The following is an 81,323-nucleotide window of genomic DNA, read 5'->3' as shown; positions in this document are numbered from 1 at the left end:
CGGGATGTGGAAGCGCGGTAACGTGTGAAGCTAACCCGTACTAATTGACCGTGCGGCTTGACCATATAACACCCAAGTATTCTGGGTGCTCACCATGCACGCACCGATGCCAAACGATCATCACCGTATCAATGGGGCGACGCTGCGCCATCCGCCGCGTCGCTACCGACAGTTTTCCTGGCGGCCATGGAGCACTGGAACCACCTGATCCCATGCCGAACTCAGCAGTGAAACGGTGTATCGCCGATGATAGTGTGGGGCCTCCCCATGTGAAAGTAGGTCACCGCCAGGATCTTATTTCTTGAAAGCCGACTGTCGTCGGCTTTTTTTTTGGTGCGCATCAGGCATGCCTCGCAGTGGCCTGGTGTCGGCGGTCGCGACGCAAGCAGCGTTGAGCGGACGACGTGGGCTGTAAGTCTGCTCCCCTTCGTGTCACTATACGAACCGGAAAGACGTCGAGGTTGTCTGCACAGTGGGGTGACTCACCTGTGCGCGAGCAGACTCTGTAGCACGCGTTTTTATATCGTCGACGAACCGAGGCGTCTAGGACAACCATCGGAGCCAGGTAGGCGGGCAGGAGTAGCAGCATGACAACAATCCGAGAGGGTAGCCTGGATGCACCGATCCGGCATGCCATCGACTGGCAGAATCCGCGCTTCTATGACGAAGACGCGCTGAACGCTGAGCTTGAGCGTGTCTTTGACATCTGTCACGGGTGTCGGCGTTGCGTCAGCCTTTGTCAGGCATTTCCAACATTGTTCGATCTCGTGGATGAGTCGGCGACGCTTGAGGTCGACGGCGTTGACAAGGCCGACTATGTCAAGGTCGTGAATCATTGTTATCTTTGCGACCTCTGCTACATGACCAAGTGTCCCTATGTCCCTCCGCACGAGTGGAATGTGGATTTTCCTCACTTGATGCTCAGGGCGAAGGCCGTTCAGTACAAGCATCATAAGGTCAGGGCACGAGACAAGCTTTTGTCAAGCACAGATCTGGTTGGCACCCTGGCTGGCATCCCCGTGGTGGCGGGCATGGTGAACAAGACGCTGAGCAGTCGCATGGGTCGCGCCGTCACAGAGTCAGTGCTGCAGGTCGATAGGACCGCGCGTCTGCCCCACTACCATAGCAGTACGCTTCGCAAGCGATATCCACACTTGATAGGTCGGCAGGCACAAGGCGAGCCGGCTGGTCCGACGACGGGGAAGGTGGCCATATTCGCCACTTGTTACGGGAACTATAACGAGCCGGGCATCAACGAGGATCTTGTCGCGGTGCTCGAGCATAACGGTATACCTGTGACATTGTTGCGCAAGGAGCGCTGTTGCGGCATGCCGAAGCTCGAACTGGGTGACTTGCAAGCGGTGGATGAGGCGCGGCGAACGAACATCCCGATGCTGAAGGCGCTCGTAGACGACGGCTGGGATATCGTCGGTATGGTCCCGTCCTGTGTCCTGATGTTCAAGCAGGAATTACCGCTGATGTATCCGGATGATGATGACGTCCAGGCGGTCAAGGGACGCGTGTACGATCCATTCGAGTATCTGATGCTACGGCACAAGCACGGTAAGCTGAGCACGGCATTCTCGCAATCGCTCGGAAAGGTGGTTTACCAGGCGTCATGTCATCAACGCGTGCAGAATATTGGACAAAAGACCCGCGAAGTCCTCGCGCTTGTGCCAGAGACGACGGTAGAAATCATCGAACGGTGCTCAGGCCACGATGGCACTTATGCCGTAAAGAAGGAATTTCATGCCGCAGCGATGAAGATCGTTCGTCCGGTCGCTCATCGGGTGAAGCAAGCGCAGGCAGATTATTTCGGCAGTGATTGTCCGATGGCTGGTGCCCATATCGCTCACGCACTGCAGCAGGACGGGCAGCAGCGGCATCCCATTACCCTGTTGCGTTTGGCCTACGGTCTGTGACAACCGAGGAGAGACAGCATGCAAGCACTGACCCGCGACGATTTACTCAGTCTCGAGGATTATGCGCGTCGACGCGCAGACTTCCGCGCAGAAGCCATGGTCCACAAGCGCCCGCGTCGTGTTGCCATCGGTCCACACACAGCCCTGTACTTTGAGGATCGGCTGACCATTCAGTATCAGATTCAAGAGATGCTGCGCGTAGAACGGATCTTCGAGACGGCTGGCATACAGGATGAGCTAGATGCGTACAACCCTCTGATACCGGATGGGGATAACTGGAAGGCGACCTTCATGGTGGAGATCGAGGACGTGGATGAGCGGCGGGACGCCCTTGCGCGACTCATCGGCATCGAGGACCACGTTTGGGTGCAGACTGGTGATGGCGCCAAGGTTTATGCCATTGCCGATGAGGACCTGGAGCGTGAGAACGCGGATAAAACGTCATCGGTGCATTTCCTGCGCTTCCAGTTGCCGGACGCGTGCCGTCAAGCCCTCAAGCAGCAAGCGCCGGTGCACATCGGTATCGACCATCCGGAATACAGCTATACGCTTGAGCTGGACGATGCGCAACGCGCAGCCCTGGTCGCAGACCTCGACTGACACATTTCCCTCGGCTTGTCCAGACACGGGCGGGCATGTCTGGATGCCAGGGGGGGCGGTACGATACACTCAACGCCGCTTCGTGTCCGTTTTAGCGGTGTGTTGGGCGCGTGCTTGACGAGTCCCGCTGATTGGCATTGCCAATCGGCCCCCTGCTGCTCGGCATGGACGGCGTGCGCTTCCATGGCAGTGATCCGCTGCCGGATGCGACCGGATTGCTTCGACATCGTGTCAGGCGGTGGAGCGCTCGTGGCGCCCTTCGATGCGGCTTGTGACGTAACACTTATCGTAGCCGGAAAGCCAAAGGCACCACTGGTTGCTATGGCTTATGAGCGCCCCGGCGTGCCGGCCAAGGCCTGGGTGATGGTCGGCGATCGGCCGGATACGGATAGTGCGGGCGCGGTGCACGCCGGTGTGCGCGCGATCCTGGTGCGGACCGGGCGTTTGCACCACAGGCGCCATGTCCAGACGGCAGACCGCACCCGCACTGGGATGTCCCGGATTTGGCACACTTGTGGGATGTTTGGCGTCGATTGATGCCTACGCATTGAGCGATTGCGGCGCCGACACCAAGTCTGTCTCACGATCCCGGCGCAGGACGCCCGCAGGCGCACCGAGCACGCGGGTGAGGCATTCGGGATCATGCCGTGCAGGCGCCTGTTGTGTGAACCGCAAGCGATCGGCACTCCGGGCCAGGTCATCGGCCACCACGTGTGCGATGGATGCGGGGCGCCCTGCTTTTCTCTATCATCGCCTGCACTTATTCAGGGTTTTGCGGCGCGGTCGCAAGCGACGGTTGCTCCGTCCACCGGGCGCGCAGGGTCTTCAAGAGCGTAGCGTGTACCCAAGATACTTCGGTCTCAAAGAGCCCAGCTTCTCCATTACGCCCGACCCGCAATACCTATTCCTGAGCGGGCAGCACCGCGAGGCACTGGCCCACCTGCTGTACGGGGCTGGCGACGGCGGCGGCTTCGTGCTGCTGACGGGCGAGGTGGGCACTGGCAAGACCACCGTATGTCGCGCCTTCCTGGAGCAGTTGCCCGAGGGCGTCGAAGTCGCTTTGGTGCTGAATCCGGCCATGACGGCCACCGAACTGCTGCACGCCATCTGCGACGAATTCCGGATCGAGCTGCCGGCGGGGGAGCCCTCCGTCAAAACCATGCTCGATCAGCTGAATCGCTTTTTGCTGGATGCTTACGCGCGCGGTCGCCGCCCGGTGCTCATCATCGACGAGGCGCAGAATCTACGCCCCAAGGTGCTGGAGCAGATCCGGCTGCTGACGAATCTGGAGACCGCAAAGCAAAAGCTACTGCAAATTTTTTTGATCGGGCAGCCGGAGCTGCGCGTTCTGCTGGCGAGTGCTGACCTGCGGCAACTGAATCAGCGGATCACCGCTCGCTATCACCTGACGCCGCTCGGTGCCAAGGAAACCGCTGCCTATGTCGATCACCGGATTGCAGTCGCTGGGGTGGAGCGTCCGCTGTTCACGGCGCGGGCATTGAGGCGCGTGCACCGCCATACACTTGGAATTCCAAGGCTGATCAACCTGCTTTGCGATCGTGCGCTGTTGGGTGCCGCGGTCTCGCGGCGCTTGCAGGTCACCCCACCAATCGTCGATGCCGCCGCCCGCGAGGTCATCGACCGCACCGACCCCGCCTTACCGCGCCGGCGCCACGCGCTGAGCGCCGCTGCGGCCGTTCTCGCCGCCCTCGGCTTGGGCGTTTGGATCGGGGCATCAGACCATCTCCCCCAGCGCCTGCCCGCCGATTGGCTTGCGACCATCGGGCTCGCGCAACACATCGACCCCAGCGGCGACATCCCCGCGGCGTCGGTGCCATCCGGGGGCGAGGGGGGCGGCGTATCGGTTGCCGCGGCGGCACCGGGCGAAGCCCCACCGATCCCTCTTGCGCAAGCCGAGGTCAGCGATGTCGCAGCCTCCGCTGGCGATGACGGTGAGCACAGTCTCTCGACCCATGGCGACGGTGATGCGCCGGCGCAGCGCGCTGTGGGTGACGCGCAGGCGGCCGTGGCGGGTGCGCCGCAGGCGCAGGGTGTAACAACCGTGGCCACGGAGGACGTGCCGCCGGCGTCGTCGGCTGGCGATACGGCAGCGGCGATGTCGCCGGCGACACGTGCAGCGGACTCGGCTGCGGCAGTTGCCCATGCGCAGGCGTTGGGCGCTGACGCCGACGATACCATCGAGGACGCTGCCGCGGTGTCGCCCGCGGCCGCGCTGGACGTCGCGGCGACTGCCGCAGCGACAACCACCGATGGGGCGTCCGCGTCGGCGATGCGCGCGCCGCGCATCGCCACCGCCCGTGTCACTCCCGCCCCTGAGACCCCCGAGGTGCCCACGCTCGATGCGGGTCGGCTGAGCGATGCGCTTGTGCTGGAGGACGTCGTGGTGGACGAGCTCCTACGCCTTTGGCAGGTGGAAACGGCCCCCGGGGTGCGTTTCCTCGACTGTGCCGCAGTCCCAGCGTTTGCGCTCGCTTGCGAGCGTAGCCGGGGCCGCTGGTCGGATCTGCGTCGATTCGACCGTCCCGTTGCACTGAAACTCCAGTTGCCGGGGCGCGAGCCGGGTTTTGTCATCGTACAGGGGCTCGACGAGGAGCATGCCCTGCTTCTCCACAACGACGTCATCATGCGCGCGCCCATCGCATTGCTGGATGAGCGCTGGTCCGGCGACTACCTCTTGCTATGGCGCCCACCCCCCGTCGGTGGTCCAATCATCAGCGTCAGCGATTCTGAGGATGCGATTGCCTGGCTGCGGGAGCGCCTGGCGCTGTTACCCGACAGCGAACTCACGGTAGACCCCGCCCGCTATGATGCAAATCTCACAGCGGCCGTGCGTCGTTTCCAGCGTGCTCAAGGCCTGAGCGCTGACGGCATTGCCGGCCCGCGTACGCTCATCATGTTGAGCAACGCCCTGGCCGACCTGGATGTGCCGCGCTTGTCCCGCTCCCACTGACCATAAGCCGCGAGAGTCTGGCGCTCAGGTCCATGTCCTACATCCTTGAAGCCCTCAAGAAGTCCCAGAGCGACCGGGAGCTCGGCCAGGTGCCGCGCTTGGAGGGCTTTGGCATCGACGTGCCCATCGAGCCGCCGCGTCGCCATCCCTGGGCCTATGTCGCGTTGCTGGCGGGTCTTGCGGTCCTCGCTCTTGCGATCTTCCTGGTGATACGTGGGTTCGGTGCGACAGCGCCGTGGGATACCGTCGCCGCAGCGACGGGCCTGCCACCGTCCAGTCCTGCACATGACGGTGCGGCGGCAGGCCCATTAACACATTTCGCAGGCGCCGATATTCCAGGGCAGGTGCAGTCCCCGCCAGCGTTGGTTGCGCCCGCGGGTATCCAAGGCCCGGCGGGCGCATCTCAGCCGTCGCCCGAGCCGGCTGCGCGGCAGGCCACGCCTATTGCGTCACAGCCCGCGCAGGTCACGGCCGGCACACCGCCGCCAACCATGCGAGCCGACGCAGCGGTCGTGCCGGGCCACAGGAGCCTGGGCGGCGCATCCACCGGTGCGCAAGGCCAGCTGGCGCAACCCGCTGCCGCAGATGCGACTGCCGCTGCCGCCAGTGCGGCCCCGAGCGCGTCGAGCCGCAGCGAGGTCGAGCCCCAAGTCCTCGTGGTGCCGGCGCCGGGCAAGCCTGGTGAGCCCCTGCCACGCGGCGCCGACGAACTGCGCCGGGCTGTGCTCGGCGATGCTGCGGGCGCATCGGCAGCGGTGGCCGGGGCGGATGCGCGGCGGACACCACCGACACCGAGACCATCCGCGTCCAAACCTGCTTCATCGAGCGACCGGGTCCCCATTCCTGAGGACGTGCTCGCCGAGATCGAGGCCTTCAAAGAACTGATGCGCCAGCGCAATCCGCAGGCCTTCGAGCGCGCCGCCGCCGAACCACCGCCGCTGCCAGAGCCGCCGGGTTTGGAGGCGGCGCTGCGACCACAGCCACAAGTGCCGCCGAAGCCGGCGCGGCCATCACTGGACCTGCGCAGTCGCTTACCCCCACTGTCGATGACAGTGCATGTCTACGACGACGACCCCCTGCGGCGCTTCGTCTACATCAATGGCCGCAAGCTCACCGAGGGCCAGCGCAGCCGCGAGGGCATTCGCTTGGAGGAAGTGCTCAGCGATGGTGCCGTGCTGAGCTACGAGGGCGAAAATTTCTTCCAGCAGCGCTAAGGCCATGCACACGCCGACTGTGGTCAGGGATGACCGTGACCGGGTCAAATGCGTCGTGGATGCCCGCTCACCGACGGCGGTACGGCAGTTTCGCCAACGGGCGCGCCGGTGTTGTCGCAGAACCAGCCCTGATGCCGCAGGTTGGCGCAGACCGGACCGCGGCGCTGGGCCACGGCGGCGGCGACCAGAGAGGCCCGAAGATGACGGAAGCGCACAGGACGTGAACGCTATGGTGCGCGTGTGTCATCTCAGCGCACGAGCAGCACCAGCACCACCACCAGGCCCACCACGGCCGCCAGGGGCAGGATGGCCGCCTGCCAGTCACCCTTTTCGGCCTTCGGCCCGTGTTCCTGCCACTGCTTGAAGGCAGGCCACAAATAGAACAACAGCATGACCATGACGCCGGCGGCGGCGATCTTCAGGAACAGTTCCATGGCGGCGATTCTCCTGGGATCGGTCGAAGGGTGACAAAAGAAAACCCGGCACGTGGCCGGGTGTGTCTGCTACCGGGCGAGCGCCGATCCATCGGCACTCGCCCCGGTAGGCGAACAACCGTGTGCGGACATCGGGCGGTCCGCACGACGGGCGGCGAACAGTTAGTCGTCCCCCATGATCCCGAGAATCTGCAACAGGCTGACAAAGATGTTGAAGATGCTGAGGTAGATGCCGTAGGTGGCCATGATATAGTTTGTTTCCTGGCCATTCTTGATCCGACTCGTGTCGAACAGGATGAGACCGCTCATCAGCAGAATGATGGCACCGGAGACAGCGAGCGACAGGGCCGGCATGTTGAGGAACAAGTTCGCGATGACCGCGACGACCACCACCATCATGCCGGCGAACAGGAAGCCGCCCATGAAGCTGAAGTCCGTCTTGCTCGTCAGGGCGTAGCCGGAGAGACCGAGGAAAATCAACGCCGTGCCGCCAAAGGCCGTGGCGATGATGCTCGGACCGTTGGGTAGGGCGAGATACATACTCAGGATAGACCCGAGCCCGAAGCCCAGCAGCCCGGTGATGCCGAAGATGACCCCGATACCCGTGGCGGATTCAGCGGTGCGCGGCAGCACAAAGATGCCCAGCACCATCGCGACGATCACCGATGCCATGTAGACCCACGACGGCATGGCGAGGGCCATGGACACCATCGCGGTGAGCGCACTGAAAGCGAGTGTTGCCGCCAGCAGCAGGTAGGTATTCTTCAGAACCTTGTTGGTGGCGAGAACGTCTTGCCTGGTTTGGGCAACAGCGTATTGGTTAGCCATGGTTGATGACTCACTCCTCACGTTTCGATTGGAAAACGGCCGGCGCCGAGCAACGCCGAACAGCATGCGCGGCCCGATTGCCGCCGCAGCATACCCAAGTGGCCGCCCGATGCAAGTCCGCTCGCGCAGCCTGTGGGCGCATCGACGCCGGGTCAGGGCTCGCACAGGGGTCGTGATCGGCGCCGGATTGGTTTACCCTAGAGTGCTGATGTGGGCGGACCCGGCATTCTCAACATCCGGTCGCCATGTCGTCGGTCGCCCGCAGGCGCTGCATGCACGCCGCTCGAGGCCTCCCACCTTGAGCGCGCGAGAGCCGCAGTCATCGGCGCGACACTCACCTGGAGAGGTGGCAGAGCGGTTGATTGCACCGGTCTTGAAAACCGGCGTGGGTTAGCGCCCACCGTGGGTTCGAATCCCACCCTCTCCGCCAAACACGCTCGCCAGCCGTCTCGCATTGTGCCGGACCGGGCGATTTGGACCGGCGCCGGCTGCAGGTCTGTGCGCCGGCCGCAGAAACCGCGGCGCCGGTCCACGGTCCCAACCCTGGTGCTGGCCCCGACTGAGCGCTCCGGTACGGTATTCCCCGGCGCGACGGCTGCCGCCACTCCCGAAACCAGACCCATGGAGGCAACCCCATGTTCGACACCGACATGCAGATCACAGGTTACGACGATGAGCTCGCGCGGGCGATCCGCGACGAAGAGCGCCGACAGGAGGAGCACGTCGAGCTGATCGCGTCCGAGAACTACGCCAGCCCGCGGGTCATGGAAGCACAGGGCAGCGTGCTCACCAACAAATATGCAGAGGGCTACCCCGCCAAGCGCTACTATGGCGGCTGCGAATTCGTCGATGTCGCCGAGGCGCTGGCCATCGAGCGTGCGAAGACCCTGTTTGGCGCCGCCTATGCCAACGTACAGCCGCACTCGGGCTCGCAAGCCAACGCCGCGGTGTTCATGGCGCTGTGCCAGCCCGGCGACACGGTGCTCGGCATGAGCCTCGCCGATGGCGGGCATCTCACGCACGGCGCCAAGCCCAATTTCTCTGGCAAGCTCTACCACGCGGTGCAGTACGGCATCAACGCCGACACCGGCGAAATCGATTACGCGCAGGTCGCCGCACTCGCACAGGAGCATCGCCCGCGCATGATCATCGCCGGCTTCTCCGCCTACTCCCGCGTCGTGAACTGGCAACGCTTCCGCGACATCGCCGATGGCGTTGGCGCCTATCTGCTGGTGGACATGGCGCATATCGCAGGCCTCGTGGCCGCCGGTGTCTACCCGAGCCCGGTGCCGATCGCCGACGTCGTCACCACCACCACCCACAAGACCCTGCGCGGACCCCGCGGCGGGCTGATCCTCGCCAAGGAGAACCCGGCGCTGGCGAAGAAGTTCAACTCCCTGGTGTTCCCGGGCACACAGGGCGGCCCGCTGATGCATGTCATCGCCGCCAAGGCCGTCGCCTTCAAAGAGGCCATGGAGCCCGGCTTCAAGGACTACCAGCGCCAAGTCATCCTGAATGCCCAGGCCATGGCCGAGGTCTTTCTCTCCCGCGGTTACGACGTGGTCTCCGGTGGTACCGACGACCACCTGTTCCTGGTGAGCTTCATCGAGCAGGGGCTGACCGGTAAGGATGTGGATGCCTGGCTCGGCGCCGCCAACATCACGGTCAACAAGAACGCCGTGCCCAACGATCCGCAGTCGCCCTTCGTCACCAGTGGCATCCGTGTGGGTACACCGGCCATGACCACCCGCGGCTTTGGCCTCGACGAGGCCAAGCAGCTCGCCGGCTGGATGTGCGATGTCATCGACGCCCGCGGCGATGCCGCCACCATCGAAGCGGTGAAAGGCCAGGTGCTCGCCCTCTGCGCGCGCTTCCCGGTGTATCGGCGGGCCGCCGCCCGATGATGCTGCGGCCTGCAGCCCGGCTGCCGGCGTTCTAGCGCCCGGCTGCGTCCATGCGCTGTCCGTTCTGCGGCGCCCAGGACACCAAGGTGGTGGACTCGCGGCTATTCGGTGACGGCGATCAGGTGCGCCGCCGCCGGCGCTGCGCCGTCTGCGACGAGCGCTTTACAACCTACGAGCGCGCAGAGCTGAACCTGCCCCGGGTCGTGAAGCGCGATGGCACTCGCGTCCCCTTCGACGGGCGCAAGCTACGCTCAGGCATCATGCGCGCCGCCGAAAAACGCCCCGTCAGCATCGAGCAGATCGACACCGCCGTCTCCCACATCAACCGCAAGCTGCTGGGCAGTGGCGAAGGGGAGGTCAGTAGTCGGCGCATCGGCGAGCTGGTGATGGACGAGCTGCGCGAGCTGGACCAGGTGGCCTACGTCCGCTTCGCATCCGTCTACCGGGAGTTCGAGGACGTCGCCGCCTTCCGCGAAGAGATCGAGCGCCTGGAGCGCCAGCCCACCGCGGCCGAGCGGAAGGCCCAGCTCGATCTGCTGGCGGGGCTGGACCCGGCGCCCAACACAGCACTCGACAAGAACAAGCCGTGAGCCTTGCGGATCAGGATGTGCGCATGATGGCCCGCGCCGTCGTGCTGGCCCGCCGCGGGCTCTACACGACGGACCCGAACCCACGCGTCGGCTGTGTGCTGGTTCAGGCCGGGCAGATCGTCGGCGAAGGCTATCACCGCCGCGCCGGCGAGCCCCATGCCGAGCGCAACGCCATCGACGCCGCCGGTGAGCGCACCCGCGGCGCCACGGCCTACGTCACCCTCGAGCCCTGCTGCCATCACGGGCGCACACCGCCGTGCACCGATGCCCTGCTGCAGGCCGGTGTTGCCCGCGTGGTGGTGGGCATGGAGGACCCCAACCCCATGATGCGCGGCAAGGGGCTGGCGCGGTTGCGTGCCGCGGGTGTGGAGGTGTGCGCCGGTGTGCTGGAGGGCGAGGCCCGCGGGCTCAATCCCGGCTTCGAGCAGCGCATGCGCGGCGGCCTGCCCTATGTGCGCTGCAAGCTCGCCGCCAGCCTGGACGGGCGCACCGCCATGGCCAGTGGTGAGAGCCAGTGGATTACCTCAGGTGATGCCCGGCGCGATGTGCACCGGCTGCGCGCGCGCTCGTCGGCCATCATCACCGGCATTGGCACCGTCCTCGCCGATGACCCATCGATGAACGTGCGCCTGGCGCAGGATGCATTCCCGGCCTTGTGGCCCGACGAGCTGCCGCGCCAGCCCCTGCGGGTGGTGGTCGACAGCGCGCTGCGTATGCCGCTGCAGGCCCGCATGCTGAGTCTGCCCGGCGCCACCCTGATCGCGACTTGCGAGGAAAGCCCCCGGGCCATCGCTCGGGCCAACGCCGTCGGTGCCGAGGTGCGTGTGTTCCCGCCAGACCCCCAGGGCCGGGTGGATCTGCACCTGTTGCTGTGCTACCTCGCCGAGCGCGAGATCAATGAGGTGCTCATCGAAGCCGGCCCCACCCTGGCCGGCGCCGCCATGGACCTGGCGGTGGTGGACGAGTTGGTGCTGTATCTCGCCCCCCACCTGATGGGCGACGCCGCCCGCGGGCTCTTCCACCTGCCCGGCATCACGCGCATGGAGCAACGGCTCGGCCTGGTCATCGACGACGTCCGGCGGGTTGGTGCGGACCTGCGCTTGCGGCTGCGGCGGCGCGCCACAGGCTGACGGCCCTGCCAACGCTGCGCGGCGGTCTTGCTCGCGTCTGTCGAGGCCGCCCCCATCTTGCACCATCGGCCACATCGGCGGCGGTGGCCGAAATGTCTACTGATGCCGCCGCAGGAGGAGTCTTGATGTCCGCGCAACTTTCAGAACAAGATCGCATCGCCATCGAAGCCGCTGCCTTTCGCGGCCTCGTGGCGCACTTGCAGCAACGCACCGACGTGCAGAATATCGACCTGATGAACCTCGCCGGCTTCTGCCGCAATTGCCTGTCCAAATGGTACTTGGCCGCCGCCTGCGAGCGCGGCATCTCCATGACCCACGACGAGGCGCGTACGGCCGTCTACGGCATGCCCTACGGCGAGTGGAAGTCCAAGTACCAGCAGGAGGCCACGCCGGAGCAAAAGCGCCGCTACCAGGAGACGGCGCCACAGCATGCCGTCATCGACATTCCGCAAGCGTAACCGCTGCGATCCCTCCGGGGTCGGTTGACGCCGCTCCCGGCCGCCGCCGGCCGGGTGCCGTTGCCTGCCGCGCGGGACCGTGCCCCTCACCCCGTCAGCCCGGCCACCCTGATACCCGGTCCGGATCGCCTCTGAGCTGTCCAGCCCGGGCTCTGCCTGGATGTGTTGTTGCGTGCGTGGGCGCAGAAGCCCGCGCGCTTGACGCGGCGATGGAGTATCAGTATATTAGCTTTAACTTAAATACTACTGACGGTACTTCTGATGCGAACCAACTTCGTCGCCCTGACCTTGCCTGCGGCTTTGGCCCTTGGTCTGTTCGCCGCCTCCGCCTCCGTGGCAGAGACCGCAACGTACCAAGACGCTGGTGCTGAGACCCAGGCACAAGCCCGATCCGAGACGCTGGCCGAGCGCCAGCAGCGCATCGCGCTGGAGCTCGAGGCCGAGAATCTCTTGGTCCTGCTGCACAACAAGTCGCTGGATGCGGAGCTCGAGCCCTGTATCAACGGAGCCGTGTCGCCGAGTGGACGCTTCGCCAGCGCGGAGATTGAGCGAGCGGTGGAGCGCCTCGCGTCGGGTGATCTCACCGACCACCTCGACAACAGCGCCTATTTCCGCGCCTTCAACGACGGCCGCATTGCGCTCACCGACTAAGCCGGGCGTTGTGTTGGCGCCGGCGCAAGCGCCCGCTTGCGCCGGCGCTAAGTGCTGGAAAAGCCCTGCACCCAAGACCGCCTGATCGACGCTGCCATGCTGCCACAGGCCGGGCTGTGGGGGGCTGTCAGCCGTCAACGGCAGCGCACTGAACACCTGTGGCGGGTCATGCGCCCGCCGGCCGCCGCGTCTGCCCGGGTATCGCGTGGCCCGTCCCCCCACCTTACGCGAATCACAATCCCAAAGGCGACGGGTATCGTTGCAACCACGTGCGGCCTTTTTGGTCCATAATTGCCACAGTTGTTGTATTCCTGCGGTCGGACGCGGGACAGCGCCTCCGGCGCATCCCCGTATGTCATCGCCGTAAGCTACGCCCCGTTCGGTCGGTCTGTTCATGATGCGTGCGCGTTCTCTGCCTCTCTCACTGCTCTGCGCGGTGTTGTTCACCACCGCCACCACCTGCAGCGACGCCCAGCCACCAGACATCGGCTTGGGACTGGCGCTGGAGGCGGGCGCGGCGTTTGGCGCTGATGCGGGGCTCGATAGCGGCGGTGACGTCGGTGTCGACGCCTGGTCCGTGCGCCTGAGCGGGCGGCGAGCGGTCACTGATAACCTACGGCTCGGGCTCGCCGCCGGGCTCGGCGAGCAGCGTTACCGATTCTCCGGCGACGGTGGCTTCAGTGGGTTACGGCCCTGGGGCGACGTGCGAGACGCACGCGTCAGCGCCTCCGTACTCTGGCAGCCGACGGACCGCTGGGACCTGTTCGCCATCCCAACCCTGCGCTGGGACGCCGAGGCCGGTGCCTCCCTCGGCGATGGGCAGATCGCCGGCCTGATCACCGCCGCAAGCTATAAGCTCAGCGACCGCCTCAGCATCGGTCCCGGCGTCGGCGTCTTCTCGGAGCTCGAGGACGACACCGACTTCTTCCCCATCCTCGCCGTGGACTGGCGCCTGACCGACCGCCTGAGCCTGCGCACGGGCCGCGGTTTCGGCGCCTCCCGCGGGCCGGGTCTCACCTTCGACTGGGTCGCCAATGATCAATGGTCCGTGAGTCTTGGCGGGCGCTACGAAAAGGACCGCTTCCGCCTCGACGACCAGGGCGTTGCCGCCGGCGGTGTCGGGCAGGCCACATCCACGCCCATCTACCTGGCCGTCAGCCGCAAGCTCGGTCGGATCGGACGACTGCGCGGCGTCATCGGTATGGAGCTGAACGGCTCCCTGCGCTTGGAAGACGCCCACGGTGACCTGCTGCAGCGCACGGATGTGGAGGATGCGCCCTTCGCCGGCGCCACCTTCGATTTGCGTTTCTGATGCCGCCGTCCCCGCAGCGGTTACAGTCCACGCCTCGCCACTGTGCTTGCGGGCATTCGTCAGCAGACGCATGACGCCGACTCGATCGCCGACAGCGCGACCCATGCAGCCCGAAGCCCAGGCGGTCTTCGCCACCCTCGCCCACGACACCCGCTTGCGCGCATTGGTGCTGCTGCAACAGCACGGCGAGCTCTGCGTCTGCGAGCTGACCCATGCCTTGGGCGCCAGCCAGCCACACATCTCCCGCCATCTGGCACTCCTGCGCGAAACCGGGCTGGTGGTGGATCGGCGCGCCGGCACCTGGGTGTTCTACCGGCTTCACCCGGCGCTGCCCGGCTGGGTGACGCGGATGCTGCAGGAGACCTGCGCAGGCGTCGCCCATCAATCGCCCTTCATCGATGACGCCCGCGCCCTGGCCGCCATGGCGGACAGACCGGATAGCGTTCGCTGCTCCTGATGATGCCCACAGCGAGCGCGGGTGAGCCCGCGGTCACGAAACCATAACTTCAAACATGCGATCTGCCGTATATACTGTCCGGCGTATGAGGTGAGCGTGCCCCGGCGCACTTCGATGCCCGCGCCGTACGCCGCCGCCCGGCCCACTTCCGCAACACACACTGGACAGGAGATCAGCCATGACATCGGTCGATGTCGCAACACGGCGGGGTATGTGGTCCTACAGGCGAGCCCGCGAAACCGCATGCCCCGGCGAGCGCGGCCCATTGCTGCCAGCGTTGCTGATGGTCCTGGGCGCAGCCTTGGGACTCGGTGGCTGCGACGGCGGTGACGACCAGGCCGTGTCCACACTGCCAAGCGGCGATGGTACAAAGCTCGCCATCCAGGGGGCCGGCTCGTCTTTCGCCGCGCCCATCGTCGAGTACTGGCTGGCGCAATACGGCTCGGAGTATCCCCAATTGGCCTTGGGCTACGCTTCTGTCGGCAGTGGCGCCGGCATTGAGCGATTTCTTGCGGGCAGCGTGGATCTCGGCGCCACGGATGCACCGCTGGATGCGGATGACATTGCGCAAGCGGACGAGGCGTTCGTGCAACTGCCGATCACCGGCGGCATGATTGCCATCGCCTACAATCTGCCCGGCGTCGACGGCCCCATCAACCTGCCCCGGGACGTCTACCCCGATATCTTTCTCGGCGAGGTCTACCGCTGGGATGACCCACGCATCGCCGCAGCCAACCCGGGGATCGAGCTGCCGGCCAAGGTGATCCAGGTGGTTGGCCGGCACGACGCCAGCGGCACCACCTTCGCCTTCACCAACCACTTGGCCGCCGTAAGCGCTGCTTGGGCCGACGACCCCGGCGTGGGCAAGAAGATCGACTGGCCCGGCGGTGCCATGGAGGCCAACGGCAACGCGGGCGTGGCGCAGCGCATCAAGATCACCGAAAACGCCATCGGCTACGTGGAGGCCGGCTTCGCCGAGCGCTTGGGGCTGTCGCTGGCCTGGCTGGAGAACCGCACCGGCGGCCTGACGCAGCCGAACGTGGAGACGGGGCGCCGTGGGCTCGCGGACGGTGCCGACACGCCCCCGGACGACCTGACCCGCACCATCCCGGACCCCCGGGGTGCGCGCTCCTACCCCATCGTCACCTACACCTGGGCCCTGGTGCGCGGCGACTATGGCTCGCCGGAGAAGACCGCCGCTGTGCACCAACTGCTGCGGTGGATCCTCACCGACGGCCAGGCGGATGCCGCATCTTTGTACTATGTACCGCTGCCCGAGAACCTGGCGCAGGCGGCGCTCGCCGAGCTGGACGCGCTCCGGCCTTAGTGCCGGATGCAGCAGGGGCAGGCCATGATTGGAGGGTGAAGCGACATGAGCGCACAGTGCGAGGTGACGGCCAAGCAGGCCGCGGGGGCGGAGCTGGGGCTCTTCGAGCGCTGGCTCACGCTGTGGGTGGCGCTTTGCATCGTCGGCGGCATCACCCTGGGGCACTTCCTGCCCGGGTTCTTCCAGGGCGTCGGGGCGCTGGAAATCGCCCGGGTCAACCTGCCGGTGGCGCTGCTGATCTGGCTGATGATCGTGCCCATGCTGCTCAAGATCGACTTTGCGGCGCTCGGGCAGGTGCGCGCCCGTTGGCGCGGCGTCGGTGTGACCCTGTTCGTCAACTGGGCCGTAAAGCCGTTTTCCATGGCGCTCCTCGCCTGGGTCTTCATCCGCGTCGTCTTCGCGCCCTATCTGCCCGCGGACCAGCTCGACTCTTACGTCGCCGGGCTGATCCTGCTGGCGGCGGCGCCCTGCACGGCCATGGTCTTCGTCTGGAGCAACCTCTCCGACGGTGAGCCGCACTTCACGCTGATCCAGGTGGCGCTCAACGACACCATCATGGTGTTCGCTTTCGCGCCCATCGTCGGGCTGCTGTTGGGGCTCTCGGCCATCACCGTGCCCTGGGATACGCTGCTGCTGTCGGTGCTGCTCTACATCGTGATCCCGGTGGTGCTGGCGCAGTGGTGGCGCCGCCGGCTGCTGGCGGGCGGCGGCGAGGCAGCCTTGGCACGGGTACTGGCGCGGCTGCAGCCGGCCTCGCTGGTGGCGCTGCTGGCGACACTGGTGCTGCTGTTTGGCTTCCAGGGCGAGCAGATCCTGCGCCAGCCGCTGATCATCGCCATGCTGGCGGTGCCGATTCTGATCCAGGTCTATTTCAATTCCGGGCTCGCCTATTGGCTGAACCGCCGGGTCGGCGAGGCGCATTGTGTCGCCGGACCCTCTGCCCTCATCGGCGCCAGCAACTTCTTCGAGCTGGCCGTCGCCACCGCCATCAGCCTGTTCGGGTTCCACTCCGGGGCGGCGCTCGCCACCGTGGTGGGCGTGCTGGTGGAGGTGCCGGTGATGCTGTCGGTGGTGGCCATCGTGAACCGGAGCCGGGGCTGGTACGAAGGCGGGCCATCGCATGCGGTTCGAGGCGGCGGATAGATCGGCCGCAGCGGCATCGCCACCCATCGCCGCCGATGCGCTGCACGCAGCGGCCTCTCGGTGGCGCTGACTCGTGCGCGAGACCAACACGGCAGGCACCCGGCTCATCGCATGGGCGCGGCCTGTGCGGCTTAATGCCTCGAGCCTGCCAGCGCATATCGATGATCGGGCCGCGCGCGACGGCCGGCACAGCCAACAGGAGTACTTCGAATGACCATCCGTATCGGCATTAATGGCTTCGGCCGCATGGGCAGGCTTGCGCTGCGGGCCGCCTGGGACCGCGACGACGGGCCTGCGCTGGCCTTCGTGCACATCAACGAGATCGCCTGCGATGCGGCGGGTGCGGCGCATCTGCTGGCATTCGACTCGGTGCATGGCCGGTTCGACCGCGCCTGCGCCGCAGACGGCGACGCCATCGTGGTCGACGGTGAGCGCATCGGCTACAGCAGCCACAAGGCCATCGCCGATGTGGACTGGTCCGGCTGCGACATCGTCATCGAGGCCACCGGCAAGCATCACAAGCAGCCGGAGCTGTTGCAGGGCTATTTCGAGCAGGGCGTGAAGAAGGTGCTGGTGGCGGCGCCCACCAAGGGCGCGCTGGACATCGTCTACGGCGTCAATCACCACCGCTACGACCCGGCCGAGCATCACCTGGTGACCGCGGCGTCCTGCACCACCAATTGTCTCGCACCGGTGGTGAAGGTGATGCACGAGCAGGTGGGCATCGTGCACGGCTGCATGACCACCATCCATGACATCACCAACACCCAGCGCATCGTGGACCTGGGCCACAAGGACCTGCGCCGCGCCCGCGCCTGCGGCCAGTCCCTGATCCCCACCACCACCGGCTCGGCCAAGGCCATCACCAAGATCTTCCCGGCGCTGACCGGCAAGCTCAACGGGCATGCCGTGCGCGTGCCGCTGCTGAACGCCTCGCTGACGGACTTCGTCTTCGAGGCCGCGCGGCCGGTCACCGCCGAAGCGATCAATGCGCTGTTCAGGGCCGCCGCCGAGGGCGAGCTCGCCGGCATCCTCGGCTATGAGGAGCGCCCGCTGGTGTCGGTGGACTACCTGAACGATCCCCGCTCGTCCATCGTCGACGCCCTCTCCACCATGGTCATCGACGAGACCCAGGTGAAGATCTACGCCTGGTACGACAACGAATGGGGCTACGTGAATCGTATGGTCGATATCGCGCGGATGCTCGCCGGGAGCCTCTGAGCCATGCGCGCCGCCACCCGCAACTATCTGACCGTCACTGCGGGCTACTGGGCCTTCACCATCACCGACGGCGCCATCCGCATGCTGGTGGTGCTGTACTTCCACCAGCTCGGCTATTCGCCGTTCGAGGTGGCCATGCTGTTCCTCTTCTACGAGGTCTTCGGCATCATCACCAATCTGGTGGGTGGCTGGCTCGGGGCGCGCATCGGGCTCAATCTCACCATGCACATCGGCATGGCGCTGCAGGTGGCGGCGCTCTCGATGCTGACGGTGCCCGACCCCTGGCTGTCGGTGGTCTACGTCATGGCCGCCCAGGCCCTGTCCGGCATCGCCAAGGATTTGAACAAGATGTCCGCCAAGGCGACGGTGAAGACGCTGACCGGTGAGGGTGCGGGCGGCGAGTCGACGCTGTTCAAATACGTGGCGGTGCTGACCGGCTCCAAGAACGCGCTCAAGGGCGCGGGCTTCTTCGTCGGTGCGGCCTTGTTGCAGTGGATCGGCTTCCGCGGCGCGCTCTTCGTGCTGGCGGGCGTGCTGTTGGTGGTGCTGATCATCACCGCCTTGCTGCTGCCCGCCGGCGTCGGCAAGCTCAAGGAGAAGGCCAAGTTCACGCAGGTCTTCTCCAACACGCCGGCGGTGAATTGGCTCTCGGCGGCGCGGTTCTTCCTGTTCGGGGCCCGTGATGTCTGGTTCGTCGTCGCGCTGCCGGTGTTCCTGTACGACGTCCTCGGCTGGTCCTACACCGAGGTGGGCGCTTTCCTGGCGCTTTGGGTGATCGGCTATGGCTTCGTGCAGGCGGCGGCGCCCGGCTTACTGCGCGGTGGCCGGCACCGGGCCGGGGCGGGACCGGGCGGCGGCACGGCGCGCGCCTGGGCGCTGGTGCTGGCGTTGATCCCGGCGGGCATCGCGCTCGGTCTGACGCATGGCGCGGCGCTGGCGCCGAGGCTGGCGGGGGGGCTGACGACGCTCGCCCCGGGGCTGGACTTTGGTTGGCTGGCCGCCGCCACCCCGGCGCAGGTGCAGGCGGCCGTGCTCATCGGCGGTCTGGTGCTGTTCGGCGTCGTCTTCGCCATCAACTCCGCCGTGCATTCCTACCTGATCCTGGCCTACTCGGACTTCCAGAAGGTGTCCATGAACGTCGGCTTCTACTACATGGCCAACGCCGGCGGGCGCCTCGCCGGCACGGTGCTCTCCGGTCTCATCTATCAGACCCAGGGGCTCACCGGCTGTTTGTGGTGGTCGGCGGGCTTCGTGGCGGCGGCCCTGGTCTTTTCGCTGCGCCTGCCCGCGGTGTCGGCGCCGCCGCCGGTTGCGCGCCCGGTCGTGCCGTGACGGCCGAGCAGGCGCACAAGCCCGCGGGTGCACTCAGCCGGATATGCACACAGGCGATCGGGAGCGCAGGGATCGCGCTGAGCATCGAGCACCTTGGGTACTGCGTGCGAGCGCGCGCGGGTTGCAGCCACGGTATCGGCTCGGGCGTCGCGACGACGCGATCCACCAGGCTGCGATGGGCGTATCAGGCGGCGCGGCCCAGCGCCAGCGCGGCGAGCACCGTCACGGCGACCACCAGCCAGGGCGGCGCCCGCCAGACCGTCAGCAGGATGAATGCTGCCAAGGCGATGGCAAAGTCCGCCATCGATGCCACGGCGCTGGTCCACACCGGGTGATAGAGGGCCGCGCCCAGGATACCCACCACGGCGGCGCTGGTGCCGGCCATGGCGGCGCGGGCGGCGTCGGCGTGGCGTAGCCTGTCCCAGAACGGCAGCACACCCAGCAACAACAGCATGCCCGGCACGAAGATGCCGAGCAGCGCGATCGCCGCACCGATGATCCCGTCGGGACCCGGCGCGACCATTGCGCCGAGGTAGGCGGCGACGGTGAACAGCGGCCCGGGCACCGCCTGCGCCGCGCCGTAGCCGGCGAGAAAGGCATCGGCGCTGACCCAGCCGGGCTCGACCAGGCGCGTCTCGAGCAGCGGTAGCACCACATGTCCGCCGCCGAACACCAGCGCCCCGGCTTGGAAAAAGACCTCGAACAGCGCGAGCCCCGGCACCTCCCACGCGGCGACGAGTGCGGGCAGCCCCAGCAGGAGCGCAAGGAACAGCACGAGCAGCAGCAGCCCGGCACGGCGGGAGATGGGCACGGGCAGGTGGTCGCCGGCGCGCTGATCCACTCGGCGACACCAAAGCGTCCCGGCGACCGCGCCGGCGCCGATCGCCGCGAGCTGTCCGAGCGCCGTCGGCATCAGGGCCAGGATCATCACGGCGGCCAGTGCGATGGTCGCCCGCGTTCGGTCGGGCGCCAGCGCGCGGGCCATGCCCCAGACCGCCTGGGCGACGATGGCCACCGCCGTCAGCTTGAGTCCGTGGATGAGGTCCTGTCCCATGGGCCCGCCGAAGGCGTCGGCGCCGAGCGCAAAGGCCAGCAGCAGCGCCGCCGACGGCAGGGTGAACGCCGCCCAGGCCAGCAAGGCGCCGGCCAGGCCGGCGCGCAGGTATCCCAGCGCGAAGCCGACCTGACTGCTCGCCGGTCCCGGGAGGAACTGACACAGTGCGATCAGATCGGCATAGGCTGCGTCGCTCAGCCAGCGCCGGCGCAGCACCAGCTCGTCGCGAAAATAACCGAGGTGGGCGACGGGGCCGCCGAATGAGGTCAGCCCGAGCTTGAGAAAGGCGTGGAAGACCTCGCCGGCGCCGCCGGCCACCCGCCCTTGATTAGTCTGGTCTGTGGCCATGGGCTCCGCGTCGATGCTGCCTGGATGGATGGCGACGGGCACCTTGAGGGCAGGGCCCGGGTACCGTGGTCAGGGAACGCGATGGTTGAGTGTAGATGGTGAACGTGTCAGCATCCTGACGCCGTCGATCCCGCAATCCATGCCAATTTTGCGGCTCCCGGCGCTCGTCGGCCTCTTGGGTCAGCCGCAGGCATGGCGCGCAGCTGCTGCGGGCCGCATCCAGCGCAGGTCCGCAAGGTGCGCCCGGTCGGTGGCGACCGCAGGCACAGTGGCGCTGCGCCGGCCGCCGTTGACAAGCACCGGTGCTGGCCCGGACCATCGTGTCCACATGGCGCCGGCATCCGAGCGCTGCCCCGGGAGCCGCTGCCCCGGCACTTTAGGCGGCCACGGCTGCCATACCCACCCACAGGAATGCCTGCCATGCCCGCCTGGCTAGACCGTTTGCCCCTGGGGCTACTGATCCTCATCGCCCTGACGTTGGGGCTCGCCCCGTTCGTGCCGGAGCCTCACGTCTGGGAAAAGCTGAAAATGCTGGCCGCCGGCGCGCTGGTGCGGCCCATCGACATCTTCGATCTGCTGTTGCACGGCGCGCCATGGCTGCTGCTGTTGGCCAAGCTGGTGCGCCTGGTGCTGCTGCGCCTGTCGCCGGCGCCATAGCGCCGCGATGGGCGCCGTCGATTGTCTTCACAGTGCCAGGATGCTGAGCGCTTCATGGCCCACTGCGCGTTTTGCGGGTGGCCGCTGTCGGCGCCCAACGCGTGCCTAGCCCGCCCCGCCCGCGCCGCGAATCTGCGTTGCAACGGTGTCCAGGAGCGTTTGCGGGTCCACCGGCTTGAAGAGGATATCGGCGCCGCCGGCCGCTGCACACAATGCGCGGGATGCATCATCCGCACTGCCGGTGACGAAGATCACCGGCACCTGCGCGAGCCCAGGCTCGGCCTTGATGCGTCGGCACACATCCGTGCCGTCCAGATCCGGCATGTGGATGTCCAGGAGCACCGCATCCGGATGGTCGCGCGCGGCGATTTCCACGGCACGCTCGCCGCTGCGGGTGGCCTTGACCCGATAGTGCGAGCGCAGGATGTTGTTCAGGACGTGCAGATTGGTGATGCTGTCATCGGCGATCAGCACGGTTGGTTGTTCCCCGGTCAACGACGGCCTCCCGTGCCCGTTCTAAGCTGAGCGTTGCAAGTGCTTTGCGTGCCGCAGTGTAGTCGAACTCGCTGATCCCTCGACGCACGCGCGCGACTATTTCGGCGGCTACGGGATGGCCGGCGACGGCCGCGGCGAGGTCTGCCGCGGCGTCGGCGGCGCGGGTATCGTCGGCTTGCAGCAAGGTGTGCAGACGTTCGATGAGTGCGGCCGCATCCGCGGGCGCGGCATCGGCGGCAGTGCCGCCCCCGGCGTCGTCTGCGCTGGCGAGCCGGTCGATGGCGTCCGTAAGCGCGCGCAGCTGCCCGGCGGCGGGGGCGAAGTCGAAGGCCTCCACCCGGCGGCGCAGGTCTGCGATGCGCCGGCCGAGGGCGCTGTCCTCTCCCAGGATCTCGGCGAGCGCTGCGGCCACCGCCAGCGCCTCGGCATCGCCGCCGTCGAGCAGATCTTGTAAACGCGTCGCCAGTGCTCGACAGTGGCTCGCCGTGGCCACATCCAGCGCCGGCAGCTCAGCATCGGACTCGGGCCCGGGGGCGGGCGGCGCCGGGGCGGCTTCGAGTGAGGCCGCCAAGCGCGCCAGCTGTAGCTCGACGCCTGCCACCAGCGGCCGCAGTGCCGCCGCCGGCGCGTGCCGGCGACAGGCGGCCGCCAGCTCGCCGGCGCGCGCGGCGAGCGCCACCAGGCCGAGATTGCCGGCGACGCCCTTCAGGGTGTGGGCGAGCCGCAGCGGCGCGTCCGACTGGCCGCTGTCGCCAGCGCGCGCGAAGGCATTGCCAAAATCCTGATACTCGTCACAGAGCTGCTGTAGCATGGCCCGTCGCTGGGGCGTGGGGTGCGGTGCCGCCGATGCCGGCGTCGGGCGCCCGGCCTGTGCCGGTTCGGGGCCGGGCTCCAGCGCCGCGGCGCCCGTTTCGACGCCCATGTCGGCGCCCATGTCAGCGCCAAGCGGCGTCGCCGGCACACGGCGTCGCCCCCCTGGGGCACTCCCACCCGCAGAATCCTGCTCGGGCAACCCTTGGCCATGGCGCCGCGTACCGCGCAGATCGACGGCGTGCGGGGATGCATCGGGCGGTGCCTGGCGCGTGATCTCACGCCGCGCCGCGCCGTAGACGGTGGTGGCGTCATCGTCCACCAATGCCACACCCTCGCCGCGGAGCGGGTCAGGGAGCGCAGGTGGTGCCGGGTGCTGCAGTGCGAGGCGCATGTCGCAGTGGAAGGTGCTGCCGACACCGGCCTCGCTCTCGACCCGAATATGGCCGCCCATCAACGCCGTCAGGCGCTTGCAGATGGCGAGTCCAAGCCCGGTGCCACCGAAGCGCCGGGTGGTGGAGTCGTCGACTTGATGGAACGGCTTGAAGAGCTCGTCGCTTGCGTGCTCGCCGAGGCCAATGCCCGTATCGCTCACTGAGCACTGCAGTGCGATCGCGCCGCTGCCCTGCGCGGCCGCGCGGATGCGCACCAGCACCCCGCCCTGCTCGGTGAACTTAAGCGCGTTGCTGATCAGGTTGAGCAGGATCTGTGAGAGCCGCTGCGGATCGCCGATGAGCGCCGCGGGCAGCGGCGGTGGCGCATCGAGGTGCAGCGTCAGGCCCTTGTCCTCGGCTTTGGGCCTGAGCTTATTGTCCAGGGTCTCCAGCATCTCTTCCAGCCGGAAGGGCTCGGCCCGCAAGGTGAGGTGACCGGCCTCCAGACGCGAGAGATCGAGGATGTTATTGATGATCGCCAGCAGCTCGTTGGCGGACTGGTGTGCGCCGCGCACATACTCCCGCATCGGCGCCTGCGGCGCGGCGCCGAGGGCCAGGTGCGTCATGCCGATGATGGCGTTGATGGGCGTGCGCAGCTCATGGCTCATGTTGGCCAGGAAGGCGGACTTGGCCCGGCTCGCCGCTTGCGCCTGATCGCGTGCGCGCTGTAGCTCCTGGGTGCGGGCGTGCAACGCCTGCTCGGCCTGACGGCGGGCACGCAGGTCGCGGATCGTCGCCACCACATGCGGGCGGTCTTTACGCGTGACCCGCGCCAGGCGGATCTCCACCGGGAGCACTTCCCCGGACTTCGCCAGCGCCGTCAGCTCCCGGCCTGCGCCCATCCGCCGCGCCTGGGGGGCATCTGCGAAGTGTTTGCGATGGGCCGCATGTGCGTCGCGCAGCGCCGCCGGCACCAGGACCTCCACGGGCTTGCGTGCCAGCTCGAAACGGCTGTAGCCCAGCAGCTGCTCGGCGGTGCGGTTCAACACCACGATGCGCCCGGCTGCGTTGCACAGCACGATGGCATCCGGGTCCGCCTCGAAGATGTCCCGCCATTGCTGCTCGCCACGTTGCAGGCGCTGCTCGGCGCGCTGCAGCCGTGCCCGCAGATCCTGCCAGCGCCGGCGTAAGCGCAGCCCCTGCCAGCAGCCGAGCCCCGCCAACGCGGCGGCTGTCAGGGCCAGGCCATGCGCCGTTGTGGTCTCAGGGGTTGCTGCGGCGACGCCGGCTGGAGTCAGGGCAATGACGGTGAGCAGGGTGCCGGTGTCGGCTGGCCGCGGCCGGCGCCACTGCAGCGCGGGGCCGCCGACGGCCCTCCTTGGCCGGACGCGGGGGCTCAATGCTCGCCCGCTTCCTCGGTGATGATGAGCTCGGGGTAGAAGGTCTTGTCCGGCTCCTGGGCGGCGAGCTCGTGGGCCTTGGCTTCGGCCTCGCCGTAGGTCATTTCGCCCTCGAGATGCCCCTTCTCGAACTTCGCCTTGCTACGCCAGCCGACCCGGTAGCCGGGATCAGCGGTACGCTTCCACAGTGGATCACCCTTGGTTTTCAAGACCGTTGCCATTGGTCGGTTCCTCGTCGATTGATCGTCTTGTTACGGTAGTCGACCCGGGCAACGGTGCGCCCGGGTCCGATGGGTGGCGTGCCGCCCCGAAGCCGGAGAACGTAGCGGGTGCCGTCGTGGGCTCACACACAGCCGGTGGGTTTGGGCAGGCCCCCCCATTTACAGATAAGCTTCATCGGCCCCTTTTTGAAGATACCGTACAGCTCCTTGGTGCTCACGCCCTGCTTTTTGGCGAAGATGCGGATGGGTGGCACCACGCCGTCGTTGTCGTACATGGCGCGGGCTTCGCGGATGAAGTTCATCACCTGATCGTTCATCTCGAACTCGTCCGCTGCGGCGAGCTCCCGGGCCAGATCTTCGTTCCAGTCGTCGCGGTTGACGAGGAAGCCCTCGCCGTCGACGGCTACGCTGACTGCCATGGCAATACCTCTTTACGGCTATGGTTTGCATGCGCGGCGGCGGCAGCGCCGCATTGCCCCGCGGTGATTAGGGTTGCGGTGGACGGATTCTACCCTTGCTCAAGTGAGGTAATGACCCGGCCGCAGTGGCGGTGGTCGGGCTGTCTGGCCCGGCTGCATGACGCCACGCCCGAGGTGGTCACGCGAGCGCGTCGTGGGGCGCCGGTGTCTGGCTGGTCTCAGCCGCGCGCGGCGCGCACCGCCTCGAGCACGCCGTCCCACAAGCGGATACGCGCGCAGACCGCCTCTTCGGCGGCGGCGGCGGCTTCTTCCAGGCGCTTGTCGTCATCGCCGCAGAGGTGTTCCAGCAGCCGTAAAGACAGCGGCCCGTGGAAATCCTCGTCCAAATGGACATGGCGGCTCAAATAGTAGTGGAAGATGGGCGCGTCGTCGGCACCGACGCCGGCGTCGGCGAGCAAACGACGGAACATGTCGGGAATGATGCGCTCGCGGCCTACGGCCAGTGCGGCGGCGGCGGCGTGCGGCTTGTCCTCGCGAATGAAGCAGAATGTGGTTTCGGTGAAGTAGCGCGCCGGCATCGGTGTGGTATCGGCGTACAGGGCGGCGTCGAGGCCGTCGCGTCCGACGCGCTCGAGGAAGCGCTGCGGTGCGTCGGCATCGGCGCCCACTTCCGCCATGGCCCGCAGGTAGAGTTGGAAATGGCTGCTGTACTCCGTGCCCGCCGCGCCCGCACGGGCATCGGATTCCTCTTCCAGCACCAGTTGGTTGATGAAGTAGGCCACAGTCGGATCCGCCGGCGGCATCCAGGGCGTGGTGGTGGGGGCGACGGTGCGCTGCAGGTACTTGATCAGCGACATGAAGTCCCACACGGCGTAGACGTGGTGGGACATGAACACCCGCAGGTCGGCGAGGTCTGTGACCTGTGCATAGACCGGATGCGCATTCAGCGCGCGTTGCAGGTCTTCGATGGGTGCGAGGTCCGGAATGGCCATGCTGCTGTCCTCGTGTTGTGGTGATCGGCCCATGGATGGTGCTTCCGTGCGCCGACAATGGGGTCGCGGCGCGGCCGCCGCCAATGCCGCGGCGGCATGCCATCAGCCATCTTGCGCGGTACGTCGATCTCAGTTCAAGCGGAACACGATGGGCACCCGCACCGTCCATTGCTCGCGGCCGATGACCGCCGGGATGGGCTCGAAGCGTGCGAGGCGGCGGACCGTGCGCTCGGCGGCGTCGTCCAGGCCCGCGGCGCCGGCGCTGTGGCTCACGCGAATGCCGCTGAAGCCGCCGTCGGCGGCGATGGTGAATTGCACGCGTGCGGTACCCTCGAGGCCGCGGCGCCTCGCCGTAGGGGGGTAGTGTCGCTCGCGTGCCAGTGCCCGGCGCAGGGCCGCGAGATAGCGACGCTCGGCTAGCCCGCGGGCGGCGGACCCGGCGGCCGCCGCGCTGCGGTTGGCGCCGCCGGGGGCTTCTGCGGTTGTGGTTGGTGTCACCGCATCCGCGCCGCCGGCGCGCGGGCGAGGCGGTGCTGGCGTCGCCGCAGTCGCCGCAGCCTCGCGCTGCGCATCCGCACGGCTGCGGGCGGCGGCGATCTCGGCGTCCAGCGCGGCGAGGCCCGTCAGCGCGCTGGCATCGTCGTCTGCGGCGGCGATCTCGGCGTCCAATGCCGCGAGCCCTGCGCGTTCCGGACCGGCGTCTCTGTCGCCGCCGCGCTGCCCGCTGGCGTCGTGCTGTGACGCGGCAGACCGCTGTATCTTCGATGGGCGACTCGCCGGCGCCGGCTCAGGTCTGCGTGCGGCGCTCGACGCCGCCGCCGCGGCAGCCGCCGGCCGTGCCCGTGTCTCCGATGGCGCCGGCGGCACCGTCGTGGCCGCCCTCGCGGGCGTCTCGGCGCGCGTCTTGTCTGCTGCCGGGGCGCCGGGCGGTTGCTCGATGGTCTCTGCGGCGGTTTGGGTATGCATCGCCGCCGCCGCATCCGCGGGCCTGGGCGTTGGGGCAGCAGCGGGGGCGGCCGCCGCCGTGTCGCTGCGGTCCGTCCGCTCGGCTGCCGCCGTGGTCGTCGACGGCGCCGGCGTGCCGGGCGTCGCCGTTGGGACTGCGGTCCCGATGATCTGCAGGGCCATCGCCCCCGCCGCAGCCGCGCCGGCCGGCGGCCATTGCAGTCGTTGCAGCGCGAGCAGCAGGCCAGCATGGACGAGGCACGAGAGCAGTGCGGCCAACAACCAGACCCGGCGCCGGCGTTGTGCGCCGCCGCCCCCGCGCGCCGGCGCCGGGCGACGTGACCGGCGTCGCGGTGGCGATGGCAGCCGCCGCGGGCCCGGCGCCCGCCGCGGCGGAGCCGGGCCCGCGGCGGGCGCTGGGCGGACCATGTTGTATCGTCCCCGCTCGCCGATGGCGGCGGGGCTGCGCTCGGGGGCATTCACGTTAGACTGATCGGGGCATGCCCGCGCGCCATTGGGCTGCGGCGGGCGGGGGCGTTGGTGCGGGGCCGGAGTGGTCTGCGCGCCCGCGCTCGGGCGGTGACGCCAGCCCGCATGTGGGCGGTCCTCAGTGCTGCAGTCTACAGGGATAGGGCCGGCATTGCAGTGGACATGGCCGCAGGGCCGGCGCATCGCCTGCGTCCGGTGGCCGCGGCCCTTGCGGTTGTGCCGGACCTGGGATGCGGGCGTGCGCGGGCGATGCGTTGCGCCGGCCTTGCATGGGTGCGCGGCAGCGGTGCCGCTTGTCCACACCGTCCAATGCGGCCCGCGGCGGCGTCAGACGCCGTCGGCCCGCGGCGTTGCGGCCTTGGCGGGGCCGGCATGTATAGTACGGCATCGGCGAGCGATTGCCGATGCCGTGAGCGCCATGTGCGCAATGGCCTGTGACCGCAGGCGGGGGCCGCGGTGACCGTCTGCGACAGTCGAATATCGTTGTATCAGGGGGCATGGCGTGGAACAGATTTCCGAAGTCATTGGAGTCGTCAACGGCCTCGTTTGGGGGCCGCCGATGCTGGTGCTGATTCTGGGCACCGGCCTGTACCTCACCGCTGGACTCGGCTTGCTGCCTTTGCGCAAGCTGGGCTTCGGCTTCCGCATGCTCTGGACCGGGCGTGCCCGGCAGGGGCAGGGGGACATTACGCCGTTCAATGCGCTGGCGACATCGCTGTCGGCCACCATCGGCACGGGCAACATCGCCGGCGTTGGCACGGCCATCGCCATCGGTGGTCCCGGCGCGCTGTTCTGGATGTGGATCACGGCCCTGGTGGGCATGGCCACCAAGTACGCCGAAGCCGTGCTCGCCGTGCGCTATCGCGAAGTGGACGAGAACAACAACCACGTCGGTGGGCCCATGTACTACATCCGCAACGGGCTCGGTAAGCACTGGCTGTGGCTGGCGACCCTGTTCGCCATCTTCGGCGCGTTGGCGGGCTTTGGCATCGGCAATACCGTCCAGGCCAACTCGGTGGCGGATGCGCTGGATGCCAAGTTCGGCGTGCCGGTGTGGATGACGGGCGTGGGACTCGCCGTGCTGGTGGGCCTGGTGCTCATTGGCGGTATCCGCTGGATCGCCCAGGTGGCCGGCAAGCTCGTGCCGTTCATGGCCATGTTGTATCTGCTGGCGGGTCTCGTCGTGCTGGGGCTCAACATCAGCGAGGTGCCGGCGGCCTTCATGACCATTGTGCAGGACGCCTTCACGCCGACGGCACAGGTGGGCGGTTTCGCCGGTGCCGGGGTCATGCTGGCGATTCAGATGGGTGTGGCCCGGGGCATCTTCTCCAACGAGGCGGGCCTCGGCAGTGCGCCCATCGCGCACGCCGCCGCCGAGACGGACAGCCCGGTGCGCCAGGGCGCCATCGCCATGCTCGGCACCTTCATCGATACCATCATCATCTGCAGCATCACCGGCCTGGTCATCGTCATCTCCGGTGCCTGGCAGTCGGGAGAAAACGGTGCGGCGCTGTCCGCCATGGCCTTCGGCGATGAGCTGCCAGGCGCCGGCGCTTATGTGGTGGCGCTGGGGCTCGCGTTGTTTGCTTACACCACCATTTTGGGCTGGAGCGTCTACGGCGAGCGCTGCGTGGAGTACCTGCTCGGCGTGCGCGCCATCATCCCCTTCCGCGTGCTGTGGGTGGCCGCCCTGCCGCTGGGTGCAATGGTGCATCTGGACTTCGTCTGGCTGGTCGCGGACACCCTGAACGCCATGATGGCCATTCCGAACCTCATCGCGCTGCTGTTGCTGAGCCCTGTGGTGTTCAAGATCTCGAAGGAGTTCTTCGCGGCGCAGAAGGCGCAGCGGGCAGCGGCCTAGGGCCGACGGCCCGCCGGCGGCGGCTGCGCCGGTGCACAGTTCGGGTCGTTGCGGCGCCGGGATGGCGCCCCGGGCCGCGGTGGCGCCAAGGCCGGCTCAGCCCTGGGTCTTGGCGCCGCCCATGCACTGTGGCGACTCGGGCGCCCGACCGCCACCCTTCTCGAACCACTCGTCCGGCGTCCAGGCGTGGATGGCGAGCGCGTGCATGCCACCGTCGAGCTCCTCGCGGAGCAGGGCATTGACGCGCCGATGGCGGCCGATGCGCTTGTCGCCGGCGAACGCATCGCTGACCACGAGCACCTTGAAATGGGACTCGGCGCCTGCCGGCACATTGTGCATGTGGCTCTCGTCCGTGACTTCCAGGTGCATTGGGGTCAGGGCGCCGGTCAGGGCTTGCTCGATACGTGCTTTTCTGTTCATGTCGGCTCTCGGTTGGTTGTGTGGGTCGACGCTGGCGCCAGCCTCGCCAACCTGTCGGCAATTGCGTGCCGCCGGCGTCCGCATCAAGCGTCGCCGCCGCTTCGCATTCCCGGCCAACGGGCCCAATGTCCGACGGAGTGCAAGCAGTGAGGGCCGTAGCCTGCAATGACTCCCATCGACCTTTTCCCCTGCGTTTGTTGTGGGCACCTGGTGCACGACCAGCTGCCAGGCTCCCATCAGGTGTGCCCCATCTGCGGCTGGGAGGACGACCTCTCGCAGCTGCGCTTTCCAGAGATGCCGGGCAGCGCCAACACCGTGAGCCTGACGAAGGCGCAGCGCAACTATCAGGACTATGGCGCCTCCGAGCGTCGTAACCGCGGCCAGACCCGGGCACCGCTGGAGGGCGAGCCACGCGAGCCGCAATGGCGGCCGGTGGACCCGGCGCGGGACAACATCGAGCACCCGCAGCGCGGCACCGCCTATGCCGACTCCTATCCCTGGCCCGACACCACGGTGCTCTATTACTGGCGCAGCAGCTTTTGGCGCCGCTTCGCCAGCTGAATTGCTGCGTCTGCGAAAAATCAATAGCTAAAATTTAGCTGATTGTCTTCTCAAATATTTGTAAGGGCCTTAGTGTTCTGCACCAAGACCGAGCGACTCGGTCAAGAAACGCCCGTTGCCTGTGCCTGACCGCCCGCGCAGCAGGGTCCGCGCACCACCACGGACTCCAAGGCAACCATGAACCCTGAGGTTTCCAACATGCAGAACACGCCTTCTCGTCAGGATCAGATTCGCGCCCTGGAACAGGACTGGGCCGAGAACCCCCGTTGGACCGATGTGCAGCGCGTCTATGGCGCCGCCGACGTGGTGCGCCTGCGCGGCTCGGTGCAGCCCGAGCACACGTACGCCCGTAGGGGTGCCGAAAAGCTGTGGGGGCTCATCCACGGCGATGCGAAAAAGGGCTATGTCAACTGCATGGGCGCCATCACCGGCGGCCAGGCCATGCAGCAGGCGAAGGCGGGCATCGAGGCCATTTACCTGTCCGGCTGGCAGGTGGCCGCGGACGGTAACACCTCCGAGACCATGTACCCGGACCAGTCCCTGTACGCCTACGACTCGGTGCCGACCATGGTTCGGCGCATCAACAACGCCTTCAAGCGCGCCGACGAGATCCAGTGGTCCAAGGAGATCGGCCCCGGAGACGCCGGCTACGTCGACTATTTCCTGCCCATCGTGGCGGATGCCGAGGCGGGCTTCGGCGGCGTGCTGAACGCGTTCGAGCTGATGAAGAACATGATCGCCGCCGGCGCCGCCGGTGTGCATTTCGAAGACCAGCTCGCGGCGGTGAAGAAGTGCGGTCACATGGGCGGCAAGGTGCTCGTGCCCACCGCCGAGGCGGTGCAGAAGCTGGTCGCCGCGCGTCTGGCCGCGGACGTGATGGGTGTGCCCACCCTGGTGCTGGCGCGCACCGACGCCGAGGCGGCGAATCTGCTCACCTCCGACGTCGACGACAACGACCGCCCCTTCCTCACCGGTGAGCGCACCGCCGAGGGCTTCTACCGGGTCAACAACGGCCTGGAGCAGGCCATCAGCCGGGGGCTGGCCTACGCACCCTTCGCCGACCTGGTGTGGTGCGAGACGGGCACGCCGGACCTGGGGTTTGCGCGGGAGTTCGCCCAGGCGGTGCTCGAGCAGAACCCCAACAAGCTGCTGGCCTACAATTGCTCGCCGTCCTTCAACTGGAAGAAGAACCTGGATGACGTGACCATCGCCAAGTTCCAGGACGAGCTGGCGGACATGGGCTACAAGTACCAGTTCATCACCCTCGCCGGCATCCATAACATGTGGTTCAACATGTTCGATCTCGCCTACGACTACGCCCGCGGCGAGGGCATGAAGCACTACGTCGAGAAGGTGCAGCAGCCGGAGTTCGATGCCCGCGACAAGGGCTACACCTTCGTCAGCCATCAGCAGGAAGTGGGCGCCGGCTACTTCGACGATGTCACCACCACCATTCAGGGCGGCGTGTCCTCGGTGACGGCGCTGACGGGCTCGACGGAAGAGGCGCAGTTCTGAGCGCAGCGGGGGTTGCGTGCGGCGCCCCCGCGCACCGCCCCCGGTGCACCGCAGCATTCATGCGGTCGGCGCCGCACCGCAGGCGCCGGGCAACAGCCAGCAGTCACGCCTCCCCTCTGCGGGTCACTCGCCGCGCCGGGGTCCGGCGCCACATCGAGACATCCGGATGCCCGATCTATCCACCGCCGATCTCTACGACCGCCACGGCGATGCGCTGCGTGTCTGCCAGCCGCACCTGCGCGACTTCGGCGGGCGTATCGCCTTCGCCGGCGAAGCCGTCACCGTCAAGTGCTTCGAGGACAATACCCGCATCAAGGAGGCGCTCGCGCAGCCCGGCGCCGGTCGGGTGCTGGTGGCGGACTGTGGCGGTTCGCTGCGCTGCGCCATGCTCGGCGATCTCATCGCTGCCAGCGCCGTCGAGCACGGCTGGGCCGGGGTCGTCCTCAGCGGTTGTGTCCGCGACACCGCCGCGCTCGCCCGCATGGACCTCGGCGTCAAGGCGCTGGCCAGCACCCCGCGCAAGAGCACGCGCCGGGGCGAGGGCCAGCGGGATCTGCCGGTGGAGATCGCAGGCGTGTCGGTAACGCCCGGTGATTGGGTGTACGCTGACGCCGACGGCGTGCTGATCGCCCCGCAGCGGCTGATCTGAAGCCGCCTTCACGGGTGAGTCATCGAGGATTGATCGGATGCCAGCCCCGACCGCCAACCACCATCTGCTGCACCGCCTGTGCATGCCAAACGGTGGCGCCCTCACGTCGGCCCTGCTCGGTGGGCGCCTCCCGGCGCACGCCCCGCCCGACGCATCCGCGCCGCACACCAGCGACAGCCATGCCCACGGCACCGCGCGCGATGGCGTCGCCGGCACCGACCCATCCCGCCGGGTGGCGCGCCGATAAATGGCCTGGCTCGAAGCCAAGCAGATCGCCGAGGCCATCCTCGATGGCTTCGAGCGCCACTACCGGCTGTTCCGCGCCATCACCGCCGACGCGCGGCTGCATTTCGAGCAGGCGGACTGGGCGGCGGCGCAGGGCTGCGCGCGCGAGCGCATCGACTTCTACGACTGCCGGGTCGGCGAAACCGTCGCCGTGCTGCGCCGGGAATTCCATTTGCGCACCGCCGACGACAACCTCTGGCGACGGGTCAAGGTGGAGTATTCGCGGCTGCTGCCCCAGCACCGCCAGCCGGAACTGGCCGAGACCTTCTACAACTCCGTGTTCTGTCGGCTGTTCGACCGCCGCTACTACAACAACGCTTACATCTTCGTCTGGCCTATGCTCTCCACCGAGCACCTGGAGGCGGAGGTGCCCATCTTCCGGCCCTACTATCCAGATCGCCACGGGTTCGCCGCCGTCATCGCCGATGTCCTGCGCGACATGGACTTCGCGCTACCGTTTCGGGATCGCCGCCGCGACGTGCGCAATCTCATGAACGCCATCCGCGAGCGCTTCCCAGCCAACCGCGCCCGGCACCAGAACTTCCAATTGGCGGTGCTCTCGACGCCGTTCTTTCGCAACAAGGCGGCATACATCATCGGCAAGGCCATCAACGGCGCCCAGCAAATCCCCTTCGCGGTACCGATTCTGAACGATGAGCAAGGCGGGCTCTACGTGGACGCACTGCTGGCCGGCGCCGATGAGCTGGCCAATGTGTTCAGCTTTTCACGCGCCTATTTCCTGGTGGACACCGAGGTGCCGGCGGCGGTGGTGGAGTTCCTGCGCCCGCTTATGCCGCACAAGTCCAAGGCGGAACTCTACACGGCCATCGGCCTGCAGAAGTTCGGTAAGGCCGAGTTCTATCGGGATTTCCTCAAGCATCTGCGCTATTCGTCGGATCAGTTCGTCGTCGCCCCCGGCATCCGCGGCATGGTGATGTGCGTGTTCACGCTGCCGTCGTTCCCGTTCGTGTTCAAGGTCATCAAGGACCGCTTCCCGCCGCCGAAGGAGATGACTCCCGAGCAGGTGATGGACAAATACCGGCTGGTGAAGCTGCACGACCGCGTCGGACGCATGGCGGACTCCTGGGAGTATTCCCATGTCGCCTTCCCGCGGGCGCGCTTTTCCGACGAGCTCATTGCCCTGCTGCGCCAGGAGTGCGCCGGCAGCATGACGGTGGAGGGCGATCGGGTGATCGTGAAGCACCTCTACATCGAGCGGCGCATGTCGCCGCTGAACCTCTTTCTGGCCAGCGCCGACGACGAGGACATCACCCATGCCGCACGGGAATATGGCGATGCCATCAAGCAGCTTGCGGCGGCCAACATCTTTCCGGGCGACTTTCTGTTCAAGAACTTCGGCGTCACCCGCCAGGGCCGGGTGGTGTTCTACGACTACGACGAGCTCTGCTATCTGACCGAGTGCAACTTCCGCGATATCCCCGAGGCGCCGTTCCCGGAGATGGAGCTGGCGGAGGAGCCGTGGTACACGGCGGGCCCCGCTGACGTCTTCCCCGAGGAGTTCGCCACCTTTCTCCTCACCGAGCCCCGCTTCCGCAAGGCCTTTCACGCCTGCCATGCCGAGATCTTCGAGCCGGCCTGGTGGCGTGAGTGCCAGGGCGCCATCCGTACGGGCGCCATGGTGGATGTGTTTCCGTATCCCGGCGCACGGCGTTTCGGGGCGCCGTCGGACACCACCGGCGCACAGGCGTCATGTGATTAAGGCGCGCGCTGGCAGTATGGCCCCTGCGCGCTTGTGGGTGGCTATGCGTCGGGTTGGCGTGAGCCTCAACAGGCCGCCGGGCCGGACACCCCCACGCCCGGGTCAGTCGCAGGCGATGTCGAGGGCGATCATCCCCTCTTCGAGATAATCCGACACCATCGGGTGCGCGAGCACATACTCGTCGGCGCGGATGCTGTAGTCGCCGATGGCGTCGTCCACGGCCTGCTCCCACTCGTCGGCGCTGTAGTCACCACGCCCCACCCACATCAGGGCCACCAACTCGGCGCGCTGGCGCTCCGAGAGGTCGTGGACGATACTGCGGAATTCGCCGACGTTGTAATCGCCACCGTGGTCGGCGAGCATCTGCAGCGCCCAGTCCTCGGATGAGCTCTCGCCTTCCTGCGGGATGCAGACGGCCTCCTTGGCCTGGAACTCCCTGGCCAGGGCGATCAGGCTGCAAAGTGTTTCGTGCCGGATGTGCATGCGCACGGGCGCCTCCTCAGGAGCTGTTCTGATCCGCGGGGCGTCGGCGGAGCTGCCGGCAGCCGCCATCGGCACCGGCCGCATCACCCCTTACTTGTTGAGTCTACTACGGTGTCATGACATGGGCGGCTGACGGAGAACAACGGAAGTGCCGACGCCGGTGCGGCGCTGGAATGCTTGGACTGTCCCGTTGTCCCACACGACACGATCACCGCAACCAGACCAACCCACCCACACGCGCGCATGACCGCCTTCGCCGCCGACACCGACCCCCGCGCCGACGAAGTGCTCTTCCTGCCCCTCGGCGGCACGGGGGAGATCGGCATGAACCTGAACCTCTATGGCCACGACGGCCATTGGCTCATCGTCGACATCGGCATCACCTTCGGCGGCGACGCCTTCCCGGACTACGACGTCCTCATGGCGGATCCGGCCTTCATCGCCAGTCGCCGCCAGCGCCTCGCCGGCATCGTGCTCACCCACGCCCACGAGGACCACGTCGGCGCCATCGCCCATCTGTGGAAGCGGCTCAAATGCCCGGTCTACGCCACGCCATTCACCGCCGCCATCGCCCGCCACAAGCTCGCCCGCGCCGGCCTCGACGACGTGCCGGTGCACGCGCTGCCGTTGGGGGCGCGCTTCGAAGCGGGCCCCTTCCATGTCGAGTACATCGGCATGACCCACAGCATCCCCGAGCCCAATGCGGTGCTCATCAGCACCCCGGCCGGGGCGGTGTTCCACACCGGTGACTGGAAGCTGGACGACGGACCCGTCATCGGCGCGTGCTACGACGTCAAGCGCCTGCGCCGGCTGCGCCGCGAGCCGGTGCTGGCCATGGTGTGCGATTCCACCAACGCCGTGGTGCCCGGCAGCACGGGCTCCGAGGCCGGGCTGCTCGCGCCGCTGACAGACATCGTCGACGCCGCCGTCGGTCGCGTGGTGGTGACGTCCTTCGCCAGCAATGTCGCGCGACTGGTGACCCTGGCGCGGGTCGCCGACGCCACCGGTCGGCGCTTCGGTGTCATCGGTCAGGCCATGGAGCGGATGGTGGCCGTGGCCCGCGCCACCGGCCATTGGCCGGCGGACCTGCCCGAGCTGGTGGACGCCCGCCATCTGGGCTATCTGCCGCGGGAGGAGGTGCTGGCGGCCTGTACCGGCAGCCAGGGCGAGCCGCGCTCGGCCCTGGCACGCATGGCCGCGGACAGCCATCGGGATATCCTGCTGGACCCGGGCGACACCATCGTTTTCTCCTCCAAGCTTATCCCGGGCAACGAGCGCCCGGTGCAGCAGGTACAAGCCCGGTTGCGGGCGCTGGGCTGCGCGCTGGTCACCGATGCCGATGCCCATGTCCATGTCTCCGGCCACCCGGCGGCGGAGGACCTGAAGCGGCTGTATGATTGGGTGCAGCCGCCGGCGGTGGTGCCCACCCACGGTACGCCCCGGCACCTGCGCACCAATGCGGACATCGCCCGCGGCTGCCATGTGCCCCGCGTCGCCGTCATCGGCAATGGTGATATCTGCCGCCTCACCGGCGATGGCCCGCAGGTGCTGGGCCAAGTGCCCACGGGGCGCCTGGCGCTGGACACCGACGGTCGCCTGGCACCGGTGCCGCCGGACATACTCGCCGAGATGCGCGCGGCGGTCTGCTAACCACGGAGGACAAGATCCATGCGCCCCTGCCAGCGACAGTTCCGGCTCCAAGCCCAGCCCCCAACCCTGCCCCCAACCCAGCGCAAGACCCAGCGCAAGACCCGGCCCCGGACACTGCTCTGGTGCTTCTCGGCGGCGCTGCTGGCAACCGTCGTGGCCGTAGGCTGTGCCACGGCCCCCGAGACCGGCCGCAGCCAGCTCATCCTCATGAGTCCGGCACAGGAGGCCGAGATGGGGCTCAAGGCCTTCACGCAGCTCAAGCGGGAGAAGCCGTCCATCAAAAGTGGCAAGAACGCCGACATGATACGGCGGGTCGGTCGGCGTATCGCCAAGGTGGCGCCGGTGGAGTATGCCGATTGGGAGTTCGTCCTGTTCGAGGACGACACGCCCAACGCCTTCGCACTGCCGGGCGGCAAGGTGGGCGTCAACAGCGGCATCCTCGAGATCACCAAGACCGAAGCCGGCCTGGCCACGGTGCTCGCCCACGAGGTGGGGCATGTGGTGGCCCGTCACGGCGCCGAGCGGGCTTCCCAGACCCTGGGGCTGCAGGCGCTGGGTGTCATCGCCGATGTGGCACTGGCGCAGAACGCCCCCGGTGCCCGCCAGGGCGTCATGCAGGCCTACGGGATTGGCGCCCAGGTGGGCGTGCTGCTGCCTTACTCCCGGGTGCACGAGCTGGAGGCGGACGAGCTGGGACTGGTCTACATGGCCCGCGCCGGCTATGACCCGCGCGAGGCCATCGCCTTCTGGGAGCGCTTCCAGGCCTACAACCGCAAGCAGGGCGGCGGCAAACCGCCGGAGTTCCTGAGCACCCATCCGCTGGATGACCGGCGCATCGCCGAGCTGCGCGCCCTGCTGCCGCGGGCCCAGGCGGAATACGCCAGGGCCAGCAACGCCTGATGGATGCGCGCTGCACCCGACCCAGGCGGTGGCACTGATGCGCCCCATGCTCACACGGGCGCTGCCCTGGCTGGCGGTGGCACTGATCGCCCTCAGTGCCTGGAAGCTCTGGCCGACAGCCGATGTGGCCAGTCCCCAACTGCTGGACCCGGCGGCGCTCGCCGCGGCCCTGCCGGCGACTGACGGCTTCGCGGTGCCGGAGGCGGGCGCCGACTGGCGCCCTGAGCTGCCGCAGGATCTGGGGCCGCACCCCGCCTTTCGGACCGAGCTCTGGGACCTGAGCGGCCAGTTACGCGCCGACGATGGCCGCCGCTACGGTCTGCACCTCACGCTGGTGCGTCTGGGGCTGCGCCCACCCGGCGGCGACGGCGGGCGTGCCTCTGGGCTGGCCGCCGACGGGCTGCTGCTCGGGCGCTTCGTGCTGGTGCCGGAGAACGGCGCCCCCGTGCGCGCGCAGCGAGCCAGCCGCGTGGCCGCCGGGCTCGCCGGCGCCGCCGCGGACCCGCCCGTGGTCTGGCTGGAGGATTGGCGCTTGCTGCTGGGCAGCTCTGTGAGCGGATTCGACGGCGCGTCCGAAGGCGCTCCGGCGGCCGCCCGGCTTGATGTGCGCGATGGTGTGCCAACGGCCATACCCGGCCGGCTCGCCTTGGTCGCCGATGGCACCCGCCTGGAGCTGACCCTGACCGCACAGAAGCCCGTGATCACACCCGCCGCGCAGCTGCTCGACGGCGGCGCCGCCGGCGTCGCCGGGCAGGGCGGCGGGCCCGCCCTGCGCTGGCTCGCCGAGCCCAGGCTTGCGCTGAGCGGCCGGCTCCAACACCAGGGTGCCGAGATCCCCGTCAGCGGCAGCGCCTGGCTGGACCATGTCTGGGGCGCGGCCGGTGCCGGTGCCGGCCTCGCCGGCACCCGCGGTCAGCTGGCCCTGAACCGCTTTCTGCTGCAGCTGGACGACGGCAGTGAGCTGCTATGCCTGCATCTCCGACGCCGTGCCGGCGGCGGCACACCCATTCCCACCTGCCTGCTCATCGCCGCCGACGGCGCCACCCGGGTGCTGCGGCGCCGGGCGCTGACGCTGACGCCCACGGCTGCCGTCTGGCGCAGCGCCGACGGCGTCGCCACCTATCCCGTCGGCTGGCGGTTGGTGGCGCCGGGGCTGGATTTGTCGCTGGACATCAGCGCGCTGCACCCGGCGCAGGAGCTTGAGCTCGGCGAGCGGCTCTGGAGCGGCGCCATCACCGTGGAAGGCGCGCGCGCAGGCCGGCCCGTCAGCGGAGGCGGGCGCATGGACCTCAGTGGCTACGCCGCCGACGGCTGATCGCCAGCCCGGGCTGGCGCCGGCGCTGGCCGCGGCGATGCAGACGCCCCGGAACCATCGCCGCCCCGCGTCTGTCACGACGGACACCACGCCGGTCTCGACGGGCATGCCAATCGGTGCCCATTTATGTTGCGATAACGGCCGACGCGGGCGGCGCCGTGTTGCGCATAGACCCGCCGGCCCATGACCCCCCCAGCCCATGCCACGCCAGCCCATGCCACGCCAGCCCATGCCACACCAGAGCAGTCCGCTTGCGTCAGCGCTGATGCGCACACCGTCCACACCCCGCCCGCCCGGCGCCGCCCTGGTGCGCATTGTTCGGGGACGTCCCTGGCTCGCCGCCGGCGTCCTGGCGCTCGCCCTCGCCGGCTGCGGCGAGCCGCCGCCGGCAGTGGTCATCGCCGAGCCCGGCGCAATCCCGCCCGCCGCGCAGCGCCCCGGCGATCCCCAGGTGGGGCGACAAGCGCTGCTGAATCGCGCCGTGGTCACTTGCGGGCTGCCCGTCAGCGCCTACGTCGCCAGCACCGGCGCGCCGGCACCGGCCTACGAGCTGCCGGGCCGCGAGGGCCGCAATGCCGAGCTGCCCTACCAGCTCACGGCCCACACCACCGACGGCGGCGTCGAGCTGGTCACCAGCAACTGTCTCGGCTGCCATGCCGCCCCCCTCAACGGCGAGTTGGTGATCGGCCTGGGCAACGAATTCCTGGACTTCACCCGCGATCCCGTCATGGCCGTAGAGGCCGCCGGCGCCTACGTCGAAGGCGAAGCCGAGACCGCCGCCTGGCGGGACTGGGCGGACCGGATCGCGGCCATCGCCCCCTGGACCATGACCGACACCGTCGGCGCCAATCCGGCCCAGGCCATCACCCTCGCCCTCATGGCCCATCGCGACCCCAAAACCCTCGCCTGGTCGGACGAGCCGCTGATGGACCCGCCGCCCACGGAGGTGCTGCCCGTGAGCGTGCCACCCTGGTGGAACCTGAAGAAGAAGCACGCCGTGTTCTACAACGGCCAGGGCCGGGGCGATCACGTCGGTACCATGATTCTGGCCTCCACCACCTGCACCGACAGCGTCGACGAGGCCCGCGAGATCGACCGCTGGTTCACCGACGTCGCCGCCTATCTGGCCACGCTGGAGGCGCCCGCCTACCCCTGGCCCATCGACCCAGGCCTCGCCGCCGACGGCGAGCGCGTGTTCAACCGCGAGTGCAAGGAATGCCACGGCCGCTACGGCGCCGGCGAGCACTATCCGAACAAGCTGGTGGGCCTGGACGAGGTGGGCACCGATCCCGCCATGGCCGAGGCCGCCGTGGACGATGCCAAAGACTATATCCGCTGGTTCGAGACCTCCTTCTACGGCCGCCACGGCGATGCCGTGCCCGGCCGCGGCTATGTGGCACCACCCCTGGACGGCGTCTGGGCCACGGCGCCCTACCTGCACAATGGCGCCGTCCCCACCATCGCGGCCCTGTTGGACAGCAGCAAGCGCCCCACCTACTGGCGCCACGACGGCGCCGAGCCGGACTACGACCCGGCGGCACTGGGCTGGCGCTATCGGACACTGGACCGGGGTCGGGAGCAGTTCGCGAGCCTGGACGCGCAAAAATGGGTCTACGACACCACCAGGCGCGGCTACGGTAACCAGGGGCACAATTTCGGCGACGAGCTGAGCCCGCCCGAGCGCACCGCGTTGCTGGAATATCTGAAGACACTTTAGCCCACCCCCCAGACGGCGCACGTCGGCGCGCGCAAGGCAGCTACGGCCAGCCGGCGCTTGGCCGACGCGCACCCGGTCACCGTCGAGCCCGTCTCGAGCAACCGCAACAGGAGCCCTCATGCACAAGCAATTCGCAATCACATTGTCGCTTCTCGCCGCCCTCGCGCTGGCGCTACCCGCGACCGCCAGTGACGAGGCCGGACACGAGTACTCGCCCTTCGCCGGCATGCCCCTCATCATGCTGATGCACAACATGCAGTACTACGCGCACAAGCTCGGCCTGTCCGTCGATGCCGCCAACACGGCGCTGGAGGACTTCTATGCCCACGAGCTGGAGGAGGTCATCGACGCCGTCAGCGAGATCCAGGACTACGAGGGCATCCCCATCGCCGAGAACCTGAACAAGACCCTCATGCCCGCCTTCGAGCAGCTGGAGGCCGCCATCGACAAGGGCGGGCGCGAGGCCATCGATGCCGCCTACAACGAGGTCATCATCGGTTGCAACGCCTGTCATGCCGCCTCCGAGCATGGCTATATCCATATCCGTCGCAACCACACCAATCCCTATCCCCAGGACTTCTCCCGCCACGACTGAGCCCGCAGCGGGGCCGGCTTCCAGGCCGGCTCGGCCCCGCCTCCACAGCGTGGGCCGCACCAGCAGTCAGCCGCCGCCCTGCTAAGCTAAAAACAGAGAGGCCGACGGGAATCTGTCACAAACCCTTGCCAGAAGATGCCGGCAGCGCTACCATAGGCGGCTCAGTTGCGGGGTGGAGCAGTCAGGCAGCTCGTCGGGCTCATAACCCGAAGGTCGTAGGTTCAAATCCTGCCCCCGCTACCAAACGCCACAGGGGCCTGCGAGCGAGCTCGCAGGCCCTTTTTTTTTGGGAGGGATTCACCGGGGGCCTGCGCCGGCGCAGACGTAGACGATTTCGGGCAATCAGTTGCTACCCCGGGCATGAGACAACACCATGAGCGACCATTGCGCAGTCACCGGGCGTCATCAGGCGACAACCCCACAGCCGGCCCACCGGCATCAGCGCCGCCGGCGGTGCTTGCCCCCATGGCTACTGCTGGTCTGCTGGGTCTTCGCCACTGTCCCGATGGCCTCGAGCGCCGCCGTGGGCGTCTCCAAGGCTGATCCGGCCGCCGCCCCCGTCTTCGCCCAAGACCGCATCCTGGTGAAATTCAAGCCTTCGGTCACCACCACGCGTGGTGCAGACGTGCTCTCGCGGGCCCGGGCGATCCCCGCCACCCTGTCGGTGCGAGCACGCTACTTCGATACCAACATCGTGTCGGTCCGTGCAGCCACGACCGACATTCCCAACCTGGTCGAGCAGGTCGCGGCCCTGCCGGAGGTGGCGCACGCCGAGCCGGACTATGTGGTGTACGCCAACGGTCGCCCGGACGACACCCATTTCGGCAGCCTCTGGGGCCTTGAGAATATCGGGCAATCGGGCGGCACCGCCGGGGCCGACATCAGCGCCGTGGCGGCCTGGGACCAGGCGACGGGCGATGGCAGCCTCGTCGTCGGCGTGATCGACACCGGTATCGACTACAACCATCCGGATTTGGCCGCCAACATGTGGGTCAACCCCGGCGAGATCGCCGGTAATGGCATCGATGACGACGGCAACGGCTACGTCGATGACGTCCATGGCATCAATGCCATCACCGGATCCGGCGATCCGATGGACGACCATTCCCACGGCACGCACTGCGCCGGCACCATCGGTGCGGTGGGTAACAATGGCCGGGGGGTCGTCGGCGTTGCCTGGGATGTGAAGCTCATGGCGCTCAAGTTTCTGGGGGCGAGCGGCAGCGGCTTCACGTCAGACGCCATCGAAGCCCTGGCCTACGCCACGGACATGAAAAGCAACTACGGCGTCAACATCAGGATCACCAGCAACAGCTGGGGCGGCGGCGGCTACAGCCAAAGCCTGGCCGACGCGATCGCCGCCTCGAATGCCGCCGGTATGCTGTTCGTCGCCGCGGCCGGCAACGACGCTCTGGACAACGATATCAACCCCCACTATCCATCGTCGTATGGGGCTGCCAATGTCATCAGCGTCGCAAGCTCAGACCGCAACGACAACAGCTCCTGGTTTTCCAACTATGGCGCCACCTCCGTTGATCTCGCTGCGCCGGGCAGTGCCATCTACAGCACCGTCCCCGGCGGTGGCTACTCGACCAAGAGCGGAACCTCCATGGCCACACCGCATGTGGCGGGCGCCGCCGCCTTGCTGTGGGGGCATCAGCCCAATCTCAGCGTCGCCGACGTCAAGGCAACCTTGCTGCAGACCGTCGACCCCCTCGATGCGTTTTCAGGCCGTGTGCTGACGGGCGGGCGACTCAACGTGCAGGCCGCGCTGGGTGGCCGCAGCCCGGGTTACCGCATCGCGGCATCGGTCAGCCCGAGTGGTGCAGGCCGCGTCGCCTGTACGCCGAACCCGGTGGAGGCGGGCGCTGACAGCACTTGCACGGCGACGGCGAACGGCGGTTTCAGCTTTGCCAACTGGAGCGGGGATTGCAGCGGTAGCCAGCGCAGTTGTGTGCTGCGAGCGGTCACCGCCGCCAAAGACGTGACGGCGAACTTTACGACCGCAAGCTACACCGTCACCGCCACGGCGGGGGCCAACGGCGGCATCAGCCCGCGCTCGCGCAGCGTGGCCCACGGCAACAGCACCAGCTTCACGGTCACGCCCGACACCGGCTATGGCGCCAGCGTCACCGGCTGCGGCGGCAGTCTCTCTGGCACCACCTATACCACGGGCCCCATCACCGGCGCCTGCACCGTCAGCGCCAGCTTCAGCCTCAACCGCTACAGCATCGTGACCGCGACCGATCCCGTCGGGGCCGGTCGCGTCAACTGCACACCCAATCCGGTGGACCATGGCGGCGACAGCATCTGTACGGCCACCGCCAATGACGGCTACAGCTTCGACACCTGGGGTGGTGACTGCGGCGGCGGCGATCTGCGCTGCACCTTGAGCGGGGTGGTCCGGGAGCAGTCCGTCACCGCAAGCTTCGGCATCGCCAGCGCTCGGATCACCGGGGTCATCACCGACGAAGCAACCGGTCTGCCGCTCGCAGATGCCACCGTCGCCCTCTACCGTTGGAACGACGACAACGCCTGGTGGCGACAGGTCGGGCAACTGCTGGTCGACGCCGACGGCGCCTTCGATGTCCCCGCGCTCGCGGCCGGTACCTACTATCTGCATCTCGACACGACTACCGACCAGTATCTCAGCGAGTACTACGGCGATACCCGCGATTGGCAGCAGAAAACCCAGATCACCCTGGCCCCGGGCGAGCAGATCGCCCTCGCGCCCATCGCCTTGACGCCGCGACCGCTCTACCTGCAAGACCTACGCCTGAGCACCGACTGGCTAGGCCCCGAGGGTGGCACCGTGGCGCTGTCGGGCACCCTGGTCAACACCACCCGCTACAGCGGTCCGGCAACCTATTGGGTCAATCTCGAGCTTTGGGACGAGACCTTCCAGGCCGCCACCAGGCTGACCCTGCACGGGCCACGGGCGATCAGCCTGAGCACTGGCTCCATCCCCTTCAGTATCCCACTCGCGATTCCGGCTCAGACACCTGACGAGCGCTGGTACCGGCTCGAGCTGACGCTCGGGCTCAGCCGCGTGAAGCCGCTCGTCAATGGTGACTTCGGTACAGTCTGGAAAGGCGCCGATGCGCCACCGATCGACCCACTGACGCCCGATGCGGTGGCTAAACGGCGCGCCGTGCGTCTCGACGCTCGGGGGCACGTCCTGGAGACGCGCATCCAACCCTGAGCCGGTGGCTTGTCGGTCAGATCAGGAGAGAGACAGCACGATGTTCAACCCGACGCCCCTTCAGCGGCCCGCCGGTGTCCTCCTCGCCGGCGCGCTCAGCCTCACCAGCGCGCTGACACAAGCCGCAAGTCTCTCGGCGACGGTCACCGACGCCGCCACCGAGCAACCGTTAGCCAACGCCGAGTTGGTCCTCTCGCACTGGCTCCCCGACCAGGCCCGCTGGCGCGTCCTCGGTCGAGCCATCGCGGATGACGGCGGCGAAGCACGCTTCACGGCACTCGAGACGGGCACCTATAGCCTGCAGACCTTCGGTCCGTTTGGGGCGACCAGCAGCTACGACGCCGAGTACTACGACGACACCCGTGACGAGGCGTTGAAGACCGAGTTGTCGCTGTTCGAGGATGAGCATCAGGTCCTGAGCCCGATCGCCCTGTCGACGAAGCCGATCCACCTTCGCGCGCTGCGGCTGACCCCGGTGACCCTGCCGTCCGCTGGCGGCACGGTATCGCTGTCCGGGCAGGTGGTGTCGAGCAAGGCAGCGGCGGAGACGATCAGCTATTGGGTCAACCTCAGTGTCTATGATCCCGCCTTCGATGCCCGCGCTGAGGCGACCCTGCGAGAGCCCGGCAAACTGCGCTTGCCGCCGGGCACCACGCCATTCACGCTCGCCCTCGACATCCCCGCAACCGTGCCCGATGGGCGTTGCTATACCTTCGACCTGACCCTGGGGGCCTCGCCCTTGCAGCCGATAGTCAACGGGCGCTTTGGCGAGGTGTGTAAGGGCCTGGAGCAGCCGGCGCAATGAGACGCTGAGTGCTCGACCGACTTGCCAGGGCAAGGGAGCGCTGCATCGATACCCGAGCCTTTTGATTGGTCTTAGCAATTGATTGAGTTATATCAATTGACCATATCGATCAAGCTCATCACGACAAACAATTTTCCTGGCGAGCTCAGGGGGCTTACCGTGTTGCTCAACCCGCCGATGACGGGCGCAACACAAACCTTACGTACCCGGAGACGAGCCAATGGATCAGACCACCCCATCCGCCCCCGCCATGCCGCGCTTGAATGAGCCGGCACCGGCCTTTGACGCCCCCACCACCCACGGCCGCAAGACCCTGGAGGACTATCGCGGCAAATGGCTGGTGCTGTTCTCCCACCCGGCGGACTTCACGCCGGTGTGCACCACCGAGTTCATCGCCTTCGCCAGGCGCCACGCCGACTTCCAGGCACTGAACTGCGAGCTGCTCGGCCTCTCCATCGACAGCAACTATTCGCACATCGCCTGGGAGCGCAACATCAAGGAGAAGTTCGGCGTCGACATCAGCTTCCCGATCATCGCCGACCTGTCCATGAACGTGGCCAAGGCCTATGGCATGATCCAGCCCGGCGCGAGCGACACCTCAGCGGTGCGGGCCACGTTCATCATCGACCCCGAGGGGATTTTGCGGGCGATGGTCTACTACCCCATGACCAACGGCCGCTCCATCGATGAGTTCGTGCGGCTGGTCAACGCACTGCAGACCTCCGACGCCAATGGCGTTGCCACCCCCGAGGGCTGGCAGCCCGGCGACAAGGTGATCGTGCCGCCGCCGGCGACGGCTGAGCAGGCCGAAGCCCGCGTCAATGAGGGCTACGAGTGCAGCGACTGGTACTTCTGCAAAAAGGCACTGTAATCCGCCGGTGGGGCGGCGCCTCGCCGCCCCGTGTGCCAGCCGCCGCCGGCGTCTCCCGCCGCTGACGTCCCACAGCGAAATCTGACCAGCGCGTGCTGGCCGGCGATGTCCGGCGATCGAGCGCGCAGGCGTCAGTCCAACCGGTCCACATCCACGGCGACCCTCAGCTGGTGCTCGCCGCCGCCATAGAAAACACCGCGCACGGGGGTGACGTCGCCGTAGTCACGGCCGACGGCGGTGGTAATGTGCTGCTCGCCGAGCAGGCAGTCGTTGGTGGGATCGTAGTCGATCCAAACGCCGCTCTGCTCGGCCGCCATGCCGCCGGCCGGGTCGCCGGGGGCGGCGCTGGTCATGGCGTTGGGGGGCTCGTTGCCGAAGCCGGCGACGGCGCTCGGCGGCAGGTAGAGTGCGTACCAGGCATGGGAGGCGTCGGCGCCCCGCAGCTTCGGCTGGCCCGGCGGCGGCAGGGTCTCCAGGTAGCCGCTCACGTAGCGCGCGGCGAGCCCCAGCGCACGCAGACAGGCGATGCCCACGTGCGCGAAGTCCTGACAGACGCCGCGGCGTTGGGCCAGCACCTCGGCGAGGGGTGTGGCCACCCCGGTGGCGGCGGGATCGTAATCGAATTCGGCATAGATCCGGGCCATCAGCTCGCGGGCCGCCTCCAGCACGGGACGACCCGGCGTAAAGGAGATCAGCGCATAGTCCAGCGCCTCGGACCGGGTCGGGACGGCGGGGGAGGGGAGCGTGAACATGCGGGCGTTCAGGGCGTCGGGCGCGCGCACCTCCTGCAGACGCGCGCGCACCTGCTCCCAGGGTGGTGAGGCGGGCGCATCCGGCGCCGGCGGCGCGACGACTTCCACTTCGCTCAGGGCGTTCACCGTCAGCGCCGCATGCGACTGCTGGATGGAGAAGTAATTCACCCGGTTGCCGAACAGATCGGTGTGCTCGCGCGACACCGACGGCCAGGGCGTCACCCGCACATGGCTCTTCAGGCAGCGCTGGTGGGGCATCTGCCGCGGCTTCAGGTGCGTAATGCTGTGGCAAAGCGACACCGGGCTATCGTAGCCGTAGTGCGTGGTGTGGCTGACGCGAAAGCGCATGCTCAGCGCTGGACCGCGCTCAGGCGGTGCTCGATCATATGATGCGGATGCTCCTCGTGGCGGAAGTACTGCGCCGTGAGCGCATCCGAGATCTCCGCCATGCCCAACTCCTGATCGGTGAGGAATTGCGCCAGCGCACCGCGGCGCAGGCCGTCGGCGTCGGGCTGGGCCAGCTGATCCAGGCCCGCGAGCCGCAGCTCGGTCAGCAGCCGCAGCACGCCCTTTTGGGCGGCGGAGCGTGCGGGGCCCATCGGGTCGCGGGGCATGTCTTCCAGCAGCTGGGACAGGCGTAGAATCTGGTAGGCCAGCGAGCGGGGGTTGGCCTCGTCCTGCACCACCAGGTCCAGCAGGGCGCCGACGCGGGTGCCCGCCTGATAGCGGCGCCGGTAGGTGATGAGACTGTCGGTCACACCGAGCACCGCCTCCACCACCAGGCCGTCCTCCGGCGCCGGAATGATCGCCACCAGCGTCGAGCGCAGCAGGGTGGCCAGATTCATGCCGCGCTCCAGTCGCCGGCCGGCCTCCAGGAAGTGCCAGCCCTCGTTGTGGGTCATGTTCTCTTGGGTCAGCGCCGAGAAGGCCACCAGAGCGGTCACCAGCGGGTCCAGCACATACAGTGCGGCGTTGAGCGTCTGCGGCGGCTGGCTGGTGAGGCGGCGCAGGTGACGCTCGATGTCGTTGATGACGCGCCAGGTGTCGCTGGAGAGCCGCTCCCGCACCGACCAGGCCGCAAGGCCCAGGGCCTGCAGGGTCTGCGGCAGGGCACCGACGCGCTCGAGGTCGGTGATGAGCGACAATAGCTGCGGCGTCGGCGCCGCCAGCGCGGCGGGCTCCGCATCGGTGGGCAGCGGCACATTGCCATGGCATTGCTCGTTCAGGGCTTCCAGCAGCGTCCCGAGACAGCCGATGCCCTGATCTTCGGCGGCGAAGCTGCTGCGGGCCGTCAGGTTGATGGCGGTCACCCGCAGCAGGCGCACCAGCCCCTCGGCGCGCTCGGCGTAGCGGCCGATCCAGAACAGGTTATCGGCGATGCGCGAGGAGACATCGCTCTCGCGCACCACCGCGGGACTCTGGCTTTCTTGAATCCCCAGCAGCGTCTCCTCGCGCTCGGGCTCGGTGGCGAGCACCCAGGTGTCTTTGCCCAGGCCGCCGAGCTGGCTCGAGACCATGGGCGTGTCCTCCGACAGGGCGACCCGACTCAGGCCCCCGGGCATCACCGCATAGCCGTCCTCTTCGGCCACCGAGAAGCTGCGCAGCACGAAGGGCCGGGGCACGATGCGCCCGTCCATGTACACCGGCGCCGTGGATGGCTTGACCTCTTCCTGGGCCACGAACCGGTGCGGCTGCGCCTGGATTTGCGCCACCAGCCGGGCGCGGGCATCGGCGTCGAGGTTGCGGGGGAACAGCACCCGCGGTCCCGGGGGGCTGGCGGCGGCGCCGAGCGTGCGGCTGCCCGCGGGCTTGATCACCAACGCATCCAGGTTGTCGAGCACATACGCGCGGTCTTGTGGGCAACCGCACCACCAGGTGTGCAGATGGGGCAGCAGCAGATCCTCGCCCAGCAACTGCCGGCACAGCGCCGGCAGGAAGGCCATGAGCCCCGGGTGCTCCAGCACGCCGCTGCCCAGCGCATTGGCCACGGTCAGATTGCCGGTGCGCACCGCCTGCACCATGCCCGGCACGCCGAGCATGCTGTCCTCGCGCAGCTCCAGCGGATCGCAGAAGCAGTCGTCCACCCGCCGCAGCACGGCGTCGATGCGCTCCAGCCGCCCCAGGGTGCGCAGCCACAGGGCACCGTCGCGCACCGACAAGTCCGCCCCCTGCACCAGGGTGTAGCCCAGGTAGTTGGCCAGGTAGGCGTGCTCGAAGTAGGCGGCGTTCGCCGGCCCCGGGGTCATCAGGGCCACCTGCGCCTGGGTGGCGTCGCCGGGGGCGAGCCGGTTCATGGTTCGGCGCAAGCCGCGGAAGAAGCCGGCGAGCCGGTGCACATGGCTGTCGCGGAACAAGCTCGGCATCACGCGTGAGAGCACCACCCGGTTCTCCAGCGCATAGCCGGCGCCGGATGGGGTCTGGGTGCGGTCGCCGATGACGCGCCAGTGGCCATCGGCGTCGCGGGTGAGGTCCGCGCCGTAGAACACCAACGGACGGTCACCGGCGACGCTGATGCCATGGCAGGGCAGCAGATAGCCGGCGTAGCCGTCCACCAGCTCCGGCGGCAGCAGGCCCTGGGTGATGAGCCGCCGCGGGCCGTAGAGGTCGAGCAGCACCGCGTTCAGCAGTTCCGCGCGCTGGATGAGACCGCGCTCCAGCTCCGCCCATTCTTCGCCGCGCAGCAGCAGCGGCAGCGGGTCCAGCTCCCAGGGGCGGGACATGCTGCGGGGGTCGCCGTGCAGATTGTAGGTGACGCCGTTATCGCGGATCAGCCGGTGTGCTTCGCGCCAGCGCGTCTCGATGCCGCCACGCCCGAGCTGGCGCAGGGTGTCGATCAGATATTGCCAGTGTGGGCGCAGGCCACCGTCGGCGGCGCGCATCTCGTCGCAGGTGCCGGGCGCCGGCACGTACGCGTCCTCCAGGCGGACATCGTCCAGCTGGGCGATGGGGCTCGTGGCGGACATGGGCGCTCGCGACCGGGCTGGCAGGACAGGTTGATAGACGGCAAGTTTGAACGCTCGGGCGCGCCGTGGGAAGGGTGGCGTGCGTCGGTGGTGCCTGGGGCGCCGCCGTGCCCGGCCGCCGCTCGGATCTCAGTAGACAAAGGGGATGAACTTGCTCACGCGCTGCGCATATCCGGTGTACTCCGGGTGGCGCTCGGTGAGCCAGGCTTCTTCCTTGCCGGCTTTATAATTGAAGAAGGCAAAGGCCACAGCCAATCCCAGCAGGTGCGACAGGCTCAGTGTGTACAAGGTCCAGGCGGCACCGGCGCAGAGCAGACTCGTATACAGCGGATGGCGGACGATGGCGTAGACGCCGTGCCGCACCAATTGGCTGTGATCCACCGGGTAGGGCAAGGGCGTCAGATAGTCGCGGATGTGCACCGAGCCGAAGGCGCCGAAGAGCAGGGCGAGCAGGGCAAAGGGTGCGGCGAGCCAGCCGCGCAGCGCGGCGCTGGCGGCCATGGCATCGGCGCCCAGATAAGGATGCCACACCGGCAGCAGGGCGAAGCCGAGCATGAGCGCAAACTGGATCGCCACCAGGTGCTCGCCGCGCTGACCGAAGCCCCGTTTGTCGCCAGTGTCGCCGCTCATGCGCGTCTCCCGTTCGGACTTGCCAGAGACTTGAAGAAAGTTGGGTTTGCCGAGCCCCTGCCAAGGGCATCACGGGCCCCATTGTACGGCGACTCGACGTCCACCGGCGGGCCGGGTGCTAAAAGAAGATGTTGAGGCCGGTGACCAGCACGTTGCGGTTGGACCAGTCATCGCCGGTGCGAAAGCGGTTCCAGCGGTAGCCGAGCTTGAGCTTGACCCCCTCCATGGGCCGCCAGGCGAGACCGCCGCCGAGCCAGTTGGCCTCGACCCGCCCGGCACGGGTGCCATAGAAGATCTCCTCTTCCAGGTAGGGCTTGAGCTTGAGCGGCGTCAGCGCCCAGGGGGCTTCCACGGTAATCTCATTGCGCAGGCGTACGTCGTCGTCGCGCCAGTCGAACCAGCGCAATTCCACGCGCAGCCGGTTGGTGACGCGAAAGCCGTTGAAGCGCTTCGCAAAGTAGCCCTCCAGCATCACCCGGTCTTCCGGCTGCCAGTCCTCGGTGAAGCGGAACCAGGCGCGCCGATAGCCAAGCCGGAGGCTGAAGCTCGAGTGCAGCTGATAGCCCAGGGACGCGCCGGTATAAGCGAGGAATGTGTCTGCAAAGTTGTTGCGCGAGGCTGCGTTGGCGCGCGAGAGGATGAACCAATCGCCCGCGAGCGGTGCCTTGAGCAGCAGGTTGTAACTGGCGCCGGCGTCCTGCTCCGCGGCCACCTCAGTGGATGTCGCAGCGAGGACGGCGAGCAGCAGCAAATGGCGCAGGCGGATCATATTCTCATCGCGCATTGCGGCGCTTCAGCGCGTGTGCGCCTGGCTGTGGCGGTTGCGATGGCCACACAGGCCGCACGTCAACCACCGGACGGGTGCCGCGACGACCGCCATGGCGCGCCCCGCAGAAAGCCTGGCGGTGTTGCGACGCGCTGGACTCAGTCGACGCTTTCGCATCGTTGTGTCGTGCCAGGTGCCCCGCGGGACGCACCCTGACGACCGCCCGACGACCCTTGTTAGCATCAACTGACCGCGCCCTTGGCTTGGCACCGGCGCCCCGCATGTAACCACCCATTCCCACACGACATCCAAGACACCATGCGGGTCGAACGCATTTGTACCGTCTGCGGCCGCAGCATCTCCTGGCGACGAAAATGGGCGCGGGACTGGGAGAACGTCAAGTATTGCTCCGATGCCTGCCGCGGCCGCGGCTTGTCCCCACGCGACCGCCACATCGAAGACACCATTATGGCATTGCTCGAAGCGCGTGCCGCAGACGCCAGCATCTGCCCCAGTGAGGCCGCCCGCAAGCTTGCGGGCGGCGCTGACTGGCGCCAGCAGATGGAGCCGGTGCGCATGGCCGCGAGGCGGCTGCAGCGCGCCGGGCGCATCGACATCACCCAACGGGGACGGCCGGTGGATCCGGATACGGCCAAGGGGCCCATTCGCCTGCGGCTGCGTCCCGTGGGTGTGCAACTCTAGCCGCCCCTTACTCGCGAGGGATGGCCGCTATACTGCCGGGTCGCAGACGGAGCGCTGACTGAAACGACCGGGAGCTCGACAGGTGGAATTCTTTAGCACCCTTGCAGCCGAGGCCACGGCGGCGGACCTCCAGCGGCACCTCACCATCGGCACCCTCGCCGAGCACTGTGCATCCATCGATGCGGTGCTGCGGGCCGATGGTGAAGACGGCGAGATCTGGTGCCTGTGGGGCCAGTTCCAGGTGCACCGCGAGTGCATTCGCGGCGGTGTGCGCTTCACGCTGCCGCACTGCCCCAACGCGCTGGCCTGGACGGTCACCGCCGGCGACGAAACGCCGGCGCCGGTGGTGGTGCACTGCACCATCAACCGCACCGAGCACGAGCCGGACTTCATCGAGTCCATCGAGCTGTTCGTCGACGATTGGCGCACGGGGCTGCAGCGACTCGCCGACGCGGCGCAGCGGGTGAGGGGTTGATGCGCCGCGCCTCAGCGCTCCGTATCGGCGAGCCCGTCGAGCATCTCCGGTGGCCCGGTGGTGCGAAAGTGCAGCAGGGTGCTGTGCCCCGTCGTGTCGTCGATGCGCAGGCCGGTGACGGTGCCGTCGGCGGCGTGCTCCAGGCGGAGCGCCGCCGGGGCTGCGATGCGCAGTTGCTGCACGGGCTGCCCGCTGCCCGGCGGGGCCGCGGTGTGCAGCACGATGGCGGTCATGGCCGCGGACGCGTCCAGGGTCACGTCGTGCAGCGGCACGCCGACGGCGAGCGCCTGACCGGCGGCGGCGACGGCCTCGGCACCGGCATCGGCGACGGCGGTGGGCACGGCCCACAATTGCACCAGCCAGCCCCGGTGCTGCCGCGAGAAAGCCGCACAGGTCTCGGCCCACCGCCGCCGCGGGACGGCGTCCGGGCGCTGCGGGGGCGACGCGTTTGGCTGTGGCTGCAATGACATGACGGCGACTCCCGTCGTAGGGCTCAGCCGACCCCCGCACGGGCCCGGGCATCGGCGAGCAGGGCGCGGACCTCGTCGTCGCGGGTCTGTGGGAAAGCCGCATACCAGCGCCCGACGCCGAAGAAGGGCTCGGGCGCGGCCAGGCAGATCAAATCGTCCACGGTCGGCTCCAGCAAATCCAGCGCATCGGTGCTGGCAACGGGCACCGCCACCGCCAGCGTGGACGGTCGCTGGGTGCGTGTGGCGGACACCGCCGCGCGCATGGTGGCGCCGGTGGCGAGGCCGTCGTCGATGAGGATGACGCAGCTGCCTTGAATGCGCGGCGGCGGGCGCTCGCCGCGGTAAGCATGGGCGCGTCGCTCCAGCTCGCGGCCCTCGGCGGCGGCGACGCGGTCGATGGTCTGTTCGCTGATGCCGAGTGCGCTGACGATACCCGGGTTCAGCACCTGCACCCCGCCGGTGGCGATGGCGCCCATCGCCAGCTCCGGCTGGCCGGGCACGCCGAGCTTGCGCACCAGCATCAGGTCCAGCGGGGCGTCCAGGTCTGCGGCCACCTCCGCCGCCACGGGCACGCCGCCCCGCGGCAGCGCCAGCACCAGCAGGTCGTCGCGGCCGCGGTAGCCGTGCAGTGCCTGGGCCAACAGACGCCCGGCCTCGGTGCGGTCGTCGAAGGGGAGTTGCACTGCGCTCACGTGGCTTGCTCCGGTTGTGGTGAATGGGTGTCGATGATCGTTCGGCCCGCGGGCCCGGTGCGTTCTCGGTGTGTTCTGCGCCGACTCAATCCGGGGGCGCCCCGAGATGCGCGCGGAAGAAGTCCCGCGCCAGCGCGGACACCGCCTCCAGCGTGCCGGGCTCCTCGAACAGGTGGCTGGCGCCGGGGATGACCTCGATGCGGACCGGCTCAGGCATGCGCGCGGCGGCCTCGCGGTTCAGCTGCAGCACTGTCTGGTCCAGCCCGCCGACGATGAACAGGGTCGGCTGGCGGACGTCTTCGAGCACGTCCATGGCCAGGTCCGGCCGGCCGCCGCGGGAGACCACGGCATGCACCGACCGCGCACGCGCGGCCGCGGCGCCGAGGGCGGCCGCCGCGCCGGTGCTGGCCCCGAAGACGCCGATCCTCAAGTCCGCCGTGCGCGAGTCGGTGGTCGCCCAGTCCACGGCGTGCATCAGCCGACGCGTGAGCAGTGGGATATCGAAGCGATGCTCGGCGGTGCGCTGATCGCGCTCGTGCTCGCCCGGCGTGAGCAGATCGAACAACAGGGTGCCGATCCCCCCGCCATTCAGCGTGTGTGCCACGGCGCGGTTGCGGCGGCTGAAACGGCTGCTGCCGCTGCCGTGGGCGAACAGCACCAGCCCGCGGGCGCCGGTGGGCAGGTCGAGGAAGCCAGGCAGATCACCGGCCTCGGTGGGGACCAGGATTTCATCCGCACGGGTCAGGGGCATCATGACCATGGCGCTCTCCGCTTTGTTTGCCCGTCACTGAAGTCACACGCACTGAAGTGCACTTGTGCAGAGTCCGCACCCGGCCGCCGGCGCCCCCGTGGCAGGCGGCGGACCATCGCCGGGCCCCGGGATAAGTGTCACTGCCGGTGCGAGCGGTGCTTATTGTCAAGTGTGGTCGCGGGCACGGCGCCCGGGGGTGCGTCCGCCGGCTCGTCACTGCCGCTCGGAAGGTCCGGGGCATCACCCGTTCCTATGGGCGCCGTCACGGCCGCTGTGGTGCGGACGACGGTGCGGGTGAGGCCGGCCGCCGCCTCAGCGCGCATCGCGCTCGGCGGCGGTGAGGCGCATGAGCAGTTCGCGCACCGCGTCCGGGTCGGCGAGCCGCCAGGCGGCGGCGCTCGGCTGATCCTGGCTCGCCACCAGGATGCCGATGCCGCCGCGGCCGGCGAGCGCGCGGAACGCGTCTTCGTCGGTGTCGTCGTCGCCGATATAGAGGGGCAGCACATCGGGGCCGTCGAGCTGCAGCTTGCCCAGCAGCCAGGTGACGGCGCGGCCCTTGTCCCAGTCGATGTCCGGGCGCAGCTCGAACACCTGCTTGCCGCCGGTGCGCCGCAGCTTCGGCGCGCGCTCGGCGGCTGCTGCGACGGCGTCCTCCACGCGCGCCACTTGGTCGCCGGCCACACGGCGATAGTGCACGGCGACCGCAAAGCGCTTGCGCTCCACCTGGGCGCCTGCGATGTCCGCCAGCCGCGCCTCCAGGGCGTCGGCGGCGCGGGCGAGATCGTCCAGGGCATCGACGCCTTCCGGCTGCTCCAGCGCGATGTCGGGTCCGCGAATGTCGAAGCCGTGGCTGCCGGCATAGATGACCCCGGGCAGATCCACCAGGGTCTGGACGTCCTCCAGGTCCCGCCCGCTGATGATGGCCACGGGCATCACCTCGGCCGCCGCACGCAGCGCCGCGCGCATGGCAGGCGCCAGCCGCGCGTCCTCCGGACGCTCGACGATGGGCGTCAGGGTGCCGTCATAGTCCAGAAACAGCGCCGGGCGGCGCTCGGCGAGGCGGCGCAGCAGCCGCTCCGGGGCTGTCAGCAGCGGCGGCGGCTCCGCGGCCTCGGCGCTGACCACAACCTCACAGAGGTCCGCAGCCACCATATCGGCACCGGCCTCGAGCAGCGCCTCCTGCGCGCCGCCGCGGTCGACGCCGACAACCAGACCGAAGGCCCCGCGCCGCGCCGCCCGCACGCCGGCGACGGCATCCTCCAGCACCGCCGTCCTGGCGGGCTCGCAGTGGAGCCTGGCGGCCGCCTCCAGAAAGGTCTCCGGATCCGGCTTGCCGGCGAGCTCCAGGCGCTCAGCCTCGACGCCGTCGACACGGGCGTCGAACAGGTCCGCGAGACCCGCCTGCGCGAGGATGAGATCGCAGTTCTTGCTGGCGCTGACCACGGCGGTGCGAAAGCCCGCCTCCCGCAGCCGATGCAATAGGTCCACGGCACAGTCGTAGCGCTCCACGCCCTGGGCGCTGAGCGCCGCGCGGAAGCGCTGGTTCTTGCGATTGCCGAGGCCCCAGAGGGTCTCGCGCTCCGGCGGGTCCGCGGGATCTCCCATGGGCAGATCGATGCCACGGGCGGCGAGGAAATGCTTGACGCCCTTCACGCGCGGCCTGCCGTCGACATAGCGGCGGTAGTCGCGCTGAGCGTCGAAGGGGCTGTGATCCTCGCCCTCATGCGGCGCCCGCTCACGCAGGTAGGCATCGAACAGATCCTTCCAGGCCGCCGCGTGCAGCCGCGCCGTGCGGGTGACGACGCCGTCGAGGTCGAACAGCACCGCATCGAGCCGGGTGCGTGAGAATGTAGCTGGCGCGGGCGCGGACATGGCGGTGTCTCAGTGCTGGGCGGCGACCCGTGGGCGGGCGGACCGGTGCGCAACGGGGCCGGGCGATGCGCGCTAGCCGGTGCGCGCTGGACGGCGGCGCCCCGGGCGAACGGCGGCATGTGAGCATGGCTTCTTCGGTTCAGCAAATGCGGTGCCGTCCCGGCCGGCGCCGCCGCCCCCGGCTGGCCGCCCCCGGCTGGCCGCCCGCGGGTCAGCGCGCCAGCGACGTTGGGGCTCCCGGTCCTTTTGCGCAAGCCCAGCGGTGCTTTCCCACCGCCGTGCGCGGCAAATGCCCCGCAGGCGCCCTGCGGCGGTAGCCGGACGCCAATCAGCACGCTCGGTCTGCCCCGGACATTGGGCTTCGCCGGGTGCAAGGCCACAGACCGTTTCACGCCGGCTTCGGCGCAATGCGGGGACGAGCTGGGGCTGCCAATGCCAGCACCCCGCGGTGTCGGTGCCTCAGTCGCACACGAAGATGCGCAGGCTCCGCGGCGGTACCTCGATGGCATCTTGCCTGGTCAGGTCCGGCGGCGGTGTGTGCCCACCGGCCTCAATGGCGGGTGTGATTTCGCGGATATCCGCCGGCGCGCAGCCCAGGGCATCCGCCAGTTGCCCGACGCCGCGTGGCTGCGGTTGCGCCGGGTCCGGATTGATGAGGGCGAGGCTTCGCTGTGCGCTCCCGTTGGTGCGGCGCAGCAGGCCCACCAGCGGCTCATGGGGGTCGGTGACGCGCTCCTGCGGGCCCTCTTCGCAAAGCACCGGTGTGTCGGCCTTCATGGCGTTGACGCGGGCGATGTAGTCGCTGATGTCGAAGGGGGACTCGGCGCAGCCCTGCGCCCAGTCATCGGGTGTTGTCTGCACCACGTGCAGCGCTCGGCGGAAGCCGAGCTCATAGCCGATGGGCATCATGACGCCCGCGGAGAACACGGCCGCGAACAGGTACTTGAAGCGCGATTCGCGGGCGCTGCCGCCGCTCTCGGCGGCGAGGCGCTCGGTGTCATGGCTCTCCGGGAAGGCCACCGAGGGCGCGAGGCCGCGAAAGCGCTGGTACTGGTCCAGCAGCCAGCCGGCGCGGAAATCCCACCATTTGGCGCTATTGAAAAGATAGTCGAAGCCGGCGCCGCGCAGCTGCTCGACGGCCTCCTGTGGTGCGCCCAGGGTCTCGGCGAAGAAGCAGGCTTGGGGGTCCTGCCGACGGGCGCTGCCGATGAGCCGGCGCCACACGTCCGCCGGCAGCTTGTAGGCGGCGTCACAGCGAAAGCCCGCGAAGCCGAGCCCGAGATAATGCCCAATCTGCTGCTCCCAGAACCGCAGCATGGCGTCGCGGGCCGGGCGCTCGCTGTAGTCCAGCTCGGCGAGGTCTTCCCACACCGTCACTTTGTCGCCGTCGTCCAGGTCGCGCACGAAGGGCGAGCGCACGTGGCCGTGCGCATCCCGCGCGAACCACGCCGGGTGGGCATCCACCAGGACGCTGTCCCTGGCGCTATGGTTGATGACCAGATCCAGCATGACGCGTATGCCGTGCGCCTGCGCCGCGGCGCAGAACGCGCGCAGCAGGCGGTCGTCGTCCATCGGGGGCGTGCCGGGGCCGCTGTCTGCGCCCTGCCCGGCGGGACGCAGCGCCGGGTTGAGGCGTTCCGGATCCTTGATGGAGTAGAGGCTGCCGGAGGCCCCCGGCAGCTGCACCGGATTCAGGAAAATCCAGTCGAAGCCCATGTCGGCGATGGCCGGCAGCCGCTGGTGCCAGTTGGGCACCGGGCCGAGCAGGGTGGGAAAGAGGTTGTAGATGCGCGCGCCCATGGGGCGCTGGTGGTCGGGGCTGGTCATGGGGAGATCGCTTCCAGGGGTCGCCGCTGGCTGTGGTCCGAGGGAGGGGATTGGGGCAGGCGTCGCGTTTGGCGCTCGCGGCGATGCTGTCACTGCGGGCGCAGCCGCCGGTGCAGCGCCAGTGCGTTGTGCACCGCGTAGCCCGCTTCATCGTTGTCGAAATAACAGTAAACGTCCAGACCGCGCCCGAGCCAATCCTGAATGCGCCGGGCCCAGCCATCCAATGCGGCATCGTCGTAGCGGCCCCGGTAGGCGCCGTCCGGGCCGTGCAGGCGGATGTAGACGAAGTCCGCGGTCACCGCAGGCTGCGTCACGAAGCCGTCCAGCTCGTAGATGCAGCAGGCGGCGTTGTGACGCTCCAGCAGGTGCAGGGTCGCGTCGGTGAGCCAACTATGGTCGCGCAGCTCGAACACCCAGCGGCGGCCCGCCTGCAGGCGCTCCAGTGTTGTCAGGAAGGTCGCGAGTCGCTCGGTGTTCTGGTGCCAGCGCGGCGGCAGCTGAAACAGCACCGGGCCCAGCTTGGGACCGAGCGCCGCCAGGCGCGCGAGGAAGCTCGGCACCGTGTCGTCCGCATCCCTCAGCTTCTTCATGTGGGTGATGTAGCGGCTCGCCTTGGCGGCGAAGACGAACTCCGCCGGCACCGCCGCGCGCCAGTGCGCCAGGGTCGCTGTGGCTGGCAGCTGGTAGAAGGTGTTGTTGATTTCGGTGCTGCCGAGTTGCCGGGCGTAATGGGCCAGGCGTCGGTCGGCCGCCAGGTCCGTGGGGTAGAAGGGTCCCACCCAGTGCGCGTAGGACCAGCCGGAGGTGCCGATGCGCGCTTTCGCCATGGCGTGGCCACCCCGGCTGTGCTCAGGCGTCCGGCGTTGGTGCGTCGCCCGGCTCTGGCTCGGGCTCGTCGCCGGCCGGTGTCAGCAGGCCCACCGGGAAGCGGCGTAGCACATCGGCGACGCGCAAGAACTGCTGCTCGCCGCGGCGTGTGGCGTCCAGGCGCGCGCCACCGAGGCGTTCCCGCCACGCCCCCGCGGGCACGCTCACCCGGGTCTGCGTCCAGTGGGCGGTGGCAAACAGGTCTGCACGCACCGCGGCCGGCTCGGCGGCGGGATCCGCGTCCAGCGCCACGCGTGCCAGCAGCCGGGGCACGATCACCACCAGGGCACGGCCCCGCGCCGGGCGCGGGTGGGTGCGGGCGAAGGCGCACACATGGTCCGCAAGGGGGCCGTCGACGGCCAGCGGGCGGTAGTCGCCGTCGGCGAACAGCGCCGGGTCCCGGGCGCGCAGCGCCAGCACCCGGTGGATCAGGTGCAGCTTGGCGCGGCCGTCGGCGGCGTCCCAGGCCGGTGCTTGGGCGTTGGCGGTGGTGCGCAATTGCTCCAGCAGCGAGCGCCGCCGGTCGAAGTCCACGGGCCGACGGTTATCCGGATCCACCAGGCTCAGATCCCACAGCTCGGTGCCCTGGTAGATGTCCGGCACGCCGGGCGTCGTCAGGCGCAGCAGGGTCATCGCCAGGCTGTTGAGCAGACCCAGTTGTGCCACGGGCCGGGCGAAGGCGGCGACGTCACTGAGGAAGGCGCCGCTGCGGGCCGGGTCCATGGCGGCCTCGACGAAGGCCGTGAGTGCGGCCTCGTAGTCGGTGTCGGCGTTGGTCCAGGCGGTGTAGCGCTTGGCTTCCCGCGCGGCCTTCAGCATGTAGGCGACCACGCGCTCGCGCAGCGCCGCCAGCGGGCGCTCGCCGGGCAGGGCGTCGCGCCCATCGCCGGCGGCGCTGAGCGGCCAGACGCCGAGCAGCGTCTGGTAGAACAGATACTCGGCGGCGGCATCCGGCAGCTGCGGCCCGGCATCATCGCCGCGGTGCAGACGCCGGTTCAGCAGCGCCCAGCGCTGGCTGCGGGCGTTCCATGCCGCCGGCAGCTCCGAGAGCACGTGCAGGCGTGCGCGCACGTCCTCGGAGCGCTTGGCGTCGTGGGTGGAGCCCGCCAACATGGCGTGCGGCCAGTCATCGCGCCGGCGCGCGCAGGCGCGGTGGAAATCGTCCACCGTGGTGCCGGCGCGATCCGGGCTCGCCCCCACCTCGTTCAGCGACACCAGCCGGTGCCAGCGGTAAAAGGCGGTGTCCTCCACACCCTTGGCCGTCACTGGAGCCGTGTATTGCTGGCACTTGCGGGCGAGCCGCAGCACCCGGGCGCGGTAGGCCTCCGGCTTGCCCTCGGCGATGTCCGTCAGCAGCACGTCGCGCACCAGCTCGAACACCGTGAGGTCGGGCATGCGTGCGCGCCGGCGGGCCTCGGAGACGGCCTTCAGCACCTGGTGGCGGTCGCTGGCGGCACTGCCGCGCGCCGACAGGTAGGTGCGGTATACCGGAAAGCAGGCGATGACCTCCATCAGCGCCGCGCGCAGGCCCTCGAGGGTGTAGTCGCGGGTGCGGGGGTCCATTTCGGCGATGCGGGCGAGCTCGCTGGCGAGCACATGCAGCTCGCTCGAGAGCATGTGGCGCATGACCTGATGCTTGGCGACATAGGTCTCGTCGGCGAAGGGCCGGGTGCAGGCGCCGAAGGCGCGGCAGGTGTCGGCGAGGGCGTCCAGGCCGTCGCTGTCCACGAACAGCCCGTCGCAGAGGGCCGCGAAGTCGTAGCCGGTGGTGCCGTGCACGGCCCAGTCCATGCGCAGGTGCTCGTCCCCCACCAGAATCTTCTCGGCCACCAGGTAGAGCGGACGGTCGTCGGGACGCGGGGTGCGCGCAGGCGCCAGGGCGGCGGCGGCGCGTTGCTGCAGGGTCTGGAAGTAGGCCGCCGGGTCGTAGAGGCCGTCGGGGTGGTCGATGCGCAGCCCGGCGATGCGGCCCTCGCCGATGAGGGCCAGCACCAGGGCATGCACGGCCTCGAAGGCATCCGGATACTCCATGCGCAGGGCCGCCAGGTCGTTGATGTCGAAGAAACGGCGATAGTTGATCTCGTCGGCGGCGACGCGCCAGTGGGCCAGGCGGTAGGCCTGGGCCTCCAGCAGGGCATGCAGTCGGGCGCTGTCGGCGGGATAGTCCGCGGCGCCGTTGAAGTCCTTGAGGCAGTCCTGGACGTAGCGCGCCAGGTCGGCGTGCTCGCGACAGAGCTCGGCGAGCCGACGCTTGTGCAACTCCTTGTCGCGGCGGCGGGCGGCGAGGGCGTCGCTGTCCAGCGCATCCCGCGGCGGCAGGTTGCCGAAGGCCGTCACCAGGCTCTCGAAGGCGGCGAGCGCCGCGGTGGCGGCGGCGGTCTCGGCGTCGGCGGCCGCCGTCGTCGCCCCCAGGCGCTCACGCAGGGCGGGCAGTCCGGGGCCCAGGATGCGCGGATACTCCCGCGGGTCGATGGGGAAGCGGTGCTCGTAGTAGGCGATGTGGAAGGCGCCGTCCTCGCAGGCCAGCACCAGCTCGCCGGAGTCGAGCAGGTTGCCGTAGTGATCGCCCAGCACCGGCACCAGCACCTTGTCGTGCAGCTCTTGCTTCAGGGGGTGCCAGTCGATGTCGAAGAAGGGTGCATGCACGGCCGCCCGGCCGTTTTCCAGCACGTCCAGCCACCAGGCGTTGTCGGCGCCCATGATGCCGACGTGGTTGGGCACCAGGTCCAGAATCTGTCCCATGCCGTGGGCAGCCAGCGCGGCGCAGAAGTGGTCGAAGTCGGCACGGCTGCCGAGCTCCGGGTTGAGCTGGTCATGGGCCACCACGTCGTAGCCGTGGGTGCTGCCGGGCCGGGCCTTGAGGTAGGGGGAGCAATAGACGTGGCTGACGCCCAGGGACGCCAGGTAGGGCACCAGCGCCGCGGCGTCGGCGAAGCCGAAGCCGCCATGGAGCTGCAGGCGGTAGGTGGCCCGCGGAATGGCCGCCGTCAGCGGCGCCGCGGCCACGGCTGCCGCCGCCGGGTGGGCGTCGGCGCCGATGCCGGCGCCGTCCCCGACGCTGGCACCGGCCCCGGCGGGGGCTGTCGTCGCCCCGCCGCGCTCGGCGTGCACCGCCGCCAGCAGGCCGGCCACGGTGGGCTCGGCCAGCCAGTGCTCCAGCTCCAGGTGCTGGCGGCGGCGCCAGTTGGGGTGGCGGTTGCCGCTGCCGGGCAGGTTCACCTGCTCGGTCTCGCCGAGGAGGTCGGAGGTCTGCACCAGCAACAGCTTTGCCGGCGTGCGGGCCAGGTAGCGCTGCACCGCGGTGATGTGCGCCGGTGTCAGCTCCGGCAGCGCCACCGGGTCCGTCTCGCCGTCGGCGGGCAGCAGGTCGGCGCGCGCCAGGGCGAGCAGCAGCCGGGCGCGATCATTGGTGCGCGCCAGCAGGCGCTCGGTGTAGGCGTCCGCGCCGGGGAACAGGTCCAGCTCCCGGCGGTGCTCCAGATCCACACCGGCCCAGAAACCGGCCAGCGGGGGTAGGTCGTGGGTGCCGGCGGTGACCAGCGCATTGGACGGATAGTCCGCGGGCGGCAGAAAACCGCCGTCGGCGTCGCGCTCGAAATAGAACACCCGCGTGGACAGCATGCCCCATTCCGGCATGGCAGCGCGCACGGCCTCTGGCACCGTGCCGAGATCCTCGCCGATGATCACGCAGCGGTTGCGCACGCTCTCAAGGGCCAGCACGCCGAGCAGATCCCGGAACGGGTAGGCGACGTAGGTGGCGGCGGCGGGGGCGGTGCCCGCGGGCACCAGAAAGAGGCGCATCAGACCCATGACGTGGTCGATGCGCAATGCGCCGGCGGCGCGCATGTTGGCGCGCAGCTCCCGTGCGACGGGGGCGTAGGCGGCCTCGCGCAGGTGCTGGGGATGCCAGGCGAGCACCCGCCAGTCCTGGCCCTTGGGGCTGAAGTCATCCGGCGGCGCGCCGACGTGCACGCCGGCGACATAGTGTGCGGGCGCCGCCCAGCGGTCGGCGCCGTCGGGGGCCGCGCCCACGGCGAGGTCCAGACACAGCCCGTGCTGCATGCCCAGTGTCTCACAGCGCGCGGCGACGGCGTCGAGCTGCTGGCGTGCGAGCCATTGCAGCCAGGCGAAGAAGTCGACCCGCTCCGCATGCGCTCTGGCGAAGGCCCGCACCGCGGGCGCGTGTGCATGGCGGTAGTCCGCGGGCCAATGGGCGAAGGGGTCGGCGTCCGTCGCCGAGGCGCCCGCCGGCGGCTCGACGGGCGGCTCGCCCTCGCGCAGGTGCTCCGCCAGCGCCTGGAACAGGGCGAAGCGGCGCAGATCCGCGCCGCCGGCCTGCAGGAAGGCGCGGAACGCAGCGGCGCGGTCGCTGTCTGCGTGCAGGTGCACGGCCCGGAAGTGGCGATAGAGCCGCTTCAGGATGTCGAGCTTGGCGGTGGCGACGCCGCCGTAGTCGATGAGCGGTGCCCCGCGCAGTGCGCGCAATCCCGCCTGGAAGTCGTCGCCGTCGATGTGCGCGCGCACCGCCTCGCACTCGGCGAGCTCCGGCATGGCTTCGACGTCGATGTAGAGGGGGTTCAGCCAGCGACGGCTGGCGGGACCATAGGGGTCGCAGCGCTCGGGCTCGGTCAGGAAGAGCGCATGCAGCGGATTGAGCGCCAGCATGCCGGCGCCGGCCTCGGCGGCGAGCGCCACCAGCCGGGTCAGATCCGTGAAATCGCCGATGCCCCAGTTGCGCGCCGAGCGCAGGCTCGGCAGCTGGGTCACCAGCCCCCAGCCGCGCGCGGGGCCCGTGTCGGGCTGCCAGCAACGGCGGGGGGCGACGATGATGGTGGTCTCGGCCAGCGCCCGGGCGTCGGCGTCCCCGCTATCCGCATAGAGCGCCAGGCGGTGGTAGCCGAGGTGCGCCGGCGGCGTCATCGCCAGCTGCCGGTAGAGCCAGGGCTCACCATCGATCCGGCGGCGGGCCGTCGTCGGGAGCGCGGTGGGGTCCAGGGTCCAGACGGACTCGGCGCCGGATTCTTCGGTGAGGGCACAGCGCAGCTCCCCGGGCGCATCGGATTGGGGCAGCGTCAGGGCCAGGGTCGGCGCCGGATCACCCTGGCGGTAGACCAGCACCGGCGGCAGCCGGCGGCGCCATTGTGCATCGATGGCCGCCTCCAGGCTGGCCGCCTCCGTGCGCGCATCGCCGACGGCGACGCCCAGCGCCCGCAGCAGGGTGCGGCGCGTGGCGGCGTCGGCGCGATGTTCGCGGCCGTCGACGTCGACATAGCGCTCGGCGATGCCGAAATGGGCGCAAAGGCGTTGCAGGGCGTCGTCGCCGGCCATGGTGGTGCTCCGCGGCTCAGGTTGCGGCACCGGGCCCGTCGCCCGCGCCCAGGTACCAGGCCGCGGTCCAGGGCGGCAGCCGGCGGTCGGCGATGGCGCCGGCGGCGTCGGCGGGCTCCACGTGCAGGGCGCGGCCGGGTGGGGCGTCGGTTGGCACATCGCGCAGGCCCGCCAGCGAGCACTCGGTCTCACCGAGGTTCGCGAGCAGGGTCAGCAGGCTGCCGTCGCCGAGGCGCCAGCGCACCACGAGCCCGGCGTCGTCGGGGCCGTCGGCGAGCAGCTCGAAGCCGCCGGCGTGCCCATCCATGCCCGCCAGCCGCGGCACGATTGCCCCGGCGCGCAGCCGCAGCAGATGCCGGTGGAAGTCCAGCCACCGCCGGTGCGCGGGCCGGTCCCACGCCGACCAGTTGAGGCGCGAGCGTTGGCAGGTGTGCGCATCGTTGGGGTCCGGAATCGCCGCCTGCGCCGCCGGGTCGGCGAATGCCTCGAAGCGGGCGAATTCCCGCCGGCGCCCGGCGGTGACCGCCGCCGCCAGGTCGTCGCCGAAGTCGCAAAAGAACAGGAACGGGCTGTCGGCGCCCTCGGGCTGACCCATGAATAGCAGCGGCGGCGACGGCGCCAGCAGCAGGACGGCGGTGGCGGCACGCAGGGCACGCTCGCTGGTGAGCTGGTGCAGGCGCTCGCCGAAGGCCCGATTGCCGGCCTGGTCATGGTTCTGCAGGAAATTCACGAAGGCCGTGGGCGGCAGCTGCGCACTCGGCGTGCCGCGGGGTGCGTCGTTGCGAAAGTGGGAGCGCTCGCCCTGGTAGCCGAAGCCCTCGGCCAGGGTGCGGGCGAGCCAAACTGTGGGCCGCGCGCCGTAGTCGGCGTAGTAGCCATCGCGCTGGCCGGTGAGCAGCACATGGGCGGCGTGGTGGAAGTCGTCATTCCACTGGGCGACGTACCAGTGTGGTCGGCGGTCCGCCCGGCGCTCCAGATAGCGGGCGGCGTTGGCATCGTTCTCGAGCACCAGATGGACCTGACGCCGGGCACCCAAGCCTGCGGCGACGGCCTCGGCGAGCTCGGTGAGGATGTGCGGCTGGCTGTCATCGGCGATGGCGTGCACGGCATCCAGCCGCAGCCCGTCGAACCGAAACTCTTCCAGCCAGTAGCGCGCGTTGTGGATGAAGAAGTCGCGCACCGGGCGGCTGTGGGGGCCGTCGAAGTTGAGACCGGCGCCCCAGGGCGTGTGATGGCGCTCGGTGAAGAACTGCTCCGCGTACAGGTGCAGGTAGTTGCCTTCGGGTCCGAAGTGGTTGTAGACCACATCCAGGAAGACCATCAGCCCCAGGGCGTGGGCCTGCTCCACCAGGGCCTTGAGGTCCTCCGGGCGGCCGTAGCCGGCGAAGGGCGCAAACTGGAACACGCCGTCGTAGCCCCAGCCGCGTGCCCCCGGGAAGGCCGCCACCGGCATCAGCTCCACCGCGGTCACGCCCAGCTCCGCGAGGTGGTGCAGGCGGCGGGCGGCGCCGGCGAAGGTGCCCTCGGGGGAGAAGGTGCCCACGTGCAGTTCGTAGAACACCGCCGTCTCCCAGTCCCGTCCCCGCCATTGCAGCTCGCCGTCGCTCCAGGCGTAGGCGGCGGCGTCGATCACCTCGCTTGCGGCATGCACGCCGTCGGGCTGGAAGCGCGCGGCCGGGTCCGGCACCGGCTGGCTCGCCGCCAGGTGCGCCGCCGTGAGGCGGAAGCGATAGCGGCTGCCGGGCCCGGCGAGGTCCGTGACGCGCTCGAACCAGCCGTCGCCCACCGCCGCCAGGTCCAGCAGGTGCTCGGGCGCGGCGTTGCCGTCCAGTTCCAACGCGACGCGCTCGGCGTCGGGAGCCCAGAGGCGAAAGCGCACCGCGCCATCGTCGGTGAGCTCGGCACCGAAGGGCATGGGGTGGCGGATGTGATGCATGCGCACGCTCCTACAGCAAACGCCTGAGTCCTGCATTGTCGGCCGCGGAGATCATCGACGGTAGCAGGGTTTCCCGCCGGTCGCGGGTGGCGTCTTCGATGATGCCGCCTGCGCCGCCGCCCGTTGGTGATCACCCTGGGCTTTGGCCGGCCTCGGCGTATCCCCGATGGCTGGATTGGGCAGCGCCGGTGCGGTGCGCCTGCGCAGATGGCATCGCCCGGCGTGCCCGCCGCATCACCATCATCGGCCATGCACGAACCGCACCAGCACACAAGCGCGCAGCCTTTGCCGTGGCGGCCTGACGCTAGCGGTTGGCGCGGGTGATTTGACCCTGCAGCGGGGCGAATGCCCCGCGGCTCGACGCCTCAGCGGTTGCGCCCGGCCCGGTCTGACAACGTTTCGGCGCCGGGTTTTGGGCCCCGACGCTGCAGGCCGATCGCCGACGGTGGACTGGCCCGTCGCTTGCGTTGCTTGATTCGGCCGGCATCGGGCCCGGCGCACATTCGGATTGATGGTGGCCGCGGCGTTGGCGGGCGCTCAGGACCGGCTGCCGAGGTCGCGTGCGCCATCGCGCGTGCGATGTGACAGCAGGAATCTGGAGGATGAGCGCAGACAGACTCGCCAATGGACCCGCATCGGATCCGCTCTGGTACCAGGACGCGGTCATTTACCAGACCCACGTCAAGGCTTTCTTCGACACCAACGGAGACGGCAGCGGCGACTTCCGCGGCCTGACCCTGAAGCTGGACTATATCCGTGACCTGGGCGTCGACTGCATCTGGCTGCTGCCCTTCTACCCGTCGCCCATGCGCGACGACGGCTACGACATCGCCGACTATCGCAACGTCCACCCGGCCTATGGCAGCCGGCGGGACTTCCGCCGCTTCGTGAGCGCCGCCCATCGGCGCGGCATCCGCGTCATCACCGAGCTCATCGTCAACCACACCTCGGATCAGCATCCCTGGTTCCAGGCCGCGCGGCGCGCGCCGCGGGGCTCGGCGAAGCGCAATTACTATGTCTGGAGCGACGACGACAGCCGCTTCGCCGAAACCCGCATCATCTTCACCGACACCGAGGCGTCCAATTGGACCTGGGACCCGGTGGCGGGCCAGTACTACTGGCATCGGTTCTTCTCCCACCAGCCGGACCTGAACCACAACAATCCCCAGGTGGTGCGCGCGGTCATCCGCGTCATGCGCTTCTGGCTGGATATGGGCGTGGACGGTCTCAGGCTGGACGCCATTCCCTATCTGTGCGTGCGCGACGGCACCAACAACGAGAACCTGCCCGAGACCCACGCCGTCATCAAGCAAATGCGAGCGGTGGTGGATGAGCACTACCAGAACCGCGTCTTCCTGGCGGAGGCCAACCAATGGCCCGAAGACGTGCGTGACTACTTCGGCGATGGCGATGAGTGCCACATGGCCTACCACTTCCCGCTCATGCCGCGCATGTACATGGCGCTGGCGCAGGAGGAGCGCCATCCCATCGTCGAGATCATGGAGCAGACGCCGGAGATCCCGCCCGGGTGTCAGTGGGCGATCTTTCTGCGCAACCACGACGAGCTGACGCTCGAGATGGTCAGCGATCGCGAGCGCGACTACATGTACCAGACCTATGCCGCAGACCCGCGCATGCGCGTGAATGTGGGCATCCGCCGTCGGCTCGCACCGCTGTTGGGTAATGATCCGGGCAAGATCCGGCTCATGGTGAGCCTGCTGCTGTCCATGCCGGGGTCGCCGATTCTGTACTACGGTGATGAGCTGGGCATGGGCGACAATATTTATCTGGGCGACCGCAACGCCGTGCGCACCCCCATGCAGTGGTCACCGGACCGCAACGCCGGCTTCTCCCGGGCGGACCCGGAGCAGCTCTATCTGCCGCCGGTGATGGATCCCATCTATGGTTATCCGTCCGTCAACGTCGAGGCCCAATCACGGGCGCCGTCGTCCCTGCTCAACTGGACCCGGCGCATCATCGAGGTGCGCAAGCAGCACCACGTCTTCGGCCGCGGCTGCATTGAGTTTCTGCATCCCGGCAATCGCAAGATCCTGGCCTATGTGCGCCGCTACCCCGACCCGGCGGCGGATGCGGAGGCGGGCGCGAAGCCCGCGGCGGCGGAGGCCGTCGGCCCGGCATCCGATGCGGTTGCCGGGCTGGACGGGGCCCCTGCGGAGCAGCCCCGGGAGGTGATCCTCTGTGTCGGCAATCTCGGCCGCGGCGCGCAGCCGGTGGAATTGGATCTCGCCGCCTATGCCGGGCGCGTGCCCATCGAGCTGCTGGGCCAGACGCCCTTCCCGCCCATCGGCGAGCTGCCCTATCTGCTGACCCTGCCCGGCCACGGCTTCTACTGGTTCCGTCTCGCCACCGACGTGCCGGCCCCGGCCTGGCATGATGAGCGCGTAGCGACCCCGCGCCTGCAGACCCTGGTGCTGCCGGAGGGCTGGCGCAGCCTGCTGCCGGAACACGCCGAGCGCCGGCGCACGGCCCTGCGGGCGGTGGCCCTGTTGCAGAATCACGTGCTGCCGGCCTATCTGAGCGCACGCTGCGGTGGTGCTGCAGCGGGCTCGGCCGCATCGCCCCGGGTGCTCATCGAGGCCGCCGTGCCCTGGCACGACTGGTTGTTGACCCTGGTGCGTGTGGATGTCGCCGCCGCTGGCACCGAGCGCCTGTTCCTGCCGCTCGCCATCCGCTGGCAGCACAACGGCACCGCCCTGAGCACAGTGCCGCCGGCGGCCATCACCCTGGCCCAGACCCGCCGCCAGGCCACGCCTGGTCTCCTGTTCGAGGCCCTGGCCGACGCCGGCTTCGTGCGCACGTTGGCCTGCGCCATCGGTGACGGTGAGGACGTCGCCTTCGGCGAGGGCCGGCTCGCGCTGGTGCCCACCGCCGCCTGCCCCGAGCTCCTGGCGGGCTGCGCCGAGGCCGAGGTGCATCCCTTGGCGGAGGACCCGGACAATGCCGCCGTGCTCGGTGACCGGCTCATGCTGAAGACCCTGCACTGTCGGGTACCGCCGGCCCGGCCAGAGGGCCAATCCGGGGGCCAGTCCGGGAGCCAGCCCGGAGCCTCGTCCGACAGCGCCATCCCGCGCGGGCCGGAGCCGATGGTGGACACCGCCCGCCACCTCACCGAGGTGGCCCACTTCCCGGGCACGCCGGCCCTGGCCGGGCACATCGACCACCACCGCGATGGGGCCGCGCCCTGTACTCTGGCGCTGCTGGAGCAATACGTGCCCAACCAGGGCGACCTCGACGGGCGCGTCCGTGACCTGCTGCAACGCCTGTGCGACGAGCACTTCGCCGCCGGCGGCGACGAGGCCTGGCGCCAGGACCCGGGCCAGATCGACCTCATGGGGCTCTTCGACCAGCTGGGCGCCCGCGTCGCCGACCTGCACACGGCGCTCGCCGCGGCGGCGGACGGCGACGCCTTTCGCCCCGAGTCCATGGCGGACGCCGATCACCGGCGGCTGCTTACAGACCTGCACGCCGCCGCCGACGGCGCGCTGAGCGCCCTGCGCAGCGGGCGCGACCAACTGCCGGCGGCCGTCACCGACACCGCCGACCGCCTCCTCACCGCCGGGGCCGAGCTCCACCAGCGCCTCGACGATCTGAGTCGCCACGGCTTCGGCCCCCGGCGTTGCCGACTCCATGGCGACCTGCGCCTCGCCCGCGTGCTGGTGGCGCAGCACGAGCCCGTCTTCATCGGCGCCGGCGGTCCCGCACAGCGTCCGTGCGCCGAGCGCCGCGCCAAGCGCCCGCCGCTGCTGGACCTCGGCACCCTGGTCTGTGATCTGCACACCACCGTCGCCGACATCCAGCAGCGCACGCGAACGGAGCACCCGGACCTGCATCCGCGCCTGGCCGAGCCGCTGGCCACCTGGCGCCGGGAGGCCGTCGAGCGGCTGCTCGCCGCCCACGCCGCCGCCGCCGAGGGCTCGCCGCTGCTCGCCGCCGACCCGGAGCAGCGCGTAGAGACGGTGAGGGCGCTCGCACTGGGCGGCGCCCTCGAGCGCCTGGCGACGGCGCTCGCGGCGCCCCGGCGAGCGCCGACGGTGCCGGTCGCCGCAGCCGTGGATACCGTCCTGAGCCTGCTCGACGAGGCCGGCGCGTCGGTCGTCGCCGCGCGCTGAAGGCATCGTCGGGAGCGCTGTGGATGATGCTCAGGCGCCGCGCCGCGTATCGGGCCGCCACAGCAAATAGGCCAGAAGGGCGTAGAGGGGTGCCGCGGCGACATCATCGAGGACCAGACTCACGACGACCATCGCGCTTGCCACCACAGCGAGAGCCAGGTCGAGGTGGCGCAGACGCAGACGCGGACGTAATCCCAAGGTGGGGCCACGGCCGGGCGTCTTACGCATGGTCGCCTGTGGACGGAGCCCGCGCCCGGGCCTGATGCTGCGGGGGCGTTGCCGATCCGGCGCCCGCCGCAGCCGCGGGCCTTCGAGCAGTGCCACCAGCAGCACATAGACAGCGATGAGCAGGCTGCCGGCGGCGAATGGGTTCCAGCCATGGGTGTCCGTGAGCCAGCGCCCGGTCGCGAAGAGACCCAAGCCGAGCCCGATGTAGCCTGATACGCGCAGCACCTCGTAGGGCACCGGGTAGTAGCGCCGGCCGAGGCCGTAGGACAGCACCACCATGGCGCCATAGCAGATGAGATGCGCCCAGGCGGCCCCCTCGTAACCGAATGCCGGCACCAGCAGCCACAGGGACACGATGGTGATGCCGGCGCCGATGACGGCGACCCAGGCACCCATCAGGGTCCGATCCGTGAGCTTATACCAGACCGACAGGTTCACATAGACGCCGAGCAGCAGATTCGCCAGCAGCAGCACCGGCACCACATGCAGGCCCTCCCGGTAGGCAGCGCCCACGAAGTACTGGAAGACGTCGATGTAAAGCGTGACAGCCAAGAAGATGAACACGCAGAAGATCACGAACCAGGTCAGCACCAGGGCGTAGATCTGACGGGCGTCGCGCTGCTTGGCGTAGCTGAAAAAGAAGGGCTCGCCGGCGTAGCGGAAGGCCTGAATGAAGAGCGTCATCAGGATCGACAGCTTGTAGACGGCGCTGTAGATGCCGAGCTGCGCCATGTTGGTGGCATCGTCATAGGGCAGCAGGAACTTGAGCGCGGCACGGTCGAGCATCTCGTTGACGATGCCAGCCATTCCGATGACCACCATCGGCAACGAGTACCGCAGCATGCGCTTGAACAGCGCGCCGTCGAAGCCCGTCAGCGCCCCCCTGAACTGCGGCGTCAGCAGCAACAGCTTCAAACCGCTCGCGGCCAGGTTGGACAGGAACACATAGCCGACGCCGATCTCCGGAATCCACAACTGGCCCAGTGCTGAGCCGGGGTCCGCCGCATAGGCCTGTCGGCAGACGACGATGAAAAAGACGTTCAGGCCGATAGTCGCGCCGATCTCGATGAGCTTGATGGTCACGAACCGTAGCGCCCGCTCCTCCGCCCGCAGCCGCGCGAAGGCCGCATTGCCCACGGCGTCCAGGGCCAGGATGGCCGCCACCCACCAGATGAATTGCGGGTGCTCGCCGTGGCGCAGCAGATCCGCCACCGGTTGCTGGAAGACCACGGCCAGCATCAGGAAACCGCCGTTGGCGACGATCAGGAACCGCAGCACCGTCGCCAGCACCCGGTCCGGTTCGTCCTCGCCGCCGGCGCGGAAGCGGAAGTAGCCCGTTTCCATGCCGAAGGTCATGAGCACCGCCAGGAAGCCCATGTAGGCATAGAACTCCGCCACCACACCGTAATCCGCGGGCACGAAGGTGTAGGTGTAGAGCGGCACCAGCAGGTAGTTGAGGAACCTGCCGACGATGCTGCTCAGGCCGTAGACGGCGGTCTGGGAAGCGAGGCGCTTGAGGGGGTTCACGGGTGACAGAATTTTGCGCTACGGCGGACGGCAGCCGGGATTGTCGCACGCGATCAGGGTTTTGCGGCCCCTCGTTGGGCTGCTGGATGGCTCGACTGTGCGAACGCACAACCGCCGCGAACGCGTGATGGTGGACTGCGAGCGCTCTCGAATCGATGGGCGCGTCGAGCGCATGGCCAAGCCGTCGGCAGAGGCGGCGCGGGACCTGCCAGAGCAGCGGGTAGCTGCTGACAAACCCCGCGTGTGCTGGCGCCCTAACTGGCTTTCGCAAACAACCAACCACGAAACGCCTGCAGTTATTTGCAGTGCGCAAAGCGCTGTGGCGCGCTGGCGACACCATCCCCTGTTCCGGGGATGTCGCCCCCCCTTGGATGGGTCTAGGATGTGGCGCGTAAACTGCAAATCTAATAAAGTGTGAAGAGGTATGTAATGACCAGCAGCACACTGAACGCAAGGCTTGGCAGGCTGGTTCAGCACTCGCGGGCCGGAACGGACGAATGCACCGTCAAAATCATCGGACGGCTGCTTTGGTGGTACCGAATTGAGGCGATCAAAGTCACGACACTCCAAGGCTATCGTTTGCTAATGCCCGGCGAGCGGGCCTATGTGCCCAGACATGCGGTGTATAGGCTGCGGCGGCCCGCCTCTGCTCGCTGAGGATACGGCATGAGCGTAAGCGCCCAATTCTCTTAGCCACCTCACATGCAACCAGTGCCTAGCTGGCTCTCAATGTCGCCCGCTCAAGAGAGATCGACAGAGGCCGACTGGTCCGAAGCCCTCGAGCGCTCCTATCCGTCTATGCTACTCCAGAGGTGGGCAAGCAATAGCCCTGGCCATCGCTATCTTTGTCGCTCGGCGCTCTTTCGGCACGACTCCGGATGCGAGTTGAACGGCTGCAGGTGTGCTGCCTGCGACCACCTATGGTCTCATCTAGGCGCAGGTGGGCGTTGCGGCGGATCCCGTCCCAACTGCTTCGGCAAGTCCACCATCACGACAGTGCCCCCACTGTCGCTACTGATGCGCAGCAGCGCACCCACCGCCGCCGCCCGCTCGCGCATGTGGGCGAAACCGCGCCCACCGGGTCGGGGTGCGGCACCGCCGTGGCCGTCATCGGCCACACACAACCGAATGCCGTAGTCCGCATGCGGCGACTGACTGCCCTCGATGCAAATCACCGACGCTTGGGCATGCCGGATGGCATTAACCACCGACTCCTGCAAAATACGCAGCAGATGCAGGCTTGCCGTCGGATCGAGCCCGGGTAGATCGGGCAGGGCACGTATCTGCCATTGCATATCGAGGCGGGCAGCCCGGATTTGTGGCTCGATTCGCTCGCGAAAGCTACCGAGCATCAAGCCGAGGTCGTCACCAACATCATCCATGGATGCGATGACGAGCCGTAGATCGACGAGTGCGGCGCGACTGGCCGCAGCGATACGTGCGGTCGTATCTTCCTCCGGGAATTCGCACAAAGACTGAATCGACACCAGCTGTCCGGACAGGCCGTCGTGGAGGTCGCGCATCAGCCGCGTGCGCTCCTGCTGAAGCACCATGCTCCGCGATTGTTCCCGCTCTCGTTGCAAGGTCTCGCGCAGCCGCGTTTCGGTGTCGACTACGGTCCGCTGCAGCTGTTGCGCGAATTGCTCCTGTGCCTTCAATGCTCCAGAGAAACGCCATAGCAGGATGGCGGCGAGCACCAGCGCGGGGAGAGCACTGATATGGTGGATCAGCACCAGCGAATCGTTATCAATGACATTGAGCAACACGAGCCCATCTTTCATTGAAAAAAAGGCTGCGAGCCCAACCGTACCGAGGACAATCACGGATGCGTCGCTGCTATTGCGCCAAGCACTCACAAACAAGTAACCGAGCCCGGCCAGTGCGAGTACGCCGCCGAGCAGCACCAGGCCGCGTATGAGCCCCAGGGTGACCACGCTGTCGGGGGCCAGAAGATTGGCAACCAGTACGACCAGCACCGGCATGATGAATAGAGGAATGGGCACCGGGGGACGACGGCCATTGAAAAGATAAGCGAATGGCAGCAATAGTGAGCCGGCGAGCAGACGCAGCGGATTGGTGAGCTGCCAGAGCCATTCCAGGCTGGGGCTAATGAACATCACCGGTAATGTTGTAAGCGGTAGACATAGGCAAATGACACCAAAAAGCAGATAGACTTGGTCCAAGAGGCGCAGGGCCGAGAGGATGACCGTGAGGAGTCCAACCGCCAGGAGCATGGCGTTGATCAGTAATGGGATGGTAATCACCGCCGTGCGAACAGTAGCGGCGTGGGGCTCCAGTAATGCCTTAGGACCAATCTGGAAAATGCCAAGCATGGCGCCAACGGCGCGGTAGGCATGCACTTGGATCTCGATCGTATTGTTGCCTTGATGTAGCAAGGCCTCGGGAAGGGACACGACCAAGGGCGTCGACTGGCCGATGTACAGCGGCGATTGTACCCACCGGCTATCGAGCAGTTGGATGCCGTTGACATACCCTTGGAGATGGCCGCGGTAGCGCGGGATGTACAGGGCCAGCGCTGCTTGTGCGGAAGTGAAGTCGTAAGTGGTGGTGAAGGTCAAGGTGCAGCCGAAGCGCAAGGTCTGTACGGTACAGCGCTCCGGCAACTGAACCTTCTGTGCCTGGTGGCGCCCTTGCAGATGCGGTTGGGTGACTGCGCTTCCTGTCACCACTCGAAAAGTGCTGACTCGCGGATCATCCAGGAGCGGCTTGATCCCGAGTAAAAGCAGGCAAAACCAAAGCTCCAGGGCCAAAACAACGACGATGAGGCTAACACGAATCCAGAGTGGATATGGAAAGCGCAGATTTGCCAGCACCTCAAGTGGCAGCGCCTGCTTGGTAGGCACCGTCGGAGTCCGCGCTACAGCTTGATCAGCTGCTGTTGACAGGCCTCGAAGACGGCTTCACTGCGGCTGCTCACCTGCAGCTTATGAAAAATATTCTTGACGTGACTGGCCACCGTCTGTGTCGAGATGCCCAACTCCCGGGAGATCTCCGCATACTTGAGCCCCTTGGCAATGCCCCATAGCACGTCGAGCTCCCGCGGTGTCAGGACGCCCGGGGCGCCTTGTCGGGTAGGCGGCCTGGTGGAGTAGTTCGAAGTCGCCGGCGTGGCGCGCAGGCGGTCGAGGATGAAGCGTGCGATGCGCGGTGACAGGGGAGAAAATCCGGCGCGGACATTGCGAACGGTCTCGACGATGTCCGCTGGCAATGCATCCTTGAGCAGGTAGCCGGACGCACCGGCTTCTATGGCGCTGACGACACTGGCCTCGTCCGCGAGGACGCTGATCACCAAAATGTCGCTCGCGGGCGCACGTCGACACACATCAGCGATTAGTGTGATGGCGTGACCGTCCGGCAATTGCAGGTCGACGATCAGCACATCGGGCATCACCGGGCAGAGCGCCTGTCGTGCCTCAGCCAGGGTGGCCGCTTCAATGATAGTGACGTCGGGCTCTGCACCCAGAATCCGCACCAGGCGCCGGCGGATGGGCTCGTCGTCCTCAAGCACTAGGATGTTCATAGGGCAGGACTTGAGACATGGCAAGGTCGGTTGCGGGCAGCACCGTGGCGACGACACCAATGCTCCGAATCCGGAGCGGATCGTTGCCAGCCCACCGGGGCGTAAGTCAGGCTACGTCCTCGAAAGCGCTTGGCCTATCCCCTGAATCAGGGGGGAGCAGGGCTGCACGACGGCGCCCGCCACGCCTAAGACAATACCCCCTCGTCAAGGTTGAATCGGCTCGCAGTGGCGCCGCCCTTGACGGAGCCCGCCGGCTTGTCCTCCCCGCCGCCGCCGAGGGACACCAACACCCGCGCATCCGGCGGCAGCACGTCCACGTCGGCGCCGGACGCGATGAGCTGCTCGGCCTCCATCACCTGCATCAGGGCGTCGAGCACCTCGGGGTCGTCGGCGGCGATCTCGTTCAGCGTCTCGCCCACCACGGCGGGGCGGGTGGCCGACGCCTGGGCCAACTGCTCCGAGACCTTGTAGGCGGTCTGGCTCTTGATGAGACCCACACGGTTCTCGCCGTCCTGCTTCATGGCGCTGGTGACCTGCACCAGACGCTTGACGACCTTGTCGGTGATGTTGTCGACCATTTCCCGGTCGGTGAACGCCACCTTGCGGATGTAGACCGACCCCAGCCGGAAGCCCCACTTCTCCGACAGCGGCGAGACCGTGGCGCGCACCTGGCGGCTCAGCTGATGGCGGTCCTCCAGCAGCTTGTCCATTTCCAGGTTCGAGAGTGTGCTGATGGTGGCGCTGGCGACGTTCGCCTCCAGCGAGCCCTCGGGATCGGCGTTGTTGAACAGATAGGCCACCGGGTCGCTCACCTGCATCTCGTACCACACGCCCACGCTCATGGGCGTGCCTTCCTCGGAGTTGACCATCTGGTTGCGCAGGTAGCGCTGGCGCAGCTTCATGTTCACCGGTTGGCGGGTGCCAAACAGCGGCACCAGGATGGCCGTGGGGCCGAAGTGCAGCAGCGGAAACCGCAGCCCCGGCTGATCCAGCACGCCCATCACCTTGCCGAGGAAGGTGTAGACCACCGCCTCCTGCTCGTTGACGATGGTGTAGAGGCTGAACAGCCGGGCGACGGCGAGCAGGATCGGGATGGCCAGCAGACCGGCGACAAAGGCCGGGATCAAGGCGGTGGGATCATTGGGCATGGTGGCCTCCATGAACGGCGGCGGGCGCGGCCGAGGTGGTGTTGGTCACCTGGACGATGCGCCGCGCGCGGGCCAGCAGCGGAATACGCATATTGCGGATGTAGGCCGCCAGCGCCGGTGGCCCGCCCCGGCGCTTGATGCCCTTGAGGGTGTCGGCGAGCTCCTTGAGCGGCGCCACCTCGGCCTGGGCGTTGTTGCTGGCGATCTCCACGGCGCGCTTGCTCATGGTGATCTGCTGCTCGGCATCGGCGCGGGCGGTGCTGATGTCCGCGGCCACCTGGTTGCGGGTGCTGTTGATGGCAGACAGCGCCCGGTCCACCTCCGCCGGCGGGTCGATCTGGGTAATCAGCGCCGCGTCCAGCTCGATGCCGTAGCGGGCGCCGGTGGCGCGGCATTGCTGCTCCATGTAGTCGTTCAGCAGCGGCAGGTTCTTGCGCAGGTCGTTGATGGACACGCCTTCCGAGAGCTCCGCCGCCAACGCCGGGCCGCCGCCGTCGGCACCCGCCAGCTCGCCGCCCTCCACCAGACGCTGGCCCTTGGGGTCGGTAAAGTTGGCGACCCGCTCGCGCAGCACCGAGACGAAATAGCCCATGACGTGCTCCAGCGGGCTGTCCACCCCAAAGCAATACGCATAGAAGTTGCTCTGCGCCACCCGCCAGCGCAGCTGCCCGTCGATGCCGGTGGTGAGGTTGTCCTTGGTGACCGCCTCGATGGTGGACTGGCTCTTGGTGGGGTCCCAGGTGATGTCGATGGAGCGGGTGGCGATGTCCTCCACCATCGGCTTCTGCCAGGGCCATTTGAAATGCCAGCCGGGGCCGAGGATTCTGAGCATCGGGTAGTGGTAGCGCTGGCGCTCGTCGTCGTTCAGGCTCGGGTCGTCGACATACTGATCGCGCAGGCGCTGGGCGCGGCCCAGGGAGACCAGCACGGCGCGCTCGTTGGGCTTGACGACGAACCAGGCGCGGCTCAGCACGGAGACGCCGATGTACAGCAACAGCCCGGCGAGAAAGGCGAGAACGGTCATGATCCACCCCCGTTGTGCAGGCCGCAGTGCACGGCCGTGTTCACTCCAGTGCGGATGGTAGCGCGAAACCGGCATGCGCATGCTGCTGCGGTGGACCAGACGGCGCCTGGCCGGCGCGATTGTCCGCCATGGCGTGACCATTGGCCCGGGTGCCGGCGGGCCGTGCCGCCCGCCGCCGCCGTCACTTCAGCCGCATCGGGCTCAGGCGCGTGCGCGGGCGGCGTTCACATACTCCACGGCCGCCCCGTGCGGGCTGTGGCGGATGCGGCTCACCCCCGCATAGTCGATGACCATCCGATACCAGGCGGCATCGTCGGCGCCGAGCACATGGCCGAGCACCGCCCGCGACACCCCGGCGTGGCAGACGATCAACAGCCGCTGCCCCGGCCAATGCGCCAGCTGGCGCGCGTAGGCACGGGCGATGCGCCGGCGGAAGTCGGCGAGTTGCTCGCCGCCCGGCGGCCGGTGGGCGACGGGGTCGGTGCGGAAGGCCCGAAAGGCGTCCGGCGCCGCCGCCGCCACCTCGGCGGGCCGCCGCCCCTCCCAGGCACCCATGCCGATCTCGCGCAGCTCCGGCTCCACGGCCAGCGCCAGCCCCAGGCGCGAGGCCAGCTCCACCGCAAAGCCCCGGCAGCGGCTCATGGGCGAGGTGACGATCTGCTGCCAGGGGCACTGGTTCCGCAGCGCCGGCGCCACCGCGGCGCGCATCTGCGCCCAGCCCGTGGCGCTCAGGGGATGATCGCAGCCGTTGCCGCGGATCATGCGCCCGCCCACGGGCTCGCCGTGGCGGATCAGGTCGATGACGGTGTCTTGCATGGGAGTGGCGCGTGTCGCGTGGCTGGGGGCTGGAGGCTGGAGGCTGGGGGCTTGGGCATGGGCGCTGGGGCGGCCGGCACTCGCCGGTCGCGGGGCGGATAGTCGGGCGATGGATGGCCAACGGCCGGCGGTTTCGCCACAATTGCAGCATTCAACCACAGGATTCGCGCCATGCGGCAGCAGCAGAATAAGCTCTATCCCGGTCTGGACGACGACAGCTACGGCGGCATGACGCCCACCGGCCAGATCGTCCGCGATGCCCAGGTCTTCGGTCTGATCGCAGAAGACGAAACCTGCGCCGGCTGGTCCATCGCCGCCATCCAGGACCTCTACGACAAAGTCAGCGATGCCTGGCGGCCCTACGGCCATCTGGTCTCGAAACTGCCCGAGGACCTGCGTGCGCGCCACCAGCGCATCTACGACGCGGCCCTCGCCCGCGCCCGCGAGCGCGGCTGGAGCCCCGAGCTGTATCCGGACTGAGTCCAGCCGGGCCGAGCCTGCCAGGTGCCGCATGGCCGATTTTCGCACCCACCTCACCGGCGGCGCCGTCATCGCGGCCGTCGCCGCCTTCGCCAGTTACAGCGAGGGCCTGAGTGATGCCGTCCAAACCCAGGCGCTGTTCGTGCTCGGTACAGCGGCGAGCCTGCTGCCGGACATCGATGCCGACGATTCCAAACCGCTGCGGGGCGTATTCGATATGGCCGGTTTGGTCGCCGGCTTCATGGCGGCATTCGCGCTCGCCGAGCACTTCGCGGTGCTCGAGCTGGTGGGCATCTGGGCCGCCACCTGGCTCTTCGTGAGCTGGCCGCTGCGCCTGGCCTTTGCGCGCCTGACAGTGCATCGGGGCCTCTGGCACACCCTGCTCATGGCGCTGGTGCTGGCGCTGGCGGCAGCCATCGTCGCGGATCTGCTGCTCGGCCTGGATGCCACCCGGGCCTGGCTGGTGGCGGGCTTCGTGCTGCTCGGCTACGTCACCCATCTGGTGCTCGATGAGGTGGCGAGCGTCGATCTGATGGGGCGGCGGCTGAAGCGCTCCTTTGGCACAGCACTCAAGCCCCTCAGCCTGCGCGCCTGGCCCGGCTCCCTGATGCTCATGGGGCTGGCGGTGGTGCTGGCGGGGCTGGCGCCGGACCCACAGCCGCTGCTGGCCCTGCTCGGACGCGCCGGTGTGCAGACCGGGCTGCTCGCCGCCCACTGGCCCCGTTGGTGAACGCGCATGCAGCCGCAGCCGGCGCTTGCATGCCTGCGCGCGGCACCGGCGCCGGATGCATCCGCGCGCAGACCCGTGGTCCCGCTGCGGCCCCAGTGCGGCACCCCGGTGCGGCTCCGGCGCAGTAACACCCCGGCCTAACCGCCCGTGCGCCGCTCAGCCGCCGCCCGACCCCGGCAGGGCGCTGCCGTGGGGCTGTCGCCGCATGCGGGGATCCGCGGTGACACCGCCGGCCGCCGCGTCCGTCGCCGATGCCCAGGTGCCCGCCTCGCCGTCCAGCAGGGCCCGCGCCGCGGCGGCGGCGCGGGCGATGATCTGGGCGCGCTGAGCGCCTTCGGTGCCGTCGGGGTCCGCGCACACCAGCTCGCAAAGCGCATCCGTCGGCGCTTCGAAATCACAATGGCCGGCACCGGGGATACGCTGCACCCGCGCGTCCACGCTGGCCTGAAACACCGTGCGGCCGTTGTCCAGGGCATTACAGTTGGTGGGCTCGCCGGCGAGCCCCAGCAGTGGCTTGTCCAGGCCGCGGGCGGCGCGCACGCCCAGGCCCTGGGTCTCCACCAGATCCAGAGTCAGCACGCCGACGGCTCGCATATCCGACCGCCCGGCCAGCAGCGCCGCCAGGCCGCCCGCCGAGAAGCCCGCGTAGACCACCCGCCGTGCCCCCAGGTGCCGGGCCAAAGCCACCATATCCTGGGCGTTTTGCACATGGCGTCCGGCCCAGGGCCTTTGGTTGCAGAAGTCCAGCGTCGCCACCCGCAGGCCGTCTGCGGTCATGGCCGCGGCCAGCCCCCGCATACGCTGCTGGCTGCGCAGAAAACCGTGGGCGAGGATCACCCAGTCGCCGCCGTCGTTGGTTTTTGGGACGGCGCGCGGCGGAGCGGGGGCGGCCGCGGGCACAAAGACCCGGTAGTCCAGCCCACAGCCCGTGCTGGAGGCGAGCTGCCCCGCGGTCACCGCCACGCCGGCGGGCAGGGACTCGGATGGGGTTGGAGTTGGCCCCGCGGCATCCGGGCGCAGCAACAACCCGCTGCAGCCGGCGAGCAGCAGCAGCGCAACGGTGGCGAGGCGTGTGGCGGAACGGTGCATCGTCCTGAAGTGCATCCCGCGGGCCGCCGGCTCAAGCCGCGCCCGGCGGCTGCCCCGTCCGGGCGGTGCCGCACCCCGTGCCGGGCTGCGCCGCAAGCCTCAGCGGGCTGGGTGGCGGCGGGCGGGGGTCTCGACCGCAGGGATGCGGTCGTGCAGCCTACGGGGATGTATTCACGGCGTCCCGCTGCCAGTCGCAAGCCTCAGCGGGCTGGGTGGCGGCGGGCGGGGGTCTCGACCGCAGGGATGCGGTCGTGAAGCCTACGGGGATGTATTCACGGCGTCCCGCTGCCAGTCGCAAGCCTCAGCGGGCTGGGTGGCGGCGGGCGGGGGTC

Annotated in this window: 66 protein-coding genes, 2 tRNA genes and 1 rRNA gene; 39 read left to right on the top strand and 30 right to left on the bottom strand. The window is 68.6% G+C overall.

What is annotated here, in order from left to right:
* The first annotated feature begins 176 nt into the window (after positions 1–176).
* The 6 genes from rrf (at position 177) to QZ588_RS03990 (ending at position 6,707) form a co-directional block, all read left to right on the top strand.
* A 5S ribosomal RNA gene (rrf, locus tag QZ588_RS04010) occupies positions 177–292 on the top strand.
* Between the two features lie 295 nt (positions 293–587).
* Complete coding sequence (locus QZ588_RS04005) at positions 588–1,922, top strand: heterodisulfide reductase-related iron-sulfur binding cluster (RefSeq protein ID WP_295540179.1); 1,335 nt, start codon at positions 588–590, stop codon at positions 1,920–1,922.
* An 18-nt stretch (positions 1,923–1,940) separates the two neighbouring features.
* Positions 1,941–2,522 (top strand): DUF3501 family protein, encoded by a 582-nt coding sequence (locus QZ588_RS04000; protein WP_295540177.1) that lies wholly within the window; start codon positions 1,941–1,943, stop codon positions 2,520–2,522.
* A 183-nt stretch (positions 2,523–2,705) separates the two neighbouring features.
* Entirely contained in the window at positions 2,706–3,059 is a 354-nt protein-coding gene (locus QZ588_RS18090; protein WP_366929532.1) for an HAD hydrolase-like protein, read from the top strand.
* A 301-nt stretch (positions 3,060–3,360) separates the two neighbouring features.
* Positions 3,361–5,493: an ExeA family protein gene (locus QZ588_RS03995; protein WP_295540176.1), complete on the top strand. Its 2,133-nt coding sequence runs from the start codon at positions 3,361–3,363 to the stop codon at positions 5,491–5,493.
* 32 nt (positions 5,494–5,525) lie between these two features.
* Positions 5,526–6,707 (top strand): general secretion pathway protein GspB, encoded by a 1,182-nt coding sequence (locus QZ588_RS03990; RefSeq protein ID WP_295540174.1) that lies wholly within the window; start codon positions 5,526–5,528, stop codon positions 6,705–6,707.
* A 248-nt stretch (positions 6,708–6,955) separates the two neighbouring features.
* Here the strand turns inward: QZ588_RS03990 and QZ588_RS03985 are convergent, their stop codons facing one another.
* Both QZ588_RS03985 and QZ588_RS03980 read right to left on the bottom strand, forming a co-directional pair.
* Entirely contained in the window at positions 6,956–7,141 is a 186-nt protein-coding gene (locus QZ588_RS03985) for a hypothetical protein (RefSeq protein ID WP_295540172.1), read from the bottom strand.
* A gap of 162 nt (positions 7,142–7,303) precedes the next feature.
* Positions 7,304–7,969 (bottom strand): Bax inhibitor-1/YccA family protein, encoded by a 666-nt coding sequence (locus QZ588_RS03980; protein ID WP_295540170.1) that lies wholly within the window; start codon positions 7,967–7,969, stop codon positions 7,304–7,306.
* A 340-nt stretch (positions 7,970–8,309) separates the two neighbouring features.
* Here QZ588_RS03980 and QZ588_RS03975 point away from each other — a divergent pair.
* The 12 genes from QZ588_RS03975 (at position 8,310) to arsJ (ending at position 19,494) form a co-directional block, all read left to right on the top strand.
* Positions 8,310–8,399 (top strand) — tRNA-Ser (locus QZ588_RS03975).
* Positions 8,400–8,604: 205 nt separating this feature from the next.
* On the top strand, positions 8,605–9,873 hold the full coding sequence (gene glyA / locus QZ588_RS03970) for a serine hydroxymethyltransferase (protein WP_295540168.1): 1,269 nt from the start codon (positions 8,605–8,607) through the stop codon (positions 9,871–9,873).
* A 50-nt stretch (positions 9,874–9,923) separates the two neighbouring features.
* Positions 9,924–10,463: a transcriptional regulator NrdR gene (nrdR, locus tag QZ588_RS03965; RefSeq protein WP_295540166.1), complete on the top strand. Its 540-nt coding sequence runs from the start codon at positions 9,924–9,926 to the stop codon at positions 10,461–10,463.
* 23 nt (positions 10,464–10,486) lie between these two features.
* On the top strand, positions 10,487–11,593 hold the full coding sequence (gene ribD, locus QZ588_RS03960; protein ID WP_295540186.1) for a bifunctional diaminohydroxyphosphoribosylaminopyrimidine deaminase/5-amino-6-(5-phosphoribosylamino)uracil reductase RibD: 1,107 nt from the start codon (positions 10,487–10,489) through the stop codon (positions 11,591–11,593).
* A gap of 125 nt (positions 11,594–11,718) precedes the next feature.
* Entirely contained in the window at positions 11,719–12,051 is a 333-nt protein-coding gene (locus QZ588_RS03955; protein WP_295540164.1) for a DUF1244 domain-containing protein, read from the top strand.
* 261 nt (positions 12,052–12,312) lie between these two features.
* Positions 12,313–12,702 carry a hypothetical protein gene (locus QZ588_RS03950; RefSeq protein ID WP_295540162.1) on the top strand — a complete coding sequence of 130 codons (390 nt, stop codon included), beginning with the start codon at positions 12,313–12,315 and terminating at the stop codon, positions 12,700–12,702.
* A 394-nt stretch (positions 12,703–13,096) separates the two neighbouring features.
* Entirely contained in the window at positions 13,097–14,014 is a 918-nt protein-coding gene (locus QZ588_RS03945; protein ID WP_295540160.1) for a hypothetical protein, read from the top strand.
* 103 nt (positions 14,015–14,117) lie between these two features.
* Positions 14,118–14,471 (top strand): metalloregulator ArsR/SmtB family transcription factor, encoded by a 354-nt coding sequence (locus QZ588_RS03940; protein ID WP_295540158.1) that lies wholly within the window; start codon positions 14,118–14,120, stop codon positions 14,469–14,471.
* Positions 14,472–14,649: 178 nt separating this feature from the next.
* On the top strand, positions 14,650–15,798 hold the full coding sequence (pstS, locus tag QZ588_RS03935; RefSeq protein WP_295540156.1) for a phosphate ABC transporter substrate-binding protein PstS: 1,149 nt from the start codon (positions 14,650–14,652) through the stop codon (positions 15,796–15,798).
* A 45-nt stretch (positions 15,799–15,843) separates the two neighbouring features.
* Positions 15,844–16,941 (top strand): ACR3 family arsenite efflux transporter, encoded by a 1,098-nt coding sequence (arsB, locus tag QZ588_RS03930; protein WP_295540154.1) that lies wholly within the window; start codon positions 15,844–15,846, stop codon positions 16,939–16,941.
* A 210-nt stretch (positions 16,942–17,151) separates the two neighbouring features.
* On the top strand, positions 17,152–18,162 hold the full coding sequence (locus QZ588_RS03925) for an ArsJ-associated glyceraldehyde-3-phosphate dehydrogenase (RefSeq protein WP_295540152.1): 1,011 nt from the start codon (positions 17,152–17,154) through the stop codon (positions 18,160–18,162).
* A 3-nt stretch (positions 18,163–18,165) separates the two neighbouring features.
* Positions 18,166–19,494, top strand: a complete 1,329-nt coding sequence (gene arsJ / locus QZ588_RS03920; protein ID WP_295540150.1) for an organoarsenical effux MFS transporter ArsJ — start codon at positions 18,166–18,168, stop codon at positions 19,492–19,494.
* A 184-nt stretch (positions 19,495–19,678) separates the two neighbouring features.
* Here arsJ and chrA read toward each other — a convergent pair whose 3' ends face one another.
* Entirely contained in the window at positions 19,679–20,896 is a 1,218-nt protein-coding gene (gene chrA, locus QZ588_RS03915; RefSeq protein WP_295540148.1) for a chromate efflux transporter, read from the bottom strand.
* Between the two features lie 411 nt (positions 20,897–21,307).
* On the opposite strand from chrA, the gene QZ588_RS03910 reads away from it, so the two are divergent.
* Positions 21,308–21,553, top strand: coding sequence for an RND transporter (locus QZ588_RS03910; protein WP_295540145.1), 246 nt, complete (start codon positions 21,308–21,310; stop codon positions 21,551–21,553).
* Between the two features lie 105 nt (positions 21,554–21,658).
* Here QZ588_RS03910 and QZ588_RS03905 read toward each other — a convergent pair whose 3' ends face one another.
* The 6 genes from QZ588_RS03905 to QZ588_RS03880 form a co-directional block, all read right to left on the bottom strand.
* The gene (locus QZ588_RS03905; protein ID WP_295540143.1) at positions 21,659–22,027 is read right to left on the bottom strand and encodes a response regulator; all 369 of its coding nucleotides are present in this window, start codon (positions 22,025–22,027) and stop codon (positions 21,659–21,661) included.
* A complete protein-coding gene (locus tag QZ588_RS03900) occupies positions 22,011–24,632 on the bottom strand; it encodes an ATP-binding protein (RefSeq protein WP_295540141.1) in 2,622 nt (873 codons plus the stop codon). The genes QZ588_RS03905 and QZ588_RS03900 overlap by 17 nt, the downstream gene beginning before the upstream one ends.
* Positions 24,629–24,853, bottom strand: a complete 225-nt coding sequence (locus tag QZ588_RS03895; protein WP_295540140.1) for a hypothetical protein — start codon at positions 24,851–24,853, stop codon at positions 24,629–24,631. Before QZ588_RS03895 ends, QZ588_RS03900 begins: the two co-directional genes overlap by 4 nt.
* 122 nt (positions 24,854–24,975) lie before the next feature.
* On the bottom strand, positions 24,976–25,278 hold the full coding sequence (locus QZ588_RS03890) for a TusE/DsrC/DsvC family sulfur relay protein (protein ID WP_295540183.1): 303 nt from the start codon (positions 25,276–25,278) through the stop codon (positions 24,976–24,978).
* Between the two features lie 212 nt (positions 25,279–25,490).
* On the bottom strand, positions 25,491–26,264 hold the full coding sequence (locus QZ588_RS03885; protein ID WP_295540139.1) for a DUF3050 domain-containing protein: 774 nt from the start codon (positions 26,262–26,264) through the stop codon (positions 25,491–25,493).
* Between the two features lie 129 nt (positions 26,265–26,393).
* Positions 26,394–27,230 carry an energy transducer TonB gene (locus tag QZ588_RS03880; RefSeq protein ID WP_295540137.1) on the bottom strand — a complete coding sequence of 279 codons (837 nt, stop codon included), beginning with the start codon at positions 27,228–27,230 and terminating at the stop codon, positions 26,394–26,396.
* A 970-nt stretch (positions 27,231–28,200) separates the two neighbouring features.
* Between QZ588_RS03880 and QZ588_RS03875 the strand changes: the two genes are divergently transcribed.
* On the top strand, positions 28,201–29,559 hold the full coding sequence (locus tag QZ588_RS03875) for a sodium:alanine symporter family protein (protein WP_295540135.1): 1,359 nt from the start codon (positions 28,201–28,203) through the stop codon (positions 29,557–29,559).
* A gap of 96 nt (positions 29,560–29,655) precedes the next feature.
* Here the strand turns inward: QZ588_RS03875 and QZ588_RS03870 are convergent, their stop codons facing one another.
* Positions 29,656–29,979: a BolA family transcriptional regulator gene (locus tag QZ588_RS03870; RefSeq protein ID WP_295540133.1), complete on the bottom strand. Its 324-nt coding sequence runs from the start codon at positions 29,977–29,979 to the stop codon at positions 29,656–29,658.
* 165 nt (positions 29,980–30,144) lie between these two features.
* Here QZ588_RS03870 and QZ588_RS03865 point away from each other — a divergent pair, with 165 nt between their 5' ends.
* From QZ588_RS03865 to aceK, 5 genes are all read left to right on the top strand, one after another.
* Positions 30,145–30,540 (top strand): CPCC family cysteine-rich protein, encoded by a 396-nt coding sequence (locus QZ588_RS03865; protein ID WP_295540131.1) that lies wholly within the window; start codon positions 30,145–30,147, stop codon positions 30,538–30,540.
* Positions 30,541–30,717: 177 nt separating this feature from the next.
* Positions 30,718–32,055 (top strand): isocitrate lyase, encoded by a 1,338-nt coding sequence (gene aceA, locus QZ588_RS03860; RefSeq protein ID WP_295540130.1) that lies wholly within the window; start codon positions 30,718–30,720, stop codon positions 32,053–32,055.
* A 166-nt stretch (positions 32,056–32,221) separates the two neighbouring features.
* Entirely contained in the window at positions 32,222–32,704 is a 483-nt protein-coding gene (rraA, locus tag QZ588_RS03855) for a ribonuclease E activity regulator RraA (protein WP_295540129.1), read from the top strand.
* Positions 32,705–32,741: 37 nt separating this feature from the next.
* A complete protein-coding gene (locus QZ588_RS03850; protein ID WP_295540127.1) occupies positions 32,742–32,951 on the top strand; it encodes a hypothetical protein in 210 nt (69 codons plus the stop codon).
* The gene (gene aceK / locus QZ588_RS03845; protein ID WP_295540125.1) at positions 32,952–34,709 is read left to right on the top strand and encodes a bifunctional isocitrate dehydrogenase kinase/phosphatase; all 1,758 of its coding nucleotides are present in this window, start codon (positions 32,952–32,954) and stop codon (positions 34,707–34,709) included. It begins immediately after the preceding gene.
* Positions 34,710–34,811: 102 nt separating this feature from the next.
* On the opposite strand, the gene QZ588_RS03840 is transcribed toward aceK, so the two are convergent.
* A complete protein-coding gene (locus QZ588_RS03840) occupies positions 34,812–35,192 on the bottom strand; it encodes a DUF3775 domain-containing protein (RefSeq protein WP_295540182.1) in 381 nt (126 codons plus the stop codon).
* Positions 35,193–35,435: 243 nt separating this feature from the next.
* Between QZ588_RS03840 and QZ588_RS03835 the strand changes: the two genes are divergently transcribed.
* The 9 genes from QZ588_RS03835 to QZ588_RS03795 all read left to right on the top strand — a co-directional run bounded on the left by QZ588_RS03835 (position 35,436) and on the right by QZ588_RS03795 (position 46,247).
* Positions 35,436–36,842, top strand: a complete 1,407-nt coding sequence (locus QZ588_RS03835) for a ribonuclease J (RefSeq protein ID WP_295540124.1) — start codon at positions 35,436–35,438, stop codon at positions 36,840–36,842.
* Between the two features lie 18 nt (positions 36,843–36,860).
* Complete coding sequence (locus QZ588_RS03830) at positions 36,861–37,742, top strand: M48 family metallopeptidase (RefSeq protein ID WP_295540122.1); 882 nt, start codon at positions 36,861–36,863, stop codon at positions 37,740–37,742.
* Positions 37,743–37,779: 37 nt separating this feature from the next.
* Entirely contained in the window at positions 37,780–39,057 is a 1,278-nt protein-coding gene (locus QZ588_RS03825) for a lipocalin family protein (protein WP_295540121.1), read from the top strand.
* 265 nt (positions 39,058–39,322) lie between these two features.
* Positions 39,323–40,774, top strand: a complete 1,452-nt coding sequence (locus QZ588_RS03820; protein WP_295540119.1) for a c-type cytochrome — start codon at positions 39,323–39,325, stop codon at positions 40,772–40,774.
* Positions 40,775–40,892: 118 nt separating this feature from the next.
* On the top strand, positions 40,893–41,369 hold the full coding sequence (locus tag QZ588_RS03815) for a hypothetical protein (protein ID WP_295540117.1): 477 nt from the start codon (positions 40,893–40,895) through the stop codon (positions 41,367–41,369).
* A gap of 166 nt (positions 41,370–41,535) precedes the next feature.
* Positions 41,536–41,612 (top strand) — tRNA-Met (locus QZ588_RS03810).
* 130 nt (positions 41,613–41,742) lie between these two features.
* Positions 41,743–44,571 carry a S8 family serine peptidase gene (locus tag QZ588_RS03805; protein ID WP_295540115.1) on the top strand — a complete coding sequence of 943 codons (2,829 nt, stop codon included), beginning with the start codon at positions 41,743–41,745 and terminating at the stop codon, positions 44,569–44,571.
* A 40-nt stretch (positions 44,572–44,611) separates the two neighbouring features.
* Positions 44,612–45,376 carry a hypothetical protein gene (locus QZ588_RS03800; protein WP_295540113.1) on the top strand — a complete coding sequence of 255 codons (765 nt, stop codon included), beginning with the start codon at positions 44,612–44,614 and terminating at the stop codon, positions 45,374–45,376.
* 220 nt (positions 45,377–45,596) lie between these two features.
* Positions 45,597–46,247 carry a peroxiredoxin gene (locus tag QZ588_RS03795; protein ID WP_295540111.1) on the top strand — a complete coding sequence of 217 codons (651 nt, stop codon included), beginning with the start codon at positions 45,597–45,599 and terminating at the stop codon, positions 46,245–46,247.
* A 131-nt stretch (positions 46,248–46,378) separates the two neighbouring features.
* Here the strand turns inward: QZ588_RS03795 and QZ588_RS03790 are convergent, their stop codons facing one another.
* The 4 genes from QZ588_RS03790 to QZ588_RS03775 all read right to left on the bottom strand — a co-directional run bounded on the left by QZ588_RS03790 (position 46,379) and on the right by QZ588_RS03775 (position 51,376).
* Positions 46,379–47,347: a transglutaminase family protein gene (locus tag QZ588_RS03790; RefSeq protein WP_295540110.1), complete on the bottom strand. Its 969-nt coding sequence runs from the start codon at positions 47,345–47,347 to the stop codon at positions 46,379–46,381.
* A gap of 2 nt (positions 47,348–47,349) precedes the next feature.
* Positions 47,350–49,962, bottom strand: a complete 2,613-nt coding sequence (locus QZ588_RS03785) for a circularly permuted type 2 ATP-grasp protein (RefSeq protein WP_295540109.1) — start codon at positions 49,960–49,962, stop codon at positions 47,350–47,352.
* A gap of 129 nt (positions 49,963–50,091) precedes the next feature.
* Positions 50,092–50,592, bottom strand: coding sequence for an isoprenylcysteine carboxylmethyltransferase family protein (locus QZ588_RS03780; protein ID WP_295540107.1), 501 nt, complete (start codon positions 50,590–50,592; stop codon positions 50,092–50,094).
* 118 nt (positions 50,593–50,710) lie between these two features.
* Complete coding sequence (locus QZ588_RS03775) at positions 50,711–51,376, bottom strand: DUF2490 domain-containing protein (RefSeq protein ID WP_295540105.1); 666 nt, start codon at positions 51,374–51,376, stop codon at positions 50,711–50,713.
* A 300-nt stretch (positions 51,377–51,676) separates the two neighbouring features.
* Between QZ588_RS03775 and QZ588_RS03770 the strand changes: the two genes are divergently transcribed.
* Together QZ588_RS03770 and QZ588_RS03765 are read left to right on the top strand one after the other, a co-directional pair.
* Positions 51,677–52,060 carry a DUF2256 and DUF3253 domain-containing protein gene (locus QZ588_RS03770; RefSeq protein ID WP_295540103.1) on the top strand — a complete coding sequence of 128 codons (384 nt, stop codon included), beginning with the start codon at positions 51,677–51,679 and terminating at the stop codon, positions 52,058–52,060.
* Positions 52,061–52,142: 82 nt separating this feature from the next.
* Positions 52,143–52,535 (top strand): hypothetical protein, encoded by a 393-nt coding sequence (locus tag QZ588_RS03765; protein WP_295540102.1) that lies wholly within the window; start codon positions 52,143–52,145, stop codon positions 52,533–52,535.
* 11 nt (positions 52,536–52,546) lie between these two features.
* Here QZ588_RS03765 and QZ588_RS03760 read toward each other — a convergent pair whose 3' ends face one another.
* From QZ588_RS03760 to treZ, 8 genes are all read right to left on the bottom strand, one after another.
* Positions 52,547–53,005, bottom strand: a complete 459-nt coding sequence (locus QZ588_RS03760; RefSeq protein WP_295540100.1) for a DUF5335 family protein — start codon at positions 53,003–53,005, stop codon at positions 52,547–52,549.
* A 23-nt stretch (positions 53,006–53,028) separates the two neighbouring features.
* Positions 53,029–53,697 (bottom strand): phosphoribosyltransferase, encoded by a 669-nt coding sequence (locus tag QZ588_RS03755; RefSeq protein WP_295540099.1) that lies wholly within the window; start codon positions 53,695–53,697, stop codon positions 53,029–53,031.
* An 85-nt stretch (positions 53,698–53,782) separates the two neighbouring features.
* Positions 53,783–54,451 carry an alpha/beta hydrolase gene (locus QZ588_RS03750; protein ID WP_295540180.1) on the bottom strand — a complete coding sequence of 223 codons (669 nt, stop codon included), beginning with the start codon at positions 54,449–54,451 and terminating at the stop codon, positions 53,783–53,785.
* A 309-nt stretch (positions 54,452–54,760) separates the two neighbouring features.
* Positions 54,761–56,320 (bottom strand): trehalose-phosphatase, encoded by a 1,560-nt coding sequence (gene otsB / locus QZ588_RS03745; protein WP_295540097.1) that lies wholly within the window; start codon positions 56,318–56,320, stop codon positions 54,761–54,763.
* A 459-nt stretch (positions 56,321–56,779) separates the two neighbouring features.
* Positions 56,780–58,147 carry an alpha-amylase family glycosyl hydrolase gene (locus QZ588_RS03740; protein WP_295540096.1) on the bottom strand — a complete coding sequence of 456 codons (1,368 nt, stop codon included), beginning with the start codon at positions 58,145–58,147 and terminating at the stop codon, positions 56,780–56,782.
* Positions 58,148–58,236: 89 nt separating this feature from the next.
* A complete protein-coding gene (locus QZ588_RS03735; protein WP_295540095.1) occupies positions 58,237–58,974 on the bottom strand; it encodes a DUF72 domain-containing protein in 738 nt (245 codons plus the stop codon).
* 22 nt (positions 58,975–58,996) lie between these two features.
* Positions 58,997–64,342 (bottom strand): malto-oligosyltrehalose synthase, encoded by a 5,346-nt coding sequence (gene treY, locus QZ588_RS03730; RefSeq protein WP_295540093.1) that lies wholly within the window; start codon positions 64,340–64,342, stop codon positions 58,997–58,999.
* Positions 64,343–64,358: 16 nt separating this feature from the next.
* Positions 64,359–66,278: a malto-oligosyltrehalose trehalohydrolase gene (gene treZ, locus QZ588_RS03725; protein ID WP_295540090.1), complete on the bottom strand. Its 1,920-nt coding sequence runs from the start codon at positions 66,276–66,278 to the stop codon at positions 64,359–64,361.
* A gap of 602 nt (positions 66,279–66,880) precedes the next feature.
* On the opposite strand from treZ, the gene treS reads away from it, so the two are divergent.
* Entirely contained in the window at positions 66,881–70,408 is a 3,528-nt protein-coding gene (treS, locus tag QZ588_RS03720) for a maltose alpha-D-glucosyltransferase (protein WP_295540088.1), read from the top strand.
* A 30-nt stretch (positions 70,409–70,438) separates the two neighbouring features.
* On the opposite strand, the gene QZ588_RS03715 is transcribed toward treS, so the two are convergent.
* The 6 genes from QZ588_RS03715 to QZ588_RS03690 form a co-directional block, all read right to left on the bottom strand.
* Complete coding sequence (locus QZ588_RS03715) at positions 70,439–72,163, bottom strand: oligosaccharide flippase family protein (protein WP_366929531.1); 1,725 nt, start codon at positions 72,161–72,163, stop codon at positions 70,439–70,441.
* A gap of 926 nt (positions 72,164–73,089) precedes the next feature.
* The gene (locus tag QZ588_RS03710; protein ID WP_295540086.1) at positions 73,090–75,027 is read right to left on the bottom strand and encodes a hypothetical protein; all 1,938 of its coding nucleotides are present in this window, start codon (positions 75,025–75,027) and stop codon (positions 73,090–73,092) included.
* A gap of 14 nt (positions 75,028–75,041) precedes the next feature.
* Entirely contained in the window at positions 75,042–75,704 is a 663-nt protein-coding gene (locus QZ588_RS03705) for a response regulator transcription factor (protein ID WP_295540083.1), read from the bottom strand.
* A 185-nt stretch (positions 75,705–75,889) separates the two neighbouring features.
* Positions 75,890–76,852: an SPFH domain-containing protein gene (locus QZ588_RS03700; RefSeq protein ID WP_295540080.1), complete on the bottom strand. Its 963-nt coding sequence runs from the start codon at positions 76,850–76,852 to the stop codon at positions 75,890–75,892.
* A complete protein-coding gene (locus QZ588_RS03695; protein ID WP_295540078.1) occupies positions 76,842–77,876 on the bottom strand; it encodes an SPFH domain-containing protein in 1,035 nt (344 codons plus the stop codon). The genes QZ588_RS03700 and QZ588_RS03695 overlap by 11 nt, the downstream gene beginning before the upstream one ends.
* 201 nt (positions 77,877–78,077) lie before the next feature.
* Complete coding sequence (locus QZ588_RS03690) at positions 78,078–78,692, bottom strand: histidine phosphatase family protein (RefSeq protein WP_295540077.1); 615 nt, start codon at positions 78,690–78,692, stop codon at positions 78,078–78,080.
* Between the two features lie 171 nt (positions 78,693–78,863).
* Here QZ588_RS03690 and QZ588_RS03685 point away from each other — a divergent pair, with 171 nt between their 5' ends.
* Together QZ588_RS03685 and QZ588_RS03680 are read left to right on the top strand one after the other, a co-directional pair.
* The gene (locus tag QZ588_RS03685; protein WP_295540074.1) at positions 78,864–79,172 is read left to right on the top strand and encodes a hypothetical protein; all 309 of its coding nucleotides are present in this window, start codon (positions 78,864–78,866) and stop codon (positions 79,170–79,172) included.
* 31 nt (positions 79,173–79,203) lie between these two features.
* Complete coding sequence (locus tag QZ588_RS03680) at positions 79,204–79,902, top strand: metal-dependent hydrolase (protein WP_295540071.1); 699 nt, start codon at positions 79,204–79,206, stop codon at positions 79,900–79,902.
* 156 nt (positions 79,903–80,058) lie between these two features.
* On the opposite strand, the gene QZ588_RS03675 is transcribed toward QZ588_RS03680, so the two are convergent.
* Complete coding sequence (locus tag QZ588_RS03675; RefSeq protein ID WP_295540069.1) at positions 80,059–80,991, bottom strand: alpha/beta hydrolase; 933 nt, start codon at positions 80,989–80,991, stop codon at positions 80,059–80,061.
* Positions 80,992–81,323 lie beyond the last annotated feature (332 nt).

This window comes from uncultured Thiohalocapsa sp. (assembly GCF_913062725.1).
In the GTDB taxonomy this organism is placed as follows: Bacteria; Pseudomonadota; Gammaproteobacteria; order Chromatiales; family Chromatiaceae; genus Thiohalocapsa.
This window is presented reverse-complemented; position numbering and strand designations above follow the sequence as displayed.

What these genes read in the sequence shown, in the direction of transcription:
- QZ588_RS04005 (WP_295540179.1), top strand. Translation starts at nt 588, where the DNA reads ATGACAACAATCCGAGAGGGTAGCCTGGATGCACCGATCCGGCATGCC.
- QZ588_RS04000 (WP_295540177.1), top strand. Translation starts at nt 1,941, where the DNA reads ATGCAAGCACTGACCCGCGACGATTTACTCAGTCTCGAGGATTATGCG.
- QZ588_RS18090 (WP_366929532.1), top strand. Translation starts at nt 2,706, where the DNA reads ATGGCAGTGATCCGCTGCCGGATGCGACCGGATTGCTTCGACATCGTG.
- QZ588_RS03990 (WP_295540174.1), top strand. Translation starts at nt 5,526, where the DNA reads ATGTCCTACATCCTTGAAGCCCTCAAGAAGTCCCAGAGCGACCGGGAG.
- QZ588_RS03985 (WP_295540172.1), bottom strand. Translation starts at nt 7,141, where the DNA reads ATGGAACTGTTCCTGAAGATCGCCGCCGCCGGCGTCATGGTCATGCTG.
- QZ588_RS03980 (WP_295540170.1), bottom strand. Translation starts at nt 7,969, where the DNA reads ATGGCTAACCAATACGCTGTTGCCCAAACCAGGCAAGACGTTCTCGCC.
- glyA (WP_295540168.1), top strand. Translation starts at nt 8,605, where the DNA reads ATGTTCGACACCGACATGCAGATCACAGGTTACGACGATGAGCTCGCG.
- nrdR (WP_295540166.1), top strand. Translation starts at nt 9,924, where the DNA reads ATGCGCTGTCCGTTCTGCGGCGCCCAGGACACCAAGGTGGTGGACTCG.
- ribD (WP_295540186.1), top strand. Translation starts at nt 10,487, where the DNA reads ATGATGGCCCGCGCCGTCGTGCTGGCCCGCCGCGGGCTCTACACGACG.
- QZ588_RS03955 (WP_295540164.1), top strand. Translation starts at nt 11,719, where the DNA reads ATGTCCGCGCAACTTTCAGAACAAGATCGCATCGCCATCGAAGCCGCT.
- QZ588_RS03950 (WP_295540162.1), top strand. Translation starts at nt 12,313, where the DNA reads ATGCGAACCAACTTCGTCGCCCTGACCTTGCCTGCGGCTTTGGCCCTT.
- QZ588_RS03945 (WP_295540160.1), top strand. Translation starts at nt 13,097, where the DNA reads ATGATGCGTGCGCGTTCTCTGCCTCTCTCACTGCTCTGCGCGGTGTTG.
- QZ588_RS03940 (WP_295540158.1), top strand. Translation starts at nt 14,118, where the DNA reads ATGCAGCCCGAAGCCCAGGCGGTCTTCGCCACCCTCGCCCACGACACC.
- pstS (WP_295540156.1), top strand. Translation starts at nt 14,650, where the DNA reads ATGACATCGGTCGATGTCGCAACACGGCGGGGTATGTGGTCCTACAGG.
- arsB (WP_295540154.1), top strand. Translation starts at nt 15,844, where the DNA reads ATGAGCGCACAGTGCGAGGTGACGGCCAAGCAGGCCGCGGGGGCGGAG.
- QZ588_RS03925 (WP_295540152.1), top strand. Translation starts at nt 17,152, where the DNA reads ATGACCATCCGTATCGGCATTAATGGCTTCGGCCGCATGGGCAGGCTT.
- arsJ (WP_295540150.1), top strand. Translation starts at nt 18,166, where the DNA reads ATGCGCGCCGCCACCCGCAACTATCTGACCGTCACTGCGGGCTACTGG.
- chrA (WP_295540148.1), bottom strand. Translation starts at nt 20,896, where the DNA reads ATGGCCACAGACCAGACTAATCAAGGGCGGGTGGCCGGCGGCGCCGGC.
- QZ588_RS03910 (WP_295540145.1), top strand. Translation starts at nt 21,308, where the DNA reads ATGCCTGCCATGCCCGCCTGGCTAGACCGTTTGCCCCTGGGGCTACTG.
- QZ588_RS03895 (WP_295540140.1), bottom strand. Translation starts at nt 24,853, where the DNA reads ATGGCAACGGTCTTGAAAACCAAGGGTGATCCACTGTGGAAGCGTACC.
- QZ588_RS03885 (WP_295540139.1), bottom strand. Translation starts at nt 26,264, where the DNA reads ATGGCCATTCCGGACCTCGCACCCATCGAAGACCTGCAACGCGCGCTG.
- QZ588_RS03880 (WP_295540137.1), bottom strand. Translation starts at nt 27,230, where the DNA reads ATGCATACCCAAACCGCCGCAGAGACCATCGAGCAACCGCCCGGCGCC.
- QZ588_RS03870 (WP_295540133.1), bottom strand. Translation starts at nt 29,979, where the DNA reads ATGAACAGAAAAGCACGTATCGAGCAAGCCCTGACCGGCGCCCTGACC.
- QZ588_RS03865 (WP_295540131.1), top strand. Translation starts at nt 30,145, where the DNA reads ATGACTCCCATCGACCTTTTCCCCTGCGTTTGTTGTGGGCACCTGGTG.
- aceA (WP_295540130.1), top strand. Translation starts at nt 30,718, where the DNA reads ATGAACCCTGAGGTTTCCAACATGCAGAACACGCCTTCTCGTCAGGAT.
- rraA (WP_295540129.1), top strand. Translation starts at nt 32,222, where the DNA reads ATGCCCGATCTATCCACCGCCGATCTCTACGACCGCCACGGCGATGCG.
- QZ588_RS03850 (WP_295540127.1), top strand. Translation starts at nt 32,742, where the DNA reads ATGCCAGCCCCGACCGCCAACCACCATCTGCTGCACCGCCTGTGCATG.
- aceK (WP_295540125.1), top strand. Translation starts at nt 32,952, where the DNA reads ATGGCCTGGCTCGAAGCCAAGCAGATCGCCGAGGCCATCCTCGATGGC.
- QZ588_RS03840 (WP_295540182.1), bottom strand. Translation starts at nt 35,192, where the DNA reads ATGCACATCCGGCACGAAACACTTTGCAGCCTGATCGCCCTGGCCAGG.
- QZ588_RS03835 (WP_295540124.1), top strand. Translation starts at nt 35,436, where the DNA reads ATGACCGCCTTCGCCGCCGACACCGACCCCCGCGCCGACGAAGTGCTC.
- QZ588_RS03830 (WP_295540122.1), top strand. Translation starts at nt 36,861, where the DNA reads ATGCGCCCCTGCCAGCGACAGTTCCGGCTCCAAGCCCAGCCCCCAACC.
- QZ588_RS03825 (WP_295540121.1), top strand. Translation starts at nt 37,780, where the DNA reads ATGCGCCCCATGCTCACACGGGCGCTGCCCTGGCTGGCGGTGGCACTG.
- QZ588_RS03820 (WP_295540119.1), top strand. Translation starts at nt 39,323, where the DNA reads ATGCGCACACCGTCCACACCCCGCCCGCCCGGCGCCGCCCTGGTGCGC.
- QZ588_RS03815 (WP_295540117.1), top strand. Translation starts at nt 40,893, where the DNA reads ATGCACAAGCAATTCGCAATCACATTGTCGCTTCTCGCCGCCCTCGCG.
- QZ588_RS03805 (WP_295540115.1), top strand. Translation starts at nt 41,743, where the DNA reads ATGAGCGACCATTGCGCAGTCACCGGGCGTCATCAGGCGACAACCCCA.
- QZ588_RS03800 (WP_295540113.1), top strand. Translation starts at nt 44,612, where the DNA reads ATGTTCAACCCGACGCCCCTTCAGCGGCCCGCCGGTGTCCTCCTCGCC.
- QZ588_RS03795 (WP_295540111.1), top strand. Translation starts at nt 45,597, where the DNA reads ATGGATCAGACCACCCCATCCGCCCCCGCCATGCCGCGCTTGAATGAG.
- QZ588_RS03790 (WP_295540110.1), bottom strand. Translation starts at nt 47,347, where the DNA reads ATGCGCTTTCGCGTCAGCCACACCACGCACTACGGCTACGATAGCCCG.
- QZ588_RS03785 (WP_295540109.1), bottom strand. Translation starts at nt 49,962, where the DNA reads ATGTCCGCCACGAGCCCCATCGCCCAGCTGGACGATGTCCGCCTGGAG.
- QZ588_RS03780 (WP_295540107.1), bottom strand. Translation starts at nt 50,592, where the DNA reads ATGAGCGGCGACACTGGCGACAAACGGGGCTTCGGTCAGCGCGGCGAG.
- QZ588_RS03775 (WP_295540105.1), bottom strand. Translation starts at nt 51,376, where the DNA reads ATGCGCGATGAGAATATGATCCGCCTGCGCCATTTGCTGCTGCTCGCC.
- QZ588_RS03770 (WP_295540103.1), top strand. Translation starts at nt 51,677, where the DNA reads ATGCGGGTCGAACGCATTTGTACCGTCTGCGGCCGCAGCATCTCCTGG.
- QZ588_RS03760 (WP_295540100.1), bottom strand. Translation starts at nt 53,005, where the DNA reads ATGTCATTGCAGCCACAGCCAAACGCGTCGCCCCCGCAGCGCCCGGAC.
- QZ588_RS03750 (WP_295540180.1), bottom strand. Translation starts at nt 54,451, where the DNA reads ATGATGCCCCTGACCCGTGCGGATGAAATCCTGGTCCCCACCGAGGCC.
- otsB (WP_295540097.1), bottom strand. Translation starts at nt 56,320, where the DNA reads ATGTCCGCGCCCGCGCCAGCTACATTCTCACGCACCCGGCTCGATGCG.
- QZ588_RS03740 (WP_295540096.1), bottom strand. Translation starts at nt 58,147, where the DNA reads ATGACCAGCCCCGACCACCAGCGCCCCATGGGCGCGCGCATCTACAAC.
- QZ588_RS03735 (WP_295540095.1), bottom strand. Translation starts at nt 58,974, where the DNA reads ATGGCGAAAGCGCGCATCGGCACCTCCGGCTGGTCCTACGCGCACTGG.
- treY (WP_295540093.1), bottom strand. Translation starts at nt 64,342, where the DNA reads ATGGCCGGCGACGACGCCCTGCAACGCCTTTGCGCCCATTTCGGCATC.
- treZ (WP_295540090.1), bottom strand. Translation starts at nt 66,278, where the DNA reads ATGCATCACATCCGCCACCCCATGCCCTTCGGTGCCGAGCTCACCGAC.
- treS (WP_295540088.1), top strand. Translation starts at nt 66,881, where the DNA reads ATGAGCGCAGACAGACTCGCCAATGGACCCGCATCGGATCCGCTCTGG.
- QZ588_RS03705 (WP_295540083.1), bottom strand. Translation starts at nt 75,704, where the DNA reads ATGAACATCCTAGTGCTTGAGGACGACGAGCCCATCCGCCGGCGCCTG.
- QZ588_RS03700 (WP_295540080.1), bottom strand. Translation starts at nt 76,852, where the DNA reads ATGCCCAATGATCCCACCGCCTTGATCCCGGCCTTTGTCGCCGGTCTG.
- QZ588_RS03695 (WP_295540078.1), bottom strand. Translation starts at nt 77,876, where the DNA reads ATGACCGTTCTCGCCTTTCTCGCCGGGCTGTTGCTGTACATCGGCGTC.
- QZ588_RS03690 (WP_295540077.1), bottom strand. Translation starts at nt 78,692, where the DNA reads ATGCAAGACACCGTCATCGACCTGATCCGCCACGGCGAGCCCGTGGGC.
- QZ588_RS03685 (WP_295540074.1), top strand. Translation starts at nt 78,864, where the DNA reads ATGCGGCAGCAGCAGAATAAGCTCTATCCCGGTCTGGACGACGACAGC.
- QZ588_RS03680 (WP_295540071.1), top strand. Translation starts at nt 79,204, where the DNA reads ATGGCCGATTTTCGCACCCACCTCACCGGCGGCGCCGTCATCGCGGCC.
- QZ588_RS03675 (WP_295540069.1), bottom strand. Translation starts at nt 80,991, where the DNA reads ATGCACCGTTCCGCCACACGCCTCGCCACCGTTGCGCTGCTGCTGCTC.